The sequence below is a fragment of the Pseudomonas sp. PSPC2-3 genome (assembly GCF_049898265.1).
Taxonomy (GTDB): domain Bacteria; phylum Pseudomonadota; class Gammaproteobacteria; order Pseudomonadales; family Pseudomonadaceae; genus Aquipseudomonas; species Aquipseudomonas veronii.
Genome location: NZ_JAFCXJ010000010.1, coordinates 112491 through 222096, shown reverse-complemented (window position 1 = coordinate 222096; position 109606 = coordinate 112491). Strand labels below are relative to the sequence as shown.

The window sequence follows — 109606 nt, the reverse complement described above, 5'->3', positions numbered from 1 at the left end:
GTGAGCTAATAGCCGGCGTACATACTACTCATTACTTGTAGTAAGTAAACTGACGTAGCGCAAGAAGCAAAAAAAAATTTCTGTGCTGAATCTATTTTGGCTAATCTTTTGGGAAATTGTATAAAAAGCGTTCAATTTTTAGCAGTCTGCTGAAGAATGCATGCGCCCTGAAAGGGCCGGCCAGCATGTGTCAAGCCTTGTAAGTAGATGAAAATTTATATACTGAAGCTAACACTTTTGTACAGGTTGACTTTGCCAAACCCTGTATCTTTTGCGCATGTAGAGGTGACTTTAACAGCGCCTGTTCGTCTCAAGCTTCAACTGCCGGCAATGTTCAGGCTTTCGGTCACCGATTGATCGAGGCCCTTTCTATATCCGCCAGCCCCAGGGATGACGAGTGCGTCTTGAGCAATTTCAGGATTGCCGCCTACTATTCTCTACGTGCTGGTTGTGAGCGCTCACGGTTTTCTCGTCGTCGAAACCGGCACGGGGTGGCGTAGATGTTCCTTCGCCGGAAAAACATCGGTAAGGTAGGGGTCAGAATCCAAGACCCGCGAGGAGTAGTGATGAGCGAGGCGTTGTCCATCCACCATGACCAGGCTGGTCATCAGTTCGAGACCAATGTGGACGGTCATCGTGCCTACCTGACCTATATGGACCTCGGGAAGCAGACCTTGGACATCTATCGGACCTTCGTGCCCAACGCACTGCGAGGTCGCGGTATCGCGGCTGCATTGACCGAGGAAGCCTTGAAGTTCGCCGAAGAGGCCGGCTACACGGTGATCCCGTCGTGCTCTTACGTCGAGCGCTACATGGAGCGCCACCAGCGCCATGCGGCCAAGCTGTAAGGCATGAACTGCAACATGAAAAACGCCGGGCTTAGCCCGGCGTTTTTGTGTGCGCTGATCAGGATCAGACTCAGCTGCGCTTGCGCAGGGGCAACACGTCCTTGAGCTTGGCGTGCATGCTGCGCAGGGTGTTCTCGGTGGTCGCCCAGTCGATGCAGGCATCGGTGATCGACACGCCGTACTGCAAGTCGGCCAGGTCTTTGGGGATCGCCTGGCAGCCCCAGTTCAGGTGGCTTTCGACCATCAGGCCGATGATCGACTGGTTGCCTTCCAGGATCTGGTTGGCGACGTTTTCCATCACCAGCGGTTGCAGGGCCGGGTCCTTGTTGGAGTTGGCGTGGCTGCAATCGACCATGATGTTCGGCTTGATCTTGGCCTTGTTCAGCGCCTGTTCGCACAGGGCAACGCTGACCGAATCATAGTTGGGCTTGCCGTTGCCGCCGCGCAATACCACGTGACCGTAGGCGTTGCCTTTGGTGGTGACGATGGAGACGCCGCCTTCCTGGTTGATACCCAGGAAGCGATGAGGGCTGGAGACCGACTGCAGCGCGTTGATCGCCACGGTCAGGCCGCCGTCGGTGCCGTTCTTGAAGCCCACGGCCGAAGACAGGCCGGACGCCATTTCGCGGTGGGTTTGCGATTCGGTGGTGCGCGCGCCGATGGCCGACCAGCTGATCAGGTCCTGCAGGTACTGCGGGGAGATCGGGTCGAGGGCTTCGGTGGCGGTGGGCAGGCCCATTTCGGCCAGGTCCAGCAGCAACTTGCGACCGATGTGCAAGCCGTCCTGGATCTTGAACGAGTCGTCCAGGTACGGGTCGTTGATCAGGCCCTTCCAGCCGACGGTGGTGCGCGGTTTCTCGAAATAGACGCGCATGACCAGATACAAGGTGTCGGACACTTCTTCGGCCAGCGCCTTGAGGCGCTCGGCGTATTCGTGGGCCGCCTTGAGGTCGTGGATCGAGCATGGCCCGATTACCACGAAGAGGCGGTGGTCGGTGCCGTCGAGAATGTCACGAATGACTTCGCGGCCCTTGGTGACGGTCTGCAGGGCAGCGTCGCTCAGGGGGATTTCGCGCTTGAGCTGATCGGGCGTGATCAGGGTCTCGTTGGATTCGACGTTCAGGTCGTTGATCGGTAAATCAGCCATCGTGTTACTCGTCAGGGTCACGGGTGCCGGCCGCCAGCCATCCCCGTGCGGCGGAGCACAGCATGATTTGAATGCAGGGGGGAGGAACCTTAGCGCGTAACACGGGCCCGCGACAATGGGCAAAGCCCGCTTTAATCCAGTGCCGGCGCTACAAACGCCTCATGGGAGAATTCACCGGCATGCCGCGCCACCCACTCGCGGGCCATGGTTTCGAACTGCTCGGGCGTCGACTCGGCGTCTTCGTGCTGGCGGCAGTAGCGCTCTATCCAGCATGCTTGCTCACCCATGCGTGCGCCGAACAACGCATGTTCATCGGTAAACGAGATGCCGACGCGATAGCCGTCTTCTACCTTGCGGCACCATGCCACATAGCCCGGGTAGCGGGCCCCGGCGCCCAGGGACGGGATATGCAGGTCAACCGCTGTACCCTGGCGCCAGGCACGCGGGCAATTGCAGGCGATGCCGCCCAGGCCGATAGTGTGCAGGCGTTGGCGGGGAATGGGGGGAGAGGGACGTTGGATCAACAGGGCAGCGACATCATCAGGATGAGGTAAAAAACGACCCATGTACACGGACTCCGAGCACCGTCCAGTCGACGGCGGTGGCAGCAGTATAGTGAAGGAGCAGGCATTGACCGACCTGGATATTGACCAGCAACTGCTGGGATTACCAGGCATTTCGCTCGTGCTGTTTACCAGCGTGGGCTGTTCCGGTTGCCGTTGGGCGCATCAGCAGCTACCGGGCTGGCAGTTGCCGGTGGATCGGTTGTGCTGGGTGGATGCCGGGCACAACGGCGGCGCGGTGGAACGTTATCAGGTCTTTCATTTGCCGGCGCTGTTCGTGGTGTGCGAGGGTCAATTCTTCGGGCAGATACAGACACGTCTTACACCTTCCGAGCTTACCGACGCTATTCATCAAGCGCTTACCCGCACTCCAGAGGATTTGCCATGACCGCATTGTCGCCACGCATTGGCATTATCGGCACCGGCGCCATCGGTGGTTTCTACGGCCTGATGCTGGCGCGCGCCGGCTTCGATGTGCATTTCCTGCTGCGCAGCGAATACGCAGCGGTCAGTGAGCGTGGCCTGCGCCTCAACAGCAGCGTGCATGGCACCTTGCACCTGAACCCCGTGCAGGCCTACGCCCACGCCGCCGACATGCCACCGTGCGACTGGCTGCTGGTAGGCACCAAATCCACGGGCAATGTCGACCTGGCCCCGACCATCGCCCAGGTCGCGGCGCCCGACGCCAAGGTGGTGTTGCTGCAAAATGGCCTCGACGTCGAAGACAGCCTGCGCGAGCACTTGCCGGCGTCCCTGCATCTGCTCGGTGGGTTGTGCTATATCGGCGTACACCGTTCCGCCCCCGGCGTTGTCGAGCATCAGGCGTTGGGCCGGGTCAACCTGGGTTATCACAGCGGCACTGCCGCCAACGACGAAGCGCGCCAGAAGGCGATTGTCGAAGCAGGCGCCGCGTTGTTTCATCAGGCCGGCATCGAGTCCCAGGCCATGGCCAACGTACACCTGGCGCGCTGGCACAAGCTGGTGTGGAACGTGCCTTATAACGGTCTCTCCGTGCTGTTGGGCTGTGGCACCACGGCGATGATGGCGGACGAGTCCAGCCGCGAACTGATCCAGGCGCTGATGGCCGAAGTGGTGAAGGGCGCTCACGCCTGCGGTCACGACATTCCGGCCAGCTATGCCGAGCAGATGTTTACCATGACCGAAAGCATGGACGATTACCTGCCCAGCATGTACCACGACCATATCCATAAACGCCCGCTGGAACTGGCGGCGATCTACGCTCGCCCACTCGCCGCCGCCAAGGCCGCCGGCTGCGAGCTGCCGCGCATGCAGGCGTTGTATCAGGCCTTGAGTTTTATTGATCGGCATAACCGCTGATTGGGGGGAACCACCATGGCAAACGGATTGGGCGACAAACTGGTGCTGGCGATTTCATCGCGGGCCCTGTTCGACTTGAGCGATAGCCACAAGGTCTACCTGGCCCAAGGCGTGGAGGCCTACCGCAAATACCAGATCGAGCACGAAGAAGAAACGCTCGAGCCGGGCGATGCCTTCCCGCTGGTCAAAAAACTGCTGAGCCTCAACGCCAGCCTGGGCCGGGCCCGGGTCGAAGTGGTGCTGGTGTCGCGCAACAGTGCCGACACCGGCCTGCGCGTGTTCAATTCGATCCAGCATTACGGGTTGGACATTTCCCGCGCCGCTTTCGTAGGAGGGCGTAGTCCATATCCTTATTTGGCGGCGTTTGGTTGCCATCTGTTTCTTTCGACCCATGCTGACGATGTGCGCAGTGCGCTCGATGCCGGGTTCGCCGCGGCGACGATTCTGTCGGGCGGCGCGCGCCGTGCATCGAGCGAGGAGCTGCGGATCGCATTCGATGGCGATGCGGTGTTGTTTTCCGACGAGTCGGAGCGCGTTTACCAACAGGGCGGGCTGGAAGCGTTCCAGGCCAGCGAGCGCGAATCGGCGCGCCAGCCGTTGCATGGCGGCCCCTTCAAGGGCTTCCTCGCGGCGCTGAACCTGTTGCAGCGTGAGTTTCCGGACGCGGCCTGCCCGATCCGCACTGCCCTGGTCACCGCCCGGTCGGCGCCGTCCCACGAGCGGGTGATCCGTACCCTGCGCGAGTGGGATATCCGCCTGGACGAGTCGTTGTTCCTCGGCGGCCTGGAGAAATCCGCGTTCCTGGAGGCGTTCGCCGCCGACGTTTTTTTCGACGACCAGGCCGGCCATTGCGAGAAAGCCAGGGAGGTGGTGGCCACCGGGCATGTGCCCCATGGCATCAGTAATGAGGTGAAGGTCCAGACGCCGAGCTAAGTCAGTCGAATTCCCCAAGGCGCTGCTAAGCTCATTCAATCTCCGCCATCCTGGCAGTCCAGGAGGTTTTATGATCCGTTCGATGCTGTATGCCACGGACCTTGGTCTGTATGCGCCTTATGTGATGCAACATGCGCTGGCGCTGGCGCGAACGTTCAAGGCTGAGCTGTCGGTGATTCATGTGGTCGAACCCATCGGGCTGTTCGCCGAATCGGTGTTGCAAAGCTACCTTGATGAAAAGGCCCTGAACGAATGGCAGAGCCAGGGCGTGAGCACAGTGATGGCGACGATCGAGCAGCGGGTCCTTGAGAGTTTTCGCGAGGAGCTGGGGGACGGCGCGCAAGACTTGCAACTGATCCACTCGGTGCGGGTGATCCAGGGTGACCCGTGCGAGGTGATTCTCGACCAGTTGCGTAAACTTTCCGTGGATTTGTTGATCGTAGGCAGTCATAGCCACGCAACGGCCGCGGCCACACCCCTTGGGCGCACTGCCGCGCGGGTGTTGCAGCTGTCTCCGGTGCCGGTTTACCTGGTGCCATCGTTACAACGTCGACGCAGTGATGACGTGTGAGGGGGAGTGATAGATAAAAAGTTCTAGATTTATCCGTCTAACCTTTAATATAGTTATATACCGTCGCTGATACCCGTGGCGTCTATCTGCTTTGAGGGATACATATGAAGCTTCAACAACTGCGCTACATCTGGGAAGTGGCGCACCACGATCTCAACGTTTCCGCTACCGCTCAAAGCCTGTACACCTCGCAACCGGGTATCAGCAAACAGATCCGCCTGCTCGAAGACGAGCTGGGTGTCGAAGTGTTCGCCCGCAGCGGCAAGCACCTGACACGCGTCACCCCGGCCGGTGAGCGCATCATCACCACCGCCGGCGAGATCCTGCGCAAAGTCGAAAGCATCAAGCAGATCGCCCAGGAATTCTCCAACGAGAAGAAGGGCACCCTGTCGATCGCGACCACCCACACCCAGGCGCGGTATGCGTTGCCGCCGGTGATCCGTGATTTCATCAAGCAATACCCGGACGTGGCCCTGCACATGCACCAGGGGTCGCCGATGCAGATCGCTGAAATGGCCGCCGACGGCACCGTCGATTTCGCGATTGCGACTGAGGCGCTGGAGTTGTTCGGCGACCTGGTGATGATGCCGTGCTATCGCTGGAACCGTTGTGTGGTGGTGCCGCAAGGCCACCCGCTGGCCAAGCTGCCGAAGCTGACCCTGGAAGCCCTGGCGGAATACCCGATCGTGACTTATGTGTTCGGCTTTACCGGCCGCTCCAAGCTCGACGAAGCCTTCAGCCACCGCGGCCTCACGCCGAAAGTGGTGTTCACCGCCGCCGACGCCGACGTGATCAAGACTTACGTTCGCCTGGGCCTGGGCGTGGGGATCGTCGCCAAGATGGCGGTCGACACCCAGCTCGATAAAGACCTGGTCGTGCTCGACGCCAGCGAGTTGTTCGAGTCCAGCGTGACCAAGATCGGTTTCCGTCGCGGCACGTTCCTGCGTGGTTTCATGTGCGACTTCATCGAGAAATTCGCCCCGCACCTGACGCGCGAAGTCATGGCCAAGGCGATCCAGTGCCACAACAAGCAGGAACTGGAAGAGTTGTTCGACGGCGTAGAACTGCCCGTCCACTGAGTGGTTTCAGCGGGCCTCGGTCACCGTAAAGTGTTGCCGGGCGCCCGCCACCAGGATTTCCACCTCATCGCCTTCGAACTTGCCCAGCAGGCTGTGGCCCAGGGGCGAGCGCGGGGTGATGACGGTGACCGGTTGCCCCACCACATCGACTTTCAAACCCGCAGCATCCGGCGCCAGGAACAACCATTGCTGGCGACCGTTTTCGTCCTCCAGGCCCACCAGTGCGCCGACTTCTATGCCCCGTTGCTCATCGTATGCACGCAGCTGCAGTTGCAGGTTCTGGCACAGCGCCAGCGACTGCTTGATTTCTTCCACTCGCTTGGCCTGCCCGGCCGCCAGGTAAGACGCTTCCAGGCCGAGGGTGTCGTATTTGTTTTCGGCGATGTTTTCTTCGTGGGTCGCGGTTTCGTAGGCGGTCTGCGCGGCGCGCTGGGCGATGTCGAGGTCGACGCTGAGTTTTTCCAGGATCAACTGGAGGACGGCATGTTTATTCATGGTTGGGCTTGATCATTCGCAAAATTGCAGGACATTCGCCTTGCTCTTTTCATTGGGCGCGTTCTGGTCCTGTTGCAGCCAGAACTGGCATTTGGGGTTGGACAGGTTGCGCGCATTGTTGCGCGCCTGATCCAGGCTCTGTCGTTGTTCCTGCTTGCGCAGGTTCTCTTGATACTGCTCGAACAGGCGGTTCGGCGGTTCCACCGCGACCGGCGCGGGCTTGCCGAGTTGCTCGACGGCCTGGGCGACCGGCGCCAGGCTCTGCGGGAACAGATAGCGCGACGCCAGCCAGGTGGTCAGCGCAATCGCGATAAACCCCAGCCACACGCCCAGGGCGATAGCGAGACAAAGCTTGAACAACGACAGCGGACGGTCAGACATGGCGGCCTCCTGGCAGGCATTTACGGCGTGGCGGCGATTGTCGCACAGCCACCGTGCAGAATAATCGCGATCAAGCCTTCTGCATCGGGGCATTTATGCGGACAATCGAGCCTTTGAGCGTGGGAGCCCGGAATGAAAGCCCGCTGGGATATTTTTTGCAGCGTCGTCGACAACTACGGCGACATTGGCGTGACCTGGCGCCTGGCCCGGCAATTGGTGGTGGAGCACGCCTGTGACGTGCGCTTGTGGGTCGATGACCTGCGGGCCTTCGAACGCATGTGCCCGGAGATTGATGTGCAACGGGAGCAGCAATGGCAAGAGGGCGTCGACGTGCGCCATTGGCCGGCGCAATGGTCGGCCACGCCATCGGCGGATGTGGTGATCGCCGCGTTTGCCTGCCAGTTGCCGCCTGACTACATGGATGCGATGGCCGCGCGCGAGCACGCGCCGTTGTGGATGAACCTGGACTACCTGAGTGCCGAGGACTGGGTGGTGGGGTGCCATCGTCTGCCGTCGGTGAAGTTCAAGGGGGTGCAGAAGTACTTCTTCTTTCCCGGCTTCCGGCCCGGCACCGGTGGCCTGTTGCGTGAGGCGGGGTTGCTGCAACAGCGTCAGGCGTTTCAGCAGGATGCTGGCGCGCAGAAACATTTCCTGCAAAGCCTGGGCGTATTTCCCGCAACCGGTGCGCGGCTGATGTCGCTGTTTGCCTACGAAAATGCCGCGCTTGCCGGTTGGCTGGACGTGTTGGCGACGGACGGGCGCGCCACTCATCTGCTGGTGCCGGAAGGGCGCATCCTCGGCGATGTGCAGCGCTGGCTCGGCGTGGACCGGCTGGCGGCGGGCGATACTCATCAGCGCGACGCCCTGACCGTGCAGGTGCTGCCGTTCGTGCGCCAGGAGCAATATGACCGCCTGCTGTGGTGTTGCGAGTTCAACGCCGTGCGCGGCGAAGACTCGTTCGTGCGGGCCCAATGGGCCGGGCGCCCGTTGCTGTGGCATATCTATCGCCAGGACGAAGACATCCACCTGGACAAGCTCGACGCCTTTCTGGAGCTGTACACCGCAGCCCTCTCGCCGGCGGCAAAAGCCGCGGTGGTAGCGCTTTGGCAGGCCTGGAACACCGAGGGTGATATGGCCCAGCCGTGGAAAAAACTGCTGGAACACTGGCCGGAAGTGGCTGCACACGCCGAAACATGGTGTCTGGAACAGGCCTTGCAGGCGGATCTTGCGACGGCGCTGGTACAGTTTTATGAAAGTTGGATATGATACGCCACCTTGATTTTTGTAAACCCCATCCAAATTTCGGATATACGCAATGAAAACTGGTAAAGAACTGAAACCCGGTATGGTAATCCGTATCGACAACGATCCTTGGTTGGTTCAGAAAGCTGAGTTCACCAAGTCGGGCCGTAACAGCGCGATCATGAAGACCAAGCTGAAAAACCTGCTGACTGGTTACAAGACCGAAACCGTTTACAGCGCTGATGACAAGCTGGACGACGTGATCCTCGACCGTAAAGAAGCGACCCTGTCTTTCATCAGCGGTGACTCTTACACGTTCATGGACACCACCGACTACACCATGTACGAGCTGAACGCTGAAGATATCGAAGCCGTTCTGCCGTTCGTGGAAGAAGGTATGGACGACGTCTGCGAAGCCATCTTCTTCGAAGACCGCCTGGTTTCCGTAGAGCTGCCGACCACTATCGTGCGTAAGGTTGCCTACACCGAAGGTTCCGCTCGCGGCGACACTTCGGGCAAAGTCATGAAGCCTGCCAAGCTGGCTAACGGTACCGAACTGCAAGTGGCCGATTTCATCGAAATCGACGACATGATCGAGATCGACACCCGTGAAGGCGGTTCGTACAAAGGTCGCGCCAAGAAGTAATTCTGGCCCCACCGGTACGAAAAAAGCCCGACCTTGAGTCGGGCTTTTTTGTGGGCGTTTACCTGTCACTTCAAGTATTGCCTCAGCTCATCCGATGCTTGCCGCAACGCCGGCACGTGGCTGGCGGCGTGTCGTTGGCGAGCCGCGCGGGTTAGACGGTGACGTGCAGACGCACATCGACGTTGCCGCGGGTGGCGTTGGAGTACGGGCAGACTTGGTGGGCAGCGTCGACCAGGCTTTGCGCGTCGTCCTGGGCCAGGCCCGGCAGGCTGATGTGCAGGTCGATATCCAGACCGAAGCCACCCGGGATCTGACCGATGCCGACATGGGCAGTGATCGACGCATCATCCGGAATTTTGCGTTTGGTCTGGCTGGCGACGAATTTCAGTGCGCCGATAAAGCAGGCCGAGTAGCCGGCGGCGAACAGTTGTTCCGGGTTGGTGGCCTGACCGCCGGCACCGCCCAGTTCCTTGGGGGTGGAGAGTTTGACGTCGAGGATGTTGTCGTTGGACACGGCACGACCATCACGGCCGCCGGTGGCGGTGGCTACTGCGGTATAGAGCGTTTGCATGGTGTTGCCCTCTTGGTGTTTTGCGCTAAATGTTTGCGCGCTAAGTAGTTGGTGAGGTGAATGTATAGCGCTAATGTTTAGTGCGCAAGATAAATTCCAGAATTTTTTCGTAAGGGCACCTCAAAACCACCTGTGGGAGGGGATTGCCCCCTCCGCAGGTATTGGGCTTGGGTGTGTTTAGACCGCGCCTTGCAGATTGCCCCGCAACGCAATCAAATCAGCTTGCAGCTTGCGCAGTTGCTCCAGCTCCAGGCCGCTGGCGCCGAGGATGCACTGAGGAATCCCCTTGGCCTTGTCTTGCAAGGCACGGCCAGCGTCGGTCAGTTCCACCACCACCACTCGCTCGTCTTCGCGACTGCGCGTGCGGCTGAGCAGGCCCTCGGCTTCCAGGCGCTTGAGCAGGGGGGTCAGGGAGCCGGGATCGGTCAGCAGGCGGCTGCTGATTTCGCCGACAGTCAAGCCATCCTCTTCCCACAGCACCATCATGGCCAGGTACTGCGGATAGGTCAGGCCGAGGGCTTGCAGCAGCGGCTTGTAGACCTTGGTCATCAGCAATGAAGTGGAGTGCAGGGCGAAGCACAGCTGGTTATCCAGCAACAGGGATTGGCAAGGATCGGGATTTTTGCTCATGGTGCTGCCTCAAAAAAGCGTATCTGGGCTGGAATCTAGCGGGCAAATCTTTAATGCGCCAGGTAATTCTGTCCGGGGGGTCAGACCAATCCGCTTTGCAGCGCCAGGTCCCAGGGCGGCACTGGGCTGAAGCGCGATTTCAGGTATTCGAGCAACAAGCGGCTACGTGCGTTCGGCTGTTGTTCCAGGCGCAGCGCATAGATGCCGGTGGTTTCCGGGCTGGGCAGGCCGTTTTCGCAAAACAGAGGCAAGAGTTCGCCGCGGACCAGGTATTCACTCGCCAGCCAGGTGGGCAGGTGCGCGATACCCAGGCCGGCCAGGGCACCGGAGAGCAGGGCTTCGGCGTTGTTGGCGCTCATGCGGATGCGTTGCGGGCGATAGGTGGCGCGACGCCCGTCCAGTTCGAAGCGCCAGGCGAAGATCGGCGCCAGGCCATCCCAGTCCAGGCCGTCGTGTTCGCTGAGGTCTCGCGGATGGGTCGGCGTGCCACGGTTTTTCAGGTAGGCCGGGCTGGCACAGGCAATTCGCACGATGCTGGCCAGCGGCGTGGCGATCAGCCGGGTGTCGACGATATGCCCGGCACGCAGCACCAGATCGACCTTGCCTAGGTGCGCGCCCTGCATGTCCACGAAGCTGTCGATCAAATGCAGGTGTACATCCAGCCCCGGGTAGACGTTCAGGAAGTCGGCGATCACCGGCGCCAGATGCCGTCGACCGAACGCCGCCGGTGCGTCCACGCGAATCAAGCCTTCCGGCGCATGGCTCAAGGACACCGCTTCCGCCCGTGCCAATTGCAACTCGGTGACGATGCGCCGCGCGCGTTCGGCGAACGCCAGGCCGGCCGGTGTTGGCAGCACCGCGTGGGTGCTGCGCTGGAACAAGCGGCTGCCCACCGAGCTTTCCAGGCTGTCGATACGCCGGGCCACGGCGGAGGGCGTCAGCGGATGGCGACGCGCGGCGGCGGAAAAACTGCCGGTTTCCAGCACATCGAGAAACAGGCTGAGTTGGTCGGTGAGGATATGCGGGTTCATCGGTCGACGCTTATGCGGGATTGGCACAGCCATTGTGCGTTGCTGTGCGTATCCGCGCCAGAGCGGACTGCGTAGCATGCAAGGCTTGGGATTGTGGAGTAATGCGTGGTGTTGGATTTAGCGATGTACTTGGTTATGGGCGCGGCATTGGGCACGGTGGGCGGCCTGTTCGGCATTGGCGGCGGGTTGATTGCCATCCCGGTGCTCGGCGTGCTGTTCGGCCTCGATCAGCAGATCGCCCAAGGCACCGCGCTGGTGATGGTGGTGCCCAACGTGATGCTCGCGCTGTGGCGTTATCACCAGCGTAATCGCATTGAACTGCGCCACGCGCTGCCGCTGGGGGTGATGGGCTTCAGCTTTGCCTGGCTCGGCTCGATCTGGGCCGTGGGCCTGGACGCCGGCGCGATGCGTGTCGGCTTTATCGCATTTCTGCTGGCGCTGTCGGCCTACAACCTGCTGCGCATGTTCACCCGCAATGCGCCGCCGACGACACAGATGCGCCATGCCTGGCCGTGGCTCGGGGTGTTGGGCGCGGTCTCCGGCTCTATGGGCGGTTTGTTCGGTGTCGGTGGTGCGGTGGTCGCCACGCCAGTGCTGACCAGTGTGTTCGGCACCACCCAGGTGGTGGCCCAAGGCTTGTCCCTGGCCTTGGCGCTGCCCAGCACCGGGGTGACTCTTGTCACTTACGCCTGGCACCACGAAGTGGACTGGATGATCGGCATCCCCCTGGCGGTCGGTGGCCTGCTCAGCATCAGTTGGGGTGTAAAAGTCGCCCACGCTCTGCCGGAGCGCCTGTTGCGCGGTTTGTTCTGCGGTTTCCTGGTGGTGTGCGCCGTGATGCTGATGTTTAAGGTTTGAAGCCGTCGATGATGTACTCCGCCAGGCATTCGGTGATAGGTGACGTCATCAACGGGTTGCGTAACAAGCGCAGATTCATCGACGGCAAGGGCGGGAAACCCTCGTCACTGCCGAGCACGCGCAGGTCATCCGTCACCAGGCTTTCCATGCTGACCATCACTGCCAGGCCGGCGCTGACCACGGCCTGGATCGCCGCCCCGTTGGTGCTGTTGTAGGCCAGGCGATAATTGCGCCCGACGGTATCCAGTGAGGTACGCGCCCACTGGGTGTAAAGGCAATCGGCGCCGGACATCGCCAGTGGCAGGGCGTCGTGCTCGTCCACGCAGAAACACGGCGCCGCCGCCCACACCACGCGCTCGGTGCGCAACAACTCGCCGATATCATTGCCGGGTTCGCGGCTGATCACCGTCAACGCCAGATCCCGCCGTTGCATCAGCACGGTGGATGCCTCGCAGTGCATCTCGATCTGGATCAGCGGGTAGGCCTTGGAAAACTGTTTGAGAATCCCCGGCAGGAAGCGCATCACATAGTCGTCCGGGGTGCCGATGCGTACCAGCCCGACCATATGCGGTTCTCGCAGGGTGTTGAACACCTCGCTGTGCAGTTTCAGGATGCGCCGCGCATACCCCAGCAGCACCTGGCCCTCCGGCGTCAGCCGCACTTGGCGGCCGTCGCGCTCGAACAGTTTGCGCTGCAGCACGTCTTCTTCCAGGCGCTTCATCTGCATGCTGACCGCCGATTGGGTGCGGTTGACCTGCTCGCCGGCACGGGTAAACCCACCCTGGTCGGCGATGGCGACGAAGGTGCGCAGCACGTCGGTGTCGATGCTTGGGTAGGCGGCCAATTGATCAATTCCTGAGATGTATTTCATAAGAAACATTCGTTGGATTGATCATAGCTGCCGGCACACACTCGCGTCATCCCCAAGGGAGGGCGAGAAGATGAAAGGTCAAACAGGTTGTGCAGGATGGACGAAGCGGCCGCTTTCCGGGCTGTTCCAAGCGATTGCGCGGTGGCAGGTATTGCGGTACGAGCGTCGGTTAGTGGCCACGCTGAGCGATGCGGCGCTCAAGGATATCGGGCTGAGCCGCGCTGATGTGGAGCACGAAGCCCATCGGCATTTCTGGGAAGACCCACTGCGAAAATGACCGAGGATGCAGTAGGGTGGTCGGCACGTTCATACGGAGATGCCCATGCCCGCCGACCTGTCGTTTTCCCTCAAGCAAGCGCGCCGCATGGCACTGGCCGCCCAGGGCTTTTCCGGGCGCCAGGCGCCTGCATTGATCAAGGCCGCACACCTCAACCGCTTGATCGACCGCCTGGGCGTGCTGCAGATCGATTCGGTCAATGCCGTGGTGCGCTCCCATTACCTGCCGTTGTTTTCCCGCCTGGGGCAGTACGCCCCGTCACTGCTTGAGCAGGCGGCCTGGAGCCAGGGCCGACAGCGTTCGTTGTTCGAGTATTGGGGGCATGAGGCCTCGTTGTTGCCGATGGCGCTGTACCCCTTGATGCGCTGGCGCATGGAGCGGGCAAGACAAGGGCAGGGGATCTACGCGCAGATGGCGCGTTTTGGTCGCGAGCAGCAGGCCATCATCCAGCGCGTGTTGAACACTGTCGAACAACAGGGCGCCCTGGGTGCAGGCAGTCTGTCGACCCGCGCCGAGCGCGCCGGCCCGTGGTGGGACTGGAGCGATGAAAAGCACGCGCTGGAATGGCTGTTCGCCGCTGGCCTGGTCACGGTTGCCGGTCGGCGCGGGTTCGAGCGGCTCTACGATTTGCCCGAGCGCGTCATTCCCGGCGACCGGCTGCACCAGGCCCCGTTGAGCGAGGCCGAGGCTCAGCGCGGTTTGCTGCTGCACAGTGCGACTGCGCTGGGTGTGGGCAGCGAAAAAGACCTGCGCGATTACTTCCGCCTGGACCCCGCCGACACTCGCAGCCGTTTGGCCGAACTGGTCGAGGACGGCCAATTGCTGATGTGCCGCGTGCAGGGCTGGAAGCAGCCGGCCTACTGCCTGCCGGAGCCGAAAGTGCCGCGCAAGGTGCCGGCCAGCGCACTGTTGTCGCCGTTCGATTCGCTGATCTGGGAGCGCAGCCGCACCGAGCGGCTGTTCGATTTCCGTTATCGGCTGGAGATTTACACGCCGCAGGACAAGCGGGTGTACGGCTACTACGTGCTGCCGTTTCTGCACAACGAGCGGATCGCCGCGCGCGTCGACCTGCGTGCCGAACGCGCCCACGGCCGCCTGGCCGTGCATGCGGTGCATGAAGAAACGCCGGGGCTGGACGAGGAGGGGATGTGCGCGCTGGCGCTGAACTTGCGGCAAATGGCCGATTGGCTAGGGCTCGAACAGGTGCAGCTCAATTGCCCACGGCCGAGTGCCGACCGATTAAGGGCGGCGATGCTCACATCACGGTAGGCCCGAGCTTGCTCGCGAGAAACGTTAACGATGACGCGGGAAACCGATACCCCGCGGCATTCTCAGGTTTTTCGCGAGCAAGCTCGCGCCTACCGAATGGGGTCACCGTTTTACTTGCTTCAACGTCTCGGCGATCAGGAACGCCAGCTCCAGCGACTGATCGGCATTCATCCGCGGGTCGCAGTGGGTGTGGTAGCGGTCCGACAAGCCATCTTCGGTGATCGGCCGCGCGCCGCCGATGCATTCGGTGACGTTCTGCCCGGTCATCTCGATATGAATCCCGCCGGCATAGGTGCCTTCGGCCTCGTGTACCTGGAAGAATTCCTTCACCTCGCCGAGGATCTGCGCAAAGTCGCGGGTCTTGTAGCCGCTGCTGGCCTTGATGGTGTTGCCGTGCATCGGGTCGGAGCTCCACAGCACCTGTTTGCCCTCACGCTGCACGGCGCGAAGCAGCGCCGGCAGGTGGTCGCCGACCTTGTTGGCGCCCATGCGCGCGATCAGGTTCAAGCGGCCGGGGTCGTTGTCCGGGTTGAGGATGTCGATCAGGCGGATCAGGTCATCCGGGTTCATGCTCGGGCCGACCTTGACCCCGATCGGGTTGTGTACCCCGCGCAGGAACTCGACGTGGGCGCCGTCCAACTGACGGGTGCGATCGCCGATCCACAGCATGTGGGCCGAGCAGTCGTAGTAGTCGTTGGTCAGGCTGTCGCGGCGCACGAAGGCTTGTTCGTAGTTGAGCAGCAGCGCTTCGTGGGCGGTGAAGAAGCTGGTTTCGCGCAGTTGCGGCGAGCTGTCCATGCCGCAGGCGCGCATGAAGGCCAGGGTTTCGTCGATACGGTTCGCCAACTGGCTGTACTTCTCGGCCAGTGCGGAGTTGGCGATGAAGTCCAGGTTCCACTTGTGTACCTGGTGCAGGTCGGCAAACCCGCCCTGGGCGAACGCGCGCAGCAGGTTAAGGGTGGCGGTGGACTGGTGGTAGGACTGCAGCAGGCGGTCGGGGTCCGGCACACGGCTTTTTTCGTCGAAGCCGATGCCGTTGACGATATCGCCACGGTAGGCCGGCAAGGTGACGCCATCGATGGTTTCATCGTTGGACGAGCGCGGCTTGGCGAACTGGCCGGCCATGCGCCCGACTTTCACCACCGGGCAGCCGGCGGCGAAGGTCATCACGATAGCCATCTGCAGCAGCACCTTGAAGGTGTCGCGGATTTTTGCGGCGGAGAACTCGGCAAAACTCTCGGCGCAGTCGCCGCCTTGCAGCAGGAAGGCGCGACCCTGGGTCACCTCGGCAAACTGGCGGCGCAACTCGCGGGCCTCCCCGGCAAATACCAGCGGCGGGTAGCTGGCCAGGCTCTGCTCTACCTGTAACAGGTGTGCAGCGTCCGGGTACTGGGGTTGTTGCTGGATCGGCAGGGCGCGCCAGCTGTCTGGGCTCCAGGGTTGGCTCATCGTGGACTCGATAGGGTGATTGACGGTCGGGCGCCAATGTTATCAGCAATTAGTGCGTGACCTGTTGCCGCCGGTTGGCCGACAATCGCGCCTTTGCCCTGGGGTGAACCCGTTAGGAGTTGTAGATGAGCGAGGAGCGTGTCGAGCGCCTGCTGGCCGAGGTCCATGATGACTTCGGCATGATCCGCGTGCTCGAAGTGGCCGATTACCGTTTTCTCGAGTTTGGCGACGCCATCGAGCAAAGCTGCGTGTTCACCGCCGACCCGAGCTGGCTGGAGTACGACTACACCCGTGCGATGCTGATCGGTGCGTTGTGCCACGAGCAGCCGGAAAGCGCGTTGTTCCTCGGCCTGGGCGCCGGCACGCTGACCCAGGCGTGCCTCAAGTTCCTGCCGCTGGAGGATGTCGAAGCCATCGAGCTGCGCCCCGAGGTGCCGCGCCTGGCTATTGAGTTCCTGGGGCTGGACGACGATCCGCGCCTGTACATCCGCATTGGCGATGCTCTGGAATTGCTCGAGACCGCCGAAACGGCCGACCTGATCTTCGTCGACCTGTACACCGATGTCGGCCCCGGCGTTGGGCACCTGGCCTGGACCTTCCTGGAAAACTGCCAGAAGAAACTCAACCCCGGCGGTTGGCTGGTGATCAATCAGTGGGCCACCGACGACGGCAAACCGTTGGGTGCGGCCCTGCTGCGCGGGTTGTATCACCGGCATTATTGGGAGCTGCCGGTGAAGGAGGGCAATGTGATCCTGCTGGTGCCTTCGGAGTTGGATCAGGCGCTGGACGCTGCGGCGCTCTCGGCCCGCGCCGAAGCGCTGGCGCCGCGATTGGGCTATTCGTTGCAGCCATTGATCAAGGCGATTCGGCCGGCAACCTAGTTGTCTGAACGGGCGTCATCGCGGGCAAGCCCACTCCCACATTTGACCGAGCACATCCTGAAGGAATGCGGTCGATGTGGGCGCGGGCTTGCTCGCGATGACTGCGGCACGGCCAACTCAAATTCCCCTGAATACCCCCGGGCGCTTCTCGAGCATGGCGCGCACGCCTTCCTTGGCGTCTTCGCTGTTGAACAATTGCGCGACCAGCGGCGGTAACGCGGCGGCCGCGACAGCTTCGCCCTCCAAGCGCGCCAGGCGGGCCGACATCAACGTGGCTTGCACGCCGAGGGGTGCCTGGCGCGCGATGCGGCTGGCCAGTTCGATGGCGCGCGGCAGCAGGTCTTCGCTGGCCATCACTTCCTGCACCAACCCCAGGCGCAGGGCTTCGTGGGCATCGAACTCATCGCCGGTGAGCAGCCAGCGCATGGCGTTGCCCCAGCCTGCTATTTGATGAAAGCGCAACGTCGCACCACCAAATGGAAAGATCCCACGTTGTACTTCCATCTGCGCGAAGCGAGTGTTGCTCGCGCAGAGATTGATATCCGCCGCCAGCATCAACTCGATGCCAAGGGTCAGGCAGTAGCCCTGAGCGGCGACGATCACCGGTTTGCCGACCCGAGGGCCGGCGAACACGCCCCAGGGATCGCAGCCCCCCGGTGGCGGTTGCCAGCCTCCGGCCATCACTGCGCTGACGTTGGCCAGGTCCAGCCCGGCGGTGAAGTGGTCGCCGTGGGCGAACACCACGGCCACCCGCGCATCGTCGTTTCGATCAAATTCGCCATAGGCCAGGCTCAGTGCGTTGAGCAGATCCAGGTCAAAGGCATTGCGCTTGGCGACCCGATCCAGGCCCAACAACAGGACATGACCCAGGAGTTCACGGCTGACGAGGCTGCTGCTGGCTTGATTCATCGGGTGTGCCCTCGGGCGCAGTAAGGGGTTTCGGACCAAAGGGGCCGAGTGTGCGGGTGAACCGTTTAAGCGTTTCAGCCAACAGGGCCGGGCACTTGAAAAATAGACCCTGGAGCCCATCTGCGCAAAGGCGGTGACGCAGTGCGGTTTATCGGTGCTTTGCGATAAAAAAAGCTCCCTTTTTCAGCTATTTCCGGTATAGTGCGCGCCGGCCTTTAACCGGGCCGCGTTTAGGTAGCGCAATTCCCCGAAGTCAGCTTCGGCTGCACGTCCGCACAGCGGACTCTTCCTTGACGAATCTTTTTCATTCATTCGTTTTCGCAAATCCCCGCCGACAAAGCAGCCAGGGCGACTCTTGAGTCTCAACACGGCATGCGCAGCTTTGGAGCATGGGTCTTTGCGGATGCACTTAGAGGCAGACCCATGACCCAGGAAACCGGCGGCTTCGCCGCTTTTAATCTTAACCCGAACATTCTTGCTGCCGTCATTGCGACTGGCTACGAAGAACCTTCGGCGATTCAGCAGCAATCGATCCCGATCATCATGGCCGGCCACGACATGATTGGCCAGGCGCAAACCGGTACCGGTAAAACCGCCGCGTTCGCCCTGCCTATCCTGCACTGCATCGATCCTGCCAAGCGCGAACCGCAAGCCCTGATCCTGGCGCCAACTCGTGAGTTGGCGCTGCAAGTAGCAACCGCTTTTGAAACCTACGCCAAGCAAATGCCAGGCGTAACCGTTGTGGCCGTCTACGGCGGCGCGCCGATGGGCCCGCAACTCAAGGCTATCCGTAATGGCGCACAGATCGTTGTCGCCACTCCGGGTCGTCTGTGCGACCACCTGCGTCGTGACGAGAAAGTCCTGTCGACCGTGAACCACCTGGTTCTGGACGAAGCTGACGAAATGTTGAAGCTGGGCTTCATGGATGACCTGGAAGTCATCTTCAAGGCACTGCCACCGACCCGTCAGACCGTGCTGTTCTCGGCCACCCTGCCGCAGTCGATCCGTGCCATTGCCGAACGCCACCTGCGCGATCCGCAACACGTGAAGATCCAGACCAAGACTCAGACCGTTACCGCGATCGAACAGGCTCACCTGTTGGTTCACGCTGACCAGAAGACCTCGGCTGTATTGAGCCTGCTGGAAGTCGAAGACTTCGACGCGCTGATCATGTTCGTGCGTACCAAGCAAGCGACCCTGGACCTGGCCAGTGCCCTCGAAGCCAAAGGCTACAAAGCCGCTGCGCTGAACGGTGACATCGCCCAGAACCAACGTGAGCGCGTGATCGACTCTCTCAAGGATGGCCGTCTGGACATCGTTGTAGCGACCGACGTAGCTGCTCGTGGCCTCGACGTTCCACGTATCACCCACGTGTTCAACGTTGACATGCCTTACGATCCAGAGTCCTACGTTCACCGTATCGGCCGTACCGGCCGTGCGGGTCGCGAAGGTCGCGCACTGCTGCTGGTGACGCCGCGTGAGCGCCGCATGCTGCAAGTGATCGAGCGTGTGACCGGTCAGAAGGTTGCTGAAGTCCGCCTGCCGGATGCCCAGGCCGTTCTCGATGCACGCATCAAGAAACTGACCAACAGCCTGTCGCCACTGGTGGCTGACGCTGAATCGACCCACGGCGACCTGCTGGACCGCCTGACCGCCGATATCGGTTGCACCCCGCGTGCCCTGGCTGCAGCCCTGCTGCGCAAAGCCACCAACGCTCAGGCCTTGACCCTGGCAGCCATCGAGAAAGAACGCCCACTGGTACCGAACAACGCGCCACGCGGTGATCGTCCAGAGCGTTCCGGCGACCGTCCTGAGCGTGGTGATCGTGAGCGTCGCGCTCCGGTGCCATTGGCTGAAGGTCGTGCTCGCTGCCGTACCGCGCTGGGCGCGCGTGATGGTATCGCGGCCAAGAACCTGCTGGGCGCTATCCTCAACGAGGGTGGCCTGGCACGTGAAGCCATTGGTCGCATCCAGGTCCGTGACAGCTTCTCCCTGGTGGAGCTGCCGGAAGACGGTCTGGAAAAACTGCTGACCAAGCTGAAAGACACACGCGTTGCCGGTAAGCAGCTCAAGCTGCGTCGCTACCGCGAAGATTGATCCGCCCCTGGGCTGATTGATCGCACCTAAAAAAATCCCCGACTGGTTCGGGGATTTTTTTTGCCCGGCAATTGACGCGGATCGTCGTGGGGTGGTCGGCCATAACGGTCAGCTACTGATCTTATTGGGTTTAGGAAAAGTCTGAGTTTCTGAGCGGCCTTTCTGGCAGCCGGCTTTGCGTAAAGTTTTTACTATCAAGTGACGGGGGGGGCGGATAAACCTGAGTTACATCGCTCAAGGGTAAAAAACGCTCTCAATCTGCTCTCGTCAGTTGTTCAAGTTGGAAAGGTTCGCTTGTAACCGTGTCGAGGGATAGGCGCCGGGCTTGACGGCTATTGATTGATTTTTCCAGAAAGGAGCTCTGGCTGTTATGCGTATTAGTAATTCACAGTTGTTTCCACAAACAATGCCTGAGCCTGCGACTTATCCTCCCAGCCAACCGCCTGTTAATCAGGCGCGAGAGCCAGCACGCGAGCACGGTTTGCCGTGGATCGAGCGCGCACTCGCTTCGGATGCCGCGGTCGCTCGTTCAAGAAGAAATACGCGATCCATGCCTGTAGCGTCTGCGACCACGACGTCAACGCTTAATAAAGTCAGCGATCCGAAACTGGAAATCAAGAAGGTAGCCACATCGCCCAATGGGCTGTATGGCCTGAGTTACTCGCTGTCCGCGCCTGGCGCTGGGTTGAGTAACATTACGTTTCCAATGAGTATCGACGAAGGCCTTCAACGAAAAGGAAGCAAGGACGCAGGGATTTATTATGCGATGCAGTTTGGCGTCAATGATGCGCAAGGTCGGCCTCTTGGCCGTGGCTATATTGGGATGCAGCCGCGCGGGGATGGCAAGGCGCTGATTGTGTTTTCTGGAAACGGTGAGCATTTCAAGGCGCCACAAGGCCGCCCCGAGTTTGATGGGGGAAAAGGCGCCAGTAACAGCACCTTGGTAGATTTTAAATTTGGGAATAAATATAACCTCACGGTAGAACGAGATCCTGAGGATGCCCATAAGTTGAGGGGGTTTATTCAGGACGTTACCGATTCCGACATGCCGGGCCCCAAGCAGCATGTCAAAGATATTTATGTCGATCAGAAGTTTGCCTTGGCTGGCAGAGACAGAGGCTTCGTCGAACATTACGGCGCGAAAATAGACCGAAGTTCGCAGATCGCACCTACTCGCGGTAGTTTCTCCGCCCCCTTTACTACAGACGATAAGGGCAATGTCAGGGTGGGTGAAATCAAGAGTGATGGGCTCTATGGCCGGTACAAGAACTCGATGGTGGGACTGCAGCGGGTGATCAGCGAAGCGGGTAAAGGTAAGGAAATACAATTCTCTTTTCAGGGCGCAGGTTATGCGAAGAAAGCCTGAAGGCGCTGTTGATAGAGCCTGAGTAAGCGTTTCAACGCTACGCCTGTTGGAGTTGCGCCCCTTGAAAAGGTTGGCGATGCAAAAACCCGGAAGGCCCACGCAGGTGAGGATTTCCGGGTTTTCTTCTTGGGCCGCGCTCGCTTTGTGGGCGGCCCTCAATCTGGGTTTGCCCGCGCATCGGGATGTGCGTCAGCCGAAGCGGTAGATGTCCATGCCCAGCGCGCCCATGGTGAAGCCTTGGTGCGCCACGCTGAAGTCGCCGCCGGCACCCCGCGCAAAGTAGAGCGGCAGTAAATGTTCATCACTGGGATGGCTGCGCACGGCGTTGGGCGCCTGGCGGCGATAATCGTGCAGCGCGGCTTCGTCGTTGGCGGCAAGCTTGTCCACCATCCAGTCACGAAACGCCCGCGCCCACGGCTCGATGCTTTCGGACCCGGCGTGCCAATCCAGTTCGCCGAGGTTGTGGGTGATGCTGCCGGAGCCGATCAGCAACACGCCTTGTTCGCGCAGGCTGGCGAGGGCGTGTCCGACCCGGGTCTGCAGGGCAGGGCCCATACGGCTGGGCAAGGACACCTGCACCACCGGGATATCCGCGGCCGGGTACATCAGCGACAGCGGCACCCAGGCGCCGTGGTCGAAGGGACGGCGCTCATCGATGCGCGCATTCAAGCCGTCGGCGTGCAGCAACTCGACAATCTCGCGCGCCAATTGCGGGTCGCCCGGCGCCGGGTATTGCACGGCAAACAACTCGGCCGGAAAGCCGCCGAAGTCATGCCAGGTTTCCGGTGCGGCGTTGCCGCTGACCAGCAATTCCTGGCTTTCCCAGTGCGCCGACACCACCACAATCGCCTTCGGCCGTGGTAGTTCAGCCGCCAGGCGCTGCAGGGCCGGGCCGCTGGCACCGGGTTGCAGGGCGAGCATGGGCGAACCATGGGAGATAAACAGAGTGGGGAGCATAAGAAGGGCCCTCAGGGTTAACATGCCCCATCTTCAATCAGATCAATGATCTAAATCTAATATAAGTTTTAGCGCCTTTTGATCGAATTTTCAGGGTGATGTATGGATTCTCAGTTTTGGCGGGAGCGCTGGGCACGTAATCAGATCGGTTTTCACTTGCCCGAGGTCAACCCCTATCTGCAACGGCACTGGCCGCAGTTGGCGGTCGCGCAGGGGGCAAAGGTGCTGGTGCCCTTGTGTGGCAAAAGCCTGGATCTGGTGTGGCTGGCCAGTCAAGGCTGTCGCGTGCTCGGGGTAGAACTGTCGGAGCAGGCGGTTGAGGCATTCTTCAGTGAGCAGGGGCTGATACCGCGTATCAGCCAACGCGGCGTGTTCAAGGTGTACCAGGCGGATGTGATCGAGGTGTGGTGCGGTGATTTCTTCGCGCTGGACGCGCAGGCGCTGCTCGATTGCACGGCGCTTTATGATCGCGCGGCGTTGATCGCCTTGCCGCCGCTGATGCGGGCGCGCTACACCGAACACCTCAATACGCTTCTGGGGCCGGGTTGCAAGGGGTTGCTGATTACCCTCGACTACGACCAGACGCAAAAGGCCGGCCCACCGTTTGCGGTGACCGATGATGAGGTGAAGGTGCTGCTGGGGGCGCACTGGGCCCTCGAAGTGCTTGAGGAGCAGGACGTTTTGGGTGAGAGCTGGAAGTTCGTTCAGGACGGCGTAACCCGGCTGGAAGAGCGAGTCTACCGACTCACGAAGCGCTGAGTCCTGGGCGGGTAAGGCGCCCACAAAAAAGGGGCGATCAGATCGCCCCTTTCCGTGTCGCCGCCAAGCGGTCAGCCGCGACGACGCAGTGCGTCAATCCGCTCTTCCAGCGGCGGGTGGCTCATGAACATGCGCGCCAGACCCTGCTTGATGCCGCCGTTGATGCCAAACGCGGTCAGGCTGTCCGGCATATGCACCGGCAGGCCCTGTTCGGAGCGCAGGTGCTGCAAGGCTGCAATCATCGCCCCGGTGCCGGCCAGGCGGGCACCGGCTTCGTCCGCGCGAAATTCCCGTTTGCGCGAGAACCACATCACGATCGCGCTGGCCAGGAAGCCCAGCACCAGTTCAGCGAAGATGGTTGCCACGTAGTAGGCAATGCCGCGGCCTTCTTCGTTCTTGAAGATCACCTTGTCGACGAAGTTGCCGATGATTCGCGCGAAGAACATCACGAAGGTGTTCACCACGCCCTGGACCAGCGCCAGGGTGACCATGTCACCGTTCGCCACGTGGCCGATCTCGTGGGCCAGCACCGCCTTGACTTCATCGTAGGAGAAGCGCTCCAGCATGCCCTGGCTCACCGCAACGAGCGCGTCGTTCTTGTTCCAGCCGGTGGCAAAGGCGTTGGCTTCATAGGCCGGGAAGATCCCGACCTCCGGCATCTTGATACCGGCCTCGCGGGACAACTGTTCGACGGTCTGCAGCAACCATTGCTCATGCCGGGTGCGTGGCTGAGTGATGACCTGGGTGCTGGTGCTCATCTTCGCCATCCACTTGGAGATGAACAGCGAGAACAGCGAGCCGGCAAAACCAAAGACCGCACAGAAGATCAGCAGCTGATTGAGGTTCAGATCGACCCCGTTGGCCGCCATGAACCCGTTGAAGCCGAAAAGGCTCAGGGTGATGCTGGCAATCAGCACGACCGCCAGGTTGGTGGCCAAGAACAGCAGGATGCGCATCATGGTTGTAGAGTTCTCCTCATGCTAAATATGTCGCGTACTGCGGGGTATATAAGGTGCGACATGGGGTGATTCAACCGAGCGACTATTTCAAACTGTGTCCTACAGCCTGAATGTAGAGTCTTGAAGGGAATTTCCCACCTGTATTGCCCCGCTTGATCAGCCTCCTGTTGCCTCGCGGCCCTTTGATTATAGGGGGCACGCGCTGGGAGAGGGGCAAACGCAGTGCGGAGCGGGGCAATGGGCAGAGAAGTGTTGCCAGATACTCGCTGTACGACCAGATCCCGGTCGTACAGCGTCATAGTCGTTACTGGCGATAGGACTTGAGGAAGTTGCCGATGCGACCGATGGCCATGTCCAGGTCATCCACACGCGGCAAGGTCACCACGCGGAAGTGATCCGGCCACGGCCAGTTGAACGCGGTGCCTTGCACCACCAGGAGCTTTTCCGACAGCAGCAGGTCGAGCACGAACTTCTCGTCGTTGAGGATCGGGCAGACTTTCGGGTCGATGCGTGGGAAGGCGTACAGCGCGCCCATCGGCTTCACGCAACTGACGCCGGGAATGTCGTTGAGCAATTCCCAGGTGCGGTTGCGTTGCTCCAACAGGCGGCCCTGAGGCAGCAGCAGATCGTTGATGCTCTGGTAACCGCCCAGCGCAGTCTGGATCGCGTGCTGGCTCGGTACGTTGGCACACAGGCGCATATTGGCCAGCATGTCGATGCCTTCAATGTAGCTCTGGGCGTTGTGCTTGGGCCCGGAGATGGCGACCCAGCCGGAGCGGAAACCCGCCACGCGGTACGACTTGGACAAGCCGTTGAAGGTCAGGCAGAGCAGGTCCGGCGCGAGGGAGGCGGTGCAGATGTGGACGGCATCGTCGTAGAGGATCTTGTCGTAGATCTCGTCGGAGAACACCACCAGGTTGTGCTGGCGCGCCAGTTCGAGCATGCCCAGCAGCACTTCCCGCGAGTACACGGCGCCGGTCGGGTTGTTCGGGTTGATGATGACCAGCGCCTTGGTGTTCGGGGTGATCTTGGCCTTGATGTCGGCCAGGTCCGGGAACCAGTCGGCGCCTTCGTCGCACAGGTAGTGTACCGGGCGGCCACCGGCCAGGGTCACCGCGGCGGTCCACAGCGGGTAGTCCGGCGCCGGCACCAGCACTTCGTCGCTATTGTTGAGCAAGGCCTGCATCGACATCACGATCAGTTCGGACACGCCGTTGCCCAGGTAGATGTCCTCGATGCCGACACCTTCGACCTGCTTTTGCTGGTAATACTGCATCACCGCCTTGCGCGCACTGAACAGGCCTTTGGAATCGCTGTAGCCCTGGGCGGTGGGCAGGTTGCGGATCACGTCCTGGAGGATTTCGTCCGGCGCTTCGAAACCAAACGGCGCCGGGTTGCCAATGTTCAGCTTGAGGATGCGATGGCCTTCCTCTTCCAGGCGCTTGGCGTGCTTGAGCACCGGGCCGCGAATGTCGTAGCAGACGTTGGCGAGCTTGTTCGATTTGCTGACCTGCATGGCGATGTGATCCTGAAAATGAACGATCCAGACGGTACGGAGCCTACCGTGCTGAGAATCCTGCGTTGGTCGCACCCATAAATACGTTTGAATGCCGCTAACGCGGGTGCCAGACTGCCGGGTTGAAGAGGCGCAATCATACGTGCCGCCTGATCCCTGGAAAAGACACAGATCAGGGTTTTTCAGTTGCCGAGGTGTACTGATGGAAAAGCTGCAGAAAACCATTGAAGAATGGAAAGCGATGCTCGATCCGGAGCAATACAACGTGTGCCGCCTGAAGGGCACCGAACGGCCGTTTTCCGGCAAGTACAATGCCACCAAGACCGACGGCGTGTATCACTGCATCTGCTGCAATGAGCCACTGTTCGACTCTTCCACCAAGTTCGATTCCGGCTGCGGCTGGCCCAGCTTCTACGCACCGATCGCCGACAGCGCGATGATCGAGATCCGCGATGTCAGCCACGGCATGATCCGCACCGAAGTCACCTGCGCCAAGTGCGACGCGCACCTGGGGCATGTGTTCCCGGATGGCCCGCCGCCGACCGGCCTGCGCTATTGCATCAACTCGGTGTGCCTGGACCTCGTGCCGCGCTGAGCCTGAGTCGCCCCTGCGTCTTGCGCGGGGGCGATGTATACCGGGCTATCAGTTTGATCAATTCAATTGCACGCAATTGAATTGCTCGCTATGTTTTGCCTTCTTTCTCCTTATCCGAGGCATTGCCATGAGCGACAACCTGCTGAGCATCCCTTGCACCACCATCAAGGGTGAGCAAAAGACCTTGGCCGATTTTGCCGGCAAGGCCATTCTTGTGGTCAACACTGCCAGCAAATGCGGCTTCACCCCGCAGTACAAGGGCCTGGAGCAACTCTGGCAGCAGTACAAGGACCAGGGTCTGGTGGTGCTGGGGTTTCCGTGCAACCAGTTCGGCAAGCAGGAACCGGGCAACGAAGGCGCGATTGCCGAGTTCTGCGAGCTGAATTTCGGCGTCAGCTTCCCGTTGTTCAAGAAGATCGACGTCAATGGCGGCGCTGCCCACCCGCTGTTCGTGCAGTTGAAAAAACGCGCGCCGGGCCTGCTGGGTTCCAAGGGCATCAAGTGGAATTTCACCAAGTTCCTCATCGGTCGCGACGGCCAGGTGGTCAAGCGCTTTGCGCCAACCACCAAGCCCCAGGAGTTGACCCAAGAGATCGAAGCCCTGCTCAAATGACCGACCTGCCCACCGTGTCCCTGGCGCTGGACAACCAGTTGTGTTTCAAGCTCTACGCCGCATCGCGCGCGGTGACCCGCGCCTATAAACCGATGCTTGACCAGTTGGGCCTGACCTACCCGCAATACGTGGTGATGCTGGTGTTGTGGGAATGGCACCACGCGACGCCGCCCCAGCCCACGGTCAAGGCCCTGGGCGAGCGCTTGATGCTCGATTCGGGCACGCTGACGCCGCTGCTCAAGCGTCTGGAGCAGCTTGGGTTGGTGAGGCGCCAGCGCAGCGCGCAGGATGAACGCGAAGTGCATTTGAGCCTGAGCCACGCCGGGGTGCAGTTGCGCGGTCAGGCCCATCAATTGAAAACCCGCTTGCTGTGCGACAGCGGTGTCGACCTCAACCAGGCCGATGCCTTGCGCGAGGGGTTGGACCAATTGCTCGCGCAGATCAGAGACTTGTCGTCTTAGGCACCCACAGGTCCAGCAGCGCATTGAGTTCTTCGCGGCGAAACGGTTTGGCCAGGTAGTCATTCATCCCCGCCGCCCGGCAACGCTCGCGTTCTTCCGACAGCGCGTTGGCGGTCAGGGCGACAATGGGCAGGTCCGGCCAGCGCCCGCTGCGACGAATCTGCCGACTGGCCTCGTAGCCATCCATCACCGGCATGTTGCAGTCCATCAACACCATGTCGAAGTGCTGTTCTTCGAGGAACTTGAGCGCTTCGCCACCATGGGCGGCGACGATCACTTCGCAGCCCAACTTGCTGAGCATGCCCTTGGCCACCAGCTGATTGACCGGGTTGTCCTCCACCAGCAGGATGCGTGCCCGGTGGACCAGGGGCGTGGCATCGAGTGCGATCGGGTCGAGGATCAAGTGCGCGTCGCTGCGCAGATTACGTTGCAGGATCTGGTACAGCGCGTTGCGGCTCAAAGGGCGCGCCTGTTGCTGCAACGGCGCCAGGGCCGCGACTTCCTCACTGGGCATGAAATTGCCATAGGCGGTCACCAGCAGGATCGGCGCCGTGATGGCCGGGCGCAGGCGAAACAGGCACTCCGGGCAGTCCGTGATCAACAAGTCGGGTTTTTTTCCGTTCAAGTCCTCATCGATAGAATAGCAATGCACTGTCAGCCCCCAGTGAGGTAACAGGGTGCTGAGCAGCTCCGCCAGGCCGCTGTCGGCACTGGTGATTGCAATGACTTCGCCCGTCAGCGGCGCGAGCCGGGGCGCAGGCAAATGGGCGGGCAGCGGCAGGTCGGCGCAGAACTGGCTGCCGAAGCCGACTTCCGAACTGATGCTCAGCCGACCGTGCATCGCCTCGCACAGGTTATGGGTCAGCGCCAGGCCCAGGCCGGTGCCGCCAAACTGGCGGGTGATGCCCGCGCCAGCCTGGGTGAACGGCTGGAAGATCTTCACCTGCGCGTCCTGGGCAATGCCGATCCCGGTGTCGCACACTTCGATTTTTACTCGGCCATCCTGGGCGCTGAGGCGCACATCCACGCGGCCGAAGCGCGTGAACTTCAAGGCGTTGGACAGCAGGTTACTGACGATCTGCCGCACACGTGTCGGGTCGCCGAGCACCTGCGCCGGGAACTGCGGGTCGATCAGGCACGTCAGTTCGACACTCGGCGCGGCGTTCTGCGATAACAGGTTGGCGGTGTCTTCCACCAGCGCGCCGAGGTCGAACGGGATGCGCTCCAGCTCCAACTGGCCCGCGTCGAACTTGGACAGGTCGAGGATATCGTTGAGCAGTTCCACCAGCACCTTGCCGGAATCATGGGCGATCGACAGTTGCTGGCGCTGCTCGGCGTTGAGCGGGCTGTCCAGCGACAGCGCGATCATGCCCAGCAACCCATTGAGCGGCGTGCGGATTTCGTGACTCATATTGGCCAGGAACGCCGCCCGCGCCTGAGCCATGCCCAGCGCGTTCATTTTTGCTGCTTCCAACTCATCGTTGGACTGGCTCAAGCGCTGGTTGCTGGCCTTGAGCTCCAGCGTGCGCGCCGAGACGATGTTTTCCAGTTGCCCCAGGTACTCGGTGAGGCGGTCCTCGGCGTGACGGCGCTGCTGGATCTCGGTTTCCAGGGTGTCGAATTGCTGGTTGGCCACGTTGACCAGCACGCCGATTTCATCGTGCTCGTGCCCCGGCGGGCAATCCAGGCGTGTCTGCCTGCGCGTGCTCAGCTCGCGAATGATGCGTACCAGCGGTTGGGTCAGCATCACATAGAACAGGCCCAGCAGGATCCCGGTCAGCAGCAGGCTGCGCACAAATCCGTTGATCAGGGTGACCTCGGCGCGGTGCAGGAAGCGGCTGCCAAAGGCGTAGGTGTCTACGTCGAGGCGCAGCACGCCAAGGGATTCGTTGGGCATATGGCTGAGGAACAGCCGGTCTTCAAACTGGCGGTTGGCGCCGAACAGGAAATCGCTGACGGGCCGGTAGGGGCTTTCTTTGCGCGGCCGTCCGACGTCGGCCAGTACCACGCCGTTGTTGTCGGTCAACCGCGCCTGAATGATGGCGGGGGAGTGCAACAGGCCGAGGGTCAGCTCCTGGGCCAGCTCGGCGTCGATGTTGTAGGCGATGCGCGACGCCGGGTTATGGCTGATTTCAATCAGCGAACGAATTTCACGGTTGATGGATGCGTCTTCGCTGGCATAATCAATGCCGATCTGGATCAGGCTGAGCAAGGTTCCCAAGACGAAACCGACCAGCACAGTCAATCTGGCTTGTTTATAAGACAAGCGGTGGGCGAACTTGATATCCATCGAGTGTTGAACCACTTCACGTTTCCCTTCGCCCGGCAAGCATAGCTGAACATCCACAGGTTCAGGCTTGCCCGGTACGAATCGTCAGTTTTAGAGGTGCAGCCCGGAGCGCTCGGCCGCAGGGTTGCCAATACGCCATCTTTTACAAGAACTTGCCAGAGGAATAGTCGTGGATTCTCGATTGAATGCCTTTCTTGAGCGTGCCGATGCCGTACTCGCGCGCCTGGAACCCCTGTTGCCAGCCCCGCGCCAAACCATCGACTGGAACCAATGCCTTGCGGCCCGTTGGCAGCGTGAGGGTCGCAGCGGCTTCCTGCTGCCGCTGGAGGTCAGCCTGGACATGCGCCTGTCCGACCTGATCGGTGTGGACAAGCAGCGTGAAACGTTGGCGCGCAACACCCAACAGTTCCTCGACGGCCTGCCCGCCAACCATGCGTTGCTGTGGGGCTCGCGCGGCACGGGGAAATCGTCGATGGTGCGCGCCTTGCTCGCCCAGCACGCCAGCGCCGGTTTGCGCTTGATCGAAATCGAACGCGATCACCTCGCCGACCTGCCGCGTGTGGTCGAACAACTGCTCAAGCTGCCGCAGCGTTTCATTCTGTTCTGCGATGACCTGTCGTTCGAGGCCGGTGAAGGCGATTACCGCGTGCTCAAGAGCGTGCTGGACGGTTCCCTGGAACAGGCGCCGGAAAACGTGCTGCTGTATGCCACGTCCAACCGTCGTCACCTGGTGCCGGAAAACCAGAGCGACAACGATAACTGGAAACGCGTGGATGGCGAGCTGCACCCGAGTGAGGCGGTGGAAGACAAGATCGCCTTGTCCGACCGTTTTGGCCTGTGGCTGTCGTTCTACCCATTCACCCAGGAACATTTCCTGAACGTGGTGGAACACTGGATCGGCGAGCTGGCGCGCAAGGCCGGCCTGCAGTGGCAGCGTGATGAAGACCTCGATATCCTCGCCGTGCGCTGGGCCACCGGGCGTGGCAACCGCAACGGCCGTTGCGCGTATCAATTCGCCCGTTACTGGGTGGGCCTCAAATTGCTGGAGCGTCAACCATGATCGATTTGCAGCAGGCCGGCAGCGGTCTGGATGGCTATGCCATGTTGTGCGCGCAGTTGGAGTCGCTGCTGGCCGATGAGCGCGATTTCATCGCCAACAGCGCGCAGTTCTCTGCGTTTTTGTTCAATCAGTTGGATGACTTGAACTGGGCCGGTTTCTACCTCAACCGTCACGAAGAGTTGGTGTTGGGGCCGTTCCAGGGGCAGATCGCGTGTGTACGCATTCCGTTCGGGCGTGGCGTGTGCGGTGCGGCGGCCGCGTCGCGCCAGACCCAGCGGGTGGAAGATGTGCATGCGTTTCCGGGGCATATCGCCTGTGACAGCGCATCGAACAGTGAACTGGTGGTGCCGCTGGTCAAGGATGGCCGACTGATTGGCGTCCTCGACCTCGACAGCCCGTCGCTGGCCCGGTTTACCGCGCAAGACCAGGTTGGTATCGAGCAGTTGGCGGCGATTTTCCTGCGCCTGACCGACTGCTGACCGACCGTTGCGGGGGCGGGCCGTGCGGCGCGCTCCTGCCTACCCTGGAGAGCCCAGGCCGTTGAGTTGCATGTGCAGCAGGCGCTCCAGTTCCAGCATGCACTTTTCCAGGGTCTTGATGCCGGTTTCGATCACCGCCCGATCATCGCCGCGGGCGCAGGCCTGCTCCAGCGCTTCGCATTGCGCCGCCAGTACACTGGCCTGGACGATACGCGCAGCGCCCTTGATCTTGTGGGCCTGCTCGATGATGTCCTGCAGTGAAGCCTGCTGGGCCCACAACGTGACCAATATCTGGCGATCGTGACAGCTGCTGCTCAGCAGTTCCTCAAGCAGCCGCCGAGTCAGTTGCGGATCGCCGCCCGTCAGCGCATCCAGGTGGCTGAGGTCGAGTCGCGGGCCGGACGGCTGCGGCGCGATCTGCGCCAGTTGCCGTTCCAGCGCCGTGAGGCTGATCGGTTTGAACAGGCAGTCGTTCATCCCGGCTTCGGCGCAGCGCAGCTTCTCTTCGGGCTGGGCGTTGGCGGTAAACCCCAGGACCACGCAGGGTGTCAGTTGCTCCCGCTGCTCATACTCACGGATCGAGCGGCTTAACTCATAGCCATTCATGATGGGCATGTTGCAGTCGGCGATCACCAGGTCGAAGTGGGCCTGGCGCCAGGCCTGGAACCCGGCGGCGCCATGTTGGGCTGCGGTGAACTGGTGGCCCAGGTAACCCAGTTGCTGGCACATCAGCAGGCGATTCGCCGGATGATCATCCACCACCAGCACGTTGAGCACCGGCGCCGGTGCGGGCGCAGCCGGCAGGGGTTCATCCGCGGCCTGGATGGGCTGCAGGCAGTTCATCTTCAGGCTGACATGCACCTGGGTGCCGACCATGGGCACGCTGCTCAGGCTCAGTTGCCCGCCCATCATCGCGCACAGGCTGCGGCAGATCACCAGCCCCAGGCCCGCGCCGCTGCGGGCCAATTGCCCGGAATTGTCGGCCTGGGCAAAGGGTTCGAACAGGCGCAACTGGTCGTCGCGGCTGATGCCGATCCCCGTGTCTTCGACCACCAGCTTCATTTCGACCTGCTGTGCCAATTCGGTGGCTTGCACCTGCACCTTGATCTTTACCTGCCCGCGCTCGGTGAACTTGATCGCATTGCTCACCAGGTTGGACAGCACCTGCTTGAAGCGCAGCGGGTCGATCAGCACGTCGGTGTCATCGAGTTCGGGCTTGAACTCCAGCAGCAAACTCAGGGTTTTCTGGCGTGCCAGGCCGTCGAACACCCGCACCACCGACTCGATCACTTCCCGCAGGTTCACACGCTCCGGTGCCAGGCTCAGGCGGCCGGATTCGATCCGCGCGATGTCCAGAATATCGCCGATCAGCTCCAGCAGGTCCTTGGCCGAGTGGTAGGCCACTTCGATCGCCGGGCGGTCGAGATGCCCCTGGTCGGCGCGCTTGAGGGTCAGTTCGAGCATGCCGATCACCGCGTTCATCGGGGTGCGGATTTCGTGGCTCATGGTTGCCAGAAAGGTGCTCTTGGCACGGTTGGCTTCGTCGGCACGTTCCTTGGCGGCGCGCAGCTCATCGAACAGCTGGCGTCGTTCGCTGATGTCGATCCAGCCGCCGATGATGCCCTGGACTTCGCCGGTGGAGTCGCGGTAGGGCAGTATCCAGTGGTAGATCGTCAGCTTTTTGCCATTGATGAGCAGGGTGCGATCAAGGATCAGCGGGTTGCCCTCGGCGACCACGCGCAGATAGTCGGCGTGATACTGAGCCGCTTCGGTTGCCTGGGCCGTGCTCATCTGCATCACACTTTTGCCGATGACCTCTTCGCGCTTGACGTCGAACACCTGCAGGTAGCTGTCGTTGCAGGTCTGCAACAGGCCGTTGCGGTCGCGGACATAGATCGGGTGCGGCGTTTCGTTGACCAGTGCGCGCATGAATTCGAACTGGTCGTTGAGGGCCCGTTCGGCCATCTTGCGGTGCTTGATCTCCCGGCGCATGTAGGCGTTCCAGGTCAGGGAAATCAGCAGCAGCAGGCCGGTGACGAGGATGATCTGGGCAATCAGGTGGTGGTAGTTGCGCCAGTAGCTGTCGGAGGCAGCGGCGTAGCCTCGCCAACGGCTGTTGATCACCCCGAGCTCATCGGGGGCGATGCTCAGCAGCGCCTTGTCGAGGATCGCGCTCAACTCGGTGGCACCCCGTGACGTGGCCAGCGCAAAGACTGCGGGGAGGGTGCCGATGCTGCCGCTGATCTGCAGTTTGTCCTGAAACACTTGGGAGGACAGGAAATAGTTGGCGACCACCAACGAGTTCACCGCGCCTTCCACATGCCCCTGGGCCAGGAGTTCCGAGGCCTTGAAGGTATCACTGGTTTCCACCAGGCGAATGTGCGGGAAATCCTTGCGCAGAAGGCTTTCCAGAGGGTTGCCTTGGGTGATCGCCAGGCGCTTGCCTGCCATCTGTTCAAGATTCGATGGGGCGTCGGGCTCCTTGCGTGTGAGCAATACGTAGGAGTTTTCCAGATAGGGACGACTGAAGTTCAGTTGAGCTTCCCGTTCCGTGCTGGGAATGATGGCGCCGATGAGGTCGGCTTTGCCGGTATCGATTTGCTCGATCATCGCGTTGACATCGCGTGCGCGCAGGATCTCGAAGCGCAACCCGGTGCGCAGGCGGATCAGCTCCAGGAGGTCGGCGGTGATGCCGCGGAAGTTGCCGTCGGCATCGAAGAAGGTCAATGGCGCGAAGGTTTCGTTGGCGATTACCCGGACCACCGGGTGCGTCTTCAGCCAGCGTTCTTCGCGTTGCGTCAGCTGCAGTTTTTGCGCGGTGAGCAGGATGTCGCTGCCCGCACTCCAGCGTTTGGCAATGCTCTCCTGCTCATTGGTCGGCACCGCCGCCAGCACCGCGTTGAGGATGCTCAAGAGGGTGTGCTGGTCCTGGCGCACGGCAAAGCTGAAACCATAGGCTTCGTGCTTGCCGAAGTTGGCCATGCGGATATTTTTCAGATAGCCCTTGTTGATCATGTAATGGGTGGAAATGGTGTCGCCGAGAAACACATCCGCCTGGTCGAATGCCACTGCATTCAGGGCGTTCTGATAAGAGGGGTAGGTGTGGATGATCGCCTCGGGATACAGCTTCTCGACTTCGCCCAGCGGCAGGTAGTGATAGACCAGGCTCAGGCGCAGCCCGGCCAGGCCCTCACTGAGGCTGCGGGTTTCGCCCTCGCGTGTCACCAGCACTGGCTGGTCCACGGCATACGGTGCTGAAAGGGTGAGCAGCGGGTTGGTGGCCTCAAAGCCATTGGACGAGCCCAGCAGGTCGATTTCACCGGCTTCAAGCGCCTGGATGGAGGCTTCCCGGTTGGGGTAGCGCAGCACTCTGACGGGGAGCGCCAGCGCCTTGGCCAACAGCCCGGCGTAATCGGCCGTGAGCCCCTCATAGTCGCGCCCGCTGGCCGTGAGGTCGAAGGGCGGGTAGTCGGGAGCCGCCGCGCCGAGCACCAGTTCGCGTTTGTTCTGCAGCCACTGGCGTTGCGTCTTGTCCAGTTGAGTGTCCAGTTGAACGGCGCCTGCGCGGCTCAATAAGGTGAAGTGTTCCGGTTCCGTTTGAGCAGCGAGCACAGAGGTGCTCAAGCACACGCCTGCGCTCAATATGATCAGATAGTCCTTTATACGCCTGGGCATCCGCTTTCTCACACTAGCGCGTTTCGTTTTGCCAACTCGATAAGTTCTACCAAGGACTTGGCTTTGAGTTTTTGCATAAGCCTCTTTTTGTAGGTACTGACGGTTTTGTTACTGAGAAACATACCTTTGGCAATTTCCTTGTTGGTGCGACCTTGTGCAAAAAGTTGCAAGACCATTAATTCGCGATCATTCACTGCCTTGAACAGTTCCAGTTCCTGGGAATTACTGTCCGGGCCGCAGGCGTTCAATGCCTGGCTGGGGAAGTAGTTGTAGCCGGATAATACAGCGCGGATGGCACTCAGCAGTTCACTCAGGTCGCCCTCTTTGCACACATAGCCATCGGCGCCCGAGCGCATGCAGCGGGTGGCGAACAGGGTTGGGCATTGGGCCGTCAGAATCAGGGTTTTCATCGAAGTATTCATTGCGTTAAATCGGCACAGCACTTCGAGGCCATCAAGTTTTGGAATACTGATATCCAGAATGATCAGGTCTGGAAGGCATTCGCGAACCATTTGTATTGCATCACAACCGTTATCCGTTTCGCCGACGACTTTATAGCCTTCGTGTTCCAACAACATACGAATCGCCAGCCTGATAACAGGATGGTCATCAATGATGAAAACTGTGTTCATAATCACATTCCATGCAAGTGCAAATAAAGCGGGCACATTAGCTCAGAAGGCGAGGCGGGAGCATGGAGGTGAGGGGGCGTAGATACAGAACAGGAATATTCCTACATTAAAAAAGGTATTGCCTTACGATCTATCAAGGCTTTGTGGACGTCTGTTTCAGAATTCGGTCGGCGATGCGGGTTCGGGCCTTGGCCCACCGGTTAAGCGGTTATTGTGGTGAGTTTTTCCTATGTGGAGATGTTTAAATTCCTACATTTACAGCGGGCTTATCAGCGTCATTAGTTCGTCCCGGTTTAACGGTTTTGATAAATAACCAAGTAACGGCAAGTTACGTTGTAAGGCTTGAGTCTTCAGATTCGCCAGTTCGGGCAGGGGCAGCCCGCTCAACAGGATCGCCCCTGCGATAAACCCCCGCCGACCGGCGATTTCGACTAACTCAAGCCCGGGCAGATCCGGCAGGCATTGGTCGCACAGCATGAGGTCGAAGGGACGTTCGGACTGGGTCATCAAGCGGATCGCCTGTTCGGCGTTTTCCGCCAGGGTCAGGTGCTCGAAGCCGAAGCTGTTGAGCAGGCACTGGGTTGCCAGGAGCTGAAAGGGGTGATCCTCCACCAACAGGATGCGAAGGCAATTCTTGAACATAGGAAGGGCACACGGTGAGTCAAGCGGCGATTGGGCGGGGCGTAGGAAGGCGCCCTATGCCCTTTAAGAGCGTGCGTGATTATTCATCGGGTGTTTGTACTGATTCGATCAGGCCGCTCTGTTCCCTTCGTAGGTAGATTCTGTTCAGGCAACAGGCAGCTGGATCAGTCATCTATTGCGGGCTGGAACGCCCGGTCATTTCCCGCGCCATCTCGGTGGCGTAGCTGTCGGTCATGCCGGCGATGAAATCGATCATCCGCAGGAACGAGGCGTGCAGCGACCAGGCCGGGTCGGGGGCACTGTTGCCCAGCAGGTCGAGGATGCGCCGGTTCTTGAACGACGGCGTGCGCCCGCCGTGCTGTTCAAGCGCCGCCCCGCAGAAGGCGTTGAGGAGGATTTCCAGGGTGGTGTAGGCGCCGATTTCATGCAGGGTCTTGCGCTTGTCCTGGAAGATTTTCTTGCGCGCCATGTCCTTGGCATCCAGCACGCAGCGTTTGGCGGGGCCGTGCATATGCTCGACCAGATCACCGTGCAAGGTGCCGGCGAGCAAGGCGTCCTGTTGTTCGACGAAAGCGCGTGCGGCGGCGTTGGTCAGGTGTTCGATGGCTTTGCCGCGCAGGATCGCCAGTTTGCGCCGCCGTGAATCCTGGGCGCCCAGTTGCCGGTAGGTTTGCGGCAGGTCGTCGCCGACCAGGTCGAGCAGCAGCGACTCGACTTCGGCATATTGCAGCAAGTCCATTTCCAAGCCGTCTTCCAGGTCGATCAGCGCGTAGCAGATGTCGTCCGCGGCCTCCATCAAGTACACCAGCGGATGGCGCGCCCAGCGTTGTTCTTCCAGTTGCGGCAGGCCGAGCTTGTGGGCGATCTGCTCAAGGATCGGCAATTCGCTCTGGTAGCAGCCGAACTTGTGTTTCTTGTAGCCCAGGGAGTCGGCATGGCGGGCGGTCCACGGGTATTTCAGGTAGGTGCCCAAGGTCGCGTAGGTCAGCCGCGTGCCGCCGTCGAACTGGTGGTATTCCAGCTGGGTCAGCACCCTGAAGCCCTGGGCGTTGCCTTCGAAATTGAGGAAGTCATTGCGCTCGGCCACGCTCATGTCGTCCAGCCAGCCGCGCCCGGCGGCCTGCTGGAACCAATGGCGGATGGCGTCTTCGCCGGAGTGTCCGAAGGGCGGGTTGCCGATGTCGTGGGCCAGGCAGGCCGATTGCACCACCATGCCCAGGTCGCTCGGGTCGCACCACTCGGGCAGGGCGCTGCGCAGGGTTTCGCCCACGCGCATGCCGAGGGAGCGGCCGACGCAGCTGACTTCCAGGGAGTGGGTCAGACGGGTGTGGATATGGTCGTTGCTCGACACCGGGTGGACTTGAGTCTTGCGCCCCAGGCGGCGGAACGCGCCGGAGAAAATGATGCGGTCATGGTCTTTGTGAAACGGGCTACGGCCCAATTCTTCCGGGCTGTGCAGGGGCTTTCCAAGACGTTCGCGAGTCAGCAGGGTGGGCCAATCCAAGGCGGGTACTCTCCGTGCGGTGAATGACTCGCCCAGCTTCCCGGTTCCGGGTGGGCGGAGCAAGCGAAAATCTACAGGCCGACCGCGTCGATATCGATTAACAGCAAGCGCTGACCGTTATCGAAGAATTGTCCGGCGGTCAGGCAATACTGGTTGGTGGTGGCGTCGCGGTAGGTCGAAGACAGCGTCAAACGGCGCTCGTCCCAGCCTTCGGCCAGCAGATGATAGAAATACGGGCGCCACGACCAATTGTGGCCGAGGTAGCGGCTGTCGGCTTGCCAGGCGTCCTGGCGCCATTCGAAATTGGGGGTCAGTTGGGTGCCATGCCGGTCGCACTGGTAGAACCGCAGCAGCCAGGGATAGTCCGGCAATTGCGGCAAATGGCTCAGCGGCGCCTGGCCCTGGGCCCAGGTCTGGAGGATTTTCATCAGTTCGGCCAGTTGTTGGCGCAATTGCATGATGCGTCCGCGTTCGGCGAGTTTTTTCTGCACGTAGGCGCCACGCAGTTGGGCGAAGCGCGGCACGAAAGCATCGGTGGCGAACCAGTCCAGTTGCGCCTGGGCAAACAGATAACCCTGCACATACCGCGAGCCGCATTCCAGCGCAAAACTCAACTGCGCCTCGGTCTCCACCCCTTCGGCAATGATCCAGCAGCCGGTTTTTTCCGCCATTTGCGCCAGTGCCCGCACCACTTCACTGCTGGGGCCCCCTTTGGCGGCCTCCTGAAACAGGCGCATGTCCAGCTTGAGAATGTCCGGCTGCAACGCGAGCACGCGGTCGAGCTGCGAATAACCGGCGCCGAAGTCATCGATGGCGATGCGCGCGCCGGCCTCGCGATAGCGCGCCACCACGTCGGCCAGGCGCTGGATATCGCCGCCCAGCTCAGTGATCTCGAACACGATGCGCTGTGGATCGACGCCGTGAGCCTGCACCTGTTGCAAACTGGGCAGGGCCTGGCCGGCACGCAGGCGATTGATCCAGCGCGGTGAGATATTCAGGCTCAGAAACCAGTCCTGCGGTACCTCGTGCAGACGGCTCAAGGCGTTGTCGCGGATCTGCCGGTCCAGGCGCCGCAAGGCCACGCCTGAGGTGCGCGGGTCGGCGAACAACGGGCCGACCGACAGCAGGCGACCGTCAGCCTGGCGCAGGCGGCCGAGAGCCTCGACGCCGGCGATGCGCCCGGTGGCGGTGTCGATGAAGGGTTGGAAGCAGGCGAGCGGTTGCCCGTCGATCACGGGGCCTCCTTAAAAACGTTGGCAACAAAGTGCCCGGCCCTCGTTGACGAGGGCCGGGCCGATTCTGTTTGCAAGAATGCAGCCAGCAGGCCTCAACCTTTGCGTGAGGCGCCCTGCATGGCTAATTTGATCAGTGGGATCAAACCGGCGCCCAGCCGCACCAGGCGCGTCAGGCTGCTGAGACTGCCGCCCTTGGCGCCCTTGCCGGTAAAGAAGCCGATCAGCGTCACTGCGGCCACGCCCCACAGCGGCGCATGCTTGATGCCCAGGCTGTCCTGCCAGTGTTGGCCCATGTTGCGCACCTTATTCAGGGGCGCCATCAGTTGCTGGGACTCGTGGCGGATTTCCTGGCGGTGCATTTCCATGCGCAGGCGGATCAATGCCTTGCGCATTTCCCGGCGCGAGTTGGTGGGTGGGATTTCAGTCAGGCTCATGGCAGCAGGCGCTCCCGGTCATTGGCCAGCTCTTCGAGGGTGGCGTGGAACGGCGTGGACTCATCGAACACCGCCGCCTTCAAGCGCACACCGCAGAATGCTGCGGCCAGGGTATAGAACACGCAGAGGCAGATGATTCCGGTCAGGCGGTAGCCGGTGTCCCACACCAGAATCATCACCAATGTCGACAACCCCACCAGCAACAGCAGGGCAAACACCAGGGCCAGCCCGGCAAACAGCAGCAGGCTGACGGTGCGCGCTTTCTGCTCCTGCAGCTCGATGCCGAACAGTTCGACATGGCTGTGCAGCAAGCCCAGTACGGCTGCGCCCAGGCGTCGGGACGTTGAACTTGGGCCCGTGGACGAGCCGGATTCGCCGATAGACATAGGATTAGCGCCTTGTAGCCAACAGACCGATCAAGAAGCCCACGCCAGCGGCAATGCCCACTGATTGCCAAGGGTTGGCCTGCACATAATCTTCGGTCGCGGTGACGGCGGCCTTGCTGCGGTCGCGCAGGGAGTCTTCGGTCAGTTGCAGGGTTTCACGGGCCTTGAGCAGGCTGTCGTGGATCTTGGCGCGCAGCTCGTCGGCCTGGTCACCGGCCAGGATGGCGGTGTCGTCCAGCAACTTTTCAGTATCACTGACCAGCGTTTGAAAATCCGCCATCAGTATTTCTTGAGCCGTCTGTGCTGTTTTGCTGGCCATGGTTATCTCCGTGAGTGGCTGATCGGTACGTGTGGTTTCGAGTCACCGGTATCGGTGAAGGTTCATTGCAAATGACTGGTACAGCTTTTGCTTTGCCTTGGTGCGCAGGCCCCTGGGTCTGCGCTGAATCTGGGCGGTTGGGCCGCAAACCGGTGAAAACCTTACCCTATATAACTGAAACTCGCGGAAAAACCCTGTCGGGAATGGCCGGTTGTGCTGATCGCTGCGCTAAAGCGGTTCACGCCCTCAGAAGAGGGGCGGAGCCGGTGGTACCAATTTAGTGCGCGAAACGCCGGTTTGAACCGCTTTGGTGCTTTTTGCCTTTATCGCAGGCCTGCCAACCTCCATGGAAAATCTGCAAAGCGCAGTGGACACCCTCGTCCACAGCTCCAACACCCTGTTCATTCTGATCGGTGCGGTCATGGTTTTGGCCATGCACGCCGGTTTTGCCTTCCTCGAAGTCGGCACCGTGCGTCAGAAGAACCAAGTCAACGCCCTGTCGAAAATCCTCAGTGACTTCGCGATCTCCACCCTGGCCTATTTCTTTATAGGCTATTGGATCTCTTATGGCGTGAGCTTCATGCAACCGGCGGCGGTGATCAGTGCCGATCACGGCTATGGTCTGGTGAAGTTCTTCTTCCTGCTGACCTTTGCCGCGGCGATTCCGGCGATCATTTCCGGGGGCATTGCCGAGCGTGCACGATTTGTTCCGCAACTGTGCGCTACCGCGCTGATCGTGGCGTTTATCTACCCGTTTTTCGAAGGCATGGTGTGGAACGGCAATTTCGGCGTGCAGGCCTGGTTGCTCGCGACCTTCGGTGCCAGCTTCCATGACTTCGCCGGTTCCGTGGTGGTGCATGCCATGGGCGGCTGGCTGGCGTTGGCGGCGGTGCTGTTGCTCGGGCCGCGCAACGGGCGTTATCGCGAAGGGCGCCTGGTCGCGTTTGCGCCGTCGAGCATCCCGTTCCTGGCGCTGGGCTCGTGGATTCTGATTGTCGGCTGGTTCGGCTTTAACGTGATGAGCGCACAAACCCTGAACGGCGTCAGCGGCCTGGTGGCGGTCAACTCGCTGATGGCCATGGTCGGCGGTACGGTTGCGGCGCTGGTGATTGGCCGCAATGACCCCGGCTTCCTGCACAACGGCCCGCTGGCTGGGCTGGTGGCGATTTGTGCCGGTTCCGACCTGATGCATCCGGTGGGCGCATTGGTCACGGGGGTTGTCGCCGGTGGCTTGTTTGTGTGGTGCTTCATTGCCGCCCAGGATCGCTGGAAGATCGACGATGTGCTGGGTGTCTGGCCGTTGCATGGCCTGTGTGGCGTGTGGGGTGGCATTGCCTGCGGCATCTTCGGCCAGACCGCCCTTGGCGGGTTGGGCGGGGTCAGCCTGATCAGCCAATTGATCGGCACCGCGTTGGGTGTGCTGGTGGCGTTTGCCGGCGGCCTGCTGGTGTATGGCGTGATCAAGCGCGTACACGGGCTGCGCCTGAGCCAGGAAGAGGAGTACTACGGCGCGGACCTGTCGATCCACAAGATCGGTGCGATCAGTCAGGATTGATCGGCGCCTCTTCGTCAGGGGCCGCCCGCGGGTAGAAGCCGTGCAGCAGACGGTAGCGGTTATGCCGCACCTCATCGACCCGCGCTTGCACCTGCTGGTCCGGCAGGCCCAGCAGGATCAGGGCGTGGGAGGCGAGCATCAGGCTCGACTCCAGCAGCTCGGGCACCACTTCGCTGGCGCCCGCGGCTTTCAGTTCGGCTAATTGGCTGTCGTCGCGGGTGCGTACCAGGATCGGTACGTCGGCGTTGATCCGGCGGGCTTCCTTCAGCACCAGCAGGGCGACTTCGGTGTTATCCACGGCGATCACCACCAGCCGCGCCCGCTCCAGGCCGACCGCGCTGAGCAGGGCGCCACGGCGGCAGTCGCCGTAATGCACGCTGTTGTCTTCGGTGGCGGCTTCCTGCACCCGTTCCGGGTTGTCATCCAGGGCGATAAACGCCTGTTTTTCGTGGTGCAGAAAGCGCCCGATGGATTGCCCGACGCGGCCATAGCCGCAGATCACCGCATGGTCGCGTAACTCGGCGTTGAGCGCGGTGATGGCTTCGAGTTGCACCTGCTGGTTGGGTTTACGGTGCAGGCGCAGGGCAATGCCCGGTGCCGCGCGCAGCAAAAGCGGGGTCAGCAGCATCGAGCAGAAGGTGGCGGCCAGCAGCAAGCCGTTGAACTCATCCGGAATCAGCCGGCTCTGTTGCATCTGCGCCATCAGCGCAAAACAGAACTCGCCGCCCTGGGCCAGGGCCAGGCCGCTGCGCCAGGCGGTTTCGCGGTCGCTGCCGCGCAGTTTGACCAGCGCCGCGACCACGCAGCCCTTGGTCAGCATCAGCGTGAAGGTCAGGCCGAGGATCAGCAGGCTGTGGCTGATGAACAGTTGCAGGTCGATGAGCATGCCGATGCTGACGAAAAACAGCCCCAGCAGAATGTCGCGAAACGGCCGGATATCCGCCTCGATCTGATGCCGGTAATGGCTTTCCCCCAGCAGCATGCCGGCCAGGAACGCGCCAAGCGCCGGGGAGAGGCCCAGCAAGTGCGTGAGCCAGGCGGTCAGCAACACGATCACCAGCGCCAGCAGCACAAACAGCTCGGCCGAATGGGAGGCGGCGACTTCATGGAACAGACGCGGCAATAACCAGCGGCTAGCGAGCAACAGGCCGACGAACAACAACAATGTCTTGGCCAGCGTCAACGGCAGTGCCCAGTACCAGGCCTGCTCGCTGCCACCGGCGAACACCGGCACCAGGGTCAGCAGCAACACCGCCACTACATCCTGGAACAGCAGCACGCCAATCGCGTTCTGGCCGTGGCTGCTGAAGATTTCCCCTAGGCTGCTCAGCTCTTTGCTGACAATGGCCGTGGACGACAACGCCAGCCCCGCACCGAGCATCAAGGCGATGTTCGGCGACACGCCAAAGGCCATCAACAGGCCTCCCAGCAGCAACCCGCAGCCCAGCACTTGCAAGCTGCCCAGGCCAAATACCACGTGGCGCAGGGCGAACATCTTGCTCAGGGAGAACTCCAGGCCAAGGGAAAACAGCAGGAATACCACGCCCAGCTCGGCGAGGTCGGGCAGGTTTTCGCTGTCATTCACCCAGTCGAGGGCGGTCGGCCCCACGGCCAGGCCCACGCACAGGTAGCCCAGCACGGGCGGCAATTGCAGCCGGCGAAACAGCGCAATCACCACCAGGGATGAGGCCAGAATGATCAGCAGGTTGGCGAACACAAGCATCTCCGTTGCAGGGCGAGCGGACAAAAAGCCGCGAGAATCGCTGAATCAGTTATAGGGCATGGTGATCTGGGTCAGGGTTTATCGGCTCGCCAGCGCTATAGAGTCGGCCTAAAATGGGCGCCTATCCCTGATCAGGTCCTGTCGTCATGCCTCCTGAATGCCAGTTGTTCACTACTTCGGGTTGCCATCTGTGTGAGCTCGCCGAAGCAGAAATCATGCCGTTGGTCGAACATGGGTTGCTGGTTGAGCTGGTGGATATCGCCGATTCCGAAGCCTTGTTTGAAGCCTATGGCCTAACGATTCCGGTGCTGCGCCGGGTGGATACCGGGGCTGAGCTGGGGTGGCCGTTCGACACGGAGCAGGTGGTGGCCTTCCTATTCTAGCGCTTGGGCGATGGCAGCTTTCTCAATATTGGGTTACTGTATGTTTGTACAGCGATTGAATAGAGGGAACGCCCGTGGTGAATGTTGAACAACTGAAAAGCAGCGTTAATCGCATGTCCGCCGACGTCGTGCGCGATGCGGTGAACGAGCTGCGCCTCGACGGCCTGGTCACGGAAGGCAAGACGCCGTTTAACAAAGTGCATTTCAATACCTGCTTTGCCGAGATCGAAGCGCTGTTCCAGCGCGCCGGTTATCACAAGCAGTTGGATGTGGTGGGTTACCAGGGCTTGCTGTACGCGCTATATGATCCGGGCCGTTGGGAAGCGGTGGACGTGCTGCGCTGGCTCAAGGAATTTACCGAGGCCGCCAGTGCTTCGCCGATCCTGCGGGCGCAATTGGCCAAGGCCTGAGATCCGCCCTAGGCTCAATCCCGCTCCATGCGGGATAATGCCGGCCTGTTTCCCAGGCTTCGAGCATCTGCATGTCCACTTCCGGTTTTTCCGCGTCCCAGCATCAAGCCAGCACCTTGTACTTGCCGCCTGGCCCTTGGGCGACGGTGCTCGACTGCCTGTGCGAGCATTTCCCGGCGATCGGCCGCACGCAGTGGCTGGACCGCATCGCCCGTGGCCGGGTGCTGGATCTGCAGGGTAGCCCGATCCGCCAGGACCTGGCCTACAAGGAAGGCCTGTGCATCTACTACTTCCGCGAAGTGCCGAACGAAAAAGTCATCCCGGTGCAGGAAACCATCCTGTACGCCGACGAACACCTGGTGGTGGCGGACAAACCACACTTTCTGCCCGTCACCCCGGCGGGTGAGTACGTCGAGCAAACCCTGTTGCGCCGCCTGATCCGCCGCCTGGACAACCCGTCCCTGGTGCCCCTGCACCGTATCGACCGGCATACGGCGGGGCTGGTGCTGTTCTCGGCCAACCCGCAAAGCCGCTCGGCCTATCAGCAGTTGTTTCCCACGCGTCAAATCGACAAGTTCTACGAGGCTATCGCCCCGGCCTTGCCGAACCTGACCTTCCCGCTGGTCCACAAAAGCCGTCTGGTGGATGGCGAGCCGTTCTTTCGCATGCAGGAAGGGCCGGGCGCCAGCAACACCGAAACGGCCGTGGAAGTGCGCGAAACCCACGGCGACTTATGGCGCTATGGGCTGTTCCCTGTGACCGGCAAGAAGCACCAGTTGCGTGTACACATGACGGCGCTCGGCGCGAGCATTTGCAATGACCCGTTCTACCCCGAGCTGATCAAGGATGCCGTGGACGACTACGCCAATCCCTTGAAGCTGCTCGCCCAGGGGGTGCGTTTTATCGATCCGGTCACGGGTGCAGAACGCAGTTTCCGCAGCCAGATCACGCTCGACTGGTAACCGCAGAAACGACAAGGCCCGCGCGAGGCGGGCCTTGTATGCAAGCGTTGCGGCTTACAGGTCTTTAACGGTACGCACTTGATCCTTGTTGATGCGGGTGCGCTTGCCGTCAAGCTGTTCGAATTCGTAGAAACCCGTATCTTCATTGTATTTCGGGGTATCGACAGCCTGGATTTCGCGACCGTCATTCAGGGTGATCACTGTTGGCGAGGCGCAACCGGCAAGGGTAGCGAGGCCCAGTGCAAGCATGAAAGCGGCGATGGTCCGTTGAGTCATGAGTGTGTCTCCAAGAAAATTCTTTTTGATTGCTGACTGTGTGACGCGTGGCGCGTCGACAAAGTTCCTTGTGCGGGGTTCATTCTGACACGTCGGGCCTGGTGTGTAACAGCGCAGGCGTGTTCAGGTTGGCCAGGCGCGGGTCATCTGCCGGGCATTCCAGCCCGATGCCCCCCAACTGCAGGAAGATCTTGCGCGGGCTGCGCTCACCGGCTTGCCAGGCCTGTTCTACCGCGCTTTGCAGGTGGGTGGGGATGATGCAGATCAACGGTTCCCAGAATTCACCGTGGCGCACCATCACCGGCAGCCGCGGATTGCGCTGCGCCGTCTTGCGCAGGTCGGCGAGCAGTCGAGCGTCAAGATGCGGCACATCGCACGGCAAAATCAGTAAGTGCTCATGGCGGGCGGCGTTCAAGCCTGCGCGGATACCGGCCAGCGGCCCGGGGAAATCCGTACTGTCGTCACTCACCAACTGGTCGGCATACGGCGTGTAGCGGTCCGGGTTGCGGTTGCACGAGATGATCAGGTCGTCGGTCAGTGGGCGCACCAAGTGGTGCAAGTGCGCGATCAATGGCTGGCCTTGCCATTCCAGCAAGCCTTTGTCTTGTCCGCCCATGCGTTGGCCGCGGCCACCGGCCAACAGCAGAATCGAACAGGGCAGAGGCGAAGAATCGTCGGGCATGGGGGTTCCGCAGCGGCAGGTAAATAGGGGCCTGTGATATAACATCGGGCTGTTCCTTCGACAACCGGACCGTGCCATGAAAGCCAAGGCAGATGCGCCCTTTGTACCCCTGAATATCGCTGTACTGACGGTCAGCGACACCCGCACCCTGGACACCGACACCTCGGGCCAGGTTTTCGTCGACCGCCTGATCGCCGCCGGCCACCTCCTGGCCGAGCGCGTGCTGCTCAAGGACGACCTCTACAAGATTCGCGCCCAGGTGGCCCACTGGATCGCCGAAGACGTGGTGCAGGTCGTGCTGATCACCGGTGGTACCGGCTTCACCGGCCGCGACAGCACGCCCGAAGCGGTGAGCTGCCTGCTGGACAAACAGGTCGACGGCTTTGGCGAGCTGTTCCGCCAGATCTCCGTGGCCGACATCGGCACCTCCACCGTGCAATCCCGCGCCCTGGCCGGCCTGGCCAACGGCACCCTGGTGTGCTGCCTGCCGGGTTCGACCAACGCCGTGCGTACCGGTTGGGACGGCATCCTCGCCGAGCAACTGGACAACCGTCACCGCCCCTGCAACTTCGTACCGCACCTGAAGCAGGCCGAACCCTGTGAATCCCGTGGATAAGCCGGGCAAGACCGGCGCCTTGATGCCGGTGGAAGAAGCCCTGCAGCGCTTGCTCGAGATGGCCGAGGCCGCGCCGATTCGCGAGCAGCAGGTATTGCCCCTGGCCGCGGGTGATGGCCGCGTACTGGCGCAGGATTTGATCTCCACCCTCGATCTGCCGCCGTGGCCCAACAGCGCCATGGACGGTTATGCCATGCGCCTGGCGGACTGGACGGGCGAACCGTTGGCGGTGAGCCAGCGCATCTTCGCCGGTCAGGCCCCCGCGCCATTGGCTGCCGGCACCTGCGCGCGCATCTTCACCGGGGCGCCCGTGCCGCTAGGCGCGGACTGCGTGGAAATGCAGGAAAACACCGTGGTCCACGCCGACGCGCGTGTGAGCTTTACCGAGCCGTTGCATATTGGTCAGAACATTCGCCCGCAAGGGCAGGAAACCACCGTCGGCGAAGTGGTGCTGACCGCGGGCACGCGCCTGGGGCCGATCGAACTCGGCCTGGCTGCGTCCCTCGGTCTCGACCAATTGGCCGTGGTGCGCCGCGTGCGGGTCGCGGTGCTGTCCACCGGCGATGAGTTGATCGAGCCCGGCCTGCCCCTCGGCCCAGGGCAGATCTACAACAGCAACCGTCGCGTGCTGTGCGGTTGGCTAGAGCGCCTGGGATGCGAAGTGATCGATGCGGGCATTCTTCCCGATGACCTGGACCAGACGCGCACGTGTCTGGCGGGCCTGGGCGCGGTTGACTTGATTCTGTCGACCGGCGGTGTGTCGGTGGGCGAGGCGGATTTTCTCGGCATTGCCCTGCGTGAAGAAGGCGAGCTGGCCTTGTGGAAGCTCGCGATCAAACCGGGCAAGCCGCTGACCTTCGGCCATTTCCGTGGCGTGCCGGTGATCGGCCTGCCGGGCAATCCGGCGTCGACGCTGGTGACGTTTGCCCTGTTGGCACGCCCCTATCTGCTGCGCCGCCAAGGTGTGGCGGAGGTCGAGCCGCTGCGGTTCGAGGTGCCAGCGGGGTTCGTCTGGCCCAAACCGGGCAACCGCCGCGAATATTTGCGCGGGCGCATCGAGCAGGGCAAGGCGGTCATCTATCGCAACCAGAGCTCCGGCGTGCTGCGCAGCGCGGCGTGGGCGCAAGGGTTGGTGGAGGTGCTGGAAGGGACGACGCTGGCGATGGGCGACCGGGTGAATTTCATTCCCCTGAGCGAAGTCCTGAACTGAAGCCGATCTGAATGTGGGAGGGGGCAAGTCCCCTCCCACATTTGGATTGTTGTTTGTCTGGGGCTACTCAGTAGTCGTCGCCACGCTCGGTGACATCGCGCTCGACCGGCGCGGCGTGCGGGTCGTACCCCGCCGGAAACTTGCCCTTCAGCGTCCAGGCAAACGCAATGATCTCGGCGATCGTGCGGTACAACTCTTCCGGGATACTGTCGCCCAGTTCCATGCGCGCCAGCAGCTTCACCAGCTCGGCGTTTTCATAGATGGGCACTTCGTTTTCCCGCGCCAGCTTGAGGATCGCTTCGGCCAGGGCATCGTCGCCCTTGGCGGTCAGGGTCGGCGCTTGTTGGCCGTCATACTTGAGGGCGATGGCCTGGCGCGGTGGGTTGGCGTTGTTCATGCGGTTTCGTCCACCCAGCGTTGCTCCAATCCGGTTTTCGGCCCGCGTGGCGGCGTGCCGAGGTGGCAGTCGAGGTCGCCGACATTGATGCCCGACGTCACCAGGCGCTCGCGCAAACTGCCCAAGTGACTTTCGATCAAACTGGCGGTGAACGGTCGCGTCGCCCACAACTGGCTCGACAGTTTGCCCTGCGACAACTGCGCCTGGACCTGCAACGGCCCCAGCGGCTCCATGTCGAAGGCCAGTTCCACGCGCCAGAGCATCTGCTTGGGGTCTTTTTTGTCCTTGCGTTCAGGCTGGTCCTTGTCCTGCGCGGGCTCTTCGCGCTGGAACTTGACCTGCAGCGGCACGATGTCCTGCAGGGTCCGCATGGGGATTTCCAGCTGCCAGGTGGTTTGCAGGCGGCCGTCGGCGGTGGTGCCGGTCTGTTCCAGGCTCGACAGCTGATGGCTCTGTAACCGCGAGATGGCCCCGGCGGCCAGGCGCAGCAGGTTTTCCAGGTCGCCTTCGCCTGCCAGGCGTTGCATCAGCCGCTCCGGCAATGGAAAACCGGCGGGTGCCTGGCGGGCGCTGATCTGCCCGAGGGTGTTCAGCGGGCTGCGCACGAAGTTGGGCAGTATCTGGGCCAGGGTGTTGGCGGCGAGGATGGCATTGAGGTTGGTGCTGACGGGCAGGGCGGGCAGCAGATCGGCGACCAGGCGCAGCAGCGCGCCCTTCATATCCAGCGGTGGAATTTGCGGGTTTTGCCCGGCCAGCAACTTGGCTTCAAGAAACGCGCCGCTGTTCTGGATGACTTGCGCCAGCACCTTGGGATTGCTGACTTGCGCCAGGTCGGGCAATGCCGCGAGCAGCCGCGTGGCGGCCGAGCGCAGTTCGACGGACGTACTGTCGTCCTGGGGCAGGCGTTGCAACGCGGTGAACACCGCATCCAACGAGCCCTGGCGACTTTGCTGGGTGGCGAGTTGCTGGGTCACGGCCAGTTGATCCTTGAGCCCGCTCAAGGGCACAAAGTTCAGGGTCTGCGTGTCCTGTACCACGGCGCTGAGCAGGCTGCCGACGCGTAGCGGTTGCGGGCTTTCCAGGGTCAGGGTTGTGCCGGCCAGGGTGCTGTTGAGCACCGTCACCAACGAACGGTAGATCGTCGGTTGCGTGGTGCCTTGGGGCAGCGCTTGGCTGGTCAGGACTTTGGCTTGCAGCAAGGTGCCCGCCGGCATTTGTGTGGTGTCGATGCGGGTGAGGGCGGCGACGTTGGCGCTCAAGGCCTGCTGCAGGCTGAGGGTCAGGTTGCCGGCGGGCGTCTGGCTCACCGCCACATTGCTGCCCAGCGGCAAGGGTTGCGGGCTGCTGGCCTGCACCAGCGTCTGGCGGCCACCGTCGAGGGTCAATTTGAGCAGCAACTGAAAGGCTTCGCCGCCTTGTTTAAGTGCGATGACTTCGGCGTTCGCGGTTTTTCCCGGGTCGATCAAGCCGATCTGCGGCTCCAGCAGTTTCAGCAACTCACCGGTTGCTGGCGCCGGCGCAGGGGCCGGCCCGGCTGTCGGGGCAGGAGAAAGCGTAGGAAGGTTGATCTCACCGGTCATCGTGCGTGTCGTCTCAGGGGAAATAGCCCTCTTTAGCGTAGGGCATCGCATGTATAATGCGGCCCGTCTGCCATGAGAGCGGTAAAAACCTCACAACTATTTGATCCAGCTCTCTAAAATCGGTCGCCAAAGCCGTTATTGTGCTCCTTTCTATAACGGCCGCAGCACCGCCGACTTGAACCGTAAAGGCCCGCGATCTTTTGACCAGCCCTCTTCTTGAAGCCGTAGCGCTTGCCTGTGAACGCGACCTGCGCCTGCTGTTCGAGCACCTCGACCTGCGCCTGGCGGGCGGTGACATGGTGCAGATCAGCGGGCCCAACGGCAGCGGCAAGACCAGCCTCCTGCGTTTGCTGGCCGGGTTGATGCAGCCCACGGCGGGCGAAGTGCGGCTCAACGGCAAGCCCCTGAACGAACAACGCACCGAGCTGGCCCGCAACCTCACCTGGATCGGCCACGCCGCCGGGATCAAGGACGTGCTCAGCGCCGAGGAAAACCTCAGTTGGCTCAGCGCCCTGCATCATCCGGCCAGCCGCGAGGCGATCTGGCAGGCACTCGCCGCCGTCGGCCTCAAGGGCTTCGAAGATGTGCCCTGCCACACCTTGTCGGCCGGCCAGCAGCGCCGTGTGGCCCTGGCGCGCCTGTATCTGCCCGGCCCGCCGCTGTGGATTCTCGACGAACCCTTCACCGCCCTCGACAAACAAGGCGTCGCCCAGTTGGAAGAACACCTGGCGCGGCATTGCGAGCAGGGCGGCCTCGTCGTGCTGACGACGCACCACAGCCTGACGCGCCTGCCCGCCGGTTACCGCGAGCTGGACCTGGGGCGGTGGTCGGTATGAGTGTGTTCGCGCTGTTGGTGGCCCGCGAGGCGCGGCTGTTGTGCCGGCGCCCGGCCGAACTGGCCAATCCGCTGGTGTTCTTTGCGATTGTCATCGCGTTGTTCCCGCTGGCGGTCGGCCCCGAGACTAAACTGTTGCAAACCTTGTCTCCGGGACTGGTGTGGGTGGCGGCCCTTTTGTCCGTGCTGCTCTCGCTGGACGGGCTGTTTCGCAGTGATTTCGAGGACGGTTCCCTGGAACAGTGGGTCCTTTCGTCGCACCCCCTGCCACTTCTGGTATTGGCCAAGGTACTGGCACACTGGGCGTTTTCCGGCCTGGCGCTGGTGTTGCTCTCGCCGTTGCTGGCAATGATGCTAGGGTTGCCCAGTGAATGCCTGCCGGTATTGCTCATGTCCTTGTTGCTCGGCACGCCGGCGCTCAGCCTGTTGGGAGCGGTGGGCGCGGCGCTGACGGTGGGTTTGAAGCGCGGCGGCCTGCTGCTGGCCCTGTTGATTCTGCCTTTGTATATCCCGGTGTTGATCCTCGGCAGCGGCGCTTTGCAAGCCGCGCTCATGGGCATGCCGGCGACCGGTTACCTCCTGTGGCTTGGCAGCCTGACCGCCCTGGCGGTAACCCTGACACCCTTTGCCATAGCCGCCGGCCTGAAGATCAGCGTCGGCGAATAATGAAGTCGGGTTACGCGTAACCCGTTCTTCAACATAAGAAAGACCCTACGCTTCTTGCAAATACAAGACGCAACCGTGATGGAAACAGCAATGAACTGGACCTGGTTTCACAAGCTCGGCTCGCCCAAATGGTTTTACGGCATCAGCGGCAAGCTGCTGCCGTGGTTGAGCATCGCCGCCGTAGTGCTGATCGGCCTCGGCCTGGTCTGGGGCCTGGCCTTCGCGCCGCCGGATTACCAGCAGGGCAACAGCTTTCGCATCATCTATATCCACGTGCCTACCGCAATGCTGGCCCAGTCCTGCTACGTGATGCTGGCGGTGTGCGGCATCGTCGGCCTGGTGTGGAAGATGAAACTCGCGGACGTCGCCCTGCAATGCGCCGCGCCCATCGGTGCGTGGATGACCGCCGTGTCGCTGGTCACCGGCGCGATCTGGGGCAAACCCACCTGGGGCTCGTGGTGGGTGTGGGATGCACGACTAACGTCCATGTTGATCCTGCTGTTTCTGTACTTCGGTCTGATTGCCCTGGGCAACGCGATCAGCAATCGTGACAGCGCCGCCAAGGCCTGTGCGGTGCTGGCGATTGTCGGTGTGATCAACATCCCGATCATCAAATACTCGGTGGAGTGGTGGAACACCCTGCACCAGGGCGCCACCTTCACCCTCACCGAAAAACCGGCGATGCCCGTGGAAATGTGGGCGCCGCTGTTGCTGATGGTGCTGGGGTTCTACTGCTTCTTCGGCGCTGTGCTGCTGATGCGGATGCGCCTTGAAGTGCTCAAGCGTGAAGCCCGCGCCAGTTGGGTCAAGGCCGAAGTGCAGAGCAGCCTGGGAGCGCGCGGATGAGTTTTGCTTCTTTCAGTGATTTTCTCGCCATGGGCCACCATGGCCTGTATGTCTGGACGGCCTACGGCATCTGCCTGGCGGTACTGGCCCTCAACGTTGCCGTGCCGATCCTGGCCCGCAAGCGTTACCTGCAACAAGAGGCGCGTCGTCTGCGCCGGGAGACCGAAAAGTGAATCCGCTGCGTAGAAAGCGTCTGTTGATCATCCTTGCCATTCTGGCCGGCGTCGGTATTGCCGTGGGCCTGGCGATGAGCGCCCTGCGGGAGAACATCAACCTGTTCTACACCCCAACCCAGATCGCCAACGGCGAAGCACCGCTGGACACGCGCATCCGCGCCGGCGGCATGGTGGAGAAGGGCTCGTTGAAACGCTCCGGCGATTCTCTCGACGTCACCTTCGTGGTCACCGACTTCAACAAGGCCGTGACCATTACGTATCGCGGCATCCTCCCGGACCTGTTCCGCGAAGGCCAGGGCATCGTCGCCCTGGGCAAACTGAATGCCGATGGTGTGGTGGTGGCCGATGAAGTACTGGCCAAGCACGATGAGAAATACATGCCGCCGGAAGTCACCAAAGCGTTGAAAGACAGCGGCCAAACCGCTCCAACTCCAGCCAAGGAGGGCTAAGTGATGACGTCCGCACTGTTTATTCCGGAGCTGGGCCATTTGGCGATGATCCTCGCCCTGTGCTTCGCCATCGTCCAGGCCGTGGTGCCGTTGCTCGGCGCGTGGCGCGGCGACCGCCTGTGGATGAGCCTGGCGCAGCCGGCCGCCTGGGGCCAGTTTGCCTTCCTGGTGTTCGCGTTCGGTTGCCTGACCTACGCCTTTATGACCGACGATTTTTCCGTCGCCTATGTGGCCAGCAACTCCAACAGCGCCTTGCCCTGGTATTACAAGTTCAGCGCCGTGTGGGGCGCCCACGAAGGTTCGCTGCTGTTGTGGGCCCTGATCCTCGGCGGTTGGACCTTCGCCGTGTCGATCTTCTCCCGGCAACTGCCGCAAGTCATGCTGGCCAGGGTGCTGGCAGTGATGGGCATGATCAGCGTCGGCTTCCTGCTGTTCCTGATCATGACGTCCAACCCGTTCAGCCGCATCTTGCCGCAGATCCCGGTGGACGGGCATGACCTCAACCCGCTGCTGCAGGACATCGGCCTGATCGTCCACCCGCCGATGCTCTACATGGGCTACGTGGGTTTCTCCGTGGCCTTCGCCTTCGCCATCGCCGCGTTGCTCGGCGGGCGCCTCGATGCGGCCTGGGCGCGCTGGTCGCGGCCATGGACCATCGTCGCCTGGGCCTTCCTCGGCATCGGGATCACCCTGGGTTCGTGGTGGGCCTATTACGAACTCGGTTGGGGCGGCTGGTGGTTCTGGGACCCGGTGGAAAACGCGTCCTTCATGCCATGGCTGGTGGGTACGGCGCTGATTCACTCGCTGGCCGTCACGGAAAAACGCGGTGTGTTCAAGAGCTGGACGGTGTTGCTGGCCATCGCGGCGTTTTCCCTCAGCCTGCTCGGCACTTTCCTCGTGCGTTCGGGCGTGCTGACTTCGGTTCACGCGTTTGCGTCCGACCCTGCCCGCGGTGTGTTCATCCTGATGTTCCTGCTGTGTGTGGTCGGTGGTTCCCTGACCCTGTTTGCCCTGCGCGCGCCGGTGGTCAAGAGCCAGGTCGGCTTCAACCTGTGGTCGCGGGAAACCCTGTTGCTGGGCAACAACCTCGTGCTGGTGGTGGCCGCGTCGATGATCCTGCTCGGCACCCTGTACCCGCTGGTGCTGGATGCGCTGACCGGCGCCAAGCTGTCGGTCGGCCCGCCGTATTTCAACGCCTTGTTCATTCCGTTGATGGGCTTGTTGATGGTGGTAATGGCCGTCGGCGTGCTGGTGCGCTGGAAAGACACCCCGGTGAAATGGCTGGTGGGCATGCTGACCCCGGTGCTGCTGGGCAGCGCCGCCTTGGCCGTGATCGCCGGTATCGCTTATGGCGATTTCAACTGGGCGGTCCTCGCCACGTTCATGCTCGCCGCCTGGGTATTGCTGGCCGGCATGCGCGACATCGTCGACAAGACCCGTCACAAAGGCCTGATCAAAGGCCTGCCCACCCTGACCCGCAGCTATTGGGGCATGCAGATTGCGCACATCGGCATCGCCGTGTGTGCCCTCGGTGTGGTGCTCTCCAGCCAGAACAGCGCCGAGCGTGACCTGCGCCTGGCCCCCGGCGAGTCCATGGACCTGGCCGGTTACCACTTCATCTTCGAAGGCGCCAAGCACTTCGAAGGGCCGAACTTCACGTCCGACAAAGGCACCGTGCGCGTAATCCGCAACGGTAAGGAAGTCGCCGTGCTGCACCCGGAAAAACGCTTGTACACCGTGCAGAGTTCGATGATGACCGAAGCCGGGATCGACGGCGGTTTCACCCGTGACCTTTACGTCGCCCTGGGTGAGCCGCTGGGCGAAGGTGCCTGGGCGGTGCGCGTGCATATCAAACCGTTCGTGCGCTGGATCTGGTTCGGCGGTTTGCTCACCGGTCTGGGTGGTGTGCTCGCGGCGCTGGACCGGCGCTATCGGGTCAAGGTCAAGAGCCGGGTGCGTGAAGCACTGGGCCTGCAAGGAGCGGCGGTATGAAGCGTTGGTTGATGGTCGTGCCGCTGGCATTGTTTCTGCTGGTGGCGGTGTTCCTGTATCGCGGGTTGTACCTGGACCCGGCCGAGTTGCCCTCGGCCATGATCGGCAAGCCGTTCCCGGCGTTTTCCCTGCCGACGGTGCAGGGCGACAAGACCCTGACCCAGGCCGATTTGCTGGGCAAACCGGCGCTGGTCAACGTGTGGGGCACCTGGTGCATTTCCTGCCGCGTAGAACACCCGGTGCTGAACAAACTCGCCGAGAACGGCGTGGTGATCTACGGCATCAACTACAAGGACGACAATGCGGCGGCCTTGAAGTGGCTGGCGGAATTCCACAACCCGTACCAGCTGGATATCCGCGATGAAGACGGCAACCTGGGGTTGAATCTCGGCGTCTACGGCGCCCCGGAAACCTTCTTTATCGATGCCAAGGGCGTGATCCGCGACAAGTATGTCGGCGTCATCGATGAAGTGGTCTGGCGCGAACAACTGGCCGCCAAGTATCAGGCCCTGGTCGACGAGGCCAAGCCATGAAGCGCTGGTTAGCTGCTGCCGTATTGGCCCTGGGCCTGGCGGGCGTGGCCCACGCCGCCATCGACACCTACGAATTCGCCAACGACGCCGAGCGTGAGCGTTTTCGCGAACTGACCAAGGAACTGCGCTGCCCCAAGTGCCAGAACCAGGACATCGCTGACTCCAACGCGCCCATCGCCGCCGACCTGCGCAAAGAGATCTTCCGCATGTTGGGGGAGGGCAAGGACAACCAGCAGATCATCGACTTCATGGTCGACCGCTACGGCGATTTCGTGCGCTACAAACCGGCCCTCACCGGCAAGACCGCACTGCTCTGGTTCGGCCCCGCCGGGCTGCTGCTGGCTGGCATGGTGGTGATGGTGGTGATCGTCCGCCGTCGCCGCGCCGCGCCTACCGATGGTTCCGACGCGCTATCCCCCGACGAGCGCCAACGCCTCGACCAATTGCTGGACACCAAGACTGATGATTGATTTCTGGCTCGCAGCCGGTTTGCTGCTTCTGATTGCCCTGAGTTTCCTGTTGATCCCTGTGTTGCGCGGCCGTCGTGCCCAGCGCGAAGAGGATCGCACCGCGCTGAACGTGGCGCTGTATCAAGAACGCGTGGCCGAACTGCAAACCCAGCAGGACGAAGGCGTGCTCAACGCCACGCAACTCGACACCGGTCGCGCCGAAGCCGCGCGCGAATTGCTGGCCGACACCGAAGGCATGGAAAAGCCCCGCGAATCGCGTCTGGGCAAGCCGCTGCCGTTGCTCGCTGCGGTTTTAGTGCCCGTGCTGGGCATTGGCTTGTATCTGCACTTCGGTGCCAGCGACAAGGTCGAACTGACCCGCGAATTCTCCCAGCCACCGGTGTCCATGGAAGACATGACCCACCGCCTGGAACGGGCCGCCGCCGCCCAGCCGGATTCGGCAGAAGGCTTGTACTTCCTCGGTCGCGCCTACATGGCCCAGGACCGCTCCGCCGATGCCGCCAAGGTCTTCGAGCGCACCGTGGCCCTGGCCGGGCGCCAGCCGGAGCTGTTGGGCCAGTGGGCCCAGGCCCAGTACTTCGCCGACAACAAGCAGTGGTCGCCCAAGGTCCAGGCCCTGACCGACGAAGCCCTCAAGCTCGACCCGCGAGAAGTCACCAGCCTCGGTCTGCTTGGCATCGCGGCCTTTGAAGGCCAGCGCTACCAGGAGGCGATCGATTACTGGAGCCGCCTGCTGGCGCAACTGCCGCCCGAAGACAACTCCCGCGTCGCCCTGCAAGGCGGGATCGACCGCGCGGCAGAGCGGCTGAAAGCGAGCGGTGGCACCGTCGCCCAAAAAGCTGTGATGAAAGTGCGCGTGGACCTCTCCGCCGACATCAAGGCCAAGGCCCTGCCAAGCGACAGCGTGTTCATCTTCGCCCGCGCTGTCTCCGGCCCGCCGGCGCCGCTGGCGGCCAAGCGTGTGACCGTCGCCGACCTGCCGGTCACCGTCGAACTGGGCGATGCCGACGCAATGATGCCGCAGTTGAAACTGTCCAACTTCCCTGAAGTCCAACTGGTTGCGCGCATATCCCGGGCCGGTCAACCGACCACTGGCGAGTGGATCGGCCGCAGCCAACCCCTGGCCAGCACCACCACTGCGCTGCAGCAGCTGACCATCGACAGTCCGGACAAGTAATTCGAGGAAACGCCTATGACCGCCCTTGCACGCATCACCCTGCTCAGCCTGGTATTGGGCTTGAGCGCTTGTGCGGTCCACCGCCCACCTCCGGCACCCACCGGCCCGACCATTCCCCCATCGGGCCCCTCGACCAAGCCAGCCACCAGACCCTCCAGCCCGGTCACCGCACCCGCGAAAGCGCCACCGAGCAAGTCGCCGACCTTCGCCCCGCCACCCGGCGCGGCCAGCCACTGGGACGGCAAGATGCAGGTGTATGTGCTGGAAGACCAGCCCGACACCTTCTACCGCCAGCGCACCTACTACCGCTGGAGCAACGGCTGGAGCCGCTCCATCAGCCCGGACGGGCCGTGGGAAGAGACCGACGTACATGGCGTACCGCCGGGGTTGAGCAAGCAGTACGCGCAGTGACAGAAGGCGACCTTTGGGTCGCCTTTTTCATGCCTGCAGTGTGGTCCTTCAAACGCTGGAGATCCAATGCCGGGGCCGGACTTGTCCGAGATAGAGGTCTGTCAGATAAAAATGATTTCCGAACTCAGCGCCATGAGTCCGTCATAGGCTGATGGCGTCATTCGGCGGATCTTCATCCTTACTCTCAACAAGTGCCGTTCGATAAAAGATTGTGCTGTCTTCGCACTTTCCACACGGACTGCCGCCATTCGCCCCTAGACGGACAGTTTGGGTGAAAAAATCGGCTCGACACCTACAAGCTGCTGGCGCGGCGTTGCTGCTTTCTTCGCCTTGTAGGACGGACCCTGTAGCGAGCAGGTAGGTATGAATGCCACCTCTGCGGACACGTACTTGGTGACCAGGGAATTGAGTTTCAGACAAGGCGAAAACTACTGCGATGGCATGGCGGAAAACCGCGCCTGTACTGCTGAAGGGCTGGGTCACATTGATTTCGTGATACTCGCACTTGAACTCCGCAGGATGGCGATCTGCGACACGCCCGCAATATCCGTATTGATTGAGACGGCGGCTGGTCAGCGAGCCGAGGAGGCCTGCGCGCCACAGTACGCCTACCGTAAAGGTAGGGCGAGATGAGCGAGGGGTAACTGCAAACCTGTAATTATGCTGCCCGGTAGCTCATAAGTTGAAGTTTGAAATTGCCCGTCAGGGGATGGTTGATGCGGTGTTGGGGATGTAACTCCATTAAATGAGAGGTTTCACTCAATAAAAAAGGAAGTTTCTATGTGTTGCCTACTTTTGTTGGAGTAGGAAGGAGGTTTTTTTTAAACTTGGCGGTTGGCTCATAGTTGGTTCGTAGCGGATGGCAAGGCTCTAAGTCGCATGTTTCATAGGTTTGTTGGAAATAATTGATTTGTGGATTGACATGTGTGGCGTGATGCTAATAATTTTGTGTGCAATGCCTTTTTAAAGGCGGGTTGAAATTCATTTGTTATAAAAACAAGGATAATTATATGAGTGTTCAGAATCCGATCGGCGCGGGATCAAATGAAAGATCTACTCGTGGTGAAATATATAAAGTGTGCGAGGCTGGTTATAATGAAATCGCAAATGCGATAGTGCGGCACTCTGCCCTACGTGAGCTTGAGTCGTTTGGGAAAATTATTTCCGATAAGCCACTAAGTCATCCAGAAAGGGCTCTATTTTTTGCAACTATTTGGGCTTTCTTCAAGGATGTTCCGGCTGGAATCGTCGCATTGGCTGCGCGCGTTACGGATGAATGGATTAAAGAAGATATGTGGCACGGCACGGCTAAAGCCGCGCATATTCTTTACGCATCCGTGGATGAATACGGTCTACATCAACATAGCAAGCATATGTTGCCAACCCATCATCAAATGTTCAAACAACTGACCACTCACCTGGGACTTTCCGATGCTGAGCTGTTCAATCCTCACTACATTCTTCCTGAGGGCACCGCCATGGGTAATAATACCCATCGAATGTACCGTTCTGAGTTTTTAGGTGAGGCATTGGGTTTTCATTTGGCGTCAGAAATGACTTCCTCACGAGAGTTTCAGTTTTTCCTGAAAGGATTTCAAAAATATGCCGGCGAATATGGCCTGGTCGACGAAGATGACCCCGTTTTGGCATTCTTTGCGATTCATTGTGAGGTTGAACCTATGCATGTCGCGACCGGGCGCGAAATCATGATTTCGTACTTGGAGAAAAATCCAACTATTGCCCCGCATGCAATGCGCGGGGCGATGGCATTTATGGATGGGTTCGAGCAAATGTTTGCCGCTTTGAATCGGCGGCTGGCCTGAAAATCGAACTTCTGATAGTGAAGGACATTATTATGAGTCGGTCTTATGAGTGCCAGATTTGCCACTACGTTTATTCAGAGTCTTCAGGCGAGGCTCTAGTCGATATAGAACCCGGCACGACTTGGGATGAGATTGGGGAGGCGTTTCAATGCCCGCACTGCCAAGCGAAGAAAAAGCTGTTTATTGAGGTTCTGAGTTAGATGCAGGGTTTTCTGAGTTCGATGGTATTCGCCACAATGCTTTCCATAGGTTTTGGACCGATAGCCTTGATCATCCTGAGGCAGTCCATCGCCTGTGGCTTTCGCGGCGCACTACCTGGGGCTCTAGGTGCGGCAGTTGCAGATGCGGTTTTTGCGGCTGTCGCATTTTATGGTTTGCAGACAATCAAGGCATTTTGGCTAGCCAATAACCGTCTGTTGACCTGGGTGGCAATTGCTTACCTGTTTTATCTGGGGGGCATTACATTTGCAAAACATACAGCTGTGGCACAAGTAAAAACGACAGCAGGATTTATCCCGGTCTTTTTACTGACGCTAATGAACCCACTCACTATCGTAGCGATCTCCTCCTATGTGATTGCCAGCGGCACGCTGTTTGAGGGGCTCGGGCTCTACCTGAGTCTGGCGGGTTTTCTGGTGGGTTCATTTTTAGGCCAGATGTTATATGCGCTGGGTGGCAGCCTCATCAGGACTGCGCTGATCGATAATCCTGATCTTGATGTGATCAATCGTATCAGCGGTGGATTATTGATTGGCTTTGCGGTGTGGCAATGCGCGCGCGTTTTGTCTGGAGGCTGACCCTCTGCCTTCCGGGAAACCGTGCACAGTTCCTGCACCCGAACATGAAAGCGCCTACGCGCACGCCTGACCGAGTGCGTAGCGCGTCACAATCCGATACTGTGGCCGCCGCCGTGAAACGTAGTCGGTCATGCAACAAATCTGCAGACAAGCGAAGAGGGTGTATTGATGGCGGGCAGGTTGATCTATCTCATCGGGCCATCGGGTTCGGGCAAGGACAGCCTGTTGGACGCTGCACGACCACGTTTGGCCGAACGTGGCTGCCGCATTGTGCGTCGGGTGATTACCCGCTCGGCGGAAGCGGTGGGCGAGGCGGCACAGGGGGTGAGCGCCGAGCAGTTTGTCGCGATGCAAGCCGAAGGCGCGTTTGCGTTGAGTTGGCAGGCCAATGGGTTGTCCTATGGCATACCCACGGACATCGACGCATGGCTGGCGGCGGGGGAGGATGTGCTGGTCAACGGCTCCCGTGCCCACCTGGCGCAGGCCCGCGAGCGTTACCCGGCGTTGCTGGTGGTGTTGCTGAGTGTCGATCAGGCGGCGCTGCGCCAGCGCTTGCTGGCGCGGGGGCGTGAGTCGGTGGCGGATATCGATGCGCGCCTGGCGCGTAATGCACGGTTTACGGCGCAGTTGCTGGCCGGCATGGGGGCGGGGTTGCTCGTGCTGGATAACTCCGGCCCGCTGGAGCATACGGTCGAGTGTTTGCTGCGCTACCTGGACCCGTCAGCGCGTTGACAACCGTTCCACATACTCCACAAACGCCCGCGCCTTGGCACTCGCCATCCGCCCTGTCGGAAACACCGCCCATAAGTCTCGCGCCGGCAAATGCCAGTCGGTCAGCACCGGCTTCACCGCGCCACTGGCCAGTTCCGGCGCGAACATCCAGGCCGATGCCAGGGTCAGGCCCAAGTGGTTCAGCACAGCCGCGCGCACCCCTTCCGCCGCTGTGATGTGCAAGCGGCCATGGACGACGATCGGGTATTCGCGGGCGTCTCGGGTAAATGTCCAGCGCGCGCCCTCGCCCTGGGTGTAGATGACCGCCTGGTGTCGCAGCAGATCGGCTGGCGTGGCGGGTTCGCCGAAGCGTTCGAAGTAGGCCGGGGTGCCCAGGATATGGCAGGGCGACGTCCCGATCTTGCGTGCGGTCAGCCCCGAATCGCTCAGGTTGCCCATGCGCAGGGCGACGTCGATGCCTTCTTCCACCAGGTTGAGGCTGTGGTCGTCGAGTACTACATCGATGTTCAACCCAGGGTACTGCTCCAGGAACGGCCCCAGGTGCGGAAGGATATGCAGGCTGGCGAAGGTCACGGCGGCGCTGATGCGCAAGTTACCCGACAGCCCGGCGCCCGCGCTGCGGGCCGCGTCGTCGGCCTCGTTGGCCTCATCGATGGCGCGCTTGGCTTTTTCGAAATACGCCAGGCCCGCTTCGGTCGGCGTCAGGCCCCTGGTTGAGCGCAGTACCAAGCGCACCGCCAGGCGCGCTTCCAACTGCGCGACGCTCTTCGACACCGCGGGCTGGCCGATGCCCAGGCGTTTGGCGGCGGCGGAGAACGAGCCGGTTTCGACAACGTGGACGAAGGTTTCCATGGCGGTCAGGCGGTCCATCGGGTGTCCCTTGCTTGTGATTGAGCGCATCGCGATGCAGTACGGCGCACAAGCCTACGGGGAATGGCTATGGCTTGTCACCCGCCCCCAGGCGGGGTTTATCGCAGTGAAGAAGCTTAAGTGGATATGTCTTTGTCTGGCGGGAATTGAAGTAAGCCAGTGACGGGTATTTGTTTAGAATTTGTTTTTTTATTGTAAAAGCAACCCGGTATTGGTGAGTCGGTTGTGTGGTTGGATATTTAAATTGCAAATAAAATCCTGGTTGTCTGACTGCATGTTACGCAGCGTGTGGTTGTTTCAGCTGAAACTAAAATAGTGTTGGTCCGCTATTTTTCACTGTGCGAGATTATCGGCGATAACGATGAGCCTGGTTTAACGCGGCTCGCGGTTATTGATACTTAATCTCCGGATCGATTCGATTCGGTGTTCTTGTGTATTCATTAATAATACGAGTGCCGCACAATGAATGGACCTGATCTGTTTTCTGTAACTTCCCGCATGGGGTTTCCGATATCGGACCCCGGCCCGTTTGGTGCCGGGGCCTCGAAGAAACCGTCGTTTACGACGGACCAGGCGGCCAAACAAATCACGCGGGAAAATCATCGTTTCCGTGACCGTAACGGTGATCAGAAGATCGACTTGCACTACACGGTCGACGCGAGTTTCACCGCCCAGCAGAAACAGCGCGTGCACCAGGCAGTGCAAGCCTGGCAGGATGTGGCCAATATCAATTTCCGCGAGCAGTCAAACGGTACGGACGGAGCGCTCAGTATCCACAACAACCCTCGCGGCGACCGGGGGGTTGCCGACTTACCTCATGGTTCCACGAATCGGACAGCAGCCACGATCGGCACCCGGGGCGGGGCGGCTTCGCCTGCGCTGGGCAGTCACTTTTCGGTCACGGCTATTCATGAAATCGGTCACGCTATTGGCCTGCAACATCCGGGACGCTATAACGGCGACGGTGCCAACTACCAAAACGGCGCGGTCTACGCGCAGGACACCAAGGCACGCACCGTGATGAGTTACTGGTCGGAACGCCATCAATCCGGTCATGACTTCAGATCGCTCAATCCGTCTGCCCCGATGATGGACGATATCGCCGCGGCGCAACGCTTGTATGGCGCCAACCACCAGACCCGCAAGACCGACACCGTCTATGGTTTCAACTCCAATACCGAGCGCGAAGTGATGAGCCTTACCAGCGCCAGGGACAAACCGGTGTTCTGTGTGTGGGATGGTGGTGGTGTGGATACGCTGGATTTTTCCGGGTTTTCCCAGGATCAGAAGGTCGATCTGAATGCGGAGTCGTTCTCTGACGTGGGCGGCTTGAAGGGCAATGTGTCCGTCGCCAAGGGATGTGTTATTGAAAACGCGATCGGCGGTGCCGGTCGTGATGCCTTGATCGGCAATGATGCGGCCAACCGCCTCAAGGGCGGTGCCGGCGCCGACACGTTGAGGGGCGGCGGCGGCGCGGATACGTTTGTCTACGATAACGTCAGCGACTCCGCCGCACAGAGCCCCGACCTGATCGAGGACTTCACCAGCGGTACCGATAAGATCGACGTCTCGGGTGCGTTAAAAGCGGCAGGTGTGCGCGCCCTGGTGTTTACCGATCGGTTCAGCGGCCGCGCCGGTGAAGCGGTGCTCAAACACGATGCCAGTACGGGGGGGGCGAGCCTGGCCATTGATCTGAAGGGGACGGGCAACGCGGACATGGTGATCAACAGCAAGGGGCAGATCAAGCCTGGCGATGTACGGTGGGATGGGTCGCAGCCTGAAGTTCAGTCTGTGCCGACGCCAGCCCCAACTCCGACTCCAGCTCCAACCCCAACCCCAACCCCAACCCCGCCGCCGGGTGAAACCCCAAACGGGCCGTCCGTACTGATCGAAATGCTTGCCAAGACGCTGTCAGCGTTCGTGTTACAGCTGCTGCAGATTATCGCCCCATCGTCCAGTGGCAGGCCGCGCTCGTAACCCCACCCACGATCCCGAGGCATCATGCCGTCAGGCAGTGACCGCCGAAGTGTGGCGCGAAGCACTGAGAAAGCGCAGCAGCGCCACCAGCGGGAACGCACTGCCCACCAGCATCACGCCCAGCCAGCCGCCGTGTTCGTACACGCTGCTGGCAATCGCCGAGCCGAAGGCACCGCCGATGAAGATGCTGGTCATGTACAGCGCGTTCAGGCGGCTGCGGCTGTTGGCGTCGAGGGCGTAGATGGCGCGTTGGCCGAGGACCATGTTCATCTGCACGCAGAAGTCGAGGACCACGCCGGTCACCGCCAGGCCGATCACGCTGTACAGCGGGTGTACGAAGGCCGGCAGGAAGCTCAACACCGCAAACACCATGGCCAGCAGTGACGCGCGGTGGGTGTGGCCGGCATCGGCCAGGCGCCCGGCGATGGGCGCGGCGATGGCACCGATGGCACCGACCAGGGCGAAGATTGCGATCTGGGTCTGGCTCAGGCCATGGTTGCGCACCAACTCCAGCGGCGCGGCGGTCCAGAACAGGCTGAAGGTGGCAAACATGCAACCTTGATAAAAGGCGCGCTGGCGCAACAGCGGTTGTTCACGCAGCAGGGTGCCGAGGGAACGCAACAACTGGCCATAGCTGGCGCTGTGGTCGGGCTGGCGCTTGGGGATGGTCATCAGCAAGACCACGCTGATAACGGCCATCAACGCGGCGGCGGCCATGAACATCGCGCGCCAGCCGAAATGGTCGGCGACCACACTGGACACCGGCCGCGCCAGCAGGATGCCCAGCAACAGGCCGCCCATGATGCTGCCGACCACGCGGCCACGGGACTCGGCAGGTGCCAGGTGCGCCGCCAGTGGGATCAGGATCTGCACCGACACCGAGCTGAAACCGATCAACAACGACACCAGCAGGAACAGGTTCGGTTGCTCGGTAAACGCCGCACCCAGCAGGCTGGCGATGGCGATCACGGTGGTGCTGATCATCAGCTTGCGGTTTTCCAGCAAGTCACCCAGGGGCACCAGGAAGAACAGGCCCAGGGCGTAGCCGATTTGCGTCAGCGATACGATCAGGCTGGCCATGGCGGGCGTCAGGCCGATGTCCGGCGCGATCAGCTCGATGATCGGTTGCGCGTAGTAGATGTTGGCGACGATGGCGCCGCAGCAAAACGCAAACAGCATCACCATCCCGCGGGTCATGGTGCTCGTAGCGTGGGGAGTAGCGTTCATGGTGTTCTCATAAAAGCGAAGGAAGATAGCGAGCGAGAGTAAAGACAAGACACTGCGACGAGTAGGCTGTTAGCGGTGATAACACTCATGCCGTGAAATGATGACTGAAGCCTTGGCGTTGGCTTCGAGCGCCCATGATACATGCAGACACGCCGGCCGAAACAGGCGACCCGGCGGCCTGACGATCACGCTTGGCATCAAACGAATGTGGGAGCGGGCTTGCCTGCAATGCGGACACCCCGGTGTATCGGACACACCCGGGCGACGCTATCGCAGGCAAGCCAGCCCCCACATTGGCTCGCGTTTCTTCAGTGCAAGCGGCTTACTGCCCGTTGTAGATCTGGTCGAACACCCCACCATCGTTGAAGTGGGTTTTCTGCACGGTGCGCCAGTCGCCAAAGGTCTTCTCGACCGACAGGAAGTCGACTTTCGGGAAACGATCGGTGTACTTGGCCAGCACTTTCGGGTCACGCGGGCGCAGGTAGTTGTTGGCCGCGATTTCCTGGCCTTCCGGCGACCACAGGTACTTCAGGTAGTCTTCGGCGACTGCGCGCGTGCCTTTCTTCTCGACCACTTTGTCCACCACCGTGACCGGTGGCTCGGCTTCGGCGGAGACACTTGGGTAGACCACTTCGAACTGATCGCGGCCGAATTCGCGGGCGATCATTTCCGCTTCGTTTTCAAAGGTCACCAGCACATCGCCGATCTGGTTGGTCATGAACGTCGTGGTCGCGGCACGGCCACCGGTGTCCAGCACGGGCGCTTGCTTGAACAGCTTGCCGACAAAGGCCTTGGCCTTGTCTTCGTCACCGCCGTTCTTCAGCACGTAGCCCCAGGCCGACAGGTAGGTGTAGCGACCGTTACCCGAGGTCTTCGGGTTGGGCACGACCACTTGCACACCATCCTTGAGCAGGTCCGGCCAGTCTTTCAGGGCTTTCGGGTTGCCCTTGCGCACGATAAACACGGTGGCCGAAGTGAACGGCGCGCTGTTGTTCGGCAGGCGGGTAGCCCAGTTGTCCGGCACCAGTTTGCCGTTGTCGACCAGGGCGTTGATGTCGGTGGCCATGTTCATGGTGATTACATCAGCCGGCAGGCCGTCGATCACCGAGCGCGCTTGTTTGCTGGAGCCGCCGAAGGACATCTGCAAGGTCAGCTTGTCGTTCGGGTGCTCGGCTTCCCAGTGTTTCTGGAAGGCGGCGTTGTAGTCCTTGTAGAAATCGCGCATCACGTCGTAGGACACGTTGAGCAGGGTGGTCGGTGCGGCCTGGACGACACCGGCCAATGCAAGGCCGGCGGCCAGAAGAGAGGCGCTAACGAGTTTTTTCACTGCTCATTCCTTGTTGTACGAGAGTAGAGAGAGGCACTTTGCCAGCGACTATAGCCGGGGGGGCACATTCGCTTAAAGATCAAAAAGATCTTTGCTTATTTCAACTTATTAAACAGTGCATTGCCACACCGTGAACAAAACGCCGCGTTTGCGTCATGGGTGTTTTTCTTGCACACCGGGCAGTCCGTTTGCAACTGTTCACCGCGCATGGCGTTGGCCAGTTCGGCGGTGAAGATCCCGGTGGGCACGGCGATGATCGAATAACCGGTGATCATCACCAGGGACGAGATCACCTGGCCCAGCGGGGTCTTGGGCACGATATCGCCGAAGCCCACGGTGGTCAGGGTCACGATCGCCCAGTAGATGCCCTTGGGGATGCTGGTGAAGCCGTGCTCCGGCCCTTCGATCACATACATCAAGGTGCCGAACACCGTCACCAGGGTGCAGACGCTGAGCAGGAACACCACGATCTTCTGCTTGCTGCCGCGCAACGCCGACATCAGGTAGTTGGCCTGCTTGAGGTACGGCCCGAGCTTGAGCACCCGGAAGATGCGCAGCATGCGGATGATGCGGATGATCAACAGGTACTGGGCATCGCTGTAATACAGCGCGAGGATGCCGGGCACGATGGCGAGCAAATCCACCAGGCCATAGAAACTGAAGGCATAGCGCAACGGCTTGGGCGAGCAGTACAGGCGCAGGCCATACTCGATGGCGAAGATGACGGTGAAGCCCCACTCGATGTAGGCCAGCACGGCGGCGTAATTGTCGTGGACTTCCTGGATGCTGTCGAGGATCACCACCACCAGGCTGGCGAGAATGATCAGCAGCAGGGTGCTGTCGAAACGCCGCCCGGCCGGTGTGTCACTCTGGAAAACCATGACATAGAGACGCTGGCGCCAGTCGTTGTTGCTGTCCATCACGTTCGCCCCTATCGAATATCGGGCAAGCCTAGGGGGATTCGAACGGGCTGTCCACGCGGGCTTTGTGCCACATCCGGCGGCTGGCGCGCACCAACCAGCAGGCGAGGATAAAGGGCGCGGTCAACGCGGGCAGGTGCAGCGCGGCAAAACCGGGGGTGAGGATGATCGCCAGGGCGATGCCGGCCAGCGGCAACCCAGGTCGGCGGCGTGTGCCGCTCAGGGCCAGGGCGGCCAGCGCCGGGTTGTAGCTGTGCAGGCCGAGGAGGGCGCCGACGGGCTCGCCCAGCAGCAGGGCGAACAGCACGCCGAGGACGGCGCCGGTCAATGCCCATGCTGCGGCACGGCGGTTGGCCAGGCATAACCCGAGCGCAATCAATGCGCCGGCCAGGGGCTGGTCCAGCAGCAGGATTTGCGCGAGGCCGCTAAAAGGCGCGCTGACGATGCCGAGAGCGTCGGGTTCGCGCAAGGCCACGGCGCTTTCGGCGGCCGCGCCCAGCAGCAGCCAGCCGAGGCCGACAAACGGCGCGGTATAGGCGGGCAAGGCCTCGGGCTGGGTGGTGTGTCGCAGCCATTGTCGGGTCAGGATCGCACTCAGGCCGCCGCAGGCGAGGATCAGCGGCACCACCATGACCGACCAGGCAAAGTGCTGGCTGATCAACAGGCCCAGCAACACACCGTTGTAGCTGTACAGGCCGGCCTGGCGTTCCGCCTTGGGATAGTCGCGGCGCTGGGCCGTGAGTAAGCCGGCGAGACCACCCAGCAGTGCACCGCCGAGCAGGGCTGGAGCGCCGAGCAGGATCGCCAGCAGACATAGCAGGCCACACAGCGGCTGGCGCTGCAGGACGATCTGGCTGAAGCCGTTGAGCAGCGCTTCGGCCCAGTCGGGGCAGGAGGGAGTGGGCATTGTTGTGTGATTCAGTGAGAGCGAGTTGTCCTCATCGCAGACTTGCCTGCGATGAGGCCCTGACCGGCGCTAGATCAACGTCTGATCGACCCCGGTTGCGCAACCCGCAGTTTCGGCCCTTGCAGGTCCATCGGGATGCTGAAGGGGGCATTCAACAGGGTGGGCAGCCTCGAGAATCAGAATGGCGCGAAAGTCGTTGACGTTGGTGCGGGTCGGTTCGGTGATGATCAGATCGTCGAGGGCGGCGAAATAGCCGTAGCCATTGTTGTTGTCCAGCTCGTCGCAGGCCGACAGCCCCAGCGCTTCGGCGCGGGCGTAGCTGGTGGGGGTCATGAGCGCGCCGGCGTTGTCTTCCGAACCGTCGATGCCGTCGGTATCGCCGGCCAGGGCGTAGACGCCGGGCAGGCCCTTGAGGCTGTCGGTGAGGCTCAGCAGGAATTCGGCGTTGCGCCCGCCACGGCCAGTGCCGCGCACGGTCACGGTGGTTTCCCCGCCGGACAGGATCACGCATGGCGCCGCCAACGGCTGGCCGTGCTGCACGATCTGCCGGGTGATCCCGGCGTGGACCTTGGCCACGTCCCGCGCTTCGCCTTCGAGGTCGCCGAGGATCAGCGGGCTGAACCCGGCCTGGCGGGCTTTTACCGCGACCGCTTCCAACGACTGTTGTGGGCGGGCGATCAATTGGAAGTGGCTGCGGGCGAGCAGCGGGTCGCCGGGTTTGACGGTTTCCGAGGCCGGGTTCTGCAACCAGCTGCGCACGGACGCCGGCGCGTCGATGCCATAGCGCTTGAGAATGGCCAGGGCCTGTTGCGAAGTGCTTGGGTCGCCGACCGTGGGGCCGGAAGCGATCACCGTGGCCAGGTCGCCCGGCACATCGGAAATCGCGTAGGTATAGACCGTCGCCGGCCATGCCGCCCTGGCCAGTCGGCCGCCCTTGATCGCCGAGAGGTGCTTGCGCACGCAATTCATCTCGCCGATGGTGGCGCCGGATTTGAGCAGGGCTTTGTTGATGGCCTGTTTGTCGGCCAGGCTGATGCCTTCGGCGGGCAGGGCGAGCAACGCCGAACCACCGCCGGAGAGCAGGAAGATCACCCGGTCGTCGTCGCTCAGTTGGCTGATCAGCGCCAGCACGCGCTGCGCCACTTTGATGCCGGCAGCATCCGGGACCGGGTGGGCGGCTTCGACCACTTCGATTTTCTGGCACGGCGCGCCATGGCCGTAGCGGGTGACCACCAGGCCCGTGACTTCACCGTGCCAGGCGTTTTCCACGACCAGCGCCATGGCGGCCGCGGCTTTGCCTGCGCCGATCACAATCACCCGGCCGCTGCGGTCGGCGGGCAGGTAGGCTTCGAGGACTTGCCGGGGATGGGCGGCGTCAATGGCTGTGGCAAACAGCTCGCGAAGCAGATGTTGCGGATCGACCGACATAAGCGGGCTCCCGGGGATTTTTTTGTTATTAGAGATGCAGCAATTGCGGCTATTGAAATGCGATCAACCTGTGGGAGGGGGCTTGCTCCCTCCCACATTTGACGGCATTTCAAAAGGGCAGCGGTGTGGGTTATTTGTCGCGAATCGAGAAGTTCGCCATATGCTCCAAGCCCTTGATCAACGCCGAGTGGTCCCAGTTGCCGCCCCCGATCGCGGTGCAGGTGCTGAACACCTGTTGGGTGCCGGCGGTGTTCGGCAGGTTGATCCCCAGCTCCTTGGCCCCGGCCAGCGCCAGGTTGAGGTCCTTCTGGTGCAGGTTGATGCGAAAGCCCGGATCGAAGGTGCCCTTGATCATGCGTTCGCCGTGTACTTCAAGGATCTTCGACGAGGCGAAGCCGCCCATCAGCGCTTCACGCACCTTGGCCGGGTCGGCGCCGTTTTTCGCGGCGAACAGCAGCGCTTCGGCCACCGCCTGGATGTTCAGCGCGACGATGATCTGATTCGCCACTTTGGCTGTCTGGCCGTCGCCGTTGCCGCCGACCAGAGTGATGTTCTTGCCCATGCTCTGGAACAGCGGCAAGGCACGCTCGAAGGTCTGCGGCTCACCGCCGACCATGATGCTCAAGGTGCCGGCCTTGGCCCCGACTTCACCGCCGGACACCGGCGCATCGAGGTACTGCGCGCCGGTCTGGTTGATCCTGGCGGCAAAGGCCTTGGTGGCGGTGGGGGAGATCGAGCTCATGTCGATCACCACCTTGTTCGGCGACAGGCCGGCGGCCACGCCATCGGCGCGGAACAGCACGTCATCGACCTGCGGGGTGTCGGGCACCATGACGATGATGAATTCGGCTTCCTGGGCGACGTGCTGCGGGGTGGCCAGCGCGATGGCGCCGGCGGCGATCAACTCGGCTGGCGCCTTGCCGTGATGCTCGGACAGGAACAGTTGGTGACCGGCTTTTTGCAGGTTGGCGGCCATGGGTTGGCCCATGATGCCGGTGCCGATGAATCCGATTTTAGCCATGAAGAAATCCTCTTTTTATTCGATAGAGCGCGGTCTGCCAAACACATGGGGTCCAAATGTGGGAGGGGGCAAGTCCCCTCCCACAGGTTGGTTGCGTGTTGTGCATGTCAGAGGGCGTTATGGGTCTTGAGCCAACCCAAACCCGCTTCGGTGGTGGTCAACGGCTTGTATTCACAGCCGACCCAACCCTGATAACCGATACGGTCCAAATGCTCGAACAGGAACCGATAGTTGATCTCCCCGGTCCCGGGCTCGTTGCGACCTGGGTTATCCGCCAGTTGGATGTGGTTGATCTCACCCAGGTGCGCAGCCAGGGTGCGGGCCAGATCGCCTTCCATGATTTGCATGTGGTAGATGTCGTATTGCAGGAACAGATTGGCGCTGCCCACCCTTTCGCGAATCGCCAGGGCCTGCGCGGTGTTGTTCAGGTAGAACCCAGGGATGTCGCGGGTGTTGATCGCTTCCATCACCAGCTTGATACCCGCCGCTTGCAGCGTGTCGGCGGCGTATTTGAGGTTGGCGACAAAGGTCTTTTCTATGATGGCATCGTCCACGCCCTGCGGCCGGATGCCCGCCAGGCAGTTGACCTGGGTGTTGCCCAGCACCTGGGCGTAAGCGATGGCCAGGTCGACCCCGGCGCGGAACTCCTCGACCCGATCCGGATGGCACGCCAGGCCCCGTTCGCCCTTGGCCCAATCGCCGGCCGGCAGGTTGAACAGCACCTGGGTCAAGCCATTGGCATCCAACTGCGCCTTGATTTCGGCAGAGCTGAATTCGTAGGGGAACAGGTATTCGACGCCTGCAAAGCCCGCATCGGCGGCCGCTTTGAAGCGAGCGAGAAACGCCTGTTCGGTGAACAGCATGGACAGGTTGGCGGCAAAGCGCGGCATAAGGTTCTCCTTAATCGAGCAGGGAAATGGCGGTCGGCGCATCGTTGCCGACCAGGGCCAGATCTTCGAATTCGTTGACGGCGTTGATCTCGGTGCCCATGGAAATATTGGTCACGCGCTCCAGAATAATCTCAACGATCACCGGAACCTTGAATTCTTCGAGCATTTCCTGGGCGCGGCGCAGTGCCGGCTGGATCTGGCCAGGCTCGAACACGCGCAGGGCCTTGCACCCCAGGCCTTCGGCGACGGCGACGTGGTCGACGCCATAGCCGTTGAGTTCCGGGGCGTTGAGGTTGTCGAAAGACAACTGTACGCAGTAGTCCATTTCGAACCCGCGCTGGGCCTGGCGGATCAGCCCCAGGTAGGAGTTGTTCACCACTACGTGGATATACGGCAGCTTGAACTGCGCGCCCACGGCCAGTTCTTCGATCATGAACTGGAAGTCATAGTCGCCGGACAGCGCCACCACCTTGCGGCTCGGGTCGGCCTTGACCACACCGAGCGCCGCCGGGATGGTCCAGCCCAACGGGCCGGCCTGGCCGCAGTTGATCCAGTGACGTGGCTTGTAGACATGCAGGAATTGCGCGCCGGCAATTTGCGACAGGCCGATGGTGCTGACGTAGCAGGTGTCCTTGCCGAACACCTGGTTCATCTCTTCGTACACCCGTTGCGGCTTGACCGGCACGTTGTCGAAGTGGGTCTTGCGCTGCAAGGTGGCCTTGCGCTGCTGGCAGTCATGCAGCCAGGCGCTGCGGTCCTTGAGTTTGCCTGCGGCTTTCCACTCGCGGGCGACTTCGATGAACATCGTCAGTGCGGCCCCGGCGTCGGAAACGATGCCGAGGTCCGGGGTGAATACGCGACCGATTTGCGTCGGTTCAATGTCGACGTGAATGAACGTGCGCCCCTCGGTGTACACCTCCACCGAACCGGTGTGGCGGTTGGCCCAGCGGTTGCCGATGCCGAGCACCACGTCGGCTTTCAGCAGCGTCGCGTTGCCATAACGGTGCGACGTTTGCAGGCCGACCATGCCTACCATCTGCGGGTGATCGTCGGGGATGGTGCCCCAGCCCATCAAGGTCGGGATCACCGGGATGCCGGTCAACTCGGCGAACTCCACCAGCAGGTCGCTGGCATCGGCATTGATCACGCCGCCACCGCTCACCAGCAGCGGGCGTTCGGCCTGGTCGAGCAGGGCCAGGGCTTTTTCCACCTGGATGCGCGTGGCCAGCGGTTTGGCCAGGGGCAGCGGCTGGTAGGCGTCGATGTCGAATTCGATCTCGGCCATCTGCACGTCGAACGGCAGGTCGATCAGCACCGGGCCAGGGCGGCCGGAGCGCATTTCATAAAAGGCCTTCTGGAACGCATACGGCACCTGGCCGGGTTCGAGGACCGTGGTCGCCCACTTGGTCACCGGCTTGACGATGCTGGTGATGTCCACGGCCTGGAAATCTTCCTTGTGCATCCGCGCCCGGGGGGCCTGGCCGGTGATGCACAGGATCGGAATCGAGTCGGCCGAGGCGCTGTACAGGCCGGTGACCATGTCGGTGCCCGCCGGACCCGATGTGCCGATGCACACGCCGATATTGCCGGCCTTGGTGCGGGTGTAGCCCTCGGCCATGTGCGAGGCGCCTTCAACATGGCGAGCAAGGACGTGATCGATGCCACCGACCTTCTGCAAGGCCGAATACAGCGGGTTGATCGCGGCGCCTGGGATACCGAAGGCGGTGTCTACCCCTTCACGACGCATCACCAGAACGGCGGCTTCGATTGCTCTCATTTTGCTCATTGTTTTGGTGCCTCTTGCGTTTTGTAATTGTATACAAGTGGTGTTTGGTCGAAGTGTATTCACGGCGAGCGCCACAGGTCAATGCATTTTATTCAGTAGCCTTTGCGTTCGTCGGAAGGTCTTTGCAGGGCATTTTTTCGACATTCGGTAGGTTTGTGCGAAAATATTGTATACAAAAGATAACTCTATTGTGTTCTATTTGTCGCATCCGGTATCTGTTCCAACAGAGCCCACGGCTTTCCCATAACAAGATAAGGACGGCACCCATGAGCGCTTTAACCTTGAAAGTCGCAGTCAACCTGGCCGGCCAGGCCCTCGCCGCAGGCCGCGCCATTGCCTCGGCACCGCTGACCATTGCGGTGCTGGACGGCGGCGGTCACCTGATCACCCTGCAACGGGACGACGGCGCCAGCCTGCTGCGCCCGCAGATCGCCATCGGCAAGGCCTGGGGCGCGATTGCCCTGGGCAAAGGCTCACGCTTGCTCGCGCTGGATGCGCAGCAACGTCCGGCGTTTATCGCCGCATTGAACAGCTTGGGGCAGGGCAGCGTGGTGCCGGCGCCGGGCGGGGTGTTGATTCGGGATCAGGAAGGGCTGGTGCTGGGGGCGATCGGGATCAGCGGGGACACGTCGGATATTGATGAGCAGTGTGCGATCACGGCGATTGAAACGCTGGGTTTGTGGGCGGATGCGGGGGTGTCAGCCTGATTTTTGGATGACTGTCAGGGCCTCATCGGGAGCAAGCTCCCTCCCACCTTTGACGGTATTCACAAATAGACATGTGTAAACCCAATCAAATGTGGGAGGGCGCTTGCCCCCGATTGCCACAGGCGCCTCGGTGTTTTAGTCCGGCGCACAGCCCTTGAGCACCAACCGAATAATCGTCTGCGCCGCCGCCTCGTAATCCGCCTCATCCAATTTGGCCTTGCCGGTCACCGCCGAAATCTGCCAATCGAAATCCGCATACGTCTGGGTTGCGGCCCAGATGCTGAACATCAAGTGATTGGGATCGATCGGCGCAATCAATCCGCGGTCCACCCAGTGCTGGATGCACTGGATATTGTGCTTGGCCTGGGCGTTGAGTTGCTCGACCTGTTCGGCGCTCAGGTGCGGGGCGCCGTGCATGATTTCGCTGGCGAACACCTTGGAGGCGAAGGGCAGGTCGCGGGAGATGCGGATTTTCGAGCGGATGTAGTTGCTCAGTACCACCGCAGGCTCACCCTCCGGGTTGAACGGCGTCGAGGCTGCCAGGATCGGCTCGATGATGCTCTCGAGCACTTCGCGGTAGAGGTTGTCCTTGGACTTGAAGTAGTAGTAGACGTTGGGCTTGGGCAGCCCGGCCTTGGCGGCGATGTCGCTGGTTTTGGTCGCGGCGAAGCCCTTGTCGGCAAACTCCTCGCTCGCCGCCCGCAGGATCTTTTCTTTGTTGCGCTCGCGAATGCTGCTCATAAACCAGAGGGTTCCTTGCCATGACAGGCGGTTGCGCATGGTAGCACCGGCCATCCGCGAGCCTCAACAATGTGCCCGCGACACTCTTGGGGTCGATCGTGCATCCCGGTTTTGGCCTACAAAAAACTCGGAAATAGACTATCTGTAAAATATAGACGAATTGTTTAGATTGGCGTAGTGTCCGCTGGGTCAGTGACTGAGCCTGCGTCAATCACCCGTGTTCCTTCGGGTTAACCAGGCCTCAGGCACTACCCAGAATAAAAATAATTCGGTAGGTGCCTTCATGAAACAGGTCAAACAGACGCTCTATGCCGTAACGATCACCCTCGGGCTGTTGTCGGTAGCCCATGCGCAGCCGCTGCGTTTCGCCACGGAGGGTGCTTATCCGCCTTTCAACTATGTGGACTCGAATAACCAACTGCGTGGTTTTGACGTCGATATGGCGAACGCCCTGTGCGCCAGCCTCGGCGTCGAATGCACGATTGTTGCCCAGGACTGGGAGGGCATCATCCCGGGCCTGCTCGCGAAAAAGTACGACGCGATCATCGCCTCGATGGCCATCACCGAAGAGCGCCAGAAGACCGTCAGCTTCACCCAGCCCTACAACCGCACGCGCATGGTCCTGGCAGTGCCCAGGGGCAGCGACATTCAGGACGCTGCGCCGGCCACGTTGTCCGGCAAGACGGTCGGCGCTCAGTCGTCGTCCACCCAGGGTATCTACAACCAGGATGTCTATGGCGCCAATGGGGCGCGGGTCAAGTTGTACGTCGGCCAGGATGAGGCCAACAGCGACCTGCTCAACGGCCGCCTGGATGCGGTGGTCAACGACAGCGCGCCGATGCAGGAGTGGTTGAAGAACACCGACCCGCAGTGTTGCCGGGTGCTGGCTATCCCCGGTACGCAAAGCGACGCCGGTATTGCCGTGCGCAAGGCCGATGAGGCGTTGCGCGCCAGGCTGAACCAGGCCATCGCGGACGTGATCGCCGACGGCACGTATCGACAGCTCAAGTTGGCCCATGGCCTTGAGGATGATTAAGCGCGGGGGCGTCTTCCATGTTCGAGTCATTAGGGTTGTTGTCGTTGGGCGCCGGTGGGTGGGGCGGCGCGCTGCTGGCGGGCGCAGGGGTCACGATGGCGCTGGCATTGGCGTGTGTGCCGCTGGGGTTGCCATTCGGGTTGTTGGTGGCGCTGTGCAGCAGATCGGCAAACGCCACGGTGAGGGCGATGGCTGCGCTGTTCTCCACCTGTTTTCGTGGCCTGCCGGAGTTGCTGACGTTATTGATCGTGTATTACGGCATCCAGATCGCGCTGCAGAAGTTCCAGGCGTATTGGGGCGGTTCGGCCGAGTTTGGCATCAACGCCTTCGTGGCGGCGGTGATCGCGTTCAGCCTGGTGCTGGCGGCCTTTTCCAGCGAGGTGTGGCTGGGGGCGTTGAAGACCGTGGCGCGCGGCCAGTACGAAGGTGCCCAGGCACTGGGCTTGAGCCGCAGGCACACGTTTTTCAAGGTGGTGCTGCCGCAGGTGATGAGGATCGCCTTGCCGGGGCTTTCGAACAACTGGTTGAGCCTGCTCAAGGACACGGCGTTGGTGTCGACCATTTCCCTGGTGGACCTGATGCGCCAGACCAGCCTGGCGGTGAACGCCACCAAGGAACCGATGCTGTTTTATCTGGCGGCGTGTGGCCTGTACCTGCTGCTGTCGTCGATGTCGGGGTTTTGCATCGCACAGCTTGAAAAGCACTACGGCCAGGGTCGGGAGCGTGCCTCATGATGGGGGGCGAGCGTTTTGCCGAGTGGCTCGGGCTTGAACTGCTTCAGCGCTACGGTGCGCAGTTGTTCGATGGCTTGTTGCTGACCCTGCAATTGGTGGCGATATCCAGCAGCGCCGGGATGGTGCTTGGCGTGCTGTTGGCGTTGGGCAGGACTTCACGCTGGCGTTTGTTGCAGTACGGGTGCAGGGCCTATCTCTACTTTTTCAGGGGCTCGCCGCTGTTGGCGCAGTTGTTCCTGATCTATTACGGCTTGGGTTCCTTCCACGGTTTCTGGCGCGACCTTGGCCTGTGGGGCTGGTTCGGCGACCCGTGGTTTTGCGCCGTGCTGGCGTTCACCTTGAATACGGCGGCCTATCAGGCCGAGATCTTTCGCGGCGGGTTGCTCTCCGTGCCTCGTGCCCACTATGAAGCCGCGACGGTGTTGGGGTTGAGCCGCACCACCACGTTTTTCAAGGTGACCTTGCCGCAGGTGCTCATCGTGACGGTGGGGCCACTGGGCAATGAACTGATTTTGATCATCAAGGCCAGCGCGATTGTGTCGCTGGTGACCTTGCTGGATTTGATGGGCGTGGCCAAGCTGGCGTTCTCACGCACTTTTGATTTCCAGGTGTATGTGTGGGTGGCGCTGGTCTACCTGCTGGTGGTCGAGTGTGTCCGGCGAGGGGTGAACCGGATCAATCGTCGACTCACCCGCCACATGCGGCCAACTGACGAATGATAGGGAAGGGTGGATACATGGGGTCATCAGGGGAGTTTGAGCGGTCGATCTGCGCGCCTGCGCCGGTGGTGATCGACGTCGAAGGGCTGAGTAAATGGTACGGCCCATACCAGGTGCTGCACGGTATCGACCTGCGCGTGGTGCAGGGCGAGCGGATTGTGCTGTGCGGCACCTCGGGCTCCGGCAAGTCCACGTTGATCCGTTGCCTCAATCGTCTGGAACCGGCGCAGCAGGGCCGAATCCAGGTGCTGGGCGCCGACTTGAGCGCTTCGCCGACGCTCTGCCGCGCGGCCTTGCGTGAGGTCGGCATGGTGTTTCAGGGCTTCAACCTGTTTCCGCACCTGACCGTCTTGCAAAACTGCATGCTGGCGCCGATGTCCGTGCGCGGCATGCCCCGCGACAGCGCGCAGGACCAGGCGATGGCGCTGCTGAAAAAAGTCGGGATCGATCAACACTGGAAAAAATACCCGGCGCAACTGTCGGGCGGCCAACAGCAGCGGGTCGCGATAGCCAGGGCATTGTGCATGACCCCGAAAATCATGCTGTTCGATGAGCCGACGTCGGCACTCGACCCGGAGGCTGTCGGCGAGGTGCTGGACGTGATGGTCATGCTCGCCGAAAGTGGCATGACCTTGCTCTGCGTCACCCACGAAATGGGCTTTGCCCGGCAAGTCGCCGGGCGTGTGCTGTTTCTCGATGGCGGGCGGATCATCGAAGACCAGCCGCCGGAGGCGTTTTTCACTGCGCCACGCACACCTCGCGCGCAAGCGTTTCTGGCGCAGGTGCTGGGGTAGGCGGCTGGTATCGAGCAGGCAAAAAAAAGCCATTCGAGCGCGTCGAATGGCTTTTTTACCGCGCGCTGCGCTTATTCGGCAATCTGCAACTTGCGCGATTCCGTATAGATGTAGCGCACCTTTTCGTACTCGAACGGCGAGTTCAACTGACCGTAGCGGAAGCTGGTCTGGTAACGCTTGTCGACCACGCGCAGGGCCCAGATCTCCGGATGGTTGGAGCTGACTTCGGAGACGTTCAGGAAGTTGATCTGCGATTCGGCGCTGTAGTCGACCACCAAGCCGCTGGTATCGCGCAGGTTCGATGGGCCCAGGATCGGCAGCACCAGATAGGCGCCGCCAGGCACGCCGTAGAAACCCAGGGTCTGGCCGAAGTCTTCGCTCTGGCGCGGCAGGCCCATGGCGGTAGCCGGGTCCCACAGCCCGGCAACGCCGATGGTGGTGTTGAGCAGCAGGCGCCCGGTGGTTTCCAGGGAGCGGTGACCCTTGAGTTGCAACAGGCTGTTCAACAGGTTGGGCACATCGCCCAGGTTGTTGAAGAAATTGCTTACGCCGGTACGCAGGAAGCTCGGCGTGACGTAGCGGTAACCGTCGACCACCGGCAGGAACACCCATTGGTCGAAGCGGTAGTTGAAGTGGTAAACGCGACGGTTCCACGATTCCAGCGGGTCGTACACGTTGAGGGCGGTCAGTGACGAGCGTTCGAACTCGCGCTGGTCCAGGCCCGGGTTGAACTTGAGTTTGCTCAGCGGCTCCTTGAAGCCGTCGGCACCCACGACGGTGGGCGCGTGCGCCTTGCTGTTGTCGGCATTGGCCACGCTTGCGCACATCAGGGCGGCAAGCAGCAGAAGATATTTAGCCACGGAAAAACTCCAGCATGGCGTCGGCGTTGACGCGGTAATTGAGGTTGCCGCAATGGCCGCCCAGCGGGTAGACAGTCAAGCGATCGCCGAAGGTTTGACGCAGGAAGCCGAGGTCGCCCGGGCCGAGGATCACGTCGTCGGCGTTATGCATGACGGCGATTTTCGGGCTGGTGTGCAGGTAGTCCTTGAGGGCGTACAGGCTGACCTGATCGACCAATTGCAACAGGCTGCCGCCATCGGAACGGGCGCGCCACATCGGGATGACCTGTTCGGTGAGGTAGCAATCGAAGTCACATTGCAGCGCGCGCTTGAGGAACGGCGTGAGGCTGGTGCCTTCGGTGATCGGGTACTTCGGCGGGATGATCAGGCCGCGGCGGTTGATCAGGTCCGAGGTGAACGCGATGTCGGCCGCCGAAAAACGGAACGTGGTGCCGATCAGCATGGCCATCTGTTCGTTGGTCAGGTGCTGCTTGGAGTTCTGGAAGTCGTAGAGCAGGGCGTCGTTAAGGTCGATGTAGCCCTTTTGCTGGAAGTAGCGGGTCAGCTTGTTCAACACCAGTTCATAAAAGGTCGTGGTGTTGTTGATGCCCTTGACCTCGGTCTGCACCAGCTTGTCGAGGTTGGTGATCGAGGTGTACAGGTTGACCGGCGGGTTGAGCAGCAGCACTTTCTTGAAGTTGAAGCTGCGGCGGGTTTCGTCGAGCTTGCTGACAAAGGCCGCATCCAGCGCACCGAGGCTGTAGCCGCTGAGGTAAAAGTCGGTGACCGGCAGTGAGGCGTTCTGCGCACGCACTGCTTGCATCACGCGGTACATGTCTTCGGCGTCTTCCTGGGTGATACCCGGCGTGGCGAAGCGCGAGGCGGCGCTCATGAAGTCGAAGCTGGTCGGCGATGACAGTTGCACGACGTGGTAGCCGGCCTGGTAGTACAGTTTTTTCAGGTATTCGTTAATGCTGCTGTCAAACCGCGCACCGGTGCCCGAGATCAGGAAGATCAGCGGTGCGGCGCGGTCTTGCTTGGCGATGCGGTAGGTGAGTTTCTTCACTGCCCAGAAGTTGTCGGGCAGGCTGAACTCGCGCTCGGGACGCATGTTCAGGGTGTAGTCGGACTGGTTGATTTCGTCGTCGCTCGGCAAGCTGGGCCGAAGGTCAGGCGGCGTGGTGGCGATGGTCGCTTCGAACGGGTTGGTCAAAGGGAAGCCATAGCTGGCCTGGTCGATGTCGACGGCCAGTGCTGACGCACTCAAAAAAAGGCTGCCCAGCAAGGCAGCGCAGCGCAAGGAACGGAGCATGACTTAATCCCTAAGAGGAAACGTGCTGAATGAAGTTCGCAGGCTATGACCACCGCGTTGCCACCGAAGTGCCAGCCATCGGCACGAAAAGTCGGATAAAAAACGTCGGAGTCGGGGTAATAGTAGGCAGAAGATACACTTTGCCGCGTATTGATGGACACTTATCTGCGTACACATCTTGCTAACGGCCACCGGGGGATTAAGCTGAGCGCCGTTTTTGCCTATCGGAGTGCTCCATGTCCCGCCGCTTGCCGCTGACCCTACTGCTCATTGCCTTGCCATTATGGCTGGCCGCCAGTTATGCCGCGCGTTACGGCTTCATGGAGGATGGCCGGTGGGTCGGCATTTGCGCGGATGAAGCCAACCGCTGGGAATGCCAGGTGCGTTCGAACCTGGGCTTGATGATTCACTTCCAGGTGATGGGCTGGGCTGGGCTGATCGCGTCGGTGCTGGCGTTTTTCGTGCCGGGCCGTGCGGGGTGGGGGTTGGCGGTGCTGGGGCTGGTGTTCGGGTTGCCGGCGTTGGCGTTGTACAACACCACATTTGCGGTGTTTGCGGTGGTGATTGCCGGGTTGCGCTTGGTCCGCAAGCCACGGGCGGCCTGATAGGGCCAATCGGGGGCAAGTCGAATCGTCGCACCGCCCCTTCCACATGGGAACGCGTTCCAAATGTGGGAGGGGCTTGCCCCCGATGGCATCTTAAGCCTTGCGCATCCGCAAGCACCGCCACAAAGCCACAACCATCAACCCACTGACCAGCGCCCAACCCCACGCCTGCTGGTTCAACAGACCTTCGCGGAACAGCTGCGGCGCAATGCCTGCACCGATGATAAAGGCCAGTAGGGCAATTTCCCGACGTGGCCCGGTCACCGGGCGAATCAGATAGACCAGGGCAGGCAGCACCAGCGCCGCACTTGGGAAGCTGCGGTAGCGCGGGTCAAACACCAGCGCCAGCATCATCACCGCGCCAGCGAACCCGGCGATTGCCACCAGCCAGCCCGCGCGCGGCTCCAGCCAGTTGAACGCCCGCTCGCGCCAACCCTCGCGGCTGCTCAAGGCCAGGGCCGCATGTGCCAGTACCAGCAGGTTCAACGCGACCAGCAGCCCCGCCCACACCCATTCATCATTGAAGCGTGCGGTTACGCGGGTCAGTTCGGCCCAGGTGCCGATGGAACAGGCGGCGACGGCCCCGAGCAGCGGCAGCAGCCAGGCGGCGCGCACGCTGCGCACCCGCCCGCCGAGCGCCAGGGTGCCCAGCAGGATGAGTCCACCGACTCCCAGCCACAGTGGCCAGTACGGTACGTTGGTCACTGGGCCTGCGAGGATGCCTTTGTCCTGACGATCGGCATCGAACAAGCCCCAGTAGCCGCCGACAGCGCCTTCACTGGCACGCTTCCACGGCTGGTCGAAGGCTTCGATCAGGTTGTAGTGCCAGCCATTGGCTTCGGCCATGGCCACGAAACCGCGCATGAACTTGGCCTCATTGACCCGGCTCGGCACCGCGGTTTCGCGCTGGCGGCCTTCGCTGGGCCAGCCGGTCTCGCCGATCATTACGTCCTTGGGCGCGAATTTATTGCCGAAGGTCTGGCGCACGTCACCGACATGCTTGAGCGCCTGGTCGATTCCCGAGGGGGCGTCTTCCCAGTACGGCAGCAAGTGGATGGTCAGGAAATCCACCGCCGGGGCAATTTCCGGGTGTTGCAGCCAGAACTCCCAGACGTCGGCATACGTGACCGGCTGCTTGATCTGGCTTTTGACCTTATGGATCAGCTTCACCAACTGTGCGGCCGTGACTTCCTTGCGCAGCAGGGTTTCGTTGCCGACGATCACCGAAGTCACCACGTCGGCGTTGGCGTTGGCCGAGGCGATCAAGGCGTCGACTTCTTTTTCGGTGTCGACCGGGTTGCCGTTGACCCAGGCGCCGATCATCAGTTTCAGCCCGTGCTTGCGCGCCAGGTCCGGCAAGGCTTCCAGGCCGGTCATGGAGTAGGTGCGGATGCATTCGAAGCGGGTGGCCAGCAGGGCCAGGTCGGCGTCCATGCGCTCGGGGCGCAGCTTGAACGGCTGGTCGAACGGTGATTGGTCCTTGTCGAACGGCGTGTAGGAGGCGCATTGCAGTTTGTGGCTGGCGCTGGCCACGTCCGGCAGCACCACTGGCCGGCCGAGGCCATACCAGTACCCGACCAGCGCAAGCAGGCCGAGGATCAAGGCGAATAAATAGGGCAGGGCAGGGAAGCGGGCAGTTGCGGGCATGGTCGGCTTATCTGGGGAGCAAAGGCGCGCATCTTACCCGGATTTGTCGCGTCCCAGTGGGGCTGCATGATTTAGACATGCAAAGTTCGGGCGGGGTATGAGGTGAGCGTCCCATAACAGCGCTAGCTGGCGATGTGATGTCGTTTCTTGCTTACCTGAGGTCGCTGACAGAGCAGGACAAAGGCCCCGGCAGGTTGATGATCGAAGTATCAGCACTCCACTGATGTCGTTGCCGCCGGATCGATGCGCGTGAAGGGGGCGTGGCGCACCACATAACAACAGGTTGACGTCGCTCGACATCCGTCGGGCGCAGCACTTTCGGGGAAGTACGATGAAGATGCGACGACTCTTGGGCGCAGTTGCCACTCTGGTAGTTGCGATGAGCTCCACACTGGCCAGCGCCGACAGCAAAACCCTGAGCATCGGCTACGTGGACGGTTGGTCCGACAGCGTTGCCACCACTCATGTGGCGGCAGAAGTGATCAAGGCAAAGCTCGGTTATGACGTCAAGTTGCAAGCGGTCGCCACCGGGATCATGTGGCAGGGTGTTGCTACCGGCAAGCTCGACGCCATGCTCTCTGCCTGGCTACCCGTGACCCATGGTGAATACTGGGCCAAGAACAAGGACAAGGTGGTCGACTACGGCCCCAACTTCAAGGATGCGAAGATCGGCCTGATCGTGCCGGAGTACGTCAAGGCCAAGTCCATCGAAGACCTCAAGACCGACACCACCTTCAAGAACAAGATCGTCGGTATCGACGCCGGTTCAGGCGTGATGCTCAAGACCGACGAAGCGATCAAGGCCTATGGCCTGGACTACAAGCTGCAAGCCAGCTCCGGTGCCGCGATGATCGCCGAACTGACCCGCGCCGAAGACAAGCAGGAATCCATTGCAGTCACCGGGTGGGTGCCGCACTGGATGTTCGCCAAGTGGAAACTGCGGTTCCTGGACGATCCAAAAGGGATCTATGGCGCTGCTGAAACCGTCAACAGCATTGGTAGCAAGGGCCTGGAGAAGAAAGCCCCGGAAGTCGCGGCGTTCCTGAAGAAATTCCAATGGGCTTCCAAGGACGAAATCGGTGAAGTCATGCTCGCCATCCAGGAGGGCGCCAAGCCCGATGCAGCCGCCAAGGACTGGGTTGCCAAGCACCCTGAGCGGGTTGCCGAGTGGCTCGCCAAGTAACCCCCCTTTGATGTAACCCCTTGTGGGAGGGGGCTTGCCCCCGATTGCGATGGATCAGTCAGATCATCAGCGACTGACACACCGCAATCGGGGGCAAGCCCCCTCCCACATTATTATTTTCGCCGCCCGCAAATGTTTCTGCGCCCTCGCAAACCCTCGCTACACTCCCTCTAATACTAAGGTCGTCTGGAACCTGCCCCGTAGCCGCATACAGTGGCTATTGTTTCAATAATAACAAAGCTGTGCTGCGAGGATAAAAACAATGAACGACAGCATTTACCTCTCGATTCAAAACAGCCCGCGCTTCAAGGAGCTGGTTAGAAAAAGGGAAAGGTTCGCCTGGATTCTCTCGGCGATCATGCTAGGGCTTTACTCCGGATTCATCCTGTTGATTGCCTACGGGCCACAATTGCTGGGGGCTAAGATCAGCTCCACTTCGTCCATCACCTGGGGAATCCCTATCGGTGTCGGGCTGATTCTATCGGCCTTTGTCCTCACTGCGATCTACGTGCGACGCGCCAACGGCGAATTCGACGATCTGAACAATGCGATTCTCAAGGAGGCTGCGCAATGATCCGTCGTCTATTGGCTGTACTGGGTGCTTCGGTCTTCGCGCCTGCTATATGGGCGGGGGAGGCGTTGACCGGTGAAGTGCAAAAACAACCGCTGAATATTCCAGCGATCCTGATGTTCGTGGTCTTTGTCGGCGCGACGTTGTGCATTACCTACTGGGCGTCCAAGCGCAACAACTCGGCGGCCGACTACTATGCGGCCGGCGGCAAGATCACCGGTTTCCAGAACGGCCTGGCGATTGCCGGCGACTATATGTCGGCCGCGTCCTTTCTGGGTATTTCCGCACTGGTATACACCTCCGGCTACGACGGCCTGATCTACTCGATCGGCTTCCTGGTGGGCTGGCCGATCATTCTGTTCCTGATCGCCGAGCGCCTGCGTAACCTGGGCAAATACACCTTTGCCGACGTGGCGTCCTACCGCCTCGGGCAAACTCAGATCCGTAGCCTGTCGGCTTGCGGTTCGCTGGTGGTGGTGGCGTTCTACCTGATCGCGCAGATGGTAGGCGCGGGCAAGTTGATCCAGCTGCTGTTCGGCCTTGATTACCACGTAGCGGTGATCATGGTGGGTGTCCTGATGTGCCTGTACGTGCTGTTCGGCGGCATGCTGGCGACCACCTGGGTGCAGATCATCAAGGCAGTGTTGCTGCTGTCCGGCGCCACATTCATGGCAGTCATGGTGATGAAGCACGTCAACTTCGACTTCAGCACGCTGTTTTCCGAGGCGATCAAGGTTCACCCTAAAGGTGAAGCGATCATGAGCCCTGGCGGTTTGGTGAAAGATCCGGTCTCCGCGTTCTCCCTGGCTCTGGCACTGATGTTCGGTACCGCCGGCCTGCCGCACATCCTGATGCGCTTCTTCACCGTGAGCGACGCCAAGGAAGCGCGCAAGAGCGTGTTGTACGCCACTGGTTTCATCGGCTACTTCTACATCCTGACCTTCATCATCGGTTTCGGCGCGATCCTGCTGGTCAGCACCAACCCGGCGTTCAAGGATGCTGCAGGCGCCTTGCTCGGTGGTAACAACATGGCGGCGGTTCACCTGGCCAACGCGGTGGGTGGCAGTATCTTCCTGGGCTTCATCTCGGCTGTGGCGTTTGCCACCATCCTCGCGGTGGTTGCGGGCTTGACCCTGGCCGGTGCTTCGGCGGTGTCCCATGACCTGTATGCCAGCGTGATCAAGAAAGGCAAGGCCAACGACAAAGAGGAGATTCGCGTCTCGAAGATCACCACTATCGCCTTGGCGGTGCTGGCAATCGGTCTGGGTATCCTGTTTGAAAGCCAGAACATTGCGTTCATGGTCGGCCTGGCGTTCTCTATCGCTGCCAGCTGTAACTTCCCGGTGTTGCTGCTTTCCATGTACTGGAAAAACCTCACCACCCGTGGCGCAATGATTGGCGGCTGGCTCGGGTTGGTCAGTGCCGTGGGCCTGATGGTCCTGGGGCCGACCATCTGGGTGTCGATCCTGCATCACGAAAAAGCCATCTTCCCGTATGAGTACCCTGCGCTGTTCTCGATGTTCATCGCGTTCGTCAGCATCTGGTTCTTCTCCATCACCGACAAGTCGGCGGCGGCAGTCAAGGAACGGGCACTGTACTTCCCGCAGTTTGTGCGTTCGCAGACTGGCCTGGGGGCGAGTGGGGCGGTTTCTCACTAAGGTTGTAGCTTAATAGGAAATGCCCCGGTCGATAGGCTGGGGCATTTTTTTTGGCTGGAGTTTTGTGGTGGCTGGGCCATTGCTATCGGGGGCAAGCCCCCTCCCACAGTTGGTTGCATTCCAAGGTGGGTAGTCGGTCAGGTTTGGGGGGCTTAATAGGAAGTGTCCCGGTCGATAGGCTGGGGCTTTGTGTTGGTTGGGCTATTGTCATCGGGAGCAAGCTCCCTCCCACATTCGACCGGGTACCTACCTTGGAATGCAGTCGGATGTGGGAGGGGGCTTGCTCCCGATAGCTGAATTTCAGACAAAACAGTTTCTTGGTTCCTGCACAAATAAAAACGGCCTCCATGAAGGAGGCCGCTTTTTTATTGCGCGTCGGTCAGATGCTTACTTGCGATCTTCCAGCTTGGTAATGTCACGCGACTCGTAGCCGGTGTACAGCTGGCGCGGGCGGCCAATCTTGTACGGGCTGGAGAGCATTTCTTTCCAGTGGGAGATCCAGCCCACGGTCCGCGCCAGGGCGAAGATCACGGTGAACATGCTGGTTGGAATGCCGATCGCCTTGAGGATGATCCCCGAGTAGAAGTCGACGTTCGGGTACAGCGAGCGCTCGATGAAGTACGGGTCGGTCAGAGCGATCTCTTCCAGGCGCATGGCCAGTTCGAGTTGCGGATCGTTCTTGATGCCCAGTTCCCTCAACACTTCGTCGCAGGTTTTCTTCATGACGGTGGCGCGCGGGTCGCGGTTCTTGTAGACCCGGTGACCGAAGCCCATCAACTTGAACGGATCGTTCTTGTCTTTGGCCTTGGCGATGTATTTGTCGATGTTCGAGACATCGCCGATTTCATCGAGCATGGTCAATACGGCTTCGTTCGCACCGCCGTGGGCAGGGCCCCACAGCGCGGCGATACCGGCGGCGATACAGGCGAACGGGTTGGCACCCGAAGAGCCGGCCAGACGCACGGTAGAGGTGGAGGCGTTCTGCTCGTGGTCGGCATGGAGGATGAAGATCCGGTCCATTGCCTTGGCGAGCACCGGGCTGATCGGTTTGATCTCGCACGGGGTGTTGAACATCATGTGCAGGAAGTTTTCCGCGTAAGTCAGGTCGTTGCGCGGGTACATCATGGGTTGCCCCATGGAGTACTTGTAAACCATTGCGGCCAGGGTCGGCATCTTGGCAACCAGGCGGATCGCGGAGATTTCGCGATGCTGCGGGTTATTGATGTCGAGGGAGTCGTGATAGAAGGCCGACAGGGCGCCGACCACGCCGCACATGACGGCCATCGGGTGGGCGTCGCGACGGAAGCCGTTGAAGAACGTCTTCAACTGCTCGTGAACCATGGTGTGGTTCTTTACAGTACTGACAAACTGGGCTTTCTGCTCGGCGGTTGGCAACTCGCCATTTAGTAGCAGATAGCAGGTTTCCAGGTAGTCCGATTTCTCAGCCAGTTGCTCGATCGGGTAGCCCCGATGCAGCAAAATGCCATTATCGCCATCAATATAGGTAATCTTCGACTCGCATGAGGCGGTCGACATGAAACCTGGGTCGAAAGTGAAACGGCCCGTGGCCGTCAGGCCCCGTACGTCGATAACATCAGGACCAACGGTGCCGGTTAAAATGGGCAGCTCGACGGGGGCTGCGCCCTCGATGATCAACTGCGCTTTTTTGTCAGCCATGTGGCCTCCTATTTATGCTTCAAATCATCAGACAGACCCCCCACGCAGGGCCCGCACCACTATAGTGAGATAAATTCAGATGTCAATTTGCCTAAAGTCTTGCCCCAGAAGGCTTTAACCGGACTTTTTCCTCGAAATTTACCGCCATTTACGCCTTTTATCCTGCCAACGCAATGCGCTATTAGGGTGAGGTCAGCGCGTTGTCATTAGTAACCTAACTGTCTATACTCGGCCACCGACCGCCAAGGGCTTTTGGGCTTGCTTTCATTGGGGGTCGCACTCCCTGGGTGGTGTTACCTGACCAGTCCGCTCCCCAACAACTTTGCCCTGATTGTTAGGGGCTCTTCAGTGTGAAAAAAAGCCGTGAATAGCCAACGACCTGTAAACCTAGACCTAAGGACCATCAAACTCCCCATCACCGGCGTTACGTCGTTCCTGCACCGTGTTTCCGGCATCATCCTCTTCCTGGGCCTGGGCTTCATGCTTTATGCATTGAGCAAATCCCTGGGTTCCGAGGAAGGTTATGCCGAGGTGAAGGCATGCTTGACCAGTCCGCTGGCCAAGTTCGTAGCATGGGGCCTCTTGTCCGCTCTGCTGTATCACTTGGTAGCCGGCGTGCGCCACTTGATCATGGATATGGGCATCGGTGAGACGCTGGAAGGCGGCCGCCTGGGCTCGAAAATCGTCATCGCCGTTTCCGTGGCGCTGATCGTTCTGGCAGGAGTTTGGATATGGTAACCAGCGTAACGAATCTGTCGCGTTCGGGCCTCTATGACTGGATGGCACAGCGTGTGTCTGCGGTCGTTCTCGCGGCTTATTTCATTTTCCTGATCGGATACCTCGTCGCCAATCCGGGCATCGGCTATGAGCAATGGCATGGCCTGTTTTCCCACAATGCGATGCGAATCTTCAGTCTGCTGGCCCTTGTAGCCCTGGGCGCTCACGCCTGGGTCGGCATGTGGACCATTTCGACCGACTACCTGACGCCGATGGCGCTGGGCAAGTCTGCGACAGCAGTACGGTTTCTCTTCCAGGCAGTATGCGGCGTCGCGATGTTCGCTTACTTCGTCTGGGGTGTGCAGATTCTTTGGGGTATCTGATCCATGGCTAACATTCCAACTATTTCCTTCGACGCCATCATCATTGGTGGCGGCGGCGCCGGCATGCGCGCAGCGCTGCAACTGGCTCAGGGTGGTCACAAGACTGCCGTGATCACCAAGGTGTTCCCGACGCGTTCCCACACCGTATCGGCCCAGGGTGGCATCACCTGCGCCATCGCCTCCGCCGACCCGAACGATGACTGGCGCTGGCACATGTACGATACCGTCAAGGGTTCCGACTATATCGGTGACCAGGACGCTATCGAATACATGTGTCAGGAAGGCCCGGCCGCCGTGTTCGAGCTGGACCACATGGGTCTGCCGTTCTCGCGTACCGAGCAAGGTCGTATCTACCAGCGTCCATTCGGCGGTCAGTCGAAGGATTACGGTAAAGGCGGCCAGGCTGCCCGTACTTGCGCCGCGTCCGACCGTACCGGTCACGCGCTGCTGCACACCCTGTATCAGGGCAACCTGAAAGCCGGCACCACGTTCCTGAACGAGTACTACGCGGTTGACCTGGTAAAAAACCAGGACGGCGCATTCGTCGGCGTGATCGCCATCTGCATCGAAACCGGTGAAACCACCTACATCCGCGCCAAGGCTACCGTTCTGGCAACTGGCGGTGCAGGTCGTATCTACGCCTCGACCACCAACGCACTGATCAACACCGGCGACGGCGTTGGCATGGCGCTGCGTGCCGGCGTGCCGGTGCAAGACATTGAAATGTGGCAGTTCCACCCGACCGGCATCGCCGGCGCCGGTGTACTCGTCACCGAAGGTTGCCGTGGTGAAGGTGGCTACCTGATCAACAAGCACGGTGAGCGTTTCATGGAGCGTTATGCTCCGAACGCGAAAGACCTTGCCGGTCGTGACGTTGTAGCCCGTTCCATGGTCAAGGAAATCATCGCCGGCAACGGCTGTGGCCCGAACGGCGACCATGTGCTGCTCAAGCTCGATCACCTCGGCGAGGAAGTGCTGCACAGCCGCCTGCCAGGTATCTGCGAACTGTCCAAGACCTTTGCGCACGTTGACCCGGTGGTTGCTCCGGTTCCGGTTGTTCCGACTTGCCACTACATGATGGGCGGCGTGCCGACCAACATCCATGGCCAGGCAATCACCCAGAACGCCGACGGCGTGGACGAGATCATCCATGGTCTGTTCGCGGTGGGCGAAGTGGCTTGCGTATCGGTACACGGCGCCAACCGTCTGGGCGGCAACTCGCTGCTCGACCTGGTGGTCTTCGGCCGTGCTGCCGGCCTGCACCTGGAAAAGGCGCTGACCGACGGCATCGAATACGATGACGCTACCGACGCCAACATCGAAGCTGCCCTGGCGCGTCTGTCCGCTCTGAACGAGCGTACCGAAGGCGAAGACGTGGCTACCCTGCGTCGCGAGCTGCAAAGCTGCATGCAGAACTACTTCGGTGTATTCCGTACCGGCGAATACATGCAGAAGGGTATTGCCCTGCTGGCTGACCTGCGCAAGCGCATCGCCAACGTCAAGATCAACGATAAGAGCCAGGCGTTCAACACCGCTCGTATCGAAGCCCTTGAGCTGCAAAACCTGTTGGAAGTGGCTGAAGCGACTGCGATTGCCGCCGAGGTTCGTAAAGAGTCCCGCGGTGCTCACGCTCGTGAAGACTACGAAGACCGTGACGATGAAAACTGGCTGTGCCACACCCTCTACTTCCCGGGTGAAAAGCGCGTCACCAAGCGTGCCGTTAACTTCTCGCCGAAGACGGTTCCGATGTTTGAACCGAAAATTCGGACTTACTAAGGGTGGCTGCCATGTTGAAAGTCAGTGTGTATCGCTACAACCCTGATCGGGACGCTGCGCCGTTCATGCAGGAATTCCAGGTCAATACCGGTGGTAAAGACTTGATGGTGCTGGATGTGCTGGCCCTGATCAAAGAGCAGGACGAAGGGTTCTCCTATCGTCGCTCTTGCCGTGAAGGTGTTTGCGGCTCCGACGGCATGAACATCAACGGCAAGAACGGCCTGGCGTGCATCACGCCGCTGTCCGCCGTGGTCAAAGGCAACAAGCTGATCGTTCGTCCTCTGCCAGGTTTGCCGGTTATCCGTGACCTGGTCGTCGATATGAGCATCTTCTACAAGCAATACGAGAAGGTTAAGCCATTCCTGCAGAACGATACGCCGGCTCCGGCCATCGAGCGTCTGCAGTCCCCGGAAGAGCGCGAGAAGCTCGACGGCCTGTACGAGTGCATCCTGTGCGCTTGCTGCTCGACGTCGTGCCCGTCCTTCTGGTGGAACCCGGACAAATTCCTGGGCCCGGCTGCTCTGCTGCAAGCATATCGCTTCCTGGCAGACAGCCGTGACACCCAGACCTCCGAGCGTCTGGCTTCACTGGATGACCCGTTCAGCGTATTCCGCTGCCGCGGGATCATGAACTGCGTCAACGTATGTCCTAAAGGCCTGAACCCGACTAAGGCCATTGGTCACATCCGTAACATGCTGCTGCAAAGCGGCGTGTAATTGACGTTGTAGCAAAGCAGGACCGTTGTGCCCGTAAATGCTACGGCGCAGGCTTCAACCGGCGCCGTAGTCTTAACTTGAGCAGCGACTTACAAAGCCGCGGCTCTTATTTTGAAGAAATGAGACAAGCAGGGGCATTCGGGTTGGTACCCGAACTATCAGCGTGATCCTAAGTGGCTTGTTTTGGTCGCTGCACTTGGCCTTTTGCAAGCAAACTCGGTGTCGCCGCCGGTGGTGTCCCCAAATCGAGGGTGACCAAGCATGCAAGAAAGCGTGATGCAGCGCATGTGGAACAGCGGCTATCTTTCAGGTGGTAACGCTGCCTATGTGGAAGAGCTTTATGAGCTCTACCTGCACGACCCTAACGCTGTGCCAGAAGAATGGCGCACCAAATTTCAGACGTTGTCTTCAGACGGCAACGCTGCCACCGATGTATCGCACGCAACAATTCGCGATCAGTTCGTGCTGCTGGCAAAGAACCAGCGCCGCGCCCAACCGGTTTCCGCCGGAAGCGTGAGCAGTGAGCATGAGAAGAAGCAAGTTGAAGTACTGCGACTGATCCAGGCCTACCGTATGCGCGGCCACCAGGCGGCCCAGCTCGACCCGCTGGGGCTCTGGAAGCGTCCTGCACCTGCAGACCTGTCGATCAATCATTACGGCTTGACCAATGCCGATCTTGATACGACCTTCCGTGCCGGAGACCTGTTCATCGGCAAAGAGGAAGCGAGCCTACGCGAAATTCACGAAGCGTTGCAGCAGACATATTGCCGCACCATTGGCGCTGAGTTCACGCACATCACCGACTCCGAACAGCGTCACTGGTTCCAGCATCGCCTGGAAGGCGTGCGTGGCCGTCCGGTGTTGTCTGCCGATGTGCGCAGCCACCTGCTTGAGCGCGTGACCGCAGCCGAAGGCCTCGAAAAATACCTGGGCACCAAATACCCGGGCACCAAGCGTTTCGGCCTGGAAGGCGGCGAGAGCCTGATTCCGATGCTCGACGAGCTGATCCAGCGTTCCGGCTCCTACGGCACCAAGGAAATCGTGATCGGCATGGCCCACCGTGGCCGTCTCAACGTGCTGGTCAACACCTTCGGCAAGAACCCGCGCGACTTGTTCGACGAGTTCGAAGGCAAGAAAAAGGTCGAGCTGGGTTCCGGTGACGTTAAATACCACCAGGGCTTCTCGTCGAACGTGATGACCACCGGCGGTGAAGTTCACCTGGCCATGGCCTTCAACCCGTCCCACCTGGAAATCGTTTCTCCAGTGGTCGAGGGTTCGGTGCGCGCTCGCCAGGATCGTCGTAACGACGCGACCGGTGAGAAGGTTCTGCCGATTTCCATCCACGGCGACGCGGCATTCGCCGGTCAAGGCGTGGTCCTGGAAACCTTCCAGATGTCGCAGACCCGCGGCTTCAAGACCGGCGGTACCGTTCACATCGTCATCAACAACCAGGTGGGCTTCACCATCAGCAACCCGTTGGACGCGCGTTCCACCGAGTACGCCACCGACGTTGCCAAGATGATCCAGGCGCCGATCCTCCATGTGAATGGTGATGATCCGGAAGCCGTGCTGTTCGTGACCCAACTGGCTGTCGACTACCGCATGCAGTTCAAGCGTGACGTGGTGATCGACCTGGTTTGCTACCGCCGTCGCGGTCACAACGAAGCGGACGAACCAAGCGGCACCCAGCCGTTGATGTACCAGCAGATCACCAAGCAGCGCACCACCCGTGAGCTGTACGCCGAAAGCCTGACCAAGGCCGGTGTGGTTGACGAAGCGCGTGTTCAGGCGAAAGTCGACGAATACCGCAACGCGTTGGACAACGGTCTGCATGTTGTAAAAAGCCTGGTCAAAGAGCCGAACAAAGAGCTGTTCGTCGACTGGCGTCCGTACCTGGGCCACGCCTGGACTGCGCGTCACGATACGTCGTTCGATCTGAAGACTCTGCAGGAACTGTCTGCCAAGCTGCTGGAAATTCCTGACGGCTTTGTCGTACAGCGCCAGGTCGCGAAGATCTACGAAGACCGTCAGAAGATGCAAGCCGGCGGCCTGCCGATCAACTGGGGTTACGCCGAAACCATGGCGTATGCGACCCTGGCGTTCGAAGGTCACCCGATCCGCATGACCGGCCAGGACATCGGCCGTGGTACGTTCTCGCACCGTCACGCGGTTCTGCACAACCAGAAAGACGCAGGCACCTACATCCCGCTGCAACACCTGTACGAAGGCCAGCCACGTTTCGACCTGTACGATTCGTTCCTGTCCGAAGAAGCCGTACTGGCGTTCGAATACGGTTACTCGACCACCACGCCTAACGCGCTGGTGATCTGGGAAGCCCAGTTCGGCGACTTCGCCAACGGTGCCCAGGTGGTTATCGACCAGTTCATCACCAGCGGCGAGCACAAGTGGGGCCGTCTGTGCGGTCTGACCATGCTGCTGCCACACGGTTATGAAGGTCAGGGTCCGGAGCACTCCTCGGCCCGTCTGGAGCGTTACCTGCAGCTGTGCGCCGAGCACAACATCCAGGTGTGCGTGCCGACTACCCCGGCCCAGATCTACCACTTGCTGCGTCGCCAGGTCATTCGCCCACTGCGCAAGCCGCTGGTAGTGCTGACGCCGAAATCGCTGTTGCGTCATAAATTGGCCATCTCGACCCTGGAAGATCTGGCGGAAGGCTCGTTCCAGACCGTTATTCCAGAAATCGATACACTGGACGCGGCCAAGGTCACTCGCCTGATCCTGTGCAGCGGCAAGGTCTACTACGATTTGCTGGAAAAACGCCGTGCCGAAGGCCGCGAAGACATCGCCATCGTGCGTATCGAGCAGCTTTACCCGTTCCCGGAAGATGACCTCATGGAGATCATCGCGCCTTACACCAACCTCACTCATGTAGTGTGGTGTCAGGAAGAACCGATGAACCAGGGCGCCTGGTACAGCAGCCAGCATCATCTGCGTCGCAGCATTGGTAACCACAACAAGGCCCTGGGCCTGGAATACGCCGGTCGCGATGCTTCTGCCGCGCCTGCCTGTGGTTATGCATCGATGCACGCCGAGCAGCAGGAAAAACTCCTGCAAGATGCTTTCACTGTTTAACGCCTTCGCGCTGACTGAAACCGAATTTTAAGGACCCACAGATAATGGCTATCGAAATCAAAGCCCCGACATTCCCGGAATCGGTTGCCGATGGCACCATTGCCACTTGGCACAAGAAACCAGGCGAGGCTGTAAAGCGTGACGAACTGATCGTCGACATCGAGACCGACAAAGTCGTTCTGGAAGTGTTGGCTGAAGCTGACGGCGTGTTGGGCGCGATCATTGCCAACGAAGGCGATACCGTCCTGTCCAACCAGGTACTGGGCTCGATCGAAGCGGGCAGCGCTGCTGCCGCTCCGGCTGCCGCTGCACCGGCTGTTGCTGCTTCTGCTCCAGCTGCCGCTCCGGCGGCGGGTGGCGAAGATCCAATCGCCGCACCGGCTGCTCGTCAGCTGGCCGAAGAGAACGGCATCAACCTGGCTTCCATCAAAGGCACCGGCAAAGACGGCCGTGTGACCAAGGAAGACGTGGTTGCTGCCGTTGAAGCCAAGAAAAACGCTCCAGCTGCCGCACCCGCCAAGGCTGCAGCACCTGCTGCCGCTGCTCCTGTGTTCGCCGCTGGCGACCGCACCGAGAAGCGCGTGCCGATGACCCGCGTGCGTGCCACCGTGGCCAAGCGTCTGGTTGAAGCACAGTCGAACATGGCGATGCTGACCACCTTCAACGAAGTCGACATGACCGAAGTCATGGCCCTGCGTTCGAAGTACAAGGACCTGTTCGAGAAGAGCCACAACGGCGTGCGCCTGGGCTTCATGTCGTTCTTCGTGAAAGCGGCCACCGAAGCGCTGAAACGCTTCCCGGCAGTCAACGCTTCCATCGACGGCAGCGACATCGTTTACCATGGTTATGCAGACGTCGGCGTTGCCGTGTCCAGCGACCGCGGCCTGGTGGTTCCGGTTCTGCGTAACGCCGAGCTGATGAGCCTGGCTGAAATCGAAGGCGGCATCGCCGGCTTCGGCAAGAAAGCCCGTGACGGCAAGCTGACCATCGACGAGATGACCGGCGGCACCTTCACCATCACCAACGGTGGTACCTTCGGTTCGATGATGTCGACTCCGATCGTCAACCCGCCGCAAGCTGCGATCCTGGGCATGCACAACATCATCCAGCGTCCGATGGCAATCAACGGCCAAGTCGTGATCCGTCCGATGATGTACCTGGCGCTGTCTTACGATCACCGCCTGATCGATGGTAAAGAAGCCGTGACTTTCCTGGTGACCATCAAGAACCTGCTGGAAGACCCAGCTCGTCTGCTGCTGGATATCTGATAGAAGCAGCTGCGGGCCTCAAGTGACAGGCTGCCGGATACGGCAGTCGGGCTTGGGGCCTGCGGCTTGACAGCTTGCTGCTAAATAGAGGAACTATTTTCATGTCGCAGAAATTTGACGTTGTAGTGATTGGTGCAGGTCCTGGCGGCTATGTTGCCGCTATCAAGGCCGCACAACTGGGCCTCTCGACTGCTTGCATCGAAAAATACACCGACAAGGAAGGCAAACTGGCACTGGGCGGTACTTGCCTGAACGTTGGTTGCATTCCTTCCAAGGCGCTGCTGGACAGCTCCTGGAAATTCCACGAAGCGCAAAGCGGTTTTGCCATCCACGGCATCAGCCACGCTGGCGTGACCATGGACGTACCCGCGATGGTTGGCCGTAAAGCCAACATCGTCAAAGGCCTGACCTCCGGCGTTGCCACCCTGTTCAAGGCCAACGGCGTAACTTCCCTGCAAGGCCACGGCAAGCTGCTGGCCGGCAAGAAAGTTGAAATCACCAAGCCGGACGGTTCGGTCGAAATCATCGAAGCCGAAAACGTGATCCTGGCTCCAGGTTCGCGTCCGATCGACATTCCACCAGCACCTGTTGACCAGAAAGTCATCGTTGATTCGACCGGCGCCCTGGAATTCCAAGCAGTTCCCAAGCGTCTGGGCGTGATCGGCGCTGGCGTGATCGGCCTGGAACTGGGTTCGGTCTGGTCCCGCCTGGGTTCCCAGGTCACTGTGCTCGAAGCCCTGGACACGTTCCTGCTGGCTGCTGACACCGCAGTGTCCAAGGAAGCCCTGAAAACCCTGACCAAACAGGGTCTGGACATCAAGCTGGGCGCTCGCGTGACCGGCTCGAAGGTCAACGGCGAAGAAGTGGTCGTGACCTACACCGACAAGGATGGCGAACAGACCATCACCTTCGACAAGCTGATCGTAGCCGTTGGTCGCCGTCCAGTGACCACCGACCTGCTGGCAGCCGACAGCGGCGTGAACATCGACGAGCGTGGTTTCATCCACGTTGACGATCACTGCGCTACCACCGTTCCTGGCGTCTACGCCATTGGCGACGTGGTTCGCGGCATGATGCTGGCGCACAAGGCTTCCGAAGAAGGCATCATGGTTGTCGAGCGCATCAAGGGCCACAAAACCCAGATGAACTACGACCTGGTCCCATCGGTTATCTACACCCACCCGGAAATTGCATGGGTCGGCAAGAACGAACAGCAGTTGAAAGCTGAAGGCGTTGAAGTTAACGTCGGCACCTTCCCGTTCGCTGCTTCTGGTCGTGCCATGGCAGCCAACGACACCGGTGGTTTTGTCAAAGTCATCGCTGATGCCAAGACTGACCGCGTATTGGGCGTCCATGTGATTGGCCCAGGCGCAGCAGAACTGGTCCAGCAGGGCGCAATCGGTATGGAATTCGGCACCAGTGCCGAGGACATCGGCATGATGGTTTTCTCCCATCCGACCCTGTCCGAAGCATTGCACGAAGCCGCGCTGGCAGTGAATGGTCATGCCATTCACATCGCGAACAAGAAGAAGCGCTAAAACGAGATAATAAGAAACCACGGCGGTTGCCCGTCGTGAGCCTTGCGCGCAAGACTCACCGCGGAATATCCGCTGGACGCAGTCTTGCGCAGCTTGACCGGGCTTGAGTCCGGCAAGTTGCGTAAGCAGCAGTCACAGGTGGCGCGGCACTCATAATGAGCGCAGCGCCGAATGCGCAGTACCTAACGAAGACGGTAAAAAGCATGAATCTTCACGAGTATCAGGGTAAGCAGCTGTTCGCTGAATACGGCCTGCCAGTATCCCAGGGCTACGCAGTAGACACCCCGGAAGCAGCAGCAGAAGCTTGCGATAAAATCGGCGGGACCGAATGGGTTGTAAAAGCCCAGGTTCACGCAGGTGGTCGCGGTAAAGCGGGCGGCGTTAAGCTGGTTCGCAGCAAAGAAGACGCCAAGGCCTTCGCACAGCAGTGGCTGGGCAAGCGTCTGGTGACTTACCAGACTGATGCCAATGGCCAGCCAGTCACCAAGATCCTGGTTGAATCGTGCACTGATATCGCTAAAGAGCTGTACCTGGGCGCTGTCGTTGACCGTTCGAGCCGTCGCATCGTGTTCATGGCTTCCACCGAAGGTGGCGTGGACATCGAGAAGATCGCTCACGATACCCCTGAAAAAATTCTGAAAGCCACTATCGATCCACTGGTTGGCGCTCAGCCATTCCAGGGTCGCGAGCTGGCTTTCCAGCTGGGCCTGGAAGGCAAGCAAGTTGCCCAGTTCGCCAAGATCTTCGTAGGTCTGGCCAAACTGTTCCAGGATCACGATCTGGCCCTGCTGGAAGTGAACCCGCTGGTGATCAAGGCTGACGGCGATCTGCATTGCCTCGACGCCAAGATCAACATCGACGCCAACGCCATGTACCGTCAGCCTAAGCTGAAGACTTTCCACGATCCGTCGCAAGACGATCCGCGCGAAGCGCACGCTGCCAAGTTCGAACTGAACTACGTAGCCCTGGAAGGTAACATCGGCTGCATGGTCAACGGTGCCGGCCTGGCCATGGGTACCATGGACATCGTCAACCTGCATGGCGGCAAACCAGCCAACTTCCTCGACGTGGGCGGTGGTGCTACCAAAGAACGCGTAACCGAAGCCTTCAAGATCATCCTGTCCGACTCCAACGTCGCTGCAGTACTGGTCAACATCTTCGGCGGCATCGTTCGTTGCGACATGATTGCCGAAGGCATCATCGGTGCAGTGAAAGAAGTCGGCGTGAAAATCCCGGTTGTTGTTCGCCTTGAAGGTAACAACGCTGAACTGGGCGCTAAAGTACTGGCAGAAAGCGGTTTGAACATCATCGCGGCTACCAGCCTGACCGACGCTGCTCAACAAGTTGTCAAAGCTGCGGAGGGCAAATAATGAGCGTCCTGATCAATAAAGACACCAAAGTTATCTGCCAGGGTATTACCGGTTCGCAAGGTAGCTTCCACACCCAGCAAGCCATCGAATACGGCACCAAGATGGTTGGTGGTGTAACGCCGGGCAAAGGCGGCACCGAGCACCTGGGCCTGCCAGTGTTCAACACCGTTAAAGACGCAGTAGCTGCCACTGGCGCGACCGCCAGCGTGATCTACGTTCCGGCTCCTTTCTGCAAAGACTCGATCCTGGAAGCGGCGTTCGGCGGCATCAAGCTGATCGTGTGCATCACCGAAGGCATTCCTACCCTGGATATGCTGGATGCCAAGGTCAAGTGCGACGAGCTGGGCGTGGTCCTGATCGGTCCTAACTGCCCAGGCGTGATCACTCCAGGCGAATGCAAGATCGGCATCATGCCTGGTCACATTCACTTGCCAGGTAAAGTCGGTATCGTTTCCCGTTCCGGCACCCTGACCTACGAAGCTGTGAAGCAGACCACTGACGCCGGTTTCGGTCAGTCGACTTGCGTCGGCATCGGCGGTGACCCGATCCCAGGCTCGAACTTCATCGACATCCTGAAGCTGTTCCAGGAAGACCCGAAGACCGAAGCGATCGTCATGATCGGTGAGATCGGCGGTTCGGCTGAAGAAGAAGCGGCTGCCTACATCAAGGCCCACGTGACCAAGCCGGTTGTTTCCTACATCGCTGGTGTGACTGCCCCTGCTGGCAAGCGCATGGGCCATGCTGGCGCAATCATCTCTGGCGGCAAAGGCACTGCAGACGAGAAATTCGCTGCACTGCAAGACGCAGGCGTAAAAACCGTGCGTTCGCTGGCAGACATCGGCAAGGCCTTGGCCGAGCTGACCGGTTGGGCAGTCAAGTAAGCCTCGCGCTTAACTGACGCTTCACCAGCAAAGGCCACCTTCGGGTGGCCTTTGTGCATTCTGGGCGGCCCATTTATTGAAATGTACGTGGTCCCATGTGGGAGGGGGCTTGCTCCTGATAGCGGTGGCTCAGTCACTGATGATGTGATTGAACCTCCGCTATCGGGAGCAAGCTCCCTCCCACATTTTTTGTCTGTATCGCCACATTAAGTATGAAAACACGACATTCCAATGTCGCTTATCGGACAGTTCGCCCTGCAACAGTGCGTTTATCGGCCAAATTCTGTAACCTTGCCGCCTCTTTAAGCGCTCGCATCCCAAAAGGAAGCCGCGCGCTAGACCGGTCGGTGCCCACAAGGGCCGGCAGCATTTCCCTCATCCATAGGGAAGCCCTCTCTAAATTCCGATTCAGTAGTGTGGTATTTCCTCAAATGAAAGTGTTGAAAAGTCAGGACATCCTGGCGTTGGGCTTCATGACTTTTGCCCTGTTTGTAGGGGCCGGCAACATCATCTTCCCGCCTATCGTTGGTTTGCAGTCCGGGCCCCATGTCTGGATGGCGGCGTTGGGTTTCCTGATCACCGCAGTCGGGCTTCCGGTGGTCACCGTGATCGCCCTGGCCAAGGTCGGTGGTGGTATGGATGCGTTGAGCAGCCCGATCGGCAAGATCGCCGGTGGCCTGCTGGCGGCGGCAGCGTATCTGGCGGTAGGGCCGCTGTTCGCCACCCCGCGTACCGCGACAGTGTCCTTTGAAGTGGGCCTGGCGCCGTTGACCGGTGAAAGCCCGCTGGCGCTGTTCCTCTACAGCTCGGTGTACTTTCTGGTGGTGTTTTTCGTCTCCCTGTACCCGGGCCGTCTGTTGGACACCGTGGGCCGTTTCCTGGCACCGCTGAAAATCATCGCGCTGTCCATCCTTGGTATCGCCGCGTTTGCCTTGCCGGCCGGTGACGTGGGCGTCGCCAACCCGGAATACGTGGCCGCGCCGTTCTCCCAAGGCTTTATCAATGGTTACCTGACCATGGATACCCTGGGCGCGCTGGTGTTCGGTATCGTGATCGTCAACGCGATCCGTTCCCGTGGTGTCGAATCGCCTAAATTGATCACCCGCTACGCGATCATTGCCGGGCTGATTGCCGGCGTCGGCCTGGCGTTGGTGTATGTCAGCCTGTTCCGTCTTGGGGCGGGCAGCCATGAGATCGCCGCCGGTGCCGCCAATGGCGCCGCTGTCCTGCATGCCTACGTGCAACACACCTTTGGTTCCCTGGGCAGTGGCTTCCTGGCCGTGCTGATCTCCCTGGCCTGCCTGGTCACCGCCGTCGGCCTGACCTGTGCCTGCGCCGAGTACTTCAGCCGGATCCTGCCGCTGTCCTACAAGACCCTGGTGGTGATCCTGGCGCTGTTCTCGCTGTTCGTGTCCAACCTGGGCCTGACCAAACTGATCGCGTTTTCGATCCCGGTGCTCACTGCGATCTACCCTCCATGCATCGTGCTGGTGGCTTTGAGCTTCTGCAAAGACTTCTGGCAGGAGCAGAGCCGCATCGTTGGCCCGGTGATGTTGGTGTCGTTCATCTTCGGCTGCATCGATGCGCTCAAGGGCGCCGGCCTGGCGGGCTGGATGCCGTCGCAATTGGCCAACCTGCCGTTGAGCGAGCAGGGCCTGGCGTGGCTGGTGCCATCGGTGATGATGCTGGTGGCCGCGGTGGTGGTTGACCGCATGCTGGGCAAGCGCAGCGAAGCGGTCGCGTAACCCCCGGCTTCAGGCTGTATTGAAATGCCCCGTATCGATTGATACGGGGCATTTTTTATGGGCGGCGGGCAGTGTCTTTTTCCGTGGGCTAACGTCGAAGGAGTAACGCAAAGCTCAAGCTGGAACCCGGCGCCCACACTTAACCGGGTTCATGAAATCTGTCGTGTATAAGGACCCGCATGCCGTTTATCGAAGCCAACCTGATCCACTTGCTTGCCGCCCTCTGGTTCGTCCTCTGTTGGGGCGGCTACACCCGTTATGCCACCTGGAAAGCCCGCGACACTGCCTGTCTGGCCAGCGTGCTGCACCTGTATCGCGAAGACTGGATGCGTCGCATGCTGCTGCGTGACAACCGCATCGCCGACGCCAGTGTGATTGGCAATCTTGAGCGCAACGCCTCGTTCTTCGCCTCCAGCACCTTGATCATCCTTGCGGGCATTCTCACCGTGTTGGGCGCCTCGGAGCGGGCGGTTTCATTGCTGGCCGATATTCCGCTGGTGCAGCAGGCATCCCAGGGTATGTCGGAGATCAAGCTGCTGTGCCTGGCACTGGTGTTCGTCTACGCGTTCTTCACGTTCAGCTGGTGCATGCGCCAGTACAACTTTGCCGCGGTGCTGGTGGGGTCGGCGCCGATGATCGGTGAGCGGCACGTGTCGGAACAGGAGCGCAAGGCGTTTGCCCTGCGGGCGGCGCGGGTGATTTCGATGGCGGCCAACCAGTTCAACTTTGGCCTGCGCGCTTACTACTTCGGGATGACCATGCTGGCATGGTTTGTCAGTCCCTGGCTGTTCATGTCGATGAGCGCCGGGGTGGTATTGGTGCTGTATCGCCGAGAGTTTCATTCCGACGTACTGCAAGTGATGGTGTATACGCAGACCGATACGTCGCTGCCGGACGTGGCCAAAGACCCGGTGGCGTAAAGCGCTGCAGGCATAGCGCCGGTTTATCGCACTGCGCGACAACAGCAGACAAAGTAAAGCCCGCTATCTAAGCGGGCTTTCTTTTTGCAGCCAAGCTATTTCAAGCCCCGGTATCAAGAACCGGTTGCTGGGGTAGCAGGTGCTGCTTCTTGTGCTGCGGCTTTGTTCGATTCGGCCTGAGCTTTGGCAGCATCGCCGTTTTCTTTCGCAGCTTCGTTCACTTTATCCTGTGCTGCAGCCATATCTTTCTGAGCTTGCTCAGAGTGCGCGGCGGCATCTTGGGCTTTGTTTTCGGATTTCTTGTCGCAGGCAGCGAGACCGAGGGCAGCGGCCAGCATCATGGAAATAGCTAAAGTCTTGCGCATTGGGTGTTTCTCCTTAGTGAAGATATCTACTGGCCTTTCGAGCACATGGGGCCAGCATTAGTTCCTTATATCCCACAGATATATAAAGCATTTTCCCAAGGAACTTTTTCCGACGGTCCATACTGCGTCGGGCCCACATTCATCAGAGTCTGAACCGAATGACCGAAAATCCCTTGTTAGAGCGTGCCAAGCGCTTTATTTCAGCGTTGCGCCATTGCCAGGTGCTGGGTATTGCCGTTCATCAAGCCAGCGAAGAGGGGATTACCCTGGTTCTGCCCTACAGCCCGATGATCGTGGGTGATCCCCAGACGGGCGTGATCCATGGTGGCGCATTGACCTCGCTGATGGACACCGCCTGCGGCATGGCCACCCTGTGCGTGTTGCCGGAGTTCGAGGTGTGCCCGACCCTCGACCTGCGCATCGACTACATGCATCCCGCCGAACCGCACAAGCCGGTGTATGGTTTCGCCCAGTGCTACCGGGTGACCGCCGACGTGATTTTCACCCGTGGTTTCGCTTACCAGGATGACCCGCAACAACCCGTCGCCCACACGGTGGGGACGTTCATGCGTATGGGCAAGCGCCTCAAGGGCGCGCAGGGGCTGGGCAGTACAGTCACGGGAGAACAGGTATGACACATCACTTCAAGACACGTCTGGAGCAGGCCCATGAGCACGGTAACTACAAGGCGCTGCTCGATCTGATCCCCTACGCCAAGCTGATCGGCATCGAATGCACGCGGATAGGCGATGAGCTGCTGTTCCGCCTGCCGGCCAACAAGGACAACATTGGTAACCCGATATTACCGGCACTGCACGGCGGTGTGATTGCAGGCTTTATGGAACTCTGCGCCGCGTTGCACCTGCTGGTGTTCACCGGCGCACCGGGCCTGCCGAAAATTATCGACTTTTCCCTGGATTACCTGCGCGCCGGCCAGTTTCGCGACACTTACGCCAAGTGCCAGGTCTGGCGCCAGGGTCGACGGGTGGCGAACGTGTCGATCACCGCCTGGCAAAGCACCGCGGCCGAACCCATCGCCACCGCCCGCGCGCATTTCAAGATCGGAGAAGTGTCCCGCCCTTGAAATCCTGGTCTTAGCCCCCAACTTTGATGACAACCCGCCGCCAACCCTTCAGGGCGCGGCCACTGCCATCCAATTGGAGTTTGATGACCATGAGTGTGGAAACTCAAAAGGAAACCCTGGGCTTCCAGACCGAGGTGAAGCAACTGCTGCACCTCATGATCCATTCGCTGTATTCCAACAAGGAAATTTTCCTTCGCGAGTTGATCTCGAACGCCTCTGACGCTGTCGACAAATTACGTTTCGAAGCCCTGTCCAAGCCGGAGTTGCTGGAAGGTGGCGCCGAACTGAAAATCCGCGTGAGCTTCGACAAAGACGCCAAGACCGTCACCCTCGAAGATAACGGTATCGGCATGAGCCGTGAGGATGCGATCACCCACCTGGGGACCATCGCCAAATCCGGCACTGCCGATTTCATGAAGCACCTTTCGGGCGACCAGAAGAAAGATTCGCACCTGATCGGCCAGTTCGGCGTGGGCTTCTACTCGGCCTTCATCGTCGCCGACAAGGTTGAAGTGTTCAGCCGCCGCGCCGGCCTTGACGCCAGCGAAGGCGTGCATTGGTCTTCGAAAGGCGAGGGCGAGTTTGAAGTCGCCACCCTCGACAAGGCTGATCGCGGTACGCGCATCGTGCTGCACCTGAAACCCGGTGAAGACGAATTTGCCGATGGCTGGCGCCTGCGCAACATCATCAAGAAGTATTCCGACCACATCGCCCTGCCGATCGAATTGCCGAAAGAGCAGGCCGCCGCCGAAGGCGAAGAAGCACCGGCCGTTGAGTGGGAAACCGTCAACCGCGCCAGCGCTCTGTGGACCCGTCCGCGTACCGAGATCAAGGACGAGGAATACCAGGAGTTCTACAAGCACATCGGGCACGACTACGAAAACCCGCTGAGCTGGAGCCACAACAAGGTCGAAGGCAAGCTGGAATACAGCTCGCTGCTCTACGTACCGGCCCGCGCGCCGTTCGACCTGTACCAGCGCGAAGCGCCAAAGGGCCTGAAGCTCTACGTGCAGCGCGTGTTCGTGATGGACCAGGCGGAATCGTTCCTGCCGCTGTACCTGCGCTTTATCAAAGGCGTGGTCGACTCCAACGACCTGTCGCTGAACGTGTCGCGGGAAATCCTGCAGAAAGACCCGATCATCGACTCCATGAAGTCGGCGCTGACCAAGCGCGTCCTCGACATGCTGGAAAAACTGGCGAAGAACGAGCCTGAGCAATACAAAGGCTTCTGGAAGAACTTCGGCCAGGTCATGAAAGAAGGCCCGGCGGAAGATTTCGCCAACAAGGAAAAAATCGCCGGCCTGCTGCGTTTTGCCTCCACCCAGGGCGAAGACGGCGAGCAGGTGGTGTCCCTGGCCGAGTACCTGGCACGCGCCAAGGAAGGTCAGGACAAGATCTACTACCTGACCGGCGAGACCTACGCTCAGGTCAAGAACAGCCCGCACCTGGAAGTCTTCCGCAAGAAAGGCATCGAAGTGCTGCTGCTGACCGACCGTATCGATGAGTGGCTGATGAGCTACCTCAGCGAATTCGACGGTAAGACCTTTGTCGACGTGGCGCGTGGCGACCTGGACCTGGGCAACCTGGATTCCGAAGAAGACAAAAAAGCCGCTGAAGAAGTGGCCAAGTCCAAGGAAGGCCTGGTTGAGCGGATCAAGGCCTCCCTGGGCGACGCCGTCAGCGAAGTGCGGGTTTCCCACCGTCTGACCGACTCCCCGGCGATCCTGGCCATCGGCGAGCAGGACCTGGGCATGCAGATGCGTCAGATCCTCGAAGCCAGCGGTCAGAAGGTGCCGGACTCCAAGCCGATCTTCGAATTCAACCCGGCTCACCCGCTGATCGAGAAACTCGACGGCGAACAGAGCGAAGAGCGTTTTGGCGACCTGTCGCACATCCTCTTCGACCAGGCAGCCCTGGCTGCCGGCGACAGCCTGAAAGACCCGGCCGCCTATGTGCGCCGACTGAACAAGCTGTTGGTTGAACTGTCGGTTTAACCCCGTTGTAGAAAAACCCGCTTCGGCGGGTTTTTTCGTTCTTGTGCAACCTCAACTGGAGTAAATGATGAGCCAAGTCACTGTGCGTTCCGTGGTCTATCAGATTGATGGCCAGTCTTATGAAAGCCGCCTGGCCTTCGATGCCAGCCAAACCGGCCCGCTGCCGGGCCTGTTGATGGCACCGAACTGGATGGGCGTGAGTGCAGGGGCCGAAGAGATTGCCAAGCGCGTCGCCAGCAAAGGCTACGTGGTGCTGATCGCCGACCTGTACGGGCAAACCGTGCGCCCGTCGAATAACGATGAGGCCGGTGCGGCGATGATGCCGTTGAAGAATGACCGCCCATTGCTGAACAAACGCATGCAGGCCGCGTTAGCGCAACTGCAAGGCCAGAGCGAAGCTGCGGTGGATACGTCTAGGTTGGCCACCTTCGGTTTTTGCTTCGGCGGTTGCTGTGCGCTGGAGCTGGCGCGCACCGGCGCAGCGTTGAAGGCTGCGGTGTCGTTCCACGGCACCCTCGACACGCCAAACCCGGCGGATGCGAAGAACATCAAGGGTTCCGTGCTGGTGTTGCATGGTGCTTCCGACCCGCTGGTGCCGAAAGCGCAACTGCCGGCGTTCGAAGATGAGATGAACGCGGCCGGTGTGGATTGGCAACTGCTGAGCTATGGCGGTGCGGTGCATTCCTTCACCGACCCGCACGCCAACGTGCCGGGCATGATGATGTACGACGCGAAGACCGCTGCGCGGGCGTTCCAGTCGATGCATAACTTGTTGGATGAAGTGTTCAAGGGCTAAGTCTCTGGCGTCTGTCCTGGCCTCATCGTGAACAAGCCTGCTCCCACATTCGAGCGCATTCCTACAGGGTAAATGCGGTTAAATGTGGGAGCAGGCGGCTATCTCACCGGCAACTCAATTCTTTCGGTTTCACCGGGCACCGTTGGCCAATCCCCAGCCGCCCAACGCTGCCGGGCCTGCTCGATCACGGCCGGGTCGCTCGCGACAAAATTCCAGTTGATCCGGCGTGGCCCATCCAGCGGCGCGCCACCGAACACCACCAGGTGACAATCGCTGTCGGCAGACAGGGTCATCGCCTGTCCGCTCGGCAACACCACCAGGCTGTGTGCCTCAAGCGGCTCACCGTCCAACTGTACGTCACCCTCCAGCACATACACCGCGCGTTCTTCATGCTCGTCGGGGATCAGCAGGGTGGTGGCCGTCTGCATCTGCACATCGGCGTACAGCGTGGGCGACAGCACCGGCACTGGTGATTTGAGGCAGAAGCCATTGCCGGCGATCAGGCGGATCTGCACGCCCAGGTTGTCGCTGGTGGGCAAGCTGGCTGCCGGATGGTGGCTGTAATGCCCCGGGCCGCTCTCGTGGTCCTTGGGGGAGGCGAGCCACACTTGCAGCCCATGCAGGCTGAACCCCTTGCTCTTGATTGCTTCGGGCGTGCGCTCGACGTGGGCAATCGCGCTGCCGGCGGTCATCCAGCTCACATCGCCGGCCTGCACCATTTGGTCCGAACCGAGGCTGTCCTTGTGCTGCAAGGTGCCTTCGAACAGGTAGGTGAGGGTCGACAGGCCGATGTGCGGATGCTGGCGGATATTCATGCCGCTGCCCGGCGCATAGCGGGTCGCCAGCATATGGTCGAAAAACACGAACGGCCCGACGCTACGGCATTCTCGCGATGGCAGCGGGCGCAGGATGGGCTGGCCTTCGACATCTTCGAGGCGAGGGCGGATCACGGTGAGGGTGGTCATGGTGCGTCCCTGTCGGAGCGGGTTGGATAGCCCTGAGCATAACCCGCTCGACCGGAGGTTGCCGCTATTGGCTGAAGGCACCTTCCGACAATTTCGTCTCGATACTCACCTCGGCGGTGGTCATCAGCTTGTGTATCGGGCAGCGGTCGGCGATGCGGTGCAGTTCGTCGCGTTGCTGATCGGTGAGCACGCCCTTGAGCGTCAGCTTGACGTTGAGGTGGTACTTGCCCTTTTGCTCTTCGCTGTCGTCGTGGGTGATTTCCACGGTTACGCCGGTCAGCGGGATGCCCTTTCTCTGCGCATACAGCTTCAGGGTCAGGGCCTTGCACGACGCCAGGGCTGCGTCGAAATAGTCGTGGGGCGAGGGCGCGGTGTCGTCACCGCCCAGGCTTTTGGGCAGATCGGTGAACAACTCGTGGTTATCGATGTTAAGGCTGTGGCGGAAGTTGTCGGCATTCAGGGTGTTGACGGTAACAGGCATGGCGAACCTCTCAAGCGTGGCAGGAAGAAAGTCATGCTGTTATAGAACATGCTGGCACTCAAGTGTTCCAGGATTTTTTCCAGATGGCGGGGCGGCAGGATTCCCCGCATCAGTTCGAGGCAGCGGAGCAACACCCGCGTACAGGCGAGGCGACCCCGAATTCAAGCGCAAAAAAAAACGCCCCGAACCAGTCGGGGCGTTTTCATCTGATCAAGCTGCGGGGCTTACTTGCCCTGCCAGCGTTTCAGCACCAGGGTGGCGTTAGTGCCACCGAAGCCGAAGCTGTTGCTCATCACGGTGTCGACTTTTACGTTTTCGACGGTCTTGGTCAGGATCGGCATATCGGCCACGACCGGGTCCATCTCTTCGATGTTGGCCGAGCCAGCCATGAAGTTGCCTTCCATCATCAGCAGGCAGTAGATCGTTTCGTGAACGCCGGCGGCGCCCAGGGAGTGACCCGACAGGCTCTTGGTGGAGCTGATGGCCGGTGCCTTGTCGCCGAATACCGCGCGCACGCCTTCCATTTCCTTGGCGTCGCCGACCGGAGTCGAGGTGCCGTGGGTGTTCAGGTAGTCGATCGGGGTATCCACGGTTGACATGGCCATCTGCATGCAGCGGATGGCGCCTTCACCGCTTGGCGCAACCATGTCGTAGCCGTCGGAAGTGGCGCCGTAGCCGACGATTTCCGCGTAGATCTTCGCGCCACGGGCCAGAGCGTGTTCCAGCTCCTCGACCACCACCATGCCGCCGCCGCCGGCGATGACGAAACCGTCACGCTTGGCGTCGTAGGCGCGGGAGGCCTTTTCCGGGGTGTCGTTGTACTGGGTGGACAGCGCGCCCATGGCGTCGAACAGGAACGATTGGCTCCAATGTTCTTCTTCGCCGCCGCCGGCGAACACGATGTCCTGCTTGCCCAGCTGGATCTGCTCAACCGCGTTACCGATGCAGTGAGCACTGGTGGCGCAAGCGGAGGAGATCGAGTAGTTCACGCCCTTGATCTGGAACGGCGTGGCCAGGCAGGCGGAAACGGTGCTGCCCATGGTCCGCGTGACACGGTACGGGCCAACGCGCTTCACGCCTTTCTCGCGCAGGATGTCCAGCGCTTCCATCTGGTTCAGGGTGGACGCGCCGCCGGAGCCGGCGATCAGGCCGGTACGCACGTTCGAGACCTGATCGTGGCTCAGGCCGGAATCGGCGATGGCGTCCTTCATGGCCAGGTAGGCGTAGGCGGCAGCGTGGCCGACGAAGCGGTAGATCTTGCGATCGATCAACTCTTCGAGGGGCAGGTCGATGGAGCCGGAAACCTGGCTACGCAGACCCATTTCGGCATATTCCGGGTTGAAGCGGATGCCAGGGCGACTTGCACGCAGGTTAGCGGTGACGGTCTCTTTGTCATTGCCCAGGCAAGAAACGATGCCCAGACCAGTGATAACGACGCGGCGCATGCGGATAACCCTTAAAAGTTGTCAGTGGAAGTGAATACGCCGACCCGAAGGCCTTCGGCAGTATAGATCTCGCGACCGTCGACAGTCACCGAACCGTCGGCGATCGCCAGGTTCAGCTTGCCCTTGAGGACGCGCTTGATTTGAATGTTGTAGGTGACTTTCTTGGCGCTCGGCAGAACCTGGCCAAAGAACTTCACTTCGCCCGAACCCAGGGCGCGACCGCGGCCCGGCAAGCCTTGCCAGCCGAGGTAGAAACCGACCAGTTGCCACATGGCGTCGAGGCCCAGGCAGCCCGGCATGACAGGGTCACCTTCGAAATGGCAGGCGAAGAACCACAGGTCCGGGGTGATATCCAGCTCGGCGACCAATTCACCTTTGCCGTACTTGCCACCCTCTTCACTGATATGGGTGATGCGATCCACCATCAGCATGTTCGGGGCGGGCAGTTGCGCGTTACCTGGGCCGAACAGCTCACCGCGACTGCAGCGCAGCAGGTCTTCCCGAGTAAAGGCGTTTTGTTTGGTCATGCGAGCTCCTCAATAATCCCATGCGGCAGGGTAGGGCAAATCTTCCCGAACCGACTGAAGCGTTCATGCCTCACATCGGCAGCCTACACATAGACTATTGCGTTGTAGTGAAAGTCACAGCGTCAAGGCACTGAATGTACACTTGTTCACTGAAATTTTAAACCGGGCCTGTTTATCGGTCCGTTCGGGTGCCTAAGACTGCCGCACTTTCGTCTTTCACGCCAGTCGCAGTTGGCTGATGGCGCGGCGCTATTGCACCCAACGCTGCAGGATTTGCTGCAAATCCGTGCGTTTGAA

At 60.7% G+C, this 109606-nt stretch carries 113 protein-coding genes (1 of these 113 running past the window's edge); 66 read left to right on the top strand and 47 right to left on the bottom strand.

All coding sequences use genetic code 11. The features are described 5' to 3' along the window. Positions 1-566: 566 nt before the first annotated feature. Entirely contained in the window at positions 567-848 is a 282-nt protein-coding gene (locus tag ACP7E3_RS23590) for a GNAT family N-acetyltransferase (protein WP_003189869.1), read from the top strand. Between the two features lie 70 nt (positions 849-918). Here ACP7E3_RS23590 and ACP7E3_RS23585 read toward each other — a convergent pair whose 3' ends face one another. Next, entirely contained in the window at positions 919-1995 is a 1077-nt protein-coding gene (locus ACP7E3_RS23585) for a 3-deoxy-7-phosphoheptulonate synthase (RefSeq protein WP_017849526.1), read from the bottom strand. A 131-nt stretch (positions 1996-2126) separates the two neighbouring features. Continuing rightward, positions 2127-2561: a PilZ domain-containing protein gene (locus ACP7E3_RS23580; RefSeq protein ID WP_426124539.1), complete on the bottom strand. Its 435-nt coding sequence runs from the start codon at positions 2559-2561 to the stop codon at positions 2127-2129. Here ACP7E3_RS23580 and ACP7E3_RS23575 point away from each other — a divergent pair. The 5 genes from ACP7E3_RS23575 to cysB all read left to right on the top strand — a co-directional run bounded on the left by ACP7E3_RS23575 (position 2560) and on the right by cysB (position 6479). Then, positions 2560-2946 carry a hypothetical protein gene (locus tag ACP7E3_RS23575; protein ID WP_017849524.1) on the top strand — a complete coding sequence of 129 codons (387 nt, stop codon included), beginning with the start codon at positions 2560-2562 and terminating at the stop codon, positions 2944-2946. The two genes, ACP7E3_RS23580 and ACP7E3_RS23575, sit on opposite strands and share 2 nt — an antisense overlap. Next, a complete protein-coding gene (locus ACP7E3_RS23570) occupies positions 2943-3896 on the top strand; it encodes a putative 2-dehydropantoate 2-reductase (protein ID WP_057003730.1) in 954 nt (317 codons plus the stop codon). The genes ACP7E3_RS23575 and ACP7E3_RS23570 overlap by 4 nt, the downstream gene beginning before the upstream one ends. A gap of 15 nt (positions 3897-3911) precedes the next feature. After that, positions 3912-4829 carry a 5'-nucleotidase gene (locus tag ACP7E3_RS23565; protein ID WP_046384243.1) on the top strand — a complete coding sequence of 306 codons (918 nt, stop codon included), beginning with the start codon at positions 3912-3914 and terminating at the stop codon, positions 4827-4829. Between the two features lie 70 nt (positions 4830-4899). Next, positions 4900-5400, top strand: a complete 501-nt coding sequence (locus ACP7E3_RS23560; RefSeq protein ID WP_108524398.1) for a universal stress protein — start codon at positions 4900-4902, stop codon at positions 5398-5400. A 104-nt stretch (positions 5401-5504) separates the two neighbouring features. Then, positions 5505-6479 (top strand): HTH-type transcriptional regulator CysB, encoded by a 975-nt coding sequence (gene cysB / locus ACP7E3_RS23555; protein ID WP_017849520.1) that lies wholly within the window; start codon positions 5505-5507, stop codon positions 6477-6479. A 6-nt stretch (positions 6480-6485) separates the two neighbouring features. On the opposite strand, the gene ACP7E3_RS23550 is transcribed toward cysB, so the two are convergent. Continuing rightward, positions 6486-6974, bottom strand: a complete 489-nt coding sequence (locus tag ACP7E3_RS23550; protein ID WP_046384241.1) for a GreA/GreB family elongation factor — start codon at positions 6972-6974, stop codon at positions 6486-6488. Between the two features lie 12 nt (positions 6975-6986). Continuing rightward, on the bottom strand, positions 6987-7355 hold the full coding sequence (locus tag ACP7E3_RS23545) for a hypothetical protein (protein ID WP_017849518.1): 369 nt from the start codon (positions 7353-7355) through the stop codon (positions 6987-6989). Between the two features lie 132 nt (positions 7356-7487). Here ACP7E3_RS23545 and earP point away from each other — a divergent pair, with 132 nt between their 5' ends. Both earP and ACP7E3_RS23535 read left to right on the top strand, forming a co-directional pair. Continuing rightward, the gene (gene earP, locus ACP7E3_RS23540; RefSeq protein ID WP_169863990.1) at positions 7488-8621 is read left to right on the top strand and encodes an elongation factor P maturation arginine rhamnosyltransferase EarP; all 1134 of its coding nucleotides are present in this window, start codon (positions 7488-7490) and stop codon (positions 8619-8621) included. A gap of 49 nt (positions 8622-8670) precedes the next feature. Continuing rightward, positions 8671-9243: an elongation factor P gene (locus ACP7E3_RS23535; RefSeq protein ID WP_079443153.1), complete on the top strand. Its 573-nt coding sequence runs from the start codon at positions 8671-8673 to the stop codon at positions 9241-9243. Positions 9244-9394: 151 nt separating this feature from the next. On the opposite strand, the gene ACP7E3_RS23530 is transcribed toward ACP7E3_RS23535, so the two are convergent. From ACP7E3_RS23530 to ACP7E3_RS23520, 3 genes are all read right to left on the bottom strand, one after another. Further along, entirely contained in the window at positions 9395-9814 is a 420-nt protein-coding gene (locus tag ACP7E3_RS23530) for an organic hydroperoxide resistance protein (protein WP_010211852.1), read from the bottom strand. 177 nt (positions 9815-9991) lie between these two features. Continuing rightward, positions 9992-10444, bottom strand: a complete 453-nt coding sequence (locus tag ACP7E3_RS23525; RefSeq protein WP_026140352.1) for a MarR family winged helix-turn-helix transcriptional regulator — start codon at positions 10442-10444, stop codon at positions 9992-9994. An 80-nt stretch (positions 10445-10524) separates the two neighbouring features. Continuing rightward, a complete protein-coding gene (locus tag ACP7E3_RS23520) occupies positions 10525-11475 on the bottom strand; it encodes a LysR family transcriptional regulator (RefSeq protein WP_046384239.1) in 951 nt (316 codons plus the stop codon). Positions 11476-11583: 108 nt separating this feature from the next. Here ACP7E3_RS23520 and ACP7E3_RS23515 point away from each other — a divergent pair, with 108 nt between their 5' ends. Beyond that, positions 11584-12333: a sulfite exporter TauE/SafE family protein gene (locus ACP7E3_RS23515; RefSeq protein WP_288077192.1), complete on the top strand. Its 750-nt coding sequence runs from the start codon at positions 11584-11586 to the stop codon at positions 12331-12333. On the opposite strand, the gene ACP7E3_RS23510 is transcribed toward ACP7E3_RS23515, so the two are convergent. Further along, a complete protein-coding gene (locus tag ACP7E3_RS23510) occupies positions 12323-13204 on the bottom strand; it encodes a LysR family transcriptional regulator (protein WP_032805034.1) in 882 nt (293 codons plus the stop codon). The genes ACP7E3_RS23515 and ACP7E3_RS23510 overlap by 11 nt on opposite strands. A gap of 70 nt (positions 13205-13274) precedes the next feature. Here ACP7E3_RS23510 and ACP7E3_RS23505 point away from each other — a divergent pair, with 70 nt between their 5' ends. Both ACP7E3_RS23505 and ACP7E3_RS23500 read left to right on the top strand, forming a co-directional pair. Then, positions 13275-13481 carry a DUF1127 domain-containing protein gene (locus tag ACP7E3_RS23505; protein WP_164887030.1) on the top strand — a complete coding sequence of 69 codons (207 nt, stop codon included), beginning with the start codon at positions 13275-13277 and terminating at the stop codon, positions 13479-13481. Between the two features lie 45 nt (positions 13482-13526). After that, positions 13527-14750, top strand: coding sequence for a winged helix-turn-helix domain-containing protein (locus ACP7E3_RS23500; protein WP_426124532.1), 1224 nt, complete (start codon positions 13527-13529; stop codon positions 14748-14750). A gap of 102 nt (positions 14751-14852) precedes the next feature. Here ACP7E3_RS23500 and ACP7E3_RS23495 read toward each other — a convergent pair whose 3' ends face one another. Further along, entirely contained in the window at positions 14853-16199 is a 1347-nt protein-coding gene (locus ACP7E3_RS23495; RefSeq protein WP_017849509.1) for a class II 3-deoxy-7-phosphoheptulonate synthase, read from the bottom strand. 125 nt (positions 16200-16324) lie between these two features. On the opposite strand from ACP7E3_RS23495, the gene ACP7E3_RS23490 reads away from it, so the two are divergent. Then, positions 16325-17080: a spermidine synthase gene (locus tag ACP7E3_RS23490; protein WP_017849508.1), complete on the top strand. Its 756-nt coding sequence runs from the start codon at positions 16325-16327 to the stop codon at positions 17078-17080. 117 nt (positions 17081-17197) lie between these two features. Here ACP7E3_RS23490 and ACP7E3_RS23485 read toward each other — a convergent pair whose 3' ends face one another. Then, a complete protein-coding gene (locus tag ACP7E3_RS23485; protein ID WP_017849507.1) occupies positions 17198-17989 on the bottom strand; it encodes a crotonase/enoyl-CoA hydratase family protein in 792 nt (263 codons plus the stop codon). A gap of 423 nt (positions 17990-18412) precedes the next feature. On the opposite strand from ACP7E3_RS23485, the gene ACP7E3_RS23480 reads away from it, so the two are divergent. Further along, complete coding sequence (locus ACP7E3_RS23480) at positions 18413-20086, top strand: DEAD/DEAH box helicase (protein ID WP_017849506.1); 1674 nt, start codon at positions 18413-18415, stop codon at positions 20084-20086. Positions 20087-20456: 370 nt separating this feature from the next. Then, positions 20457-21452 carry a hypothetical protein gene (locus tag ACP7E3_RS23475; RefSeq protein WP_426124529.1) on the top strand — a complete coding sequence of 332 codons (996 nt, stop codon included), beginning with the start codon at positions 20457-20459 and terminating at the stop codon, positions 21450-21452. 189 nt (positions 21453-21641) lie between these two features. Here ACP7E3_RS23475 and ACP7E3_RS23470 read toward each other — a convergent pair whose 3' ends face one another. Further along, positions 21642-22409, bottom strand: coding sequence for a DODA-type extradiol aromatic ring-opening family dioxygenase (locus tag ACP7E3_RS23470; protein WP_026140336.1), 768 nt, complete (start codon positions 22407-22409; stop codon positions 21642-21644). A 102-nt stretch (positions 22410-22511) separates the two neighbouring features. Here ACP7E3_RS23470 and ACP7E3_RS23465 point away from each other — a divergent pair, with 102 nt between their 5' ends. Then, positions 22512-23168: a thiopurine S-methyltransferase gene (locus ACP7E3_RS23465; protein WP_126587923.1), complete on the top strand. Its 657-nt coding sequence runs from the start codon at positions 22512-22514 to the stop codon at positions 23166-23168. A gap of 71 nt (positions 23169-23239) precedes the next feature. Here ACP7E3_RS23465 and htpX read toward each other — a convergent pair whose 3' ends face one another. Further along, the gene (htpX, locus tag ACP7E3_RS23460; RefSeq protein ID WP_017849408.1) at positions 23240-24127 is read right to left on the bottom strand and encodes a protease HtpX; all 888 of its coding nucleotides are present in this window, start codon (positions 24125-24127) and stop codon (positions 23240-23242) included. Positions 24128-24431: 304 nt separating this feature from the next. Then, positions 24432-25643, bottom strand: coding sequence for a pyridoxal phosphate-dependent aminotransferase (locus ACP7E3_RS23455; RefSeq protein ID WP_017849409.1), 1212 nt, complete (start codon positions 25641-25643; stop codon positions 24432-24434). A 202-nt stretch (positions 25644-25845) separates the two neighbouring features. Here ACP7E3_RS23455 and msrB point away from each other — a divergent pair, with 202 nt between their 5' ends. From msrB to ACP7E3_RS23440, 3 genes are all read left to right on the top strand, one after another. Beyond that, positions 25846-26238 (top strand): peptide-methionine (R)-S-oxide reductase MsrB, encoded by a 393-nt coding sequence (msrB, locus tag ACP7E3_RS23450; protein ID WP_108524403.1) that lies wholly within the window; start codon positions 25846-25848, stop codon positions 26236-26238. 127 nt (positions 26239-26365) lie between these two features. Continuing rightward, positions 26366-26851 (top strand): glutathione peroxidase, encoded by a 486-nt coding sequence (locus ACP7E3_RS23445; RefSeq protein WP_017849411.1) that lies wholly within the window; start codon positions 26366-26368, stop codon positions 26849-26851. Beyond that, on the top strand, positions 26848-27312 hold the full coding sequence (locus ACP7E3_RS23440) for a MarR family winged helix-turn-helix transcriptional regulator (RefSeq protein WP_046384229.1): 465 nt from the start codon (positions 26848-26850) through the stop codon (positions 27310-27312). Before ACP7E3_RS23445 ends, ACP7E3_RS23440 begins: the two co-directional genes overlap by 4 nt. Here the strand turns inward: ACP7E3_RS23440 and ACP7E3_RS23435 are convergent. Beyond that, a complete protein-coding gene (locus tag ACP7E3_RS23435; RefSeq protein ID WP_426124525.1) occupies positions 27293-29602 on the bottom strand; it encodes a response regulator in 2310 nt (769 codons plus the stop codon). The two genes, ACP7E3_RS23440 and ACP7E3_RS23435, sit on opposite strands and share 20 nt — an antisense overlap. Positions 29603-29771: 169 nt before the next feature. Here ACP7E3_RS23435 and ACP7E3_RS23430 point away from each other — a divergent pair, with 169 nt between their 5' ends. Continuing rightward, positions 29772-30662 (top strand): ATP-binding protein, encoded by an 891-nt coding sequence (locus ACP7E3_RS23430; protein WP_026140337.1) that lies wholly within the window; start codon positions 29772-29774, stop codon positions 30660-30662. Next, positions 30659-31141, top strand: a complete 483-nt coding sequence (locus tag ACP7E3_RS23425) for a GAF domain-containing protein (RefSeq protein WP_017849415.1) — start codon at positions 30659-30661, stop codon at positions 31139-31141. Before ACP7E3_RS23430 ends, ACP7E3_RS23425 begins: the two co-directional genes overlap by 4 nt. A 39-nt stretch (positions 31142-31180) precedes the next feature. Here the strand turns inward: ACP7E3_RS23425 and ACP7E3_RS23420 are convergent, their stop codons facing one another. The 8 genes from ACP7E3_RS23420 to ACP7E3_RS23385 all read right to left on the bottom strand — a co-directional run bounded on the left by ACP7E3_RS23420 (position 31181) and on the right by ACP7E3_RS23385 (position 39968). Next, positions 31181-34816 carry a transporter substrate-binding domain-containing protein gene (locus tag ACP7E3_RS23420; RefSeq protein WP_046384227.1) on the bottom strand — a complete coding sequence of 1212 codons (3636 nt, stop codon included), beginning with the start codon at positions 34814-34816 and terminating at the stop codon, positions 31181-31183. Between the two features lie 8 nt (positions 34817-34824). Continuing rightward, positions 34825-35448 (bottom strand): response regulator transcription factor, encoded by a 624-nt coding sequence (locus tag ACP7E3_RS23415; RefSeq protein WP_017849417.1) that lies wholly within the window; start codon positions 35446-35448, stop codon positions 34825-34827. Positions 35449-35703: 255 nt separating this feature from the next. After that, a complete protein-coding gene (locus tag ACP7E3_RS23410) occupies positions 35704-36090 on the bottom strand; it encodes a response regulator (RefSeq protein WP_017849418.1) in 387 nt (128 codons plus the stop codon). Positions 36091-36262: 172 nt separating this feature from the next. Further along, a complete protein-coding gene (locus tag ACP7E3_RS23405) occupies positions 36263-37594 on the bottom strand; it encodes a deoxyguanosinetriphosphate triphosphohydrolase (protein ID WP_017849419.1) in 1332 nt (443 codons plus the stop codon). A gap of 71 nt (positions 37595-37665) precedes the next feature. Next, positions 37666-38829, bottom strand: a complete 1164-nt coding sequence (locus tag ACP7E3_RS23400; protein WP_057003720.1) for an EAL domain-containing protein — start codon at positions 38827-38829, stop codon at positions 37666-37668. Positions 38830-38921: 92 nt separating this feature from the next. After that, a complete protein-coding gene (locus ACP7E3_RS23395; RefSeq protein ID WP_017849421.1) occupies positions 38922-39263 on the bottom strand; it encodes a hypothetical protein in 342 nt (113 codons plus the stop codon). Beyond that, positions 39260-39649 (bottom strand): phage holin family protein, encoded by a 390-nt coding sequence (locus tag ACP7E3_RS23390; RefSeq protein WP_017849422.1) that lies wholly within the window; start codon positions 39647-39649, stop codon positions 39260-39262. The genes ACP7E3_RS23395 and ACP7E3_RS23390 overlap by 4 nt, the downstream gene beginning before the upstream one ends. Positions 39650-39653: 4 nt before the next feature. Continuing rightward, positions 39654-39968, bottom strand: a complete 315-nt coding sequence (locus ACP7E3_RS23385) for a DUF883 family protein (RefSeq protein WP_017849423.1) — start codon at positions 39966-39968, stop codon at positions 39654-39656. Between the two features lie 346 nt (positions 39969-40314). On the opposite strand from ACP7E3_RS23385, the gene ACP7E3_RS23380 reads away from it, so the two are divergent. Further along, complete coding sequence (locus tag ACP7E3_RS23380) at positions 40315-41523, top strand: ammonium transporter (protein WP_026140339.1); 1209 nt, start codon at positions 40315-40317, stop codon at positions 41521-41523. Here ACP7E3_RS23380 and ACP7E3_RS23375 read toward each other — a convergent pair. Continuing rightward, positions 41510-43240: a cation:proton antiporter gene (locus ACP7E3_RS23375; protein WP_026140340.1), complete on the bottom strand. Its 1731-nt coding sequence runs from the start codon at positions 43238-43240 to the stop codon at positions 41510-41512. The genes ACP7E3_RS23380 and ACP7E3_RS23375 overlap by 14 nt on opposite strands. A 152-nt stretch (positions 43241-43392) precedes the next feature. On the opposite strand from ACP7E3_RS23375, the gene ACP7E3_RS23370 reads away from it, so the two are divergent. The 3 genes from ACP7E3_RS23370 to ACP7E3_RS23360 all read left to right on the top strand — a co-directional run bounded on the left by ACP7E3_RS23370 (position 43393) and on the right by ACP7E3_RS23360 (position 45001). Continuing rightward, the gene (locus tag ACP7E3_RS23370; RefSeq protein ID WP_046384225.1) at positions 43393-43629 is read left to right on the top strand and encodes a glutaredoxin family protein; all 237 of its coding nucleotides are present in this window, start codon (positions 43393-43395) and stop codon (positions 43627-43629) included. Positions 43630-43703: 74 nt separating this feature from the next. Then, entirely contained in the window at positions 43704-44039 is a 336-nt protein-coding gene (locus tag ACP7E3_RS23365; protein ID WP_017529348.1) for a hypothetical protein, read from the top strand. A 71-nt stretch (positions 44040-44110) separates the two neighbouring features. Further along, positions 44111-45001: a pseudouridine synthase gene (locus ACP7E3_RS23360; protein ID WP_426124518.1), complete on the top strand. Its 891-nt coding sequence runs from the start codon at positions 44111-44113 to the stop codon at positions 44999-45001. A gap of 54 nt (positions 45002-45055) precedes the next feature. Here the strand turns inward: ACP7E3_RS23360 and ACP7E3_RS23355 are convergent, their stop codons facing one another. Continuing rightward, on the bottom strand, positions 45056-45277 hold the full coding sequence (locus ACP7E3_RS23355; RefSeq protein WP_017849428.1) for a YgdI/YgdR family lipoprotein: 222 nt from the start codon (positions 45275-45277) through the stop codon (positions 45056-45058). Positions 45278-45356: 79 nt separating this feature from the next. Continuing rightward, the gene (gene mobA, locus ACP7E3_RS23350; RefSeq protein ID WP_046384223.1) at positions 45357-45959 is read right to left on the bottom strand and encodes a molybdenum cofactor guanylyltransferase MobA; all 603 of its coding nucleotides are present in this window, start codon (positions 45957-45959) and stop codon (positions 45357-45359) included. Between the two features lie 76 nt (positions 45960-46035). On the opposite strand from mobA, the gene moaB reads away from it, so the two are divergent. Continuing rightward, a complete protein-coding gene (moaB, locus tag ACP7E3_RS23345; protein ID WP_017849430.1) occupies positions 46036-46575 on the top strand; it encodes a molybdenum cofactor biosynthesis protein B in 540 nt (179 codons plus the stop codon). Then, a complete protein-coding gene (gene glp, locus ACP7E3_RS23340; protein ID WP_426124515.1) occupies positions 46559-47785 on the top strand; it encodes a gephyrin-like molybdotransferase Glp in 1227 nt (408 codons plus the stop codon). Before moaB ends, glp begins: the two co-directional genes overlap by 17 nt. Before the next feature lie 67 nt (positions 47786-47852). Here glp and ACP7E3_RS23335 read toward each other — a convergent pair whose 3' ends face one another. Together ACP7E3_RS23335 and ACP7E3_RS23330 are read right to left on the bottom strand one after the other, a co-directional pair. Beyond that, positions 47853-48182, bottom strand: a complete 330-nt coding sequence (locus ACP7E3_RS23335; protein ID WP_079443165.1) for an EscU/YscU/HrcU family type III secretion system export apparatus switch protein — start codon at positions 48180-48182, stop codon at positions 47853-47855. After that, positions 48179-49762 (bottom strand): flagellar hook-length control protein FliK, encoded by a 1584-nt coding sequence (locus ACP7E3_RS23330; RefSeq protein WP_426124512.1) that lies wholly within the window; start codon positions 49760-49762, stop codon positions 48179-48181. Before ACP7E3_RS23330 ends, ACP7E3_RS23335 begins: the two co-directional genes overlap by 4 nt. Positions 49763-49962: 200 nt before the next feature. Between ACP7E3_RS23330 and ccmA the strand changes: the two genes are divergently transcribed. The 15 genes from ccmA to phnN all read left to right on the top strand — a co-directional run bounded on the left by ccmA (position 49963) and on the right by phnN (position 60669). Continuing rightward, a complete protein-coding gene (gene ccmA, locus ACP7E3_RS23325; RefSeq protein WP_017849434.1) occupies positions 49963-50598 on the top strand; it encodes a cytochrome c biogenesis heme-transporting ATPase CcmA in 636 nt (211 codons plus the stop codon). Beyond that, positions 50595-51263: a heme exporter protein CcmB gene (gene ccmB / locus ACP7E3_RS23320; protein ID WP_017849435.1), complete on the top strand. Its 669-nt coding sequence runs from the start codon at positions 50595-50597 to the stop codon at positions 51261-51263. The genes ccmA and ccmB overlap by 4 nt, the downstream gene beginning before the upstream one ends. Positions 51264-51353: 90 nt before the next feature. Then, the gene (locus tag ACP7E3_RS23315; RefSeq protein ID WP_017849436.1) at positions 51354-52109 is read left to right on the top strand and encodes a heme ABC transporter permease; all 756 of its coding nucleotides are present in this window, start codon (positions 51354-51356) and stop codon (positions 52107-52109) included. Further along, positions 52106-52282: a heme exporter protein CcmD gene (gene ccmD, locus ACP7E3_RS23310; protein WP_017849437.1), complete on the top strand. Its 177-nt coding sequence runs from the start codon at positions 52106-52108 to the stop codon at positions 52280-52282. Before ACP7E3_RS23315 ends, ccmD begins: the two co-directional genes overlap by 4 nt. Continuing rightward, complete coding sequence (gene ccmE, locus ACP7E3_RS23305; protein ID WP_017849438.1) at positions 52279-52734, top strand: cytochrome c maturation protein CcmE; 456 nt, start codon at positions 52279-52281, stop codon at positions 52732-52734. The genes ccmD and ccmE overlap by 4 nt, the downstream gene beginning before the upstream one ends. 3 nt (positions 52735-52737) lie before the next feature. Next, entirely contained in the window at positions 52738-54726 is a 1989-nt protein-coding gene (locus tag ACP7E3_RS23300) for a heme lyase CcmF/NrfE family subunit (protein WP_426124658.1), read from the top strand. After that, positions 54723-55259, top strand: a complete 537-nt coding sequence (locus ACP7E3_RS23295; RefSeq protein ID WP_017849440.1) for a DsbE family thiol:disulfide interchange protein — start codon at positions 54723-54725, stop codon at positions 55257-55259. Before ACP7E3_RS23300 ends, ACP7E3_RS23295 begins: the two co-directional genes overlap by 4 nt. After that, positions 55256-55729, top strand: coding sequence for a cytochrome c-type biogenesis protein (locus ACP7E3_RS23290; protein WP_017849441.1), 474 nt, complete (start codon positions 55256-55258; stop codon positions 55727-55729). Before ACP7E3_RS23295 ends, ACP7E3_RS23290 begins: the two co-directional genes overlap by 4 nt. After that, positions 55722-56906, top strand: coding sequence for a c-type cytochrome biogenesis protein CcmI (gene ccmI, locus ACP7E3_RS23285; protein WP_057003715.1), 1185 nt, complete (start codon positions 55722-55724; stop codon positions 56904-56906). Before ACP7E3_RS23290 ends, ccmI begins: the two co-directional genes overlap by 8 nt. A 15-nt stretch (positions 56907-56921) precedes the next feature. Further along, positions 56922-57317 carry a hypothetical protein gene (locus ACP7E3_RS23280; protein WP_017849443.1) on the top strand — a complete coding sequence of 132 codons (396 nt, stop codon included), beginning with the start codon at positions 56922-56924 and terminating at the stop codon, positions 57315-57317. 363 nt (positions 57318-57680) lie between these two features. After that, positions 57681-57950 carry a hypothetical protein gene (locus tag ACP7E3_RS23275; RefSeq protein ID WP_046384218.1) on the top strand — a complete coding sequence of 90 codons (270 nt, stop codon included), beginning with the start codon at positions 57681-57683 and terminating at the stop codon, positions 57948-57950. A 377-nt stretch (positions 57951-58327) separates the two neighbouring features. Beyond that, complete coding sequence (locus ACP7E3_RS23270) at positions 58328-59140, top strand: iron-containing redox enzyme family protein (protein ID WP_046384217.1); 813 nt, start codon at positions 58328-58330, stop codon at positions 59138-59140. Positions 59141-59172: 32 nt separating this feature from the next. Beyond that, a complete protein-coding gene (locus tag ACP7E3_RS23265) occupies positions 59173-59340 on the top strand; it encodes a rubredoxin (RefSeq protein ID WP_017849446.1) in 168 nt (55 codons plus the stop codon). Beyond that, on the top strand, positions 59341-59937 hold the full coding sequence (locus tag ACP7E3_RS23260; RefSeq protein ID WP_046384216.1) for a LysE family translocator: 597 nt from the start codon (positions 59341-59343) through the stop codon (positions 59935-59937). Positions 59938-60105: 168 nt separating this feature from the next. Further along, entirely contained in the window at positions 60106-60669 is a 564-nt protein-coding gene (gene phnN / locus ACP7E3_RS23255; RefSeq protein ID WP_017849448.1) for a phosphonate metabolism protein/1,5-bisphosphokinase (PRPP-forming) PhnN, read from the top strand. Here the strand turns inward: phnN and ACP7E3_RS23250 are convergent. Continuing rightward, complete coding sequence (locus tag ACP7E3_RS23250; RefSeq protein WP_426124506.1) at positions 60658-61539, bottom strand: LysR family transcriptional regulator; 882 nt, start codon at positions 61537-61539, stop codon at positions 60658-60660. The two genes, phnN and ACP7E3_RS23250, sit on opposite strands and share 12 nt — an antisense overlap. A gap of 462 nt (positions 61540-62001) precedes the next feature. On the opposite strand from ACP7E3_RS23250, the gene ACP7E3_RS23245 reads away from it, so the two are divergent. Next, complete coding sequence (locus tag ACP7E3_RS23245) at positions 62002-63516, top strand: M10 family metallopeptidase C-terminal domain-containing protein (RefSeq protein ID WP_426124504.1); 1515 nt, start codon at positions 62002-62004, stop codon at positions 63514-63516. A gap of 30 nt (positions 63517-63546) precedes the next feature. Here the strand turns inward: ACP7E3_RS23245 and ACP7E3_RS23240 are convergent, their stop codons facing one another. The 8 genes from ACP7E3_RS23240 to gcl form a co-directional block, all read right to left on the bottom strand. Next, positions 63547-64743, bottom strand: a complete 1197-nt coding sequence (locus ACP7E3_RS23240) for an MFS transporter (RefSeq protein ID WP_026140344.1) — start codon at positions 64741-64743, stop codon at positions 63547-63549. 322 nt (positions 64744-65065) lie between these two features. Then, positions 65066-66070, bottom strand: coding sequence for a sulfate ABC transporter substrate-binding protein (locus ACP7E3_RS23235; protein ID WP_046384213.1), 1005 nt, complete (start codon positions 66068-66070; stop codon positions 65066-65068). 95 nt (positions 66071-66165) lie between these two features. Further along, positions 66166-66990 (bottom strand): ion transporter, encoded by an 825-nt coding sequence (locus ACP7E3_RS23230; protein ID WP_046384212.1) that lies wholly within the window; start codon positions 66988-66990, stop codon positions 66166-66168. A 31-nt stretch (positions 66991-67021) separates the two neighbouring features. Further along, a complete protein-coding gene (locus ACP7E3_RS23225) occupies positions 67022-67897 on the bottom strand; it encodes an urea transporter (protein ID WP_046384211.1) in 876 nt (291 codons plus the stop codon). A gap of 69 nt (positions 67898-67966) precedes the next feature. Next, positions 67967-69325 (bottom strand): glycerate kinase type-2 family protein, encoded by a 1359-nt coding sequence (locus ACP7E3_RS23220; RefSeq protein WP_261754013.1) that lies wholly within the window; start codon positions 69323-69325, stop codon positions 67967-67969. A 130-nt stretch (positions 69326-69455) separates the two neighbouring features. After that, positions 69456-70346: a 2-hydroxy-3-oxopropionate reductase gene (locus ACP7E3_RS23215; RefSeq protein ID WP_046486391.1), complete on the bottom strand. Its 891-nt coding sequence runs from the start codon at positions 70344-70346 to the stop codon at positions 69456-69458. A gap of 107 nt (positions 70347-70453) precedes the next feature. Further along, positions 70454-71236: a hydroxypyruvate isomerase gene (gene hyi / locus ACP7E3_RS23210; protein ID WP_288080759.1), complete on the bottom strand. Its 783-nt coding sequence runs from the start codon at positions 71234-71236 to the stop codon at positions 70454-70456. Between the two features lie 10 nt (positions 71237-71246). Further along, positions 71247-73022: a glyoxylate carboligase gene (gcl, locus tag ACP7E3_RS23205; protein ID WP_017849458.1), complete on the bottom strand. Its 1776-nt coding sequence runs from the start codon at positions 73020-73022 to the stop codon at positions 71247-71249. A 266-nt stretch (positions 73023-73288) separates the two neighbouring features. On the opposite strand from gcl, the gene ACP7E3_RS23200 reads away from it, so the two are divergent. Next, a complete protein-coding gene (locus tag ACP7E3_RS23200) occupies positions 73289-73729 on the top strand; it encodes a GlcG/HbpS family heme-binding protein (protein WP_046384207.1) in 441 nt (146 codons plus the stop codon). Between the two features lie 135 nt (positions 73730-73864). On the opposite strand, the gene ACP7E3_RS23195 is transcribed toward ACP7E3_RS23200, so the two are convergent. Further along, positions 73865-74470: a TetR/AcrR family transcriptional regulator gene (locus tag ACP7E3_RS23195; protein WP_046384206.1), complete on the bottom strand. Its 606-nt coding sequence runs from the start codon at positions 74468-74470 to the stop codon at positions 73865-73867. Between the two features lie 283 nt (positions 74471-74753). On the opposite strand from ACP7E3_RS23195, the gene ACP7E3_RS23190 reads away from it, so the two are divergent. The 4 genes from ACP7E3_RS23190 to ACP7E3_RS23175 are packed head-to-tail and all read left to right on the top strand — an operon-like array spanning position 74754 to position 77753. Next, entirely contained in the window at positions 74754-75506 is a 753-nt protein-coding gene (locus tag ACP7E3_RS23190) for a transporter substrate-binding domain-containing protein (protein WP_426124499.1), read from the top strand. Positions 75507-75523: 17 nt separating this feature from the next. Further along, positions 75524-76240 (top strand): ABC transporter permease, encoded by a 717-nt coding sequence (locus ACP7E3_RS23185; RefSeq protein WP_426124497.1) that lies wholly within the window; start codon positions 75524-75526, stop codon positions 76238-76240. Next, positions 76237-76959: an ABC transporter permease gene (locus tag ACP7E3_RS23180; protein WP_046384203.1), complete on the top strand. Its 723-nt coding sequence runs from the start codon at positions 76237-76239 to the stop codon at positions 76957-76959. The genes ACP7E3_RS23185 and ACP7E3_RS23180 overlap by 4 nt, the downstream gene beginning before the upstream one ends. A 17-nt stretch (positions 76960-76976) precedes the next feature. Continuing rightward, positions 76977-77753, top strand: a complete 777-nt coding sequence (locus ACP7E3_RS23175) for an amino acid ABC transporter ATP-binding protein (RefSeq protein ID WP_046384202.1) — start codon at positions 76977-76979, stop codon at positions 77751-77753. A 71-nt stretch (positions 77754-77824) separates the two neighbouring features. On the opposite strand, the gene ACP7E3_RS23170 is transcribed toward ACP7E3_RS23175, so the two are convergent. Together ACP7E3_RS23170 and ACP7E3_RS23165 are read right to left on the bottom strand one after the other, a co-directional pair. Next, positions 77825-78613, bottom strand: coding sequence for an MlaA family lipoprotein (locus ACP7E3_RS23170; RefSeq protein ID WP_046384201.1), 789 nt, complete (start codon positions 78611-78613; stop codon positions 77825-77827). Further along, positions 78606-79904: a serine/threonine protein kinase gene (locus tag ACP7E3_RS23165; RefSeq protein WP_046384200.1), complete on the bottom strand. Its 1299-nt coding sequence runs from the start codon at positions 79902-79904 to the stop codon at positions 78606-78608. The genes ACP7E3_RS23170 and ACP7E3_RS23165 overlap by 8 nt, the downstream gene beginning before the upstream one ends. A 236-nt stretch (positions 79905-80140) precedes the next feature. Between ACP7E3_RS23165 and ACP7E3_RS23160 the strand changes: the two genes are divergently transcribed. After that, complete coding sequence (locus ACP7E3_RS23160; RefSeq protein ID WP_126587903.1) at positions 80141-80509, top strand: hypothetical protein; 369 nt, start codon at positions 80141-80143, stop codon at positions 80507-80509. A 93-nt stretch (positions 80510-80602) separates the two neighbouring features. Here the strand turns inward: ACP7E3_RS23160 and ACP7E3_RS23155 are convergent, their stop codons facing one another. Then, a complete protein-coding gene (locus ACP7E3_RS23155) occupies positions 80603-82156 on the bottom strand; it encodes a glycosyl hydrolase family 17 protein (protein WP_102618158.1) in 1554 nt (517 codons plus the stop codon). A 331-nt stretch (positions 82157-82487) separates the two neighbouring features. On the opposite strand from ACP7E3_RS23155, the gene ACP7E3_RS23150 reads away from it, so the two are divergent. From ACP7E3_RS23150 to ACP7E3_RS23140, 3 genes are all read left to right on the top strand, one after another. Then, the gene (locus ACP7E3_RS23150; RefSeq protein WP_057003706.1) at positions 82488-83339 is read left to right on the top strand and encodes a glycine betaine ABC transporter substrate-binding protein; all 852 of its coding nucleotides are present in this window, start codon (positions 82488-82490) and stop codon (positions 83337-83339) included. A gap of 262 nt (positions 83340-83601) precedes the next feature. Beyond that, positions 83602-83913 carry a DUF485 domain-containing protein gene (locus ACP7E3_RS23145; RefSeq protein WP_017846760.1) on the top strand — a complete coding sequence of 104 codons (312 nt, stop codon included), beginning with the start codon at positions 83602-83604 and terminating at the stop codon, positions 83911-83913. Then, positions 83910-85568, top strand: a complete 1659-nt coding sequence (locus tag ACP7E3_RS23140) for a cation acetate symporter (RefSeq protein ID WP_017846761.1) — start codon at positions 83910-83912, stop codon at positions 85566-85568. The genes ACP7E3_RS23145 and ACP7E3_RS23140 overlap by 4 nt, the downstream gene beginning before the upstream one ends. 387 nt (positions 85569-85955) lie before the next feature. Here the strand turns inward: ACP7E3_RS23140 and gltA are convergent, their stop codons facing one another. Next, complete coding sequence (gene gltA, locus ACP7E3_RS23135; protein ID WP_017846762.1) at positions 85956-87245, bottom strand: citrate synthase; 1290 nt, start codon at positions 87243-87245, stop codon at positions 85956-85958. A 363-nt stretch (positions 87246-87608) separates the two neighbouring features. Here gltA and sdhC point away from each other — a divergent pair, with 363 nt between their 5' ends. The 11 genes from sdhC to ACP7E3_RS23080 all read left to right on the top strand — a co-directional run bounded on the left by sdhC (position 87609) and on the right by ACP7E3_RS23080 (position 101652). After that, the gene (sdhC, locus tag ACP7E3_RS23130; RefSeq protein WP_017846763.1) at positions 87609-87983 is read left to right on the top strand and encodes a succinate dehydrogenase, cytochrome b556 subunit; all 375 of its coding nucleotides are present in this window, start codon (positions 87609-87611) and stop codon (positions 87981-87983) included. After that, a complete protein-coding gene (gene sdhD, locus ACP7E3_RS23125; RefSeq protein WP_017846764.1) occupies positions 87977-88345 on the top strand; it encodes a succinate dehydrogenase, hydrophobic membrane anchor protein in 369 nt (122 codons plus the stop codon). The genes sdhC and sdhD overlap by 7 nt, the downstream gene beginning before the upstream one ends. Positions 88346-88348: 3 nt before the next feature. Next, entirely contained in the window at positions 88349-90121 is a 1773-nt protein-coding gene (gene sdhA, locus ACP7E3_RS23120; protein WP_017846765.1) for a succinate dehydrogenase flavoprotein subunit, read from the top strand. Positions 90122-90132: 11 nt separating this feature from the next. Continuing rightward, the gene (locus ACP7E3_RS23115; RefSeq protein WP_108524427.1) at positions 90133-90837 is read left to right on the top strand and encodes a succinate dehydrogenase iron-sulfur subunit; all 705 of its coding nucleotides are present in this window, start codon (positions 90133-90135) and stop codon (positions 90835-90837) included. Positions 90838-91098: 261 nt separating this feature from the next. Next, a complete protein-coding gene (locus ACP7E3_RS23110) occupies positions 91099-93930 on the top strand; it encodes a 2-oxoglutarate dehydrogenase E1 component (protein ID WP_046384197.1) in 2832 nt (943 codons plus the stop codon). A gap of 44 nt (positions 93931-93974) precedes the next feature. Then, a complete protein-coding gene (gene odhB, locus ACP7E3_RS23105) occupies positions 93975-95198 on the top strand; it encodes a 2-oxoglutarate dehydrogenase complex dihydrolipoyllysine-residue succinyltransferase (protein ID WP_017846768.1) in 1224 nt (407 codons plus the stop codon). Positions 95199-95299: 101 nt separating this feature from the next. After that, positions 95300-96736 carry a dihydrolipoyl dehydrogenase gene (gene lpdA, locus ACP7E3_RS23100; protein WP_046384196.1) on the top strand — a complete coding sequence of 479 codons (1437 nt, stop codon included), beginning with the start codon at positions 95300-95302 and terminating at the stop codon, positions 96734-96736. A gap of 203 nt (positions 96737-96939) precedes the next feature. Continuing rightward, a complete protein-coding gene (gene sucC / locus ACP7E3_RS23095) occupies positions 96940-98106 on the top strand; it encodes an ADP-forming succinate--CoA ligase subunit beta (RefSeq protein ID WP_017846770.1) in 1167 nt (388 codons plus the stop codon). Next, positions 98106-98987, top strand: coding sequence for a succinate--CoA ligase subunit alpha (gene sucD, locus ACP7E3_RS23090; protein ID WP_003172813.1), 882 nt, complete (start codon positions 98106-98108; stop codon positions 98985-98987). The genes sucC and sucD overlap by 1 nt, the downstream gene beginning before the upstream one ends. 431 nt (positions 98988-99418) lie before the next feature. Further along, on the top strand, positions 99419-100732 hold the full coding sequence (gene brnQ / locus ACP7E3_RS23085) for a branched-chain amino acid transport system II carrier protein (RefSeq protein WP_057003705.1): 1314 nt from the start codon (positions 99419-99421) through the stop codon (positions 100730-100732). A gap of 179 nt (positions 100733-100911) precedes the next feature. Continuing rightward, positions 100912-101652 carry a DUF599 domain-containing protein gene (locus ACP7E3_RS23080; RefSeq protein WP_017846772.1) on the top strand — a complete coding sequence of 247 codons (741 nt, stop codon included), beginning with the start codon at positions 100912-100914 and terminating at the stop codon, positions 101650-101652. 113 nt (positions 101653-101765) lie between these two features. On the opposite strand, the gene ACP7E3_RS23075 is transcribed toward ACP7E3_RS23080, so the two are convergent. Continuing rightward, entirely contained in the window at positions 101766-102017 is a 252-nt protein-coding gene (locus ACP7E3_RS23075; RefSeq protein WP_017846773.1) for a hypothetical protein, read from the bottom strand. 158 nt (positions 102018-102175) lie between these two features. Here ACP7E3_RS23075 and ACP7E3_RS23070 point away from each other — a divergent pair, with 158 nt between their 5' ends. The 4 genes from ACP7E3_RS23070 to ACP7E3_RS23055 all read left to right on the top strand — a co-directional run bounded on the left by ACP7E3_RS23070 (position 102176) and on the right by ACP7E3_RS23055 (position 105891). Further along, entirely contained in the window at positions 102176-102652 is a 477-nt protein-coding gene (locus ACP7E3_RS23070) for a PaaI family thioesterase (RefSeq protein WP_426124487.1), read from the top strand. Next, on the top strand, positions 102649-103101 hold the full coding sequence (locus tag ACP7E3_RS23065) for a PaaI family thioesterase (protein WP_017846775.1): 453 nt from the start codon (positions 102649-102651) through the stop codon (positions 103099-103101). Before ACP7E3_RS23070 ends, ACP7E3_RS23065 begins: the two co-directional genes overlap by 4 nt. A gap of 89 nt (positions 103102-103190) precedes the next feature. Further along, a complete protein-coding gene (gene htpG / locus ACP7E3_RS23060) occupies positions 103191-105095 on the top strand; it encodes a molecular chaperone HtpG (protein WP_017846776.1) in 1905 nt (634 codons plus the stop codon). Between the two features lie 67 nt (positions 105096-105162). Continuing rightward, a complete protein-coding gene (locus ACP7E3_RS23055; protein WP_046384193.1) occupies positions 105163-105891 on the top strand; it encodes a dienelactone hydrolase family protein in 729 nt (242 codons plus the stop codon). Between the two features lie 98 nt (positions 105892-105989). Here ACP7E3_RS23055 and ACP7E3_RS23050 read toward each other — a convergent pair whose 3' ends face one another. From ACP7E3_RS23050 to ACP7E3_RS23030, 5 genes are all read right to left on the bottom strand, one after another. Then, entirely contained in the window at positions 105990-106856 is an 867-nt protein-coding gene (locus tag ACP7E3_RS23050) for a pirin family protein (RefSeq protein ID WP_128192192.1), read from the bottom strand. A 64-nt stretch (positions 106857-106920) separates the two neighbouring features. Beyond that, positions 106921-107337, bottom strand: a complete 417-nt coding sequence (locus tag ACP7E3_RS23045) for an OsmC family protein (RefSeq protein WP_046384191.1) — start codon at positions 107335-107337, stop codon at positions 106921-106923. Between the two features lie 224 nt (positions 107338-107561). Then, positions 107562-108782, bottom strand: a complete 1221-nt coding sequence (gene fabB / locus ACP7E3_RS23040; protein ID WP_017846780.1) for a beta-ketoacyl-ACP synthase I — start codon at positions 108780-108782, stop codon at positions 107562-107564. 11 nt (positions 108783-108793) lie between these two features. After that, positions 108794-109309, bottom strand: coding sequence for a 3-hydroxyacyl-[acyl-carrier-protein] dehydratase FabA (gene fabA, locus ACP7E3_RS23035; RefSeq protein WP_003190035.1), 516 nt, complete (start codon positions 109307-109309; stop codon positions 108794-108796). A gap of 249 nt (positions 109310-109558) precedes the next feature. Then, on the bottom strand, positions 109559-109606 hold the end of the coding sequence (locus tag ACP7E3_RS23030; protein ID WP_057003703.1) for an ATP-binding protein. Its footprint extends 1854 nt past the window's final position; 48 of the gene's 1902 nt are visible here — the last part of the coding sequence; the start codon falls outside the window, past its right edge; it ends in the stop codon at positions 109559-109561.

Bases quoted from the DNA above. Each gene is read 5' to 3' on its own strand.
- ACP7E3_RS23590 (WP_003189869.1), top strand. From the start codon at position 567: ATGAGCGAGGCGTTGTCCATCCACCATGACCAGGCTGGTCATCAGTTC.
- ACP7E3_RS23585 (WP_017849526.1), bottom strand. From the start codon at position 1,995: ATGGCTGATTTACCGATCAACGACCTGAACGTCGAATCCAACGAGACC.
- ACP7E3_RS23575 (WP_017849524.1), top strand. From the start codon at position 2,560: ATGTACACGGACTCCGAGCACCGTCCAGTCGACGGCGGTGGCAGCAGT.
- ACP7E3_RS23580 (WP_426124539.1), bottom strand. From the start codon at position 2,561: ATGGGTCGTTTTTTACCTCATCCTGATGATGTCGCTGCCCTGTTGATC.
- ACP7E3_RS23570 (WP_057003730.1), top strand. From the start codon at position 2,943: ATGACCGCATTGTCGCCACGCATTGGCATTATCGGCACCGGCGCCATC.
- ACP7E3_RS23565 (WP_046384243.1), top strand. From the start codon at position 3,912: ATGGCAAACGGATTGGGCGACAAACTGGTGCTGGCGATTTCATCGCGG.
- ACP7E3_RS23560 (WP_108524398.1), top strand. From the start codon at position 4,900: ATGATCCGTTCGATGCTGTATGCCACGGACCTTGGTCTGTATGCGCCT.
- cysB (WP_017849520.1), top strand. From the start codon at position 5,505: ATGAAGCTTCAACAACTGCGCTACATCTGGGAAGTGGCGCACCACGAT.
- ACP7E3_RS23550 (WP_046384241.1), bottom strand. From the start codon at position 6,974: ATGAATAAACATGCCGTCCTCCAGTTGATCCTGGAAAAACTCAGCGTC.
- ACP7E3_RS23545 (WP_017849518.1), bottom strand. From the start codon at position 7,355: ATGTCTGACCGTCCGCTGTCGTTGTTCAAGCTTTGTCTCGCTATCGCC.
- earP (WP_169863990.1), top strand. From the start codon at position 7,488: ATGAAAGCCCGCTGGGATATTTTTTGCAGCGTCGTCGACAACTACGGC.
- ACP7E3_RS23535 (WP_079443153.1), top strand. From the start codon at position 8,671: ATGAAAACTGGTAAAGAACTGAAACCCGGTATGGTAATCCGTATCGAC.
- ACP7E3_RS23530 (WP_010211852.1), bottom strand. From the start codon at position 9,814: ATGCAAACGCTCTATACCGCAGTAGCCACCGCCACCGGCGGCCGTGAT.
- ACP7E3_RS23525 (WP_026140352.1), bottom strand. From the start codon at position 10,444: ATGAGCAAAAATCCCGATCCTTGCCAATCCCTGTTGCTGGATAACCAG.
- ACP7E3_RS23520 (WP_046384239.1), bottom strand. From the start codon at position 11,475: ATGAACCCGCATATCCTCACCGACCAACTCAGCCTGTTTCTCGATGTG.
- ACP7E3_RS23510 (WP_032805034.1), bottom strand. From the start codon at position 13,204: ATGAAATACATCTCAGGAATTGATCAATTGGCCGCCTACCCAAGCATC.
- ACP7E3_RS23505 (WP_164887030.1), top strand. From the start codon at position 13,275: ATGAAAGGTCAAACAGGTTGTGCAGGATGGACGAAGCGGCCGCTTTCC.
- ACP7E3_RS23500 (WP_426124532.1), top strand. From the start codon at position 13,527: ATGCCCGCCGACCTGTCGTTTTCCCTCAAGCAAGCGCGCCGCATGGCA.
- ACP7E3_RS23495 (WP_017849509.1), bottom strand. From the start codon at position 16,199: ATGAGCCAACCCTGGAGCCCAGACAGCTGGCGCGCCCTGCCGATCCAG.
- ACP7E3_RS23490 (WP_017849508.1), top strand. From the start codon at position 16,325: ATGAGCGAGGAGCGTGTCGAGCGCCTGCTGGCCGAGGTCCATGATGAC.
- ACP7E3_RS23485 (WP_017849507.1), bottom strand. From the start codon at position 17,989: ATGAATCAAGCCAGCAGCAGCCTCGTCAGCCGTGAACTCCTGGGTCAT.
- ACP7E3_RS23480 (WP_017849506.1), top strand. From the start codon at position 18,413: ATGACCCAGGAAACCGGCGGCTTCGCCGCTTTTAATCTTAACCCGAAC.
- ACP7E3_RS23475 (WP_426124529.1), top strand. From the start codon at position 20,457: ATGCGTATTAGTAATTCACAGTTGTTTCCACAAACAATGCCTGAGCCT.
- ACP7E3_RS23470 (WP_026140336.1), bottom strand. From the start codon at position 22,409: ATGCTCCCCACTCTGTTTATCTCCCATGGTTCGCCCATGCTCGCCCTG.
- ACP7E3_RS23465 (WP_126587923.1), top strand. From the start codon at position 22,512: ATGGATTCTCAGTTTTGGCGGGAGCGCTGGGCACGTAATCAGATCGGT.
- htpX (WP_017849408.1), bottom strand. From the start codon at position 24,127: ATGATGCGCATCCTGCTGTTCTTGGCCACCAACCTGGCGGTCGTGCTG.
- ACP7E3_RS23455 (WP_017849409.1), bottom strand. From the start codon at position 25,643: ATGCAGGTCAGCAAATCGAACAAGCTCGCCAACGTCTGCTACGACATT.
- msrB (WP_108524403.1), top strand. From the start codon at position 25,846: ATGGAAAAGCTGCAGAAAACCATTGAAGAATGGAAAGCGATGCTCGAT.
- ACP7E3_RS23445 (WP_017849411.1), top strand. From the start codon at position 26,366: ATGAGCGACAACCTGCTGAGCATCCCTTGCACCACCATCAAGGGTGAG.
- ACP7E3_RS23440 (WP_046384229.1), top strand. From the start codon at position 26,848: ATGACCGACCTGCCCACCGTGTCCCTGGCGCTGGACAACCAGTTGTGT.
- ACP7E3_RS23435 (WP_426124525.1), bottom strand. From the start codon at position 29,602: ATGGATATCAAGTTCGCCCACCGCTTGTCTTATAAACAAGCCAGATTG.
- ACP7E3_RS23425 (WP_017849415.1), top strand. From the start codon at position 30,659: ATGATCGATTTGCAGCAGGCCGGCAGCGGTCTGGATGGCTATGCCATG.
- ACP7E3_RS23420 (WP_046384227.1), bottom strand. From the start codon at position 34,816: ATGCCCAGGCGTATAAAGGACTATCTGATCATATTGAGCGCAGGCGTG.
- ACP7E3_RS23415 (WP_017849417.1), bottom strand. From the start codon at position 35,448: ATGAACACAGTTTTCATCATTGATGACCATCCTGTTATCAGGCTGGCG.
- ACP7E3_RS23410 (WP_017849418.1), bottom strand. From the start codon at position 36,090: ATGTTCAAGAATTGCCTTCGCATCCTGTTGGTGGAGGATCACCCCTTT.
- ACP7E3_RS23395 (WP_017849421.1), bottom strand. From the start codon at position 39,263: ATGAGCCTGACTGAAATCCCACCCACCAACTCGCGCCGGGAAATGCGC.
- ACP7E3_RS23390 (WP_017849422.1), bottom strand. From the start codon at position 39,649: ATGTCTATCGGCGAATCCGGCTCGTCCACGGGCCCAAGTTCAACGTCC.
- ACP7E3_RS23385 (WP_017849423.1), bottom strand. From the start codon at position 39,968: ATGGCCAGCAAAACAGCACAGACGGCTCAAGAAATACTGATGGCGGAT.
- ACP7E3_RS23380 (WP_026140339.1), top strand. From the start codon at position 40,315: ATGGAAAATCTGCAAAGCGCAGTGGACACCCTCGTCCACAGCTCCAAC.
- ACP7E3_RS23370 (WP_046384225.1), top strand. From the start codon at position 43,393: ATGCCTCCTGAATGCCAGTTGTTCACTACTTCGGGTTGCCATCTGTGT.
- ACP7E3_RS23360 (WP_426124518.1), top strand. From the start codon at position 44,111: ATGTCCACTTCCGGTTTTTCCGCGTCCCAGCATCAAGCCAGCACCTTG.
- ACP7E3_RS23355 (WP_017849428.1), bottom strand. From the start codon at position 45,277: ATGACTCAACGGACCATCGCCGCTTTCATGCTTGCACTGGGCCTCGCT.
- mobA (WP_046384223.1), bottom strand. From the start codon at position 45,959: ATGCCCGACGATTCTTCGCCTCTGCCCTGTTCGATTCTGCTGTTGGCC.
- moaB (WP_017849430.1), top strand. From the start codon at position 46,036: ATGAAAGCCAAGGCAGATGCGCCCTTTGTACCCCTGAATATCGCTGTA.
- ACP7E3_RS23335 (WP_079443165.1), bottom strand. From the start codon at position 48,182: ATGAACAACGCCAACCCACCGCGCCAGGCCATCGCCCTCAAGTATGAC.
- ACP7E3_RS23330 (WP_426124512.1), bottom strand. From the start codon at position 49,762: ATGACCGGTGAGATCAACCTTCCTACGCTTTCTCCTGCCCCGACAGCC.
- ccmB (WP_017849435.1), top strand. From the start codon at position 50,595: ATGAGTGTGTTCGCGCTGTTGGTGGCCCGCGAGGCGCGGCTGTTGTGC.
- ACP7E3_RS23315 (WP_017849436.1), top strand. From the start codon at position 51,354: ATGAACTGGACCTGGTTTCACAAGCTCGGCTCGCCCAAATGGTTTTAC.
- ccmD (WP_017849437.1), top strand. From the start codon at position 52,106: ATGAGTTTTGCTTCTTTCAGTGATTTTCTCGCCATGGGCCACCATGGC.
- ACP7E3_RS23300 (WP_426124658.1), top strand. From the start codon at position 52,738: ATGACGTCCGCACTGTTTATTCCGGAGCTGGGCCATTTGGCGATGATC.
- ACP7E3_RS23295 (WP_017849440.1), top strand. From the start codon at position 54,723: ATGAAGCGTTGGTTGATGGTCGTGCCGCTGGCATTGTTTCTGCTGGTG.
- ACP7E3_RS23290 (WP_017849441.1), top strand. From the start codon at position 55,256: ATGAAGCGCTGGTTAGCTGCTGCCGTATTGGCCCTGGGCCTGGCGGGC.
- ccmI (WP_057003715.1), top strand. From the start codon at position 55,722: ATGATTGATTTCTGGCTCGCAGCCGGTTTGCTGCTTCTGATTGCCCTG.
- ACP7E3_RS23280 (WP_017849443.1), top strand. From the start codon at position 56,922: ATGACCGCCCTTGCACGCATCACCCTGCTCAGCCTGGTATTGGGCTTG.
- ACP7E3_RS23275 (WP_046384218.1), top strand. From the start codon at position 57,681: ATGAATGCCACCTCTGCGGACACGTACTTGGTGACCAGGGAATTGAGT.
- ACP7E3_RS23270 (WP_046384217.1), top strand. From the start codon at position 58,328: ATGAGTGTTCAGAATCCGATCGGCGCGGGATCAAATGAAAGATCTACT.
- ACP7E3_RS23265 (WP_017849446.1), top strand. From the start codon at position 59,173: ATGAGTCGGTCTTATGAGTGCCAGATTTGCCACTACGTTTATTCAGAG.
- ACP7E3_RS23260 (WP_046384216.1), top strand. From the start codon at position 59,341: ATGCAGGGTTTTCTGAGTTCGATGGTATTCGCCACAATGCTTTCCATA.
- phnN (WP_017849448.1), top strand. From the start codon at position 60,106: ATGGCGGGCAGGTTGATCTATCTCATCGGGCCATCGGGTTCGGGCAAG.
- ACP7E3_RS23250 (WP_426124506.1), bottom strand. From the start codon at position 61,539: ATGGACCGCCTGACCGCCATGGAAACCTTCGTCCACGTTGTCGAAACC.
- ACP7E3_RS23245 (WP_426124504.1), top strand. From the start codon at position 62,002: ATGAATGGACCTGATCTGTTTTCTGTAACTTCCCGCATGGGGTTTCCG.
- ACP7E3_RS23240 (WP_026140344.1), bottom strand. From the start codon at position 64,743: ATGAACGCTACTCCCCACGCTACGAGCACCATGACCCGCGGGATGGTG.
- ACP7E3_RS23230 (WP_046384212.1), bottom strand. From the start codon at position 66,990: ATGGACAGCAACAACGACTGGCGCCAGCGTCTCTATGTCATGGTTTTC.
- ACP7E3_RS23225 (WP_046384211.1), bottom strand. From the start codon at position 67,897: ATGCCCACTCCCTCCTGCCCCGACTGGGCCGAAGCGCTGCTCAACGGC.
- ACP7E3_RS23220 (WP_261754013.1), bottom strand. From the start codon at position 69,325: ATGTCGGTCGATCCGCAACATCTGCTTCGCGAGCTGTTTGCCACAGCC.
- ACP7E3_RS23215 (WP_046486391.1), bottom strand. From the start codon at position 70,346: ATGGCTAAAATCGGATTCATCGGCACCGGCATCATGGGCCAACCCATG.
- hyi (WP_288080759.1), bottom strand. From the start codon at position 71,236: ATGCCGCGCTTTGCCGCCAACCTGTCCATGCTGTTCACCGAACAGGCG.
- gcl (WP_017849458.1), bottom strand. From the start codon at position 73,022: ATGAGCAAAATGAGAGCAATCGAAGCCGCCGTTCTGGTGATGCGTCGT.
- ACP7E3_RS23200 (WP_046384207.1), top strand. From the start codon at position 73,289: ATGAGCGCTTTAACCTTGAAAGTCGCAGTCAACCTGGCCGGCCAGGCC.
- ACP7E3_RS23195 (WP_046384206.1), bottom strand. From the start codon at position 74,470: ATGAGCAGCATTCGCGAGCGCAACAAAGAAAAGATCCTGCGGGCGGCG.
- ACP7E3_RS23190 (WP_426124499.1), top strand. From the start codon at position 74,754: ATGAAACAGGTCAAACAGACGCTCTATGCCGTAACGATCACCCTCGGG.
- ACP7E3_RS23185 (WP_426124497.1), top strand. From the start codon at position 75,524: ATGTTCGAGTCATTAGGGTTGTTGTCGTTGGGCGCCGGTGGGTGGGGC.
- ACP7E3_RS23180 (WP_046384203.1), top strand. From the start codon at position 76,237: ATGATGGGGGGCGAGCGTTTTGCCGAGTGGCTCGGGCTTGAACTGCTT.
- ACP7E3_RS23175 (WP_046384202.1), top strand. From the start codon at position 76,977: ATGGGGTCATCAGGGGAGTTTGAGCGGTCGATCTGCGCGCCTGCGCCG.
- ACP7E3_RS23165 (WP_046384200.1), bottom strand. From the start codon at position 79,904: ATGCTCCGTTCCTTGCGCTGCGCTGCCTTGCTGGGCAGCCTTTTTTTG.
- ACP7E3_RS23160 (WP_126587903.1), top strand. From the start codon at position 80,141: ATGTCCCGCCGCTTGCCGCTGACCCTACTGCTCATTGCCTTGCCATTA.
- ACP7E3_RS23155 (WP_102618158.1), bottom strand. From the start codon at position 82,156: ATGCCCGCAACTGCCCGCTTCCCTGCCCTGCCCTATTTATTCGCCTTG.
- ACP7E3_RS23150 (WP_057003706.1), top strand. From the start codon at position 82,488: ATGAAGATGCGACGACTCTTGGGCGCAGTTGCCACTCTGGTAGTTGCG.
- ACP7E3_RS23145 (WP_017846760.1), top strand. From the start codon at position 83,602: ATGAACGACAGCATTTACCTCTCGATTCAAAACAGCCCGCGCTTCAAG.
- ACP7E3_RS23140 (WP_017846761.1), top strand. From the start codon at position 83,910: ATGATCCGTCGTCTATTGGCTGTACTGGGTGCTTCGGTCTTCGCGCCT.
- gltA (WP_017846762.1), bottom strand. From the start codon at position 87,245: ATGGCTGACAAAAAAGCGCAGTTGATCATCGAGGGCGCAGCCCCCGTC.
- sdhD (WP_017846764.1), top strand. From the start codon at position 87,977: ATGGTAACCAGCGTAACGAATCTGTCGCGTTCGGGCCTCTATGACTGG.
- sdhA (WP_017846765.1), top strand. From the start codon at position 88,349: ATGGCTAACATTCCAACTATTTCCTTCGACGCCATCATCATTGGTGGC.
- ACP7E3_RS23115 (WP_108524427.1), top strand. From the start codon at position 90,133: ATGTTGAAAGTCAGTGTGTATCGCTACAACCCTGATCGGGACGCTGCG.
- ACP7E3_RS23110 (WP_046384197.1), top strand. From the start codon at position 91,099: ATGCAAGAAAGCGTGATGCAGCGCATGTGGAACAGCGGCTATCTTTCA.
- odhB (WP_017846768.1), top strand. From the start codon at position 93,975: ATGGCTATCGAAATCAAAGCCCCGACATTCCCGGAATCGGTTGCCGAT.
- lpdA (WP_046384196.1), top strand. From the start codon at position 95,300: ATGTCGCAGAAATTTGACGTTGTAGTGATTGGTGCAGGTCCTGGCGGC.
- sucC (WP_017846770.1), top strand. From the start codon at position 96,940: ATGAATCTTCACGAGTATCAGGGTAAGCAGCTGTTCGCTGAATACGGC.
- sucD (WP_003172813.1), top strand. From the start codon at position 98,106: ATGAGCGTCCTGATCAATAAAGACACCAAAGTTATCTGCCAGGGTATT.
- brnQ (WP_057003705.1), top strand. From the start codon at position 99,419: ATGAAAGTGTTGAAAAGTCAGGACATCCTGGCGTTGGGCTTCATGACT.
- ACP7E3_RS23080 (WP_017846772.1), top strand. From the start codon at position 100,912: ATGCCGTTTATCGAAGCCAACCTGATCCACTTGCTTGCCGCCCTCTGG.
- ACP7E3_RS23075 (WP_017846773.1), bottom strand. From the start codon at position 102,017: ATGCGCAAGACTTTAGCTATTTCCATGATGCTGGCCGCTGCCCTCGGT.
- ACP7E3_RS23070 (WP_426124487.1), top strand. From the start codon at position 102,176: ATGACCGAAAATCCCTTGTTAGAGCGTGCCAAGCGCTTTATTTCAGCG.
- ACP7E3_RS23065 (WP_017846775.1), top strand. From the start codon at position 102,649: ATGACACATCACTTCAAGACACGTCTGGAGCAGGCCCATGAGCACGGT.
- htpG (WP_017846776.1), top strand. From the start codon at position 103,191: ATGAGTGTGGAAACTCAAAAGGAAACCCTGGGCTTCCAGACCGAGGTG.
- ACP7E3_RS23055 (WP_046384193.1), top strand. From the start codon at position 105,163: ATGAGCCAAGTCACTGTGCGTTCCGTGGTCTATCAGATTGATGGCCAG.
- ACP7E3_RS23050 (WP_128192192.1), bottom strand. From the start codon at position 106,856: ATGACCACCCTCACCGTGATCCGCCCTCGCCTCGAAGATGTCGAAGGC.
- ACP7E3_RS23045 (WP_046384191.1), bottom strand. From the start codon at position 107,337: ATGCCTGTTACCGTCAACACCCTGAATGCCGACAACTTCCGCCACAGC.
- fabB (WP_017846780.1), bottom strand. From the start codon at position 108,782: ATGCGCCGCGTCGTTATCACTGGTCTGGGCATCGTTTCTTGCCTGGGC.
- fabA (WP_003190035.1), bottom strand. From the start codon at position 109,309: ATGACCAAACAAAACGCCTTTACTCGGGAAGACCTGCTGCGCTGCAGT.